Consider the following 114622-nt stretch of genomic DNA (forward strand, 5'->3'; position numbering starts at 1 on the left):
AGGCCAGCGCCTCAGGGCGGACCGAGGGCTGCGTGGGGCTCAGTTGGTGGTCGGCAGCGGCGGATCGGCGCGGCCGGGGGCGCCCCCCCCCCCCCCCCCGGGGGGGGGGCACGACGGACCCGCCGGTACGCCGGCCGGGTGTGGGTGTGGGGAAGCGTTCACATCCGGCCGGCCACCACCGGGTGCGCCTTCCTCCGCACCGACCGCTCCGGGCGACCGGGCGACGGCTTCCGTCGCGCGACCGCCCGCCCCGGCCACACGCGGAGGAGAGACCATGCCGACCAGCCCGCAGGCGCCCACGGTGCCCGCGCACGTGTTGCCGCACCGCACCCCCGCCCAGTTGCTCGTGGTGGCCCGTGCCGGGCTGGCCGAGGCCGCCCGCACCCGTCCCGACGGCCTCCGGTACGCCGCCGCGCACCTCGCGGCGCTGCGCGCGGCCGCCGCCGTGCTCGCCGCCCGGGCTCGCCCTGCTCCCACCCGACGGCACCGGATCACCAGTGTCTGGGTGCTGCTCGCCGCCGTCGCCCCCGAGCTGGACGAGTGGGCCGCCTACTTCGCGGCCGGTGCGAGCAAGCGGGCCGCCGCCGAGGCCGGCATCCCCCGGGTGGTCACCGCCCGGGAGGCCGACGACCTGCTCCGCGCCGCCGAGGAGTTCGTCACCGTGGTGGAGACCGCGCTCGGCCTGGCCTACCAACCGACGCTCGACGGCGTGCACCGGCCGTCGCGGCTCGGCCTGTCCGACGTCGCCCCGCCGCGTTCCGGAGCCGCCGCCGCCTGAGTCGTGGCGCCCGGCCGCCATCGGCGGGACCCGGGTGGCCGGGCGCCGCTCCCACCACGGCATACGCGTGCCGGGCACGTCACACGGTCCCGGGCACGATCCACAGCACCATCCACGGGCCGGGCCCGTGGCGAAGAACACGACGGGGGGTTGGTCCGATGGCGGGCCGTATGGTGGTCGGTTCCGCCGCCCTGGCCGAGTTGGTCCGGCCGGCGAGCGCGCCCGACCCGGCCGGCGGCCATCGGGTGCTGCCGGTCCAGGCCGAACTGACCGGGCTGCTGCCCAACCGTGGCCTGCGACGCGGCAGCACCATCGCGGTCGGCGTCGGCCAGCCCCGGCACAGCGGCGCCACCTCGCTGATCCTGGCCCTGCTCGCCGAGGCGTCCCGGGCCGGCTCGTGGTGCGCCGTGGTCGGCGTGCCCACCTTCGGGGCCGGCGCGGCCGCGGAGGCGGGCATCGCCCTGGACCGGCTGGCCCTGGTGCCCGACCCCGGCCCGGAGTGGCCCACCGTGGTGGCCGCGCTCATCGACGGGGTCGACGTGGTGGTCACCGCCGTGCCGGGCACGGTCTCCGCCTCCATCTCCGCCCGGTTGGCCGCCCGGGCCCGGCAACGCGGCAGCGTGCTGGTCCCCTACGGCCGGTGGGACGGCGCGGACGTGACGTTGCAGGTGGTCCGGGGCGTCTGGCAGGGGCTCGGCGCCGGGCGGGGGCGGCTGCGCCGCCGCGAGGTGACCGTCTCGGCCCGTGGCCGGGGCGCGGCCGCCCGCCCCAAGGAGATCAAGGTGTGGCTGCCCGGCGACGAGCTGACCCGGGTGATCCCCCGTTCGGCGGGGCTCGGCGCCCCGTCCGCCGCGTCGGCCCGCCGGCTGCGCGTGGTGGCGCCACCCGCCCGGACGCTCACCGCGGCCGGCCCGGCGTGAACGGCGCCCCGCAGCGGGCGCTGCTGCTCTGGTGTCCGGACTGGCCGGTCCTCGCCGCCGAGATCGTCGACGGGGTGCCCGCCACCGACCCGGTGGCGGTGCTGCACGCCAACCGGGTGGTGGCCTGCTCCGAGCGGGCTCGCGCCGAGGGGATCCGGCGCGGGTTGCGCCGGCGGGAGGCGCAGGGGCGCTGCCCGGGTCTCACCGTCGTCGACCACGATCCCGCTCGGGACGCGCGGGCGTTCGAACCGGTGGTGGCCGCGGTGGAGGAGGTGGTCGCCGGGGTCGAGGTGATCCGGCCCGGCGCCTGCGCGACGGCTGCCCGCGGGCCGAGCCGTTACCTCGGTGGCGAGGAGGCGGCGGCCGAACGGATCGTCGAGCACGTCGCCCAGAGCTGCGGGGTGGAGAGTCAGGTCGGTGTCGCCGACGGGGTGTTCGCGGCCGGGCTGGCCGCCCGGCAGGGCCGGATCGTGCCGCCCGGCGGCACGCGGGAGTTCCTGGCCGACCTGCCGGTCGAGGCGCTCGGCCGGCCCGCCCTGGCCGACCTGTTGCGTCGGCTCGGTGTGCGTACCCTCGGTGACTTCGCGGCGCTGCCCGCCGGGGACGTGCTGGCCCGGTTCGGGTTCGACGGGGCGCTGGCGCACCGGCTCGCCGCCGGCCGGGACGACCGGCCGCCGGCGGTCCGGCAACCGCCCGCCGACCTGACCGTCACCGCCGACCACGACGAGCCGATCGAGCGGGTGGACGCCGCCGCGTTCGCCGCCCGGACGCTGGCCGAGCGGCTGCACGAGCGGCTGGCCGCGTACGGCCTGGCGTGCACCCGGCTCGGCATCGAGGCGGTCACCGCGCACGGCCAGGAACTGCACCGGGTCTGGCGGCACGACGGCCTGCTCACCGCGGCGGCCGTCGCCGACCGGGTGCGCTGGCAGCTCGACGGCTGGCTGTCCGGCAGCAACGGCCGGGGTGGCGCACGTGCGACCCGCCCCACCGCGGGGATCGTCCGGTTGCGGCTGGTGCCGGACGGGGTGCTCGCGCAGGCCGGCCTGCAGGCGGGGCTGTGGGGGGAGACCGGCGCGGAGCGGGAGCGGGCGCACCGGGCGCTGAGCCGGGTGCAGGGCATCCTCGGCCCCGAGGCGGTGGTCACCGCCGTCCTCGGCGGCGGACGCTCCCCGGCCGACCAGGTGCGCCTGGTCCCCTGGGGCGACGAACGGACACCCGGCCGCCCCGGCTCGCCACCTCTCCCGGATCTCCCGCCGCCACCGGGCTCGGTCCCGGCCGTGCCGCTTGCCCCGGTCGCCGGGTCCGCCTCGGTCGTCGTACCCGCTGGGGGTGGTGCGCGGCGGCGGGCCGGGCGGGGCCGGGCGGCGCCCGAGCCGCCGTGGCCGGGCCGGATCCCGCCGCCCGCGCCAGCCGTCGTCCTGCCCGCTCCGCTGCCGGCCGACGTGCGCGACGCGGCCGGGGAGCCGGTCGTGGTGAGCGCCCGGTTGGCGGTCAGCGCGGCGCCGGCCCGGCTCACCGTCGGGGACGGCCGCGCGGCCGAGATCACCGGCTGGGCCGGCCCGTGGCCGGTGGACGAGCGCTGGTGGGCGCCGGCCGAGGCCCGCCGTCGGGCCCGGTTCCAGGTCTGCCTGGCCGACGGCGCCGCCCTGCTGCTCGCGGTCGAGGGCGGACAGTGGCTGGTGGAGGCGATCTATGACTGAGCGCCGGATCCCGCTGCCTCTGCGCGTGAGGGGATCTTGGTACGAAAGCGCCCCTCTGGGGGCCGTTTTGTACCAAGATCTCGGGCGGGGGAGTAGGCGGTGAGCTTCCACAACCCGAAGGTGCCCTGGTCCAGGTTGGAGCAGGTGCTCTCCGGGCGGGCCGCGGGACAGCGGCACCTGCACGTGGTCGACCCGCTCGCGGTCGACGCCGACGGCGGCGACTCGCCCGCCTGGAGCCGTCAGCGCCCGGGATACCAGCCGCCGGAGCTGGCCCGCCCGGACGGCGTGGTGCCGTACGCGGAACTGCACGCGCACTCCAACTTCAGCTTTCTCGACGGGGCCAGCCACCCCGAGGAACTGGCCGAGGAGGCGGCCCGGCTGGGGCTCACCGCGCTCGCCGTGACCGACCACGACGGCTTCTACGGCGTGGTGCGCTTCGCCGAGGCGGCCCGCGCGCTGCGACTACCGACGATCTTCGGCGCGGAGCTGTCCCTCGGGCTGCCCGGCCCGCAGAACGGCGAACCCGACCCGCTCGGCCGGCATCTGCTGGTGCTGGCCCACGGGCACGAGGGGTACGCGCGGCTGGCCGCCACCATCTCCCGGGCCCAGCTGCGCGGCGGGGAGAAGGGGCGTCCGGCCTACGGCGAGCTGGAGGAACTGGCCGCCGAACTGCGCGACCACGTGCTGGTGCTCACCGGCTGCCGCAAGGGGCACGTGCCGGCCGCGTTGCTCACCGAGGGGGTCGACGCGGCCGCCCGGGAACTGGACCGGCTGACCGCGCTGTTCGGCGCCGAGACGGTGGCGGTGGAGCTGACCGACCACGGCCACCCGGTCGACGCCGACCGCAACGACGCGCTCGCCGGGCTGGCCGCCGCGGCCGGGCTGCCCACGGTGGCCACCAACAACGTGCACTACGCCACCCCGGGCCGACGGCGGCTGGCCACCACCGTGGCCGCGGTCCGGGCCCGGCGCAGTCTCGACGAGATCGACGGCTGGCTGCCCGCCGCGGCCACCGCCCACCTGCGCAGCGGCGCGGAGATGGCGGCGCGGTTCGCGGCCTACCCGGGCGCGGTGGCGCGGGCCGCCGAGTTCGGCGCGGAACTCGCGTTCGACCTGCACCTGGTGGCGCCGCAGCTGCCGGCGTACCCGGTGCCGGCCGGGCACACCGAGATGAGCTGGCTGCGCCGGCTGACCATGGACGGCGCCCGGGAGCGCTACGGCCCGCCCGAGGCGCATCCGGCGGCGTACGCGCAGCTGGAGCACGAGCTGCGGATGATCGAGGACCTCGGCTTCCCCGGCTACTTCCTGGTGGTCTACGACATCGTCGCGTTCTGCCGGCGACAGGACATCTACTGCCAGGGTCGGGGGTCGGCGGCCAACTCGGCGGTCTGCTACGCGCTGCGGATCACCAACGTGGACGCGGTGCGGCACCGACTGCTGTTCGAGCGTTTCCTCGCCCCGGAGCGGGACGGTCCGCCCGACATCGACGTGGACATCGAGTCCGACCGCCGGGAGGAGGTGATCCAGCACGTCTACGCCCGCTACGGCCGGGAACACACCGCCCAGGTCGCCAACGTCATCTCCTACCGGCCGCGCTCGGCGGTGCGGGACGTGGCCAAGGCGTTCGGCTTCCCGCCCGGCCAGCAGGACGCCTGGAGCAAACAGATCGACAGGTGGGGTTCGGTGGCGGCGGTCGACGTGGCGGACATCCCCGAGCAGGTGGTGGCGTACGCCAACGAGTTGCAGACGTTCCCCCGGCACCTGGGCATCCACTCCGGCGGCATGGTGATCTGCGACCGGCCGGTGATCGAGGTCTGCCCGGTGGAGTGGGGCCGGATGCCCGGCCGCAGCGTGCTCCAGTGGGACAAGGACGACTGCGCCGCGGTGGGCCTGGTCAAGTTCGACCTGCTCGGCCTCGGCATGTTGTCGGCGCTGCACTACGGCTACGACATGATCGGGGCCAGCCTCGACCTGGGCGACATGGACCTGGACGACCCCGAGGTCTACGACATGCTCTGCCGGGCCGACTCGGTGGGCGTGTTCCAGGTGGAGAGCCGGGCCCAGATGGCCACCCTGCCCCGGCTGAAGCCCCGCGAGTTCTACGACCTGGTGGTGGAGGTGGCGCTGATCCGTCCCGGCCCGATCCAGGGCGGCTCGGTGCATCCGTACATCAGGCGCCGCAACGGTCAGGAGCCGGTGACGTACGCACACCCGCTGATGCGCAACGCGCTGGAGAAGACGCTCGGCGTGCCGCTGTTCCAGGAGCAGCTGATGCAGCTCGCCATCGACCTGGCCGGGTTCGACGCGGCCGGCGCCGACCAGCTTCGCCGGGCGATGGGTGCGAAACGTTCGGTGGAGCGGATGGCGCAGATCGCCGACCGGCTCTACGCCGGCATGGCGGAGCGGGGCATCACCGGCGAGCTGGCCGACGACGTCTACCGCAAGCTCACCGCGTTCGCCAGCTACGGCTTCCCGGAGAGCCACGCGATGAGCTTCGCCTACCTGGTCTACGCCAGCTCGTGGCTCAAGCGCTACCACCCCGGCCCGTTCCTGGCCGCCCTGCTGAACGCGCAGCCGATGGGCTTCTACTCGCCGCAGACGCTCGCCGACGACGCCCGCCGGCACGGGGTGGAGGTCCGCCGGCCGGACATCAACGCCAGCGGCGCCCGGGCGGTGCTGGAGTCCACCCCGCAGACCCGGTGGGGCAGCCTGCCGGGGGAGCCGCCGCACGCCTGGGGGCTGGGCGGCCCGGCGGTCCGGCTGGGGTTGGGCAGCGTCCGCACCCTCGGGGTGGACGTGGCCGAGCGGATCGAGGCGGAGCGGGTGGCGCACGGGCCGTACCGGGACATGCCGGACCTGGCCCGTCGGGTCGGCCTCACCGCGACGCAGCTGGAGGCGTTGGCCACCGCGGACGCGTTCGCCTGTTTCGGGCTGACCCGGCGGCAGGCCCTCTGGGCCGCCGGCGCGGCCGCCCAGGACCGGCCGGACCGGCTGCCGGGCACGGTGACCGGCGCGGACCCGCCCACCCTGCCCGGCATGGCGGCGGTGGACCGTCTCGTCGCCGACGTGTGGGCCACCGGCCTGTCCCCGGAGAGCCATCCGGCCCGGTTCATCCGGGACCGGCTCGACACGTGGGGCGCGGTGCCGATCGCCCGGCTCGGCCAGGTGCCGCCCGGGCAGCGGATCCGGGTCGGCGGGATCGTCACCCACCGGCAGCGTCCGGCGACCGCCGGCGGCGTCACGTTCCTCAACCTGGAGGACGAGACCGGCATGCTCAATGTCACTTGCTCCCCGGGGCTGTGGCAGCGCTACCGTCGAATCGCCCGCACCAGCGGAGCACTTGTGGTGCGGGGCCGGCTGCAGCGGCACGAGGGTGTCACCACCCTCACCGCGGACCGGCTGGATGCGATCGAGCCGCCCGTCGCACCGGCATCCAGGGATTTCCGTTGATGGAGTGATCCACATTACGGTTTCCCCGGGCCGCAGGCGGGAGACTCCCGAACGCGGGGTGGGCAGAGTGGCCCACCCGGGGTATGGGGGATGAACGAATGACCTTTCACCGCACGTACGCCGGTGGCGTAGCCAACAACCGTCGGACCCGTCTGGGCGCCGAGTGGGCGCCCACCCACGAGGCCGAGCAGCGGGAATACCAGGTGAACGACGGGCCGGTGGCCAACGCCCAGCGCTCCCGCGCCGAGGAAGACCCGGCCGGCGGCGGCGAGTCCTGACTCCGGACCGGGGGGTGGCTAGGCTCGGCGGCGTGGAGCAGATCCGAACTCTCACCCCCCGCACCGCCGTCATCTGGTCGGTGCTCCGGGCCGAGTTGGCGCGGCGGGCCGGCGAACGACTCTCCGTGCTCGACGTCGGCGGCGGGACCGGCGGCTTCGCCGTCCCGCTCGCCGAGGCCGGGCACCAGGTCACCGTGGTCGACGCCAGCCCCGACGCGCTCGCCGCGCTGACCCGCCGGGCCGCCGAGGCCGGGGTCGCCGACCGGGTACGCGCCACGCAGGGCGATGCCGACGCGCTCGCCGGGCTGGTCGGGGCGGCCACCGTGGATCTGGTCCTCTGCCACTCCGTCCTGGAGGTGGTCGACGATCCGCAACCGGTGATGTCGGCGCTGGTCGCCGCGCTGCGACCGGGCGGCGCGGCAAGCGTGCTGGTGGCCGGACGGGCCGCCGCCGTACTCAGCCGTGCGATGAACGGACAGTTGGACGGCGCCGCCACGGTCGCCACCGACCCGCACGGCACCGCCGGCCGCCGGGACACGCTGCGCCGCCGCTACGACGCCGCCGAGGCGGGCGTGCTGCTCGCCGCCGCCGGTCTCGTCGTCGAGGAGATCCACGGGGTGCGGGTGCTCGCCGACCTGCTCCCGGCCGCCGTGGCCGACGGCCAGTCGGCCGCACTTGTCGAGTTGGAACGCGCCCTGGCGGCCCGGTCGCCGTACCGCGACCTGGCCGCCCAACTGCACCTGTTCGCCCGCCGGCCGGCATGACCGGGCCGGCGCCCGGCCCTCTCGACCGGGTCGCGCCCCGCTACGGCGGTGGCAGCCTGATCGACGTGCTGCCCAGCGCGCTGTCGCTGCTCGGCGTGCCCGCCGCGGTCGACCTGCTCGGCCTGACGCCCACACTGTCCGGGGTGCGCCGGATCGCCGTGCTGCTCGTCGACGGCCTCGGCTGGTACCAGATCCCCACCGCGGCCCCGTACGCGCCGACCCTGGCCGGGCTGGCCGCCACCGTCGGCACGCCGCTCACCTCGGGTTTCCCCTCCACCACCCCGACCAGCCTGGTCGGGCTGGGCACCGGCGCCCCGTCCGGCGCGCACGGGGTGCTCGGCTTCACCGTCCGGGTCCCCGGCACCGACCGGGTGCTCAACCACATCGACTGGGCCGGCGCCCCGGATCCGGTCGCCTGGCAGCCGGTCGCCACCTGGTATCAACGCGCCCGCGCGGCAGGTGTCGCGGTCACCGTGGTCAGCCGCCCGGAGTACGCCGGCAGTGGCCTCACCGTGGCCGCGAACCGGGGTGGCGACTACCGGGGCGCCGCCGGGGTCGACGCGCTCGCCGGCCGGATGTTGACCGCGCTGGCCGCCGGTGACGGGCCCACCCTGGTCTCCGGCTACCACCCCGACCTGGACCGGCACGGGCACCTCAGCGGCGTCGACTCCGCGCCGTGGCGGCAGGCGGCCGCCGAGGTGGACACGTTGCTGGCCCGGCTGGTCGACGGCCTGCCACCGGACGCCGCGCTGCTGGTCACCGCCGACCACGGGCAGCTCGACGTGCCCGCCGCGCACCGGTTCGACCTGGACACCGACCCCCGGCTGCGCGCCGGGGTGCGGGTGGTCGCCGGTGAGCCCTGGGTGCGTTACCTGCATGTCGAGCCGGGTGCCGAGGCCGACGTGGTGGCCGCCTGGACCGCCGTGCTGGGTCCGGCCGCGCAGGTGTTGACCCGGGCGGCGGCGGTGGCCACCGGCTGGTTCGGCCCGGTGCCCGAGTCGCACCTGGCCCGCATCGGTGACGTGGTGGTGGTCTGCCGGGACACGTACGCGGTGACGGCCACCCGGTCCGAGCCGCCGATGGCGTCGCGGCTGGTCGCGTACCACGGTGCGGACACCGCTGCCGAGATGACCGTTCCGCTGCTGGTGGTGCGGGGCTGACCGGCGGGCCTGTCGGACCGGCGGGCTAACCTGCCTGCCATGGGCCGCAGCCAGTCGTTGCCCGGGGGCGGTGACCCGCGCTTCGGGCCGGACGCCGACGACACCGACTGCTCGATCCTGCACGTCGACATGGACGCGTTCTACGCCTCGGTGGAGGTACGGCGCCGTCCCGAGCTGCGCGGCCGGCCGGTCGTGGTGGGCGGGCTCGGGCCGCGCGGGGTGGTCAGCTCCGCCAGCTACGAGGCCCGCCGGTACGGCGTCCGCAGCGCGATGCCCACCGCCCGGGCCCGCGCGCTCTGCCCCGACGCGGTCTACCTGCCGCCGGACTTCACCGCCTACTCGACGGCGTCGCGGGCCGTCATGCGCATCTTCCGGGACGTCACCCCGCTGGTCGAGCCGCTGTCCCTGGACGAGGCGTTCCTCGACGTGGCCGGTGCCCGGCGGCTGTTCGGCCGGCCCGCCGACATCGCCGCGCTGATCCGTCGCCGGGTCGTCGAGGAACAGCGGCTGACCTGTTCGGTCGGGGTGGCGGCGAGCAAGTTCGTGGCCAAGCTCGGCTCCACCCGGGCCAAGCCCGACGGGCTGCTTGTGGTGCCGGCGGGCCAGGTGTTGGAGTTCCTGCACCCGCTGCCGGTGTCCGCGCTGTGGGGGGTGGGGGAGCGCTCCGCGGACGCGCTGCGCAAACTCGGCCTGCGCACCGTCCGCGATCTGGCCGAGGCGCCGTCGGGCCTGTTGCGCCGGGCGGTGGGTGAGGCGTCCGCCGCGCACCTGCACGAGCTGGCCTGGGGGCGGGACCCGCGCCGGGTGTCCCCGGAGCAGGTGGAGAAGTCGATCGGCGCGGAGGTCACCTTCGACACCGACGTGACCGACCCGGACGAGATCCGGCGTTCCCTGCTCGCCCTGGCCGACAAGGCCGGTGCCCGGCTGCGGGCGGCGGGTCAGGTGGGTCGTACGGTGTCGTTGAAGGTCCGGTTCGCCGACTTCCGCACCGTCAGCCGCTCCCGCACCCTGGGCGTGTCCACCGACACCGCGCGGGAGATGTTCGACACGGTTTGGGCGTTGTGGCGGGCGCTGGACCCCGGTGAGGCGATTCGGCTGGTCGGGATCCGGCTGGAAGGGCTCGCTCCGGCACAGGAGACACCTCAGCAGCTCACGCTCGGAGCGCCGGAGCGCGGGTGGCGGGAGGCGGAGGCGGCGGCCGACGCGGCGGCTGCCCGTTTCGGGCGGTCCGTCATAGGTCCGGCCAGTCTTCTCGGCCGGCGCGGGAGCGGGCGCGTCGAAAAACCGACCGGACCGTAGGTCGTCCCGCTTTCCGACGCGCGAGGGCCCTCGTAGACTTGCGGGTAAGCAGCCGGATGGCTGTCACGGTCTGTCGGCCCGCCCGGGCCGACCAACGTGTGACCGGGGAGGAGTGCCGTGCCGCTCTCGGAGCACGAGCAGCGGCTGTTCGAGCAGATCGAGCGGTCGCTTGCCGAGGACCCCAAATTTGCCTCGGCCGTGCGCGCCAGCGATCCGCGCTTCCACGCGCGGCGTCGCGTGCTCGTCGCTGCCGGCGTGGTCGTCGTTGGTCTGGCCCTGTTGATCTACGGTGCCGTGATCAAGATTCCTGCGGTGGCCGTGGCGGGCTTCGTCGTCATGCTGGCCTCGTTGGGCTACGCGGTGCAGTCGCACCGCCGATCCCAGTCACCCGACCTGCACGTGGTGGGTGGCACGACGAGCCGGCGCCGTCCGCGTGGCCGCAACAGCAGCGGCCGCCGGGGTACCTTCCTCGACCGGATGGAGGACCGCTGGCGGCAGCGCCCGGAGGGTCACCGCTGAGCCCGTCCCGCCCCTGAAGGGGTGGGACGGAGGCGACGACTCGCCGGGCCGGCGTCCGGCGAGCGAGGTCTCTTCGCCATGCCCGTAACCCACCGCCGAAGCCCGAGATCTCGGTAGCAAAGCACCCCGTCGGGGCCCTTTCCTACCGAGATCTCGCTGTTTCCCCGCCGCGGGAGTGCCTCAGCGGGCCGGGCGGCCGGCCGCCAACAGGCGGCGGGGACTCCACCGCAGCATCCGCTGCCGGGCCGCACCGCTGGTCGTGACGACCTGGGCCGAGCGTTCCGCCAGGGCCGTCCGCCAGCGCAGCACCACCGACGGTGGCAGCAGCGCCGCCCGCAGCCGGGTACGGCGATCCGCCCCGGCGGAGAGGGCGCCCCGCACGCTGCGCAGCGCCGGCTGCAATTCGGTGCCGGTCAGCGGGTCGCGGGCGTACCGGGCCCGCTCCTCGGCCCGGCCGAGCAACCGCACCCCGGTCGCCGCGGCGTCGTTCTCGACAAGCGACTCCCGGGCCAGCCGCTCGGCGGTCGCCCGTGGGGTCTCCGTGCGGTCCACCCGCACGTGGAAGTCGACGAGCGTGTCGAGCAGCTCGTCCCAGGCGGCGTGCGCGTCGGCGCGAGCGGACTCGGCGTCCACCCCGATGACGACCTCCCGGCTCCCGCCGCGTTGCCCCGGCACCGGCAGCGCGGTCGCCGCGGTCGGGACGGCGCGTACCCGACGCCGGCGCAGCGCGGAACGGCGCAGGGCCGGTACGGCGAGCAACGCCAGCAGCGCCAGCGCCCCGGCCAGCCACCACGGCCAGACCGGACTCTTCTCGGCCGGGCCGTCCGAACCCGGCGCCAGGCCCTGGTCGATGTCCTTGTCGAGGCGGTCCGCCTCGTCCGGACCGGTCGACGGGTCGACGGCGCCCGGGGCGGCGGTGGTGCCCGCCGACGGGGCGACCTCCTCGGGGGCGTCGACGTCCGGCGCCCACGCCGAGCGGACCGAACCGGGCACGGCCGCCGCCGGGGTGGCGTCGAACGGCACCCACCCGATCCCGTCGCCGAAGAAGACCTCGGTCCAGGCGTGCAGGTTGCGGTTGGTCAACACGTAGGCGTCACCGTCGGTCTTGCTGCCGTTGGTGAACCCGACCGCCACCCGGGCCGGGATACCGGCCGCCCGGACCAGCCAGGCCATCGCCGCGGCGTACTGCTGGCAGTAGCCGACCTTGGTGGCGAGGAAGTCGGTGATGTCCTCGCCGCTGGTGCCGTCGCGGGTCGACAGCGCGTAGCTGAAGCCGTTGTCCACCGAGAAGTAGTCGTAGATCGCGCGGACCTTGTCGTACTCGTTGGACTTGCCCTCGACCAGCTCGCCGACCAGCTCCTCGACGGCCGGCACGGTCGGTCGGTCGGTCTGCTGCCGCATCACCGGGCTGTCCGGCGGCAGGGACGGGGCCGCGCGCAACGCCGCCGGCCGGAACGTCGAGCGCACGTAGTCGAACGAGTACCGCTTGCCGCGGGCGCTCTCCCGGTTGGAGAAGACGATCTGCTGGTTCCGGTCGTAGAGCCAGTTGCCGCTGAGGTCCTCGGTCCGGACCGGCTGGGAGTAGACCGGCACCAACGGCATGTTCAGGTTCTTCGTCACCTCGACGGTGGCCCGGTAGCGCTGCTGCTCGACGCCGGCGGGCGCACGCTCGTCCGGGTCGGGCAGGTCACCGGCGACCGGTCGTCCGCTGGGCACCCGCGCCTGGAAGCCGGACGGCTGCAGATTGTCCACCACACCCAGGCGCAGGTAGAACGGGGTGCGCTCGTTGGTCTCGACCTTGACCAGGTCGAACTCCTCGCTCTGGTTGAGCTGACCGCTGAGCGCGGCGAACAGGTCGATCCGGCCCGGGTTGCCGCCCGCGCCGGGCCGTCCGGTGCCGTCCCCGGAACCGTTGCCGACGTTGTTCATCAACCCGCCGGTCATCCCGGGGATCGCGAGTGGCAGCGCCACCGCCACCGCGACACCCACCACGGCCAGTCGCCGGCCCGCCGCGGCCAGCGGGGACGCCTCCCAGACGTCCACGTCGCGTCCCTCGCCGGTGAACCGGCGGCCGAACCGGCGTACCCGGTCGACGTTGTCGGTGACCAGCAGCCACAGGTAGCCGGCGGCGCCCACCACGAACGGGGTGGCCGGCACGCTGTCCAGGTAGACCGCCACCGGCACCGAGTAGATGGCCAGCATCGGCAGCCCGGTCAACGCCGGCCGGCGCAACCCGACCGCGAGCACGTCCACCACCACGGCCACCGCACCGATGCCGAGCACGGCCAGGAAGAGCAGCGAGTCGACGTCGGGCACCTTCACGCCGTACGAGCGCATGTCCTGCAGGGACGACCCGACCAGTTCACCGAAGTGGTCGAACGTGCCCGGGGTCGGCAGGACCGCGAACAGCTCCGCGCCGCTCGGGAATACCCACGTCAGGCCCAGGGTCAGCCCGCCCAGCATGGCCAGCACCTGACCCCACAGCGGCGCCCGGGCCAGTCGGCTCAGCGCGGCCGCGCCGGCCACCAGGGCCACCACGATGGCCGCCTGGATCAACCACGTCCAGCGTTCGAAGATCGCCGACAGCGGCGCCGCCGCCAGCAGGGTCGCCGCCGCGGCGACGAACCCGATGTTGCGGTGCGGGGTCACAGGACCACCCTTCCGGTCATCGTCGGCCTCCGGCCACCGTCTCGGCCATGGCCGCCCGCAGCGCGAAGCCCTGCGAACCCCGCCCGGCCTGCGGCCACAGCATCGGCAGGCGGTTGCCGTGGGCCACCCCGATGACCCGCCAACCGCTCTGCAGGAGGGTGAGCGCGGCGGCGCCGTGCGCCTGTTCCGCCTCCGCCCGGGCCTTCGCCGGCAGGTTCAGCCAGGTGTTGCTGTCGAGCAGGAACGCCACACAGGTGGCGCCGTTGCCGCGTAGCCCGGCCAGCAGCTCCGCCTCGGCGGTGCCGAGCGTGCCGAGCAACGCGATGATCAGCCCTCCGTCGGCCCGCTGCCGGACCTGCTGCACCAGCGTGGTGATCTCGCCGCGCCGGTCCAGGTGCACGTCCGCGAGCTGGTCGAGGAGCAGCCCTTCGCCACCTGCCTCGGTGGCCGCGACGTCGGCGCCGCTGCCGGTGACCAGCCGCATCTTGTAACCGGCCTGCCGCAGGTGCACGGCGATGCTGGCGGCGGCCGAGACCGCCCACTCGAAGCTGGCCCCGGGCCCCTCGCCCCGGTGCCCGGCGGCGCGGGTGTCCAGCACCACCGTGGCCCGGCTCTCCCACGGCTGCTCCTCGCGCCGCACCATCAGCTCACCGGTGCGGGCGGTGGACTTCCAGTGCACCCGGCGCAGGTCGTCGCCGCGACGGTACTCCCGGGTCGCGGCGTCGTCCTCGCCGTGCACCGCCACCGAGCGGGCCCGACTGTCGCCGCTGCCGGCGTACTCACCGGGCAGTCGCACCGAGGGCAGCGGGGTGACCTGCGGGATCACCGTGAGGTGGTCGGTGTTCGGGAAGGAACGGGTCAGCTCGCACAGGCCGAACGGGTCGGTCAGCCGGATCACCAGCGGCCCCACCTCGTAGCGGCCGCGCACGTCCGCCCGGACCGTGTACGCCACCGAGCTGGCCTGCTGCGCGCCGAGCCGTTCCAGCACCACCCGGGGTCGACTGCCCAACGCGTACGGCAGGCGGTCCTCCAGCAGCAGCGTGCCGGTGGGCAGCCGCGACAGGTTCTGCAGCCGCAGCACCACCCGGGAACTGGCCCCGACCGGCGCCCGGTGCGGCTCCAGCGAGCGGCTGCAGGCCAGCTTGTAGCGGCTGCGCCCGACGTACGCGGCGGCGAGCAGCGGCAGGACGGCGAGCAGGACGGCCACCCGGAGCAGGTCCTTCTCCCCGAGGATGGCGGCGGAGACGGCTGCGGCGATCGCAGCCGCCAGGAAGGAGCGGCCGCGGGTGGTCAGCCCACGCAGGCCGTCGCGCACGTCACGGCCTCCGCGGCTCGTACGGGCCCCGGACGTTGCCACCGTTGCCGCCGCCACCGGGCCGGGTGTCGTACGGCGAGCGCTGCCTGTCGTGCGGCAGCGGCAGCCGGTGCACCAGGTCGGAGACGATCGCGTCGGTGGTGCGCCGGGCCAGTTGCGCGTCCGCGGTGGGAATGATCCGGTGGGCCAGCACCGGTACCGCGAGGACCTGCAGATCGTCCGGCAGGACGTAGTCGCGGCCCTCCAGGGCGGCCACCGCGCGCGCGGTGCGCAGCAGTTGGAGCGTGGCCCGCGGGGACGCGCCGAGCCGCAGGTCGGGGGCCTCCCGGGTGGCGGTGACCAGGTCGACCGCGTACTGCTTGACGACGTCGGCGACGTGCACCTGCCGGACGTGGCCGATCAGGCGGCGCACGGTGGCCGCGTCGGAGACCGGCCGCAGCCCGGGCAGCGGGTCGGTGGCGCCGTGCCCGTCCAGCATGGCCAGTTCGGCCCGCGGGTCGGGGTAGCCCATCGCGATCCGGGCGGTGAAGCGGTCCCGCTGCGCCTCGGGCAGGGGGTAGGTCCCCTCCATCTCGATCGGGTTCTGCGTCGCGATCACCATGAACGGGGTCTGCAGCTGGTAGGTCACCCCGTCGACCGTGACCTGCCGCTCCTCCATGCACTCCAGCAGCGCCGACTGCGTCTTCGGCGAAGCCCGGTTGATCTCGTCGCCGACGACCAGGTTGGCGAAGACCGCCCCGGGACGGAACTCGAAGTCGTGGGTCTCCTGGTTGTAGACACTGACGCCGGTGACGTCGCTGGGAAGCAGGTCGGGGGTGAACTGGATCCGCCGCACCGAGCAGTCGATGGAGCGGGCCATCGCCTTGGCGAGCTTGGTCTTGCCGACGCCGGGCACGTCCTCGATCAGCAGGTGCCCCTCGGCGAGCAGCACCGCCAGGGCCAGCCGGACGGTGGCTGTCTTGCCTTCGATGACCTGCTCGATGTTGGTCACGATGGCTTCGCTGGCGGCGCGGAACTCGTCGTGCGGCAGCAGACCGCCCACCTCGTCCCAGGTCTGTTGTGTCACGGGCCTCCTCCTCGTCGCCTGGACGGCAGCTCTCTATAGAGCACCTGGACCCGCCGTTGGGTTCGCGACGCCGAGCCTCGTCTGCCGCAGAAATCTCACTGGCCTCTCAGGCTAACCATGTTTACCGCCATCGCCGAACCCCGCAGGTAGTCGGTCGGTTACGCCCGGATTATTCGCCGGACGGGGGACGGTGGGCGGTGTCCGGAATGGGAGCGCAGGCGGCGCGCGTCGGGAGGTACACTCCCGTGCATGGCCGGTTTCTTCCTGCTTCTTACCGAGCCGTGCTGATGCGCTGAGCGCGACAGCACGGCCGCCCCTCCTGCGCGAGGGGCTTTTTTGTGCCCGCCGCCAGACCTCCCACATCCGACAAGATCCGCGCCGAGGAGACGCCATGAGTGAGGCAGCCGCACCGGCGACCGACATCCCCCCGTTCCGGTACACCGCCGCCCTGGCCGACGAGATCGAACACCGTTGGCAGGACGTCTGGGAACGGGAGGGGACCTTCCACGCGCCGAACCCGACCGGCCCGCTGGCCGACCCGACCCACCCGCGTGCGGGCGCGGAGAAGCTGTACGTGCTGGACATGTTCCCGTACCCGTCCGGCGCCGGCCTGCACGTCGGGCATCCGCTGGGCTACATCGGCACCGACTGCTACGCCCGCTACCAGCGGATGGCCGGGCACAACGTGCTGCACGCGATGGGCTTCGACGCGTTCGGCCTGCCCGCCGAGCAGTACGCGGTGCAGACCGGCACCCACCCCCGGACCACCACCGTGGCGAACATCGAGCGCTACCGGGCGCAGCTGCGCCGGCTGGGACTGGGCCACGACGAGCGGCGTTCGGTGGCGACCATCGACACCGACTTCTACCGCTGGACCCAGTGGATCTTCCTGCAGGTCTTCAACTCCTGGTACGACACCGACGCGCGCCGGGCCCGGCCGATCGCCGAACTGGTCGCCGAGTTCGAGGGCGGCACCCGGGCCACCCCGGACGGCCGGGCGTGGGCCGAACTGACCGTGGCTGAGCGGCGCGGGATCGTCGACGACCACCGGCTGGCGTACGTCTCGCAGGCGCCGGTGAACTGGTGCCCCGGTCTGGGCACCGTGCTGGCAAACGAGGAGGTCACCGCCGACGGCCGCTCGGAGCGGGGCAACTTCCCGGTCTTCAAGCGCAACCTGAAGCAGTGGATGATGCGGATCACCGCGTACGGCGACCGGCTGCTGGAGGATCTGGACACCCTGGACTGGCCGGAGCCGATCAAGCTGCAGCAGCGCAACTGGATCGGCAGGTCGACCGGGGCGCACATCGACTTCCCGACCGACGCCGGCCCGGTGCGCGTGTTCACCACCCGGCCGGACACCGTCTTCGGTGCCACCTACATGGTGCTGGCCCCCGAGCACGAACTGGTCGACGTGCTGACCCCGGCCGCCTGGCCGGAGGGCACCCGGGACGCCTGGACCGGCGGGCACACCGGCCCGCGCGAGGCCGTCGAGGCGTACCGGAAGGCCGCCGCGGCCAAGACCGACGTGGAACGGCAGGCGGACAGCAAGGAGAAGACCGGCGTCTTCGTCGGCGCGTACGCGACCAACCCGGCCACCGGCGGACGCGTTCCGATCTTCATCGCCGACTACGTGCTGGCCGGGTACGGCACCGGCGCGATCATGGCGGTGCCCGCCCAGGACGAGCGGGACTGGGCCTTCGCCGAGGTCTTCGACCTGCCGATCGTCCGCACGGTGCAGCCACCGGAGGGCTTCGAGGGCAAGGCCTGGACCGGGGACGGTCCGGCGGTCAACAGCGCCGCCCCGGAGCGCGGCATCGACCTGAACGGTCTGGGCGTGGCCGAGGCCAAGACGCGGATCGTCGAGTGGCTGGAGGCCAACGGGTACGGCACCGGCGCGGTCACCTGGCGGCTGCGCGACTGGCTGTTCTCCCGGCAGCGCTACTGGGGCGAGCCGTTCCCGATCGTCTACGACGAGACCGGGGCGCCGATCGCGCTGCCCGATTCGATGCTGCCGGTGGAGCTGCCGGAGGTGGAGGACTTCTCGCCGAAGACCTTCGACCCGGAGGACGCCGACAGCAACCCGGAGACCCCGCTGTCGCGCCGGCGCGACTGGGTGGAGGTGGAGCTGGACCTGGGTGACGGGCCGAAGCGCTACACCCGGGAGACCAACGTGATGCCGCAGTGGGCCGGCTCCTGCTGGTACGAGCTGCGCTACCTGGACCCGACCGAGTCGCAGCGTTTCGTGGCGCCGGAGAACGAGGCGTACTGGATGGGGCCGCGCGGTGCGGGCGACTGCGGCGGGACCGACCTGTACGTCGGCGGCGCCGAGCACGCCGTGCTGCACCTGCTGTACGCCCGCTTCTGGCACAAGGTGCTGTACGACCTGGGCCACGTGTCGTCGTTCGAGCCGTTCCGCCGCCTGTTCAACCAGGGCATGATCCAGGCGTACGCCTTCCGTGACGCCCGCCGGACCCCGGTGCCGGCGGAGGAGGTCGTCGAGGTCGACGGCCGCTGGTTCCACGGCGACACCGAGGTCACCCGCGAGTACGGCAAGATGGGCAAGTCGCTGCGCAACGTGGTCACCCCGGACGAGATGTGCGCGGCCTACGGCGCGGACACGTTCCGGGTGTACGAGATGTCGATGGGCCCGCTGGAGGTGTCCCGCCCGTGGGACACCCGGGCGGTGGTCGGCTCGTACCGGTTCCTGCAGCGGGTCTGGCGCACCGTCGTCGACGAGCGGACCGGGCAGCTGCGGGTCACCGACGAACCGGCCGACGAGGCGACCCGGCGGCTGCTGCACAAGGCGATCGACGGGGTCCGCGCCGACATGGACGGCATCCGGTTCAACACCGCCATCGCCAAGCTGATCGAGCTGACCAACGGCCTGACCCGGCTGGCGCAGACCCCGCGCGAGGTGGCGGAGCCGCTGGTGCTGATGGTCGCCCCGTTCGCCCCGCACATGGCCGAGGAGCTGTGGCGCAAGCTGGGCCACGACACCTCGCTGGCGTACGTGGACTTCCCGGTGGCCGACCCGGCCCTGCTGGTGGCCGAGTCGGTGACCTACCCGGTGCAGGTCAACGGCAAGGTCCGGGGCCGGGTCGAGGTGCCGGCCGACGCCACCGAGGAGACCGTCCGGGCGGCGGCGCTGGAGGCGGTGGCCGCAGCGCTGGCCGGCAAGGAGCCGCGCAAGGTCATCGTGGTGAAGGGCCGGATGGTCTCGGTCGTCGCCTGAGCGTCGCCGTGTGCCGCAGGCGCGTCCCGTACGCGGGGCGCGCCTGCACCGGCCGTCCGGACCGTGTCGCCGACGCGGCCACCTCGGTGGCGAACCCGCCCGGCAGCGGCTCCTCGTGCGGTGTCACCGGCACGCCGGCAGCGGCGGCAGTTGGTCCAGGCGCAGCAGCGAGTACGCGTGCCGTTCCGGGGGCACGGAATTGTCGTCCGGGTCCATCAGCAGCGCCGAGCCCGAGGCCGTCGCCTGGCCGTGGTCCGCGGTCAGTCGGGCGTACGAGCCGGTCCGCAGGTCGGCCACGTACCAGCCCTGGTTGTACGCGAAGGTCACCAGGTCGCCGGCGGCAGTGGGGCTGGCGATCCGGTTCAGGGGGCCGTCGGTCGGGGGCACGGCGTCCGGCGGAACCGAGGGCCCGCCGGACGCGGACGCCGGGGCGGAGGGCACCGCCCAGAGGACCCGGACGGGTCCGGTCCAGTCGGACCGCCAGACGTTCACCTCACCCCCGCCCGGGGACACCCAGGCCATGGTGCGGCCGTCGGTTGTCATGTCCGGCGAGGGGATCCGGCCCAGCACGGGCCCTCCCCGGGAACCCGTACGCCCGTCCGGGAGGTAAGCGCTCAGGCGGCGCTTCGACCAGTCGTACCAGAGCAGCTCGGCACCGCGGAACCCGACGGGGCTCAACCGGCCGGTGGCCACCCTGCGGACCGTTCCCCGGTTCGACGCCGTCGCGCACGGTCGTGACCGGTCGCCGCCGCAGGTCAACCGGCCGGGCCGGCAGCGCGTCGCCGTTCCGCCCGCCACCAGCGGTGGACGATCAGCACGCTGGCGACCAGGCCGAGGCTGGCCGGGGCGGCGGCGTACCAGTTGATCGAACCGCTGCTGGTCGCGGCCGCGCCGATCGCCGCGTAGCCGATCGCGGTCGGGGCGGAGGCGATCACGCTGCCGGTCAGGAACGGCAGCATCCGGGCGGCGGTGGTGCCGTAGCCGTAACTGACCAGGCCGAACCCGGCGATCGGCAGCAGCCGTACGGTGACCACGCCGAACACGGTCTGCCGGGCGAACCAACCGTCGAGGCGGGCCAACCGGCCGCGTACCCGCTCGGCGACGAAGTCGCGGCCCAGCAGGCGGCCCACGGTGAAGCCGATGGCGGCGGCGAGCAGCGCCGCGCCGAGCGCGTACGCGGCGCCCTGCGCCGCGCCGAAGACGGCGCCGGAGGCCAACGTGACGAAGGTGCGCGGCACCAGCGCCACCAGCAGCAGCGCGCCGCCGACCACGGCCGCCACCGGGGCGTACCCGCCGAGGGCGTCGGCCAGGCGGGGCAGGTCGGCCGGATCCGGCCGGGGCGTGAACAGCAACGTCACGCCGAACCCGGCGAGCAACAGCAGGAGCAGCCCGAACCGGCGCACCGAGGGTTGCCGCAGCAACCCGGCGAGCCGGCGGGTCACCGGTCGCCGCCCCGGCCGGGCGGCGTCGGTCACGGCCTCGCGGCGGCGGCCACCGCGGTGCGGCGCTCGGACCGGAGCCGGTCGGCCCAGGTGTCGTCGAGCGGGGGGAGCTGGTGGACGCCTGTCGCCCAGCGCAGCAGCAGGTCGGCCAGGTCGGGGTTGCGGGCCAGCGCCGGGCCGTGGGAGTAGGTGCCGAGCAGCTTGCCCCGCCACGCGCCCTCGGTGGCGCCGTCGTTGCCCACCCCGGCGGTGACCCGGGCCAGCGGGGACACCCCCGGGCCGAGGTGGGTACGGCCACCGTGGTTCTCGAAACCGGACAGGTGCGGGATGCCCAGCCGCGGGTCGACCTCGCCGGCCAGTTCGCCCACCGCCCGGGTGGGACCGCGGTCGGAGGAGAGGTCGAGCAGTTCCAGACCGGCGCAGCGGGTGCCCTTGGCGAAGAAGGAGGTGCCGAGCAGCTGGTAGCCGGCGCAGACACCGAACACCACCGAACCCTGGGCCACCGCCCGGTGCAGGCCGCCGTCGGCGAGCAGGCGCTGGGCACCCAGCGCCTGCGGACCGTCCTCGCCGCCGCCGATCAGATAGATGTCGGCGGTGGCGGGCAGCCGCTGGTCGGAGCGGACCTCCAGCACCTCGACCGGCATGCCGCGCAGCTGGGCCCGGCGAGCCAGGATCAGCACGTTGCCCCGGTCGCCGTAGGTGGACAGCAGGTCCGGATAGATCCAGACGATGCGCAGGCTCTCAGTTGACACGGTCCAGCTCCGCTCGGATGTCCTGGAAGGCGGTGTAGTTGGCGATGACCTCCAGCCGGCCCGGCGGCACCGCGCGGACGGCGTCGTCGAAGCGGCGGACATGCTGGAACGGCACGCCGTTGACCTCCAGCCGCACGGCCAGGTCGTACGCCCGGTCGCCGGTGATCAGCACCTGCCGGCCGGCCAGCGGGGAGAAGTCCACGTCGAACAGCCACGACGTGTCCAGCCCGTCGGGGTCGCGGGCGTTGATGGACAGCAGCGTCGGCGCGACGTCGGCCATGTCGAACGCCTCCAGCCAGCTCGCCGGGTTCTTGGCCAGCAGCAGTCGGATGTTGCGCCCGTCGCGCTGCACCTGGGCGTAGCGGCCGGCCACCGAGGTGACCGTGCCGAGCCGGGAGACCGCGTCCACCGGGCGTACGCCGAACTCGGCGGCGACGGCCAGCGCGGTGGCCGCGTTGCCGAGGTTGACCTTGCCGGGGAGCTGGAGCTGGATCTTGTGCCAGGCGCCGGTGGGGTCGAGCACCCCGTCGTCCTCGACCGTCCACTGCGGCTCGGGGCGGCGCAGCGGGCAACCGGTGCACCACCACCGGCCGTCGGAGCGCTGGATGGTGGAGCCGCACTCGGGGCACACCCAGGAGTCGTCGTGCCAGCGCTGGCCGGCGCTGAACCAGGTGACGTGCGGCGGCACGTGGCCCCGGGCCGGGTCGGCCGGTGGGCACGCGGCCCACACCACCATCGGGTCGTCGGCGTTGGCGACCACCCGGGCCTTCGGGTGCCGGACCAGTGCGGCGCGCCAGAGCTGCGCCATCATGGCGACCTCCTTGGCCCGGTCGAGCTGGTCGCGGGAGAGGTTGAGCAGCGCCACCACGTGCGGCTCGGTCGCCTCCAGCACCTGGGCGAGGTAGTGCTCGTCCACCTCCAGCACCGCGTACGGCGTGCTGCCGGCCTTGGCCAGCGCCGAGGTGTGGCCGGTGGGCATGTTCGCGCCGAAGGAGTTCGTGGCGACCCGGCCGAGCACGCCGACCGCGGCGGTGGTGAGCCGGGTGGTGGTGGTCTTGCCGTTGGTGCCGGACACCAGGGCGATGGCGCGCCCGGCCGAGAGGTGGGCGAGCAGGTCCGGGTCGATCTTGAGGCCGATCCAGCCGCCGATCACCGAACCGTCGCCACGGCCCGCGGCCCGGGACAGCGCCGCGGCGGTGCGCGACACGGAGCTGGCCACCTTCGCCCGCAAGGGCATCTTCGCGTCCGTCACCCGAGCGAGGTTACCGGACCCGGCCCTCCGCCAGATCGCCGCCGAGGGCGAACCGTTCGGCCGGGGACGGGCCGCGGACGGCCGGAGCGGGCCGGGCCGGGCGGTGTCGGTGGATGTCGGGTAGCGGACCGAGCCGGGGGTCGCCGCGCCCCTCCACTCCACCCCACCCGTGTTGACGTGCGGTTTTGCCCGCCGAAACGTCGCGCCACGCGGGCGATTCTGGTTGCAGGTGGAGGGAAGTGGAGTAGAGTGGGGCGCGATGGTGAGGCCGGGAGGGCCGCACCGGCCCGGGGGGTCAGCGGCGCCGCGAACGCCGCTCAGGGCGAGGGGGTTGGGCCGATGTTCCTCGGCACCCACACTCCGCGTCTGGACGACAAGGGCCGGTTGATCCTGCCGGCGAAGTTCCGGGACGAGCTGGCGGGGGGTGTCGTGATCACCAAAGGGCAGGAGCGCTGCCTCTACGTCTTCCCGATGCCCGAGTTCCAGCGGATCGCCGACCAGTTGCGCGCGCAGCCGATGACGAGCAAGGCGGCCCGGGCCTACAGCCGGGTCTTCTTCGCCAGCGCGCACGACGAGGTGCCGGACAAGCAGGGGCGGGTCACCATTCCCGGCCACCTGCGGTCGTACGCGGCACTCGACCGGGAGCTGGTCGTGATCGGGGCGAGCACCCGGGTGGAGATCTGGGACAGGGTGGCCTGGGAGGCCTACCTCGCGGAGAGCGAAGACGACTTCGCCGACATCGAGGAGGGGGTGCTGCCCGGCGGTCTGTAGGGCGCGACGACGCCCGACGTACTGCGAGATCTCCAGCCGCTTTCGAGTTCCTGGCACCCCTTCCCCGGTGCCAGGCGCACGATCCGACACGGAGGGCCGCGGCCTCCGGCGGGCGGGAGCGGATGGGGATCTGGCGGTATGGCGAGGCGTCGTGGCGACGACGGACACGTGACAGGAAACAGCGGTTCAGCAGGGGGTCGACATGGGGGAGCTTCGCGGCACGCACGTGCCGGTGCTGCTCGAGCGCTGTCTCGAGCTGCTGGCCCCCGCACTGGGCCGTCCCGGGCGCACCGTGCACGTCGACGCCACGCTCGGCCTGGCCGGGCACGCCGAGGCGGTGCTCACGGCACATCCGGACACGGTGCTTGTCGGCCTGGACCGGGACACCGAGGCGCTCGCCCACGCGCGGGTCCGCCTGGCCCGGTTCGCCGACCGGATCCACCTGGAGCACGCCGTCTACGACGAGCTGCCCGAGGTGCTCGACCGGCTCGGCTACCCGGCGATCGACGGGGTGCTGTTCGACCTCGGCGTCTCGTCGCTGCAACTGGACGCGCCCGACCGCGGGTTCGCCTACGCGCAGGACGCGCCGCTGGACATGCGGATGGACCAGACCCGGGGGATGACCGCCGAGGAGGTGGTCAACACCTACGCCCACCCGGACCTGGCCCGGTTGTTGCGGGTGTACGGCGAGGAGAAGTTCGCCGGAAAGGTCGCCTCGGCGATCATCCGGGAGCGGGAGCGGGCCCGGATCACGTCCTCGGCCCGGCTGGCCGAGCTGGTCCGGGACGCCATTCCGGCCCCGGCCCGACGAACGGGTGGGCACCCGGCAAAGAGAACGTTTCAGGCTTTACGGATCGAGGTAAACAGAGAACTGGCAGCGCTGGAGACAGCGCTGCCGGCCGCTCTGGACAAGCTCACCGTGGGCGGCCGCATGGTTGTCCTGTCCTACCACTCGCTGGAGGACCGGCTCACCAAGCAGGCGCTCGCCGACCGGGTCCGCAGTAAGGGCCCGGTCGACCTTCCGGTCGAACTGCCCGGGTCGGGCCCGACGTTCCGGCTGTTGAGCCGGGGCGCCGAGCTGCCCGGGGAGGCCGAGGTGGCCGCGAACCCGCGGTCCGCCTCGGTGCGGCTGCGGGCCGCGGAACGGCTCGATCCGGAGGCGACCCGGCAGGGCGGTACCGACCGCGAACGGTACCGCCGCCGGACGAAGGCGATGCACCAACCGGGGGCGGGGTCACCGGGGTCCGGAAAGGACCCGCGGTCGGCCCCGGGGGACGGCAACGGGACGGACGAGGAGGGGGAGGGGACATGAACGACGAGAAGCACGACGGCCGGCGAGCCGTCGCGCGGCGCGCACCGCGGTCGGGGGGCCGGACCACGGCGCAGCGCACCACGCCGGACCCGATGACCGACCGTCGGGCGGGGGCGCGCCCCCAGGGGACGCCCGAGTTCGCCACGCAGGGCAGCGCCGCCCTGCGGCCGGCCGAGCGGACCCGTACCCGGGTCGCCGGCACGCCGACGCCGCGCCTGCGGGTCGCCCCGCCGGCGCCGATCCGGGTGCCGCGGGCGCCGTTCGTCGCGCTGATCCTGGTGCTCGTGGTCGGCGGCGTGCTCGGCATCCTGGCGCTCAACACCAAGATCAACGAGAACTCGTTCCGACAGGAGCAGTTGGAGCAGCAGCAGGCCAAGCTGGACCTGGACGAGCAGCAGCTGAAGAAGGAGATCGCCGAGCAGGAGGCGCCCGGCAACCTCACCGCCAACGCCCGCCGGCTCGGCCTGGTCGAGTCGCAGGACCCCGCCTACATCCGGCTGCCGGACGGGCGGACGATCGGGGTGCCGCACCCCGCCGAGGGCGCGCCGGGCGCCACCAGCCCGCTGGGCAACGGAGGCTGAGTGGTGCCACCGAGATCGGATGATCCGCGCCGGGACGCCACGGGCTCCCGGCGCGGATCGTCGCGGGGGGCGGAGCCCCGGGAGCCGGGCCTCGGCGGGATCTCCGACGCCCGGGCGTACACCCCGCGGGGGCGGACCGTCCGCGAGGGCGGGGGCGCCGAGCAACGGCGTACCCCGCGCAGCACCCGCTCCGGCGACCCGTTCCGGCCCGCGTTGCAGGTGCTCGACGGCGGCCGGGCCGGGCGGACCGGCCGCCCCGCGCCGGCCACCACCGGCGACGCCACCCGCTCCGGCCGGCGGTCCACGACGACCGGCGGGCGCGCGGGCGTGGTGCGTACCGTCTCGGCCCGCCCGACGCGCGAACCCTTCGACGACGACGAGGAGCCCGCGCCGCCGCGCCGACGGCCCGGTCCGCGCCGCCCGGCCGCCCGCCGGCCGGTACGCAAGCCGCGCCGGCCGCCCCGACTGGGTGACCCGAGCCGGCGGCTGCGCCTCGGCACGGTGCTGGCGCTGGCGTTGTTCGCCAGCATCGGCGTGCGGCTGGTCTACCTGCAGGCGGTGGACACCCCGGCGTACGCCGACGGCGGCCTGCCCAACCGGGTCGCCGTGGTCGAACTGCCCGCGCCGCGCGGGTCGATCCTCGACCGCACCGGCGAGCCGCTGGCGCACAGCGTGGAAGCCCGGTACGTCTTCGCCGACCCGACCCGGGTCGAGGACCGGCTCACCACCGCCCGCCGGCTCTCCCCGCTGCTCGGCGTGCCCGTCTCCGAACTGGCCGACCGGATGCGCCCGCGCACCCTGCCCGGCACCGACACGCCGTTGCAGTTCGTCTACCTGGCCCGCGGTGTCGAGATCGCCAAGGCGAAGCAGATCATGGCGCTGGAGCTGCCCGGCATCAACGTGCACCGGGACGAGCGGCGGGAGGTGCCCGGCGGTGACCTGGCGGCCAACCTGCTCGGCTTCGTGAGCCAGGACATGAACGGTCTGGAAGGGCTGGAAGCCAAGTACGACGACGTGTTGCGCGGGCAGGCTGGCAAGCGGACCTACGAGGTGGGCCAGGGTGAGCTGGCCGCGCCCATCCCCGGCGGCTACAGCCGAACCACCCAGCCGCAGCCGGGCAGTTCCCTGCGACTCACCGTCGACCGGGACCTCCAGTTCATGACGCAGCGGATCCTGGCCAAGCAGACGGCCAAGGTCAAGGGCAGCGTCGCCGCCGCGGTGGTCATCGACGTGCCGACCGGGGAGGTGCTGGCCCAGGCCAGCCAACCGACGTACGACGCGGCCAACCCCACCAGGGTCAACTCGCCCTCGGACCGCGACGACGCGGCCACCACGTTCGTTGTCGACCCCGGCTCGATCCACAAGGCGATCACCTACGGCGCGGCCCTTCAGGAGGGCGTGATCACGCCGGACACCGCGTTCCCGGTGGCGAACACGATCACCAGGGGCGGGATCACGTTCCGCGACACCCACCCGGTCGACGGGCGCACCATGAGCATCCCCGGGATGCTCGCCTTCTCGTCAAACGTCGGCACCATCGAGGTCGCCGACAAGCTGGGCAAGGACCGACTGATCGACTACCAGAAGCGGTTCGGGCTCGGCCAGCCGACCGGCGAGGGCCTGCCGGGGGAGGCTCCCGGACGGTTGCTGCCGGCCGACAAGTGGAGCGGCTCGGCGTACGGGTCGGTGCCCATCGGACACAGCGTGGACGCCACACCGCTGCAGATGGCCGCCGCGTACGCGGCGATCGCCAACAACGGCACGTACGTGCAGCCGCACCTGGTCAAGGAGACGGTCGGCGCGGACGGCCGGCGCAGTCCGGCCGCCAAGCCGGTCACCCGCCCGGTGCTCAGCCCGGCCAACGCGGCGGCGCTGCGCCGGATGATGGAGGCGGTCACCACTGTCGACGGCCCGGAAGGTCAGGCCACCGGGCTGGCCGCCGCGGTGCCCGGCTACCGGGTCGCCGGCAAGACCGGCACCGGCCTGCGCTACGACAACGGCAAGCAGCAGCCCGGCGAGGTCGGCTCGTTCATCGGCATGGCCCCGGCGGACAACCCCCGGTACGTCGTGGCGGTCTTCGTCTGGAGCCCCAGCGGCGGTGGCGGCGAGGTGGCCGCGCCCGCGTTCCGGGAGATGATGGGCTTCACGCTCCGGCACTACCGGGTACCCCCGTCGCTCACCGACAAGTCCCCGAAGTTCGAGGTCTTTGCGCGCTGAGCGCACCCGACGCGACATCATCGGGGAGTGGCGACGAACCACCGGGGCGGCTGTGCGGCCGCCGCCGGACGACCGGGTAGGGTCTGACGCCGTGCCCGGCAATCCACGTCCCGCCACCGTGCGCCCCGTCCGCCTCGGCGACCTCGCCGCCGCAGTGGCGGCGGCACCGCCGGAGAGGGCCGCCGAGGTGGCCGTCACCGGGGCGACCCACGCCAGCCAGGAGGTCCGCCCCGGCGACCTGTACGCCGCCCTGCCCGGCGCCCGCCGGCACGGGGCGGAGTTCGCCGCCGCCGCGTCGCAGGCGGGCGCGGTGGCCCTGTTGACCGACCCGGCCGGCGCGGCGCTGGCCGCCGGTGCCGGCCTGCCCGTGCTTGTCGTCGACGACCCGCGCGACGCGCTCGGCGAGGTGGCGTCGGCCGTCTACGGCGACCCGACCGCCGGCCTGACCGTGATCGGGGTGACCGGGACCGCCGGCAAGACCTCCACCAGCTACCTGGTCGAGTCCGGGTTGCGCGCGGCGGGGCGCACCACAGGTCTGATCGGCACCGTGGAGACCCGCCTCGGCGACCTGGTGGTGGACAGCGTCCGGACCACCCCGGAGGCCACCGACCTGCACGCCATGCTGGCCGCGGCCCGCGAGCGGGGGGTGGACACCGTGGTCATGGAGGTGTCCAGCCACGCCCTGGCGATGGGCCGGGTCGGCGGGGTCCGGTTCGACGTCGGCGGCTACACCAACTTCGGCTCCGACCACCTGGACTTCCACGCCGACGAGGCGGACTACTTCGCGGCCAAGGCGCGGCTCTTCGACGGCCGCTGCCGGGTCGAGGTGCTCAACCACGACGACCCGGCGCTGCGCCCGCTGCACAAGCCGGGCACGGTGACCTACTCGGCGGCCGGCGACCCGACCGCGACCTGGTGGGCCGACCGGATCGACGGTGAGGGGTACGCCCAGCGGTTCACCCTGCACGGCCCGGACGGGTTCACCCTGCCCACCGGCGTGGCGTTGCCCGGTCGGCACAACGTGGCGAACGCGCTGCTGGCGGTCGCGCTGCTGGTGGCCGTCGGGGTGGACCCGACGACCGCGGCGCGTGGCGTGGCCGCCTGCGGCGGCGTGCCCGGCCGGCTGGAGCTGGTCAGCGGCGACGCCCCGGTCCGCGGGGTGGTCGACTACGCGCACAAGGCCAACGCGATCGAGGCGGTGCTGTCCGCGCTGCGCGGCCTGACCGACGGCCGGCTGGTGTGTGTACTGGGCGCCGGCGGCGACCGGGACCGGGGCAAGCGGCCGGTGATGGGCGAGGTGGCCGCGCGCGGCGCCGACGTGGTGCTGGTGACCGACGACAACCCGCGGACCGAGGACCCGGCCGCGATCCGGGCCGAGGTGCTGGCCGGCGCGTACGCCGCCGGCGGCTCGGCCCGTGTCATCGAGGTGCCCGGGCGGCGGGCGGCGATCGAGGAGGCGGTCCGGGTGGCCGAACCGGGTGACGTGGTGGCGGTGCTGGGCAAGGGTCAGGAACGCGGCCAGGAGATCGGCGGCGAGGTGCTGCCGTTCGACGACCGGGTGGAGCTGGCCGCGGCCCTGGCCGCGCGCTTCGGCGACCTGGTCGGTCCCCGGTGATCCCGCTGACGCTGGCCGAGGTGGCCGCCGCCGTCGACGGCCGGCTGGTCGGCGCCGACCCGGGTGCCCGGGTCACCGGGACGGTCGAGTTCGACTCCCGCAAGGTGGCCCCGGGTGGGCTCTTCGTGGCGTTCCCGGGCGAGCGGGTGGACGGCCACGACTACGCCGTCGGCGCGGTGGAGGCCGGCGCGGTGGCCGTGCTCGGCACCCGGGAGCTGCCGGGTGTGCCGATGGTGCTGGTCGGCGACGCGTTGGACGCGATGGGGCGGCTGGCCCGCGCGGTGGTGGACCGGTTGCCCGGGCTGACCGTGATCGGGCTGACCGGCTCGTCCGGCAAGACCACCACGAAGGACCTGATCGCCCAGCTGGCGGTCCGGCTCGGCCCGACCGTGGCCCCGCCCGGGTCGTTCAACAACGAGCTGGGGCACCCGTACACGGCGTTGCAGGCCACCGCGGAGACCCGCTACCTGGTGATGGAGAAGGGCGCCCGCGGTGTGGGGCACGTCCGCTACCTGTGCGAGGTGGTGCCGCCGCGTGTCTCGGTGGTCCTCAACGTGGGCGTGGCCCACCTGGGCGAGTTCGGCTCGGTGGAGACCATCGCGCTGGCCAAGGGGGAGCTGGTCGAGGCGCTGCCGGCGGACGGGCTGGCGGTGCTGAACGCCGACGACCCGCGGGTCGACGCGATGGCGGCGCGCACGTCGGCCCGGGTCGTCCGGTACGGCGAGTCGGCGCACGCCGACGTGCGCGCGGTGGACGTGACGCTGGACGGGCGGGGCCGGCCCTCGTACACGCTTGTGACTGCGCAGGGGAGCGCGCCGGTGCGGCTCGGGCTGACCGGCCGGCACCAGGTGTCCAACTCGCTGGCCGCCGCGGCGGTGGCCCAGGAGCTGGGCCTGCCGCTGCCCGACCTGGCGGTGGCGCTTGGCGAGCTGGGTCTGGTCTCGACACGGCGGATGGACGTCTTCGAGCGCCCCGACGGGGTGACCGTGATCGACGACTCGTACAACGCCAACCCGGCCTCCACCGGCGTGGCGCTGCGGGCATTGGTCAGCATGCGCGGGGCGGGGCGTACGGTCGCGGTGCTCGGCTACATGGCGGAGCTGGGTGACTTCGAACGGGAGGGGCATCAGCAGGTCGGCCGGCTCGCGGCCGAACTGGGAGTGGACCGGCTGCTCGTGGTGGGCGAGCCGGCGGTGCCGATCCATGAGGGCGCGACAGCGGTAGGCAACTGGGGAGGAGAGTCGGTGCTGCTCACCGATCAGGCGGCGGCCGTCGAGGTGCTGCGGAGCGAGCTGCGTCCGTCAGACGTGGTGTTGGTGAAGGGCTCCCGGTACCGGACCTGGGAGGTGGCCGACGCGCTGCGTGCGGACGCCCGGGAAGGGGCGACGGAGGGCGGCGCCGCATGAGGGCGGTCATCGTCGCCATCGGGGTCGCGTTCCTGATCTCGTTGTTCGGCACCCCGATCGCGATCAAGGTGTTCACCCGGCTCAAGGCCGGGCAGCCGATCCGGGCCGAGGGTCCGGCGATGCACCAGGGGAAGAAGGGCACGCCGACGATGGGCGGCGTGGTCTTCATCCTGGCCACGGTCATCGCGTACGTGGCCGGGCACCTGGCCCTGACCACGCTGCCGGACGCGCAGATCGCGCAGGTCGAGCCGACCATCACGGCGCTGGTGCTGCTGGGGCTGATGGTGTTCTCCGGCGCGGTCGGCTTCATCGACGACTTCCTGAAGGTGCGCAAGCGGCACAGCGGGGGTCTCAACAAGCGGGGCAAGCTGGCCGGGCAGATCCTGGTCGGCGCGGTCTTCGGCGCGGTGGCGGTCTACTTCCCGTCGAGCATGACCGACGTGCGTGGCAACGCCACCAACACCGAGACGGTGGGTAGCACGACGCTGAGTTTCATCCGGGACATCCCGGCACTGGAGATCGGCAAGGTCGGCGCGGTGATCGTGATCATCCTGGTGGTGATGGCGGCGACCAACGGCGTCAACCTCACCGACGGCCTGGACGGTCTGGCCACCGGCGCGTCGGTGATGGTGCTGGCGGCGTACGCGTTGATCGCGTTCTGGCAGTACCGGCACTGGTGCGCGGACCCGAACTACACCGAGGCGTACTGCTACACCGTGCGCGACCCGCTGGAGATCGCGTTGATCGCCGGGGCGGCGGCCGGTGCCTGTGTGGGCTTCCTGTGGTGGAACACCTCACCGGCCCGGATCTTCATGGGCGACACCGGCGCGCTCGGGCTGGGCGGCCTGATCGCCGGCATGGCGATGTCCACCCGCACCATCCTGCTGCTGCCGATCCTGGGCGGGCTGTTCGTGATCGTCACCATGTCCGTGGTGATCCAGATCATCTCGTTCCGCACCACAGGCAAGCGGGTGTTCCGGATGTCGCCGTTGCAGCACCACTTCGAGTTGGCCGGCTGGAGCGAGGTCAACATCGTGGTCAGGTTCTGGATCATCGCCGGGATCGGTGTGGCCGTCGCGTTGGGCCTGTTCTACAGCGAGTTCCTCGCCGCGGTGAGCTGACCGCGACGGCGGGGCGTCCGGGTGTCACCGGACGCCCCGCCGTTTCACGTTTCGACACGCCGACCGGCCGGTTGCGCCACGGACGGGCGGGTCGAGCCGCCATGATGGGCGGGTGGGGGAGGGACGAGACATCACGGGCACCGGCACCAGCGAGACACCGCCCCGCCGCGCGCCGGCGGTCACTCCGGTGCCCGACCCGCCGGCCGCCGCGTCCGGCTGGGACCTGGCGGGCGGTCTGGCGGCCCTGCGCGGCCTGCTGGCCCGACCCCTGGCCTCGTACTACCTGCTGCTGTCCAGCGCCGGCCTGCTGCTGCTGATCGGCCTCACCATGGTCTTCTCCGCGACGAGCGTGCGGGACTTCGCGGAGGCCGGTGACGCGTCCGCCTCGCTGACCAAGCAGGCCGTCTTCGCGGTGATCGGCATCGGGGCGTTCTGGGCCTGCCAGCGGCTGCCCGCGCGCACGTTCCGGGCGGTCAGCCGACCGGCGCTCGGCGTCGCGGTGGCGCTGCTGCTCCTGCTCAACCTGCTTGTCGCGCTGGACTCGCTGTTCGGCGTGACGTCGATCGGCCCGATCCGGGCCGAACTGCTCTGGCTGTTCATCGGCCCGATCTCCGTCCAGCCGGTCGAGGTGGCCAAGTTCGCGCTGGTGCTCTGGGCCGCGCACGTGCTGGCCCGCAAGGGCGCGGCGCTGGGCTGGTGGAAGGAACTGGCCACGCCGCTGTTCCCGGTGGTCGGCCTGCTGTTCGTGCTGGTCGGCTACAACGACCTGGGCAGCATGCTCTGCCTCCTCGCGCTGGTGGTCGGGATGCTCTGGGCGGCCGGCGTCCGGACCCGGATCTTCGCCGGGCTCACCGCGGTCGGCCTGGTCGGTGTCGGCCTGCTGGTGGCCGCCGCCTCGCTCGGCGCCGGCTCCGGCTCCCGGGACGCGGACAACTACCGGCTCGGCCGGCTCACCATGTGGCTCGACCCGCCGGACCCGAAGACCTGCTTCGAGCAGGAACTGGACTACTGCTACCAGCTCGTGCAGGCCCGCTACGCGATCGGCAACGGCGGCTGGTTCGGCGTCGGCCTGGGGCAGAGCTCGCTGAAGTGGAACTGGCTGCCCGAGGCGCACAACGACTTCATCTTCGCGATCCTCGCCGAGGAGCTGGGCGTGGTCGGCTGCACAGTGGTCCTGGTGCTGTTCGCGGTGCTCGCGTACACCGGGATGCGGATCGCCCGCCGGGTGGAGGACCCGTTCCGCCGGCTCGCCGCGGCCGGCGTGACCGCCTGGCTGGTCGGCCAGGCCGTGATCAACATCGGCGGGGTGACCGGGCTGCTGCCGTTGACCGGGGTGCCGCTGCCGTTCATCTCCGACGGCGGCAGTGCCCTGGTGGTGACGCTCGCCGCGATCGGGATGCTCGCCTCGTTCGCCCGCGCCGAGCCGGACGCGGCCCGGGCCCTGCACGCCCGTCCGCCCGCCCGGTGGGTCCGACTAGTGTGGGCCCCGTTGCCGCCGCTTCCGGGCCGGCGGCGCCGACCGGCGCCGCCTCCGGCCGACCGAGGGTCCGTGCCCCGGTCCCGTCAGCGGCGGCGGGACGAGCAGGCCGTGGCCCGCGGCGCCCGGTCCGACCGGGCCCGCGCCGGCACGGCGAGCGAGAGGAGACGCTGATGGGTCCGCTGCGTTCGGTGGTGCTCTGCGGAGGCGGTACGGGCGGGCACATCTACCCGCTGCTCGCCTTTGCCGACTGCCTGCGCCGACACGACCCGAGCGTCCGGATCACCTGCCTGGGCACACCGAAGGGCCTGGAGAACGAGCTGATCCCGCCGGCCGGCTACGACCTGCGGCAGATCCCGGCCTACCAGCTGCCCCGGTCGGTCAACATGAGCCTGGTCCGCACCCCGGACCGGATGTGGAAGGCGGCCCGCGCCGCCGGCAAGGTGATCGACGAGGTGCGGGCCGACGTGGTGGTCGGTTTCGGCGGGTACGTCTCGGTGCCCGGCTACCTGGCCGCGTGGCGGCGGGAACTGCCGATCGTCATCCACGAGGTGAACGTGCCGCCGGGGGTGGCCAACCGGCTCGGGATGAAGTTCACCAAGAACCTCGCGGTGGGTTTCCCGCACCAGCCGGCGCAGGCCGAGGCGCTGCGTGACGCCCGGGTGGTCGGGGTGCCGCTGCGCCGCGGCATTGCCGGGCTGGACCGGGCCGCCCGACGCGACGCCGCCCGCGCCCACTTCGGACTCCGTCCCGACCTGCCGGTGCTCTTCGTGGCCGGCGGCTCGCAGGGCGCCCGCTCGATCAACCTGGCGGTCTCCGGCGCGGCCAAGGAACTGGCCCGTAACGGGGTCCAGGTGCTGCACGTGATCGGTGCCCGCAACGAGCCGGTGTCCGTCCCCACCGACCTGCCGGTGCCGTACGTGACATTGCCCTACCTGTCCGAGATGGAGCTGGGTTACGCGGCCGCCGACCTGATGCTGGGCCGGGGCGGCGCGATGACCTGCGCCGAGGTGGCCGCGATCGGCCTGCCCACCGTCTACGTGCCCTACCCGCACAGCAACCAGGAGCAGAAGCGCAACGCCCTGCCCGTGGTGGAGGCCGGCGGCGGGCTGCTCGTCGACGACGCCGAGGTGACCCCCGCCTGGGTGGAGCGCACCGTGATTCCGCTGATCCGGGACCCGCAGCGTTTGCACGCGATGGGCGCCGCGGCGGCCGGGTACGGCCGCCGGGACGGCGATGTCGCGTTGCTGAACTTCGTCTACGAGGCGGTGGCCCGCTGATGCGGGCCGCCGCGACGGGAAGGTACCTGACATGAACACCGCGCAGTTCACGCCCGCCGGAGCCATGACCGCGGAGGACCTGGGCCGGATCCACCTGATCGGGGTGGGTGGGGTCGGGATGGCCGGGCTGGCCCGGCTGTTCCTCACCCGTGGCCTGCCGGTCTCCGGCAGCGAGCTGCGGGAGTGGCCGTCGCTCGCCGGCCTGCGCGCGCTGGGCGGCACGATCCACTCCACCCACGAGGCGTCGAACCTCGACGGTGTGGACACCGTCGTCTACTCCTCCGCCATCCCGCAGGACCACCTGGAGATGGTCGAGGCGCGTCGGCGGGGCCTGCGGGTGCTGCACCGCTCCGAGGCGCTCGCGGCCGCGATGACCGGGCGCCGCACGGTGGCGGTGGCTGGCACCCACGGCAAGACCTCCACCACCTCGATGGTCACCATGGTGCTCCAGCAGGCCGGCGCCGATCCGTCGTTCGTGATCGGCGGGGAGATCTCCGAGGTTGGCTCGGGCGCGCACCACGGCACCGGCGAGCACTTCGTGGTCGAGGCGGACGAGAGCGACCGCTCGTTCCTGATCTACCGCCCGTTTGTGTCGATCATCACGAACGTGGAGGCGGATCACCTCAACACCTACGGCGACCTGGCCAGCCTGGAGGCGGCCTTCGTCGAGTTCGCCCAGCTCACCGACCCGGAGGGCTTCGTCATCACCTGCGCCGACGACCCGGGGGGCCGGCGGCTCGCCGAGACGCTGCGGGCGCAGGGCCGTCGGGTGTGGACGTACGGCGGGTCCGCCGATGCCGACCTGCGGATGAGCGAGGTCGTCTCGTCCGCGCAGGGGGTGCGCTACCTCGCCGAGGTCCAGGGCCGGCCGCTCGGCGAGTTCCGGCTGCCGATGCCGGGCCGGCACATGGCGCTCAACAGTGCCGCCGCGGTGCTCGTCGCGTACCTGCTGGAGCTGCCGTCGACGGCGGCGGAGGTCGCGCTCGGCGCGTTCCCCGGCGTGCGGCGGCGCTTCGAGCGCAAGGGTGTGGCCGACGGCGTGCTGGTCTACGACGAGTACGCCTACCACCCGACCTCGATGACGCTGGCGCTGGAGACGTTGCGCCAGGTGGCCGGCGACGGCCGGCTGATCGTGGTGTTCCAGCCGTACCGGCTCTACCGCACCCGGGAAAACCTGGCGGAGATCGCCGCCGCGCTCGGCATCGCCGACGAGGTGGTGCTGCTGGAGGTCTTCGGCCCGGGTGAGCTGCGCCGCCCCGGCGAGGGCTCGGCCGCGCTGATCGAGGTGGTGCCGCTGTCGGCGGAGCGGAAGGTGTTCGTCGAGGCGTGGGACGACGTGCCGGGCGAGGTGGCCCGCCGGGCCGGCGCCGGCGACGTGGTCGTGACCATGGGCGCGCCGCCGATCTCGCTGATGGGCGACCAGTTGCTCGACGCCCTGCTGGCCCGTTCCGGCGACGGCACCGGGCTCGGCGCGGGCGTCGGCCCGGACGGCGCGGCGGCCACCGCCGGATGAGCCCCGGTCCGGCCCGTGGCCGCAGTCCCGGTCCGGACGGCGGGGCGGGTCGACGCGGCCCGGTGCGGCGCTGGCAGTTGGTGCGCGCGGGCGCGGACGCCGTACCGCCGTCGACCCGCCGGTTCATGGCGCGGGCCCGGCAGCGGCGGATGCGGGCGGCGCTGCCGTGGGCGGTGACCGCCGGGGTGCTGGTGGTGGCCGGCCTGGTCGCCTGGACGGTGCTCGGCACCGGCCTGTTCGGGGTCCGCGAGGTGCGGGTGGTCGGCGCGCGACTGGTCACCCCGGTGGAGGTCCGCGACGCCGCGGCGGTGGCGGACAACGCGCCGCTGGCCCGGGTGGACCTGGCCGGGACTGCCCGTCGGGTCGGCACGCTCGCGCCGGTCGCCCGGGCCACGGTGGAGCGGGAGTGGCCGTCGACGCTGGTCATCCGGGTGGTGGAGCGGGTGCCGGTGGCGGTGGTGCCGCAGGGTGCGGGTTTCGCGGTGGTCGACGGCGCGGGCGTGGTGTTCCAGCGGCTGGAGCAGGCCCCGGGCGGGCTGCCTGTGGTCCGGGTCGGCCGGCCGGGCCCGGACGACCCGGGGACCCGCGCCGGGTTGGCGGTGCTCACCGCGCTCAGCCCGAAGCTGCGCGCCGAACTTGTCGCCGTCGACGTGGCCGGGCTGGCGCGGATCACGGTGCTGCTCCGGGGGGAGCGTGAGATCTTCTGGGGCGACGCCTCCCGGGGCGCGGACAAGTCCACCGTGGCGACCGCGCTGCTGGCTCGCCGGGCCGACCGGATCGACGTGAGCGCGCCGGACGTGGTCACCTTTCGGTGACCGGTGACTCAGTGGGCGGCGTGTGTCACCTGTCGCTCGGTCGCGACACGCCGGAACAGGTCCTTGGCTCCTGGCGCGGCGGCGCATACGTTGCCCCGAAGAGATCAGTGGTTGACATAACTCTAAGCCTCTAGTAGAGGGTGAAGGTTCTCCCCGCCGGAGGAGGCGACGGAGACATGTGCGACCACTGATCCGGCCAAGCCGTGTGGGGTCGGCCCATGCCAATCTCGAAGGGAAAGGACCGGAGATGACACCTCCGCACAACTACCTGGCGGTCATCAAGGTCGTCGGCATCGGGGGCGGCGGCGTGAACGCCGTCAACCGGATGATCGAGGTTGGGCTCAAGGGCGTCGAGTTCATCGCGATCAACACCGACGCGCAGGCGTTGCTGATGAGCGACGCCGACGTCAAGCTCGACGTGGGGCGGGAGCTGACCCGCGGGCTGGGCGCCGGTGCCAATCCCGACGTCGGCAAGAACGCCGCCGAGGACCACCGCGACGAGATCGAGGAGGTGCTCAAGGGCGCCGACATGGTCTTCGTCACCTGCGGCGAGGGCGGCGGCACCGGCACCGGCGGCGCGCCGGTGGTGGCGAACATCGCCCGCAAGCTCGGCGCGCTGACCATCGGTGTGGTCACCCGACCGTTCTCGTTCGAGGGCAAGCGCCGTCAGGTGCAGGCCGAGGCGGGCATCGAGGAACTGCGCAACCAGTGCGACACGCTCATCGTGATCCCGAACGACCGGCTGCTCGCGCTCGGTGACCGCAACATCTCGATGATGGACGCGTTCCGCACCGCCGACCAGGTGCTCCTGTCCGGTGTCCAGGGCATCACCGACCTGATCACCACCCCGGGCCTGATCAACCTGGACTTCGCCGACGTGAAGAGCGTGATGAGCGGCGCGGGCAGCGCGCTCATGGGCATCGGCAGCGCGCGCGGGGAGAACCGCGCCGTCGAGGCGGCCGAGGCGGCCATCTCCAGCCCGCTGCTGGAGCAGAGCATGGACGGCGCGCGGGGCGTGCTGCTGTCCATCGCCGGTGGCTCCGACCTCGGCCTGTTCGAGATCAACGACGCGGCGCAGCTGGTCACCGACGCGGCCCACCCGGATGCCAACATCATCTTCGGTGCGGTCATCGACGACGCGCTCGGCGACGAGGTGCGGGTCACCGTGATCGCGGCCGGCTTCGACGGGGGCACGCCGGCGTACAAGGCGGTCGAGTCGCCCCGCAAGAGCAACCAGAACCCGCCGACCCCGCCGAGCGCGCCGGTGAGTCCGCCGGCCGCCTCGCCGGCTCCGCAGCAGCCGTCGCGTCGGGTGCTCTTCGACGACGTGGACGTGCCCGACTTCCTCAAGAACGGGTCCTGAGCGGCGCCGATGACCCAGTCACCCATCGCGGTGCGACCGGAGCGTCGCGCCGAACTCGCGGCCGCGCTGGCCCGGGTCCGGGCCCGCGTCGCCGACGCCTGTGCGGCGGCGGGCCGGGACCGCGACGAGGTCACCCTGGTCGCGGTGACGAAGACCTACCCGGCCGCCGACGTCGTCGCGTTGGCCGAACTCGGCGTGACCGACGTGGGGGAGAACCGGGACCAGGAGGCGGCGCCGAAGGCGGCGGCGGTGGCCGCGGCCGGCCTCGCGCCGCGCTGGCACTTCATCGGGCAGTTGCAGCGCAACAAGGCCCGGTCGGTGGTTCGGTACGCCGACGTGGTCCAGTCGGTGGACAGCGTCCGGCTGGCCGGGGCGTTGGATGCCGCGGCGGCCGGCGCCCGGGACCGGCCGCTGGACGTGCTGGTGCAGGTGAGCGTCGACGGCGATCCGGCCCGGGGCGGCGCGCTGCCGGGCTCGGCCGACCCGCAGCGCGGGCTTGACCCGGTGGCCGCGGCGGTGGCGGGTGCCCCCGGGCTGCGGCTGGCCGGGGTGATGGCGGTGGCGCCGTTGGGCTGGGAGCCGGACCGCGCGTTCGCCCGGCTGGCCGAGGTGGTGGCGCGGCTGCGCGCCGACCATCCGGACGCGTCGGCGCTGTCCGCGGGCATGAGCGGCGACCTGGAGAGCGCGGTCCGGCACGGCGCGACACATGTCCGTGTCGGCAGTGCGTTGCTCGGAATGCGCCCCACGCTGCGGTAGCCTGGCCACGACGGAAGCAAATTACATCAGTGTTGTTCAGGAACGGCGTTCCCGGATCCGGGGGCCGTGGCGGGCGGACCGCGAACCGCCCACCAGGGGTTGCCGATCCGGTCCGGTGGGCATGTTCGTCCACTCGTGATCAAGCGACACGGCACGGGGGCGCGTGCCGCACGGCGGACGGAAGGGCGCGGGGATGGGTGCACTGCGCAAGGCGGGGGTCTGGCTCGGTCTCGTCGAGGAGGACGACGAGCGGGCGTACGAGGACGGTGGCTACGACAAGGGTGGCTACCGGGACTCGTCGCGCTACCGGTCGAGCCGGTACGCCGAGGAGTTCGCCGACGAGGACGACGAGGAGGCCGAGGAGCCACCGGCTCCGCGCAGCCGGCTCGGCGACCGGGGTCGGGTGTCCGAGCGCGCGTCGAGCCGGGCGCTCGACGCGGACCGGTCGGACGCGGAGCGTTCCGAGCGTTCCGAGCGTCCGGAGCGCAGCGAGCGGTCAAGCGTCCGGTCGATCACCCGGTCCTCCGGCGGGGACGGGTCCGGCGCGTTGACGTACCACACCCGGGACAATCTCGCCCTGGCGCCGCAGGCCCAGACGCGCGAGCGGGCGGTGGTCCACGAGGAGGAGCAGCGCTACCAGATCACCACGCTGCACCCGACCACCTACCGCGAGGCGCGCACGATCGGCGAGCACTTCCGCGACGGCGTGCCGGTGATCATCAATCTCACCGAGATGGATGAGGCGGATGCCCGCCGACTGGTCGACTTCGCCGCCGGGCTGGCGTTCGGCCTGCGCGGTACGATCGAGCGCGTGACCAACCGGGTGTTCCTGCTCTCACCGGCCAATGTCCAGGTCACCGCGGAGGACAAGGCCAAGATCGCTGAGGGCGGCTTCTTCAGCCTGAGCTGAGCCGCACGACCAAGGGACGTCGCCTGCCGTGTTGTCGATCCTGTTCCAGGTGCTCTACCTGGTGCTGTACATCTTCCTTATTGTCCTATTGGCACGATTTGTGCTCGGCGCGGTACTGGCCTATGGTCGCCGGTGGCAACCGGGACGAGGAGCGTCGGCGGGACTGGAAGTCGTGTGGAGCGTCACTGATCCGCCCCTGCGAACGTTGAGGCGTGTGATCCCGCCACTGCGAATTGGTACCGTGAGCATCGACCTGGCCTCCCTTGTGCTCCTGGTTATCCTGTTCGTGCTGATGGAGTTCGTGTTGAGGCGCCTGATCTTCGCGTTTGCCTGACCAGAGCGCTTTCGCGGCCGCAACTGACCCGAGGAGTTTCGATGCCGCTGACCCCGGCCGACGTCCACAACGTCGCCTTCAAAAAGCCGCCGATCGGCAAGCGGGGGTACGACGAGGAGGAGGTTGACGCCTTCCTGGACGAGGTCGAGCGAGAGCTGGCCCGTCTGATCGAGGAGAACAACGAGCTGCGCGCCCAGGTGGAGCGCGGCGGTCGGGGTGGCGCTCCCGCCGGCCCCGGCGGCGACGCCCGGCTCGCGGCGGAGCTCAACGACGTCAAGGCCCAGCTCGACCGGGTGCAGCGCGACAAGGCGGCCGCCGAGCAGGCGGCCCGGGCGATGCAGGCCGAGCTGGAGCAGGTCCGCACCCAGGGCGGCCCGGCCGGGGTGACCGGGGACGGCGAGCAGCAGGCGCTGCGCGTGCTCATGATGGCCCAGCGCACCGCCGACGACCACGTCTCCGACGCCCGCCGCGAGGCCGACCAGCTGCTCTCCGAGGCCCGTTCCAAGGCCGAGGAGGTCACCCGGGAGGCGCGCGCCAAGGCCGACGCGCTGGAGCGGGACGCCCGCCAGCGGCACCAGGAGGCCATGGGCGGCCTGGACGCCAAGCGCACCTCGCTGCAGAAGCACATTGAGGAGCTCAAGCAGTTCGAGCGCGAGTACCGCACCCGCCTCAAGGCGTACCTGGAGAGCCAGCTGCGTGACCTCGACGGTCGCGGCCAGGGTCTCGAGGTCGAGATGAACCGCACCGAGGGCGCCCGCGCCACCGGCAGCAACGGTCTCGCCGCCGCCGGCCTCGCCGGCTCCTACGGCGGTGGCCGCGCGGGCTCGCTCGAGTCCGGCCGCTGATCCCGTCGGGGGGGGGGGCCGCGCCCGGCCCCCCCCCCCCCCCCCCCCCCCCCCCCGCCGGGGGGGGGGGGGGGTGGGGCCCCGCGGGGGGGGGGGGGGGGGGGCGCGGGCGGGGGGGGGGGGGGGGCCGGGGGGCCCCCCCCCCCCCCCCCCCCCCCGACAGCCCAGACCGACACGACGCGGCCGGGGGTGAGCCGTGGTAGCCGCCAGCGTCCTGCTCATCCTCGTCGCGGTCGTGTTGCTGGTGGCGGGTCTGGCCAGCGGGTCGAGCCTCCTGCTGATCATCTCGATCGCGGCCAGTCTCCTGTCCGCCGTCGTCTTCGTCGCGTTCGCCCGCCAGGCGGCTGCGACGCGTGCGACGGCCGGCCGGGGGACCGGGCCGCGCACCCGGACCGCGCGTGCCGTCCCGTTCACGGACGAGCCGGTCAGCCCGGTCCCGCACCACACGTCCACGGTCAGTTCCGGCGCACCCGGGTGGCGGCAACCGCCCGGGTCGCCGGTGACCGCGCCGGACGACCCGTCGGCGGTGGAGGACCCACCGCCGGCCGCCTACTCGCCGGCTCCGGACGAGCCGTTCGACGTGTCCCCGCCGGCCGCCGAGCCGTACCCGCCGGCCGAGCGCTACTCGCCGGCTGAGCCGTACCCGCCGCCGTTCGACGCCGAGCCGTATTCACCGCCCGGCCAGCGCCTCGCGGAGCCCACCTCGCCCGCGCCCGGCGGACCGTCCGACGACGGCCCGCCGGCCGAGTTCCTCTCCGCCGGTGAGGTCGCCCGGCTGGTGCGGGTCCCCGGCGAGGTCCGGGTGGTCGACGGCCACCCGCGTTTCCACCTGTTCGACTGCCCGCACCTGGTGGGCCGGGACGACGAGGCGCTGCCGGTCGCCGAGGCGGTCGGGTTGGGCTTCAGCCCGTGCGCCGACTGCGCCGCCGCCACCACGCTGCTGGCCGACATTCCGCCCCACCACCCATGACCGACACGTCCCCGGTCACCGTCGCCGTGCGGGTCAAACCCGGCGCCGCACGGGCCCGGGTCGGCGGCCGGTTCGACGGCCCGTACGGCCCCGCGCTTGTCGTCGCGGTGCACGCCCCGGCCGTGGACGGCCGCGCCACGGAGGCGGCCCGGCGGGCGCTCGCCGACGCGCTCGACGTCCGGCCGTCGGCCGTGTCGCTGCGCTCCGGCACGGCCAGCCGGGACAAGCTGTTCCTGGTGCAGGGCCCGCACGACGCGCTTGCCCAGGCGTTGCGCCGGCTGCGCGACGGCGGCGTCGCGTGAGAACCCGCCCCGCCGGACGGCGATGACCCCGGGGCTCGACGTCGCGCTGCTGGTGGGCGCGGCGGTGCTGCTGGTCGCGGTGGGTGCGGTGCGTTTCTCCACCCGCCTCGGCGTGCCGAGCCTGCTGGTCTACCTGGCGCTGGGGGTGCTGATCGGCGAGGCCGGCCTGGGCATCCGCTTCGACGACGTCGAACTGACCCGGATGCTCGGCTTCTGCGCGCTCATCGTGATCATCGCCGAGGGTGGCCTGAGCGCCAGGTGGAGCACGTTGCGGCCGGTGCTCGGCCTGGCCGCCGGGCTGTCCACGGTCGGCGTGGTGGTCAGCATCGTGGTCGTCGGCGTGGTGGTGCACCTGCTGCTGGGCCTGGACTGGCGGCTGGCTCTGCTCTACGGCGCGGTGCTCTCCTCGACCGACGCCGCGGCGGTGTTCGCCACGCTGCGCCGGCTGCGCCTGCCGCCCCGGCTGGTGGCGACGCTGGAGGCCGAGTCGGGGATGAACGACGCCCCGGTCGTGCTGCTGGTGCTGCTGCTGTCCCGGGCGGGGGCCGGGGCCGCGCACCCGTGGTGGTACGAGGGTCTGCTGCTCGGCTACGAGCTGAGCGTCGGTGCGGCGGTGGGCGTCGGCGCCGGGCTGGCCGGGCGGTACGCGCTGCGCCGGGCGGCGTTGCCCTCGGCCGGCCTCTACCCGATCGCGGTGGTCGGCTTCACCGTGCTGGCGTACGCGGCGGGCTCGGTGCTGCACGCCTCGGGTTTCCTCGCCGTCTACGTGGCCGGGGTGTTGCTGGGCAACTCCCGGCTGCCGCACCGGCAGGCCATCCTCGGGTTCGCCGACGGGTTGGCCTGGCTCGCCCAGATCGGCCTGTTCGTGATGCTCGGCCTGCTGGTCTCGCCGGGCCGGCTGGACGCCGCGGTGCTGCCGGCGCTGATCACCGGGGCGGCGCTGGTGCTGCTGGCCCGCCCGCTGTCGGTGGCGATCTCCGCGCTGGCGTTCCGGGTGAACCTTCGGGAGCAGCTCTTCCTGTCCTGGGCGGGGCTGCGCGGCGCGGTGCCGATCGTGCTGGCCACCATCCCGCTCTCGCTGCACGTGCCCGGAGCGGATCGGCTCTTCGACGCGGTCTTCGTGCTGGTGGTGGTCTTCACCGTGCTCCAGGCCGGCACGCTGGCCCCGGCGGCCCGCCGGCTGGGGGTGACGGCGCCGTCGGAGGCCAGCGAGATCCTGTTGGAGACCGCCCCGCTGGAGCGGATGCGCGCCGACCTGCTCCAGGTGGAGGTGCCCGCGGGCTCCCGGTTGTCCGGGGTGCACGTGGACGAGTTGCGGCTGCCGGTGGGTGCGGCGGTCACTTTGGTGCTGCGCGACGGGGTGGGCTTCGTGCCCGGCCCGGACACCCGGCTGAGGGTGGGGGACAGCCTGCTCGTCGTGGCGACAGCCGGGGCGCGGGACGAGACCGAACGGCGGCTGCGGGCGGTGAGCCGCCGGGGCCGGTTGGCCCGGTGGTTCGGGGAGTACGGCGAGGACCGCACGGGTTGACCTGCTAACGTTCCTTTTGCCCGGATTAGTGGCAGTCCGCGGCGGAAACGTGGGACGACGGTGCGGCACGTTGTCGGAGGCCTGTACGTTCCGTATTCTTGCCACCCTCCGGAGTACACGGCGCGGTCGCCGTGTGCCCGTTCCGTACGCGGAGGACGCCGACGACGGCGTCCCCTGCCCACGTACCGCTGACCGCCGCGTCCTGCGGCTGAGGGAGCTGACGATGGCGAAGCCAGCCGACACCAGGACCGCCGGTCGTAAGCCGGTGGCCAAGGCCACCCGCAGCGCGGCCGAGACCGAGAAGATCCGGGCTGCCCTGGCGGCGCGGCGGGACGAGCTCACCGCCGAGTACGATCAGACGCTGAGCGGGATCACCGAGCTGCAGCGCGACCGGCTGACCGACTCGGCCGGGGACGACGAGGCCGACACCGGGACCAAGACGTTCGAGCGCGAGCAGGAGATCTCACTCGCCAACAGCATCAAAGAGCGGATCACGCAGGTCGAGCGCGCCCTGGAGCGCCTCGACGAGGGTGGCTACGGCTGGTGCGAGCGGTGCGGCAAACCGATTCCGGTGGAGCGGCTCGCCGCGTTCCCGTCGGCCACTCTCTGCGTGACCTGCAAGCAGCTGGAGGAGCGGCGCTGACGCCCGCTCCCCAGCGGCCGTACGGCAGACGGTGATCGCCACCGTCGCGAGCGTCGATGGGGAGCAGATGACCGCAGCACCACCCGCCGGGACCGGCGCCACCGAGTCGGGCACCGGTGTGCCCCGCCGCACCGCGGTCGGCCTGCTGGTCGGGGTGTCCCTGGTCTCGTTCCTGGCCGACCTCGGCACGAAGCAGCTCGCGCTCGCCGAGCTGACCGGCCGGGAGCCGGTGTCGCTGCTCGGCGGCGCCGTCTACCTCACCCTCACCCGCAACAGCGGTGCGGCCTGGAGCATCGGCTCCGACCACACCTGGGTCTTCTCGATCATCACGTTCGCGGTGATCGGCTGGATCGCCTGGATGGCGCTGCGGCTGCGGTCGCTGCCCTGGGCGGTGTCGCTGGGCCTGGTGCTGGGCGGGGCGTTCGGCAACCTCACCGACCGGATCTTCCGCGCGCCCGGGCACTTCGTCGGCCACGTGGTCGACATGATCAGCCTCTTCGACCCGTACGGCAAGGTCTGGCCGGTGTTCAACCTGGCCGACAGCTCGCTGGTCTGCGGTGTGGTGCTGGCGGTGTTCCTGGAGTTGACCGGCCGCCAGCGCGACGGCTCCCGGGCCGGCGCCGAGTCCTCCGCCGAGGACGCCCCGGCCGAGCAGCGGGAGCGCGCGTGAGCGCCGTGTCCGCCGCCGGCGGCGACCACCGTTCCCTGCCCGTCCCGGACGGCCTCGACAGCATGCGCCTGGACCAGGCCCTGGCCCGGCTGTTCGGCCTGTCCCGCACCGCCGCGGCCGGTCTGGTCGATGCCGGGGACGCGCTCGTCGACGGCGTGGCCCGGCCGAATTCGTACAAGGTCAAGGCGGGTTCCTGGCTGGAGGTCACGCTGCCCGCGCCGGCCGCCCCGCCGACGGTGATCCCGCAGACCGTGCCGGGTCTGACCGTCGTGTACGCCGACGACGACATCGTGGTGGTCGACAAGCCGGTCGGCGTGGCCGCGCACCCGAGCCCCGGCTGGACCGGCCCCACCGTGATCGCCGGACTGGCCGGCGTCGGCCACCGGATCTCCACCAGCGGCGCGGCCGAGCGGCAGGGCGTCGTGCACCGGCTCGACGTGGGCACCACGGGCGTGATGGTGGTGGCCAAGAGCGAGCGGGCGTACACCGCGCTGAAGTGGGCGTTCAAGCAGCGCGAGGTGGAGAAGCGCTACCACGCCGTGGTGCAGGGCCACCCGGACCCGCTGCGCGGCACCATCGACGCCCCGATCGACAGGCATCCGCACCACGACTACCGCTGGGCGGTGGTCTCCGGCGGCAAGCCGAGCATCACCCACTACGACACGCTGGAGGCGTTCCCCTCCGCCAGCCTGCTCGACGTGCGCCTGGAGACCGGGCGTACGCACCAGATCCGGGTGCACTTCTCCACGCTGCGGCACCCCTGCGTGGGTGACCTGACCTACGGCGCGGACCCGACGCTGTCGGCCCGCCTCGGCCTGTCCCGGCAGTGGCTGCACGCGCGTTCGTTGAGCTTCACCCACCCGGGCACCGGCGAGGAGGTCACGTTCGTCAGCGAGTACCCGGACGACCTGACCCGGGCGCTGGAGATCCTGCGCGACTGACCATGAGCGACGAGCCCGCGCCGCCGCGCCGGTCCCGTGCGGCGACGCTGACCTGGCTGGCCGTGGCCTGCGCGGCGGTGCTGCTGGTGGTCGCCGTCGGGCAGCGCCGGGACCGGCCGGTGGGCGACCGCACGGTCGGCGAGGTGACCCGGGTCGGGGTGGCCGCCGGCGCCAGCATCCCGGCGTACCTGCGTGCCGCCGGGCACGAGTTGGCCCGCCTCGACGCCCCGGACGCGTACGCGCTGGTCTCGTTCGCCGCCTACCTGGCACCGGCCGACGCGGCTGCCGCCCTGGGTGGCGCGCCGGTGTCGGCGGTGGTGGCCCGGGTGCCGCTGCCGGACCGGCAGACCGAGATCGTGCGGATCGCCGCGTTGCGCCTGCCCGACGACGTGCTGGCCGGCATGGTCGAGGTGGCCGGTCGCAAGGACCGGGAGGCCGCCGACCAGCGCGCCCGCGCCGCCGCCCCGGCGGCCACCGCCGACCCCGAGCTGCGCCGGGTGTACGACACCGGCGCGGACGTGGCCGCCCGCGAGGCGGCCGCCTACCGGGCGGGGTGCGCCTGCGTGTACGCCGCCGTGGTCCGGGCCGACCCGCTGGCCCTGCGGGCGCTCGCCATCCGGCCCGGTGTCCGGGCGGTCGACCCGGCGCCGGAGGTGGTCCGCCTGGACCGGACCGTGTTCCTGCCGCCCCTGCCCGAGCAGCGGGACACCTCTCGTCCGCCGGCCGACACCGGAGTCGCCCCGGCGGGCGGAATGAGCGATTCGTCGGAAGCCGCACGGCCGGTGAGCGGACCCTCACCGACCGCCCGACCGCAGGTGGCCCGATCGGGGTCACCCAATCCCGCCTCGACCTCCTGAGACATCCGGCCGCCCGGTGATCCGAGGCGACGCCACGGCGAGGAGGTCACCGGGCGGTGTGCGGAGCGGGGAGTGGTCCGAATAGGGTTTCGTTCGTAGCCTGTCAGGCGGAGATCGATGGGCTGGGGAGGGGCGAGTCCTTGGACGGCAGCGAGACCGGTTGGGGTCGGCAGGGTGAGCCGGCACCGCGGTGGCGCGCGCTGCTCGACCGGGCCCGACTCGGCGGCCGCGGGGCGGAGCACGCCGACGCGGACCGGCATGCCGAGGAACCGCCGCCGCCGCCTCCTGATTCGCTGCCCCGCCGCGCCTCCGGCACCGGCTGGACCGGCCGCGCCGCCCCCGTCGGCCGTGCCCCCGACGGGTCGTACGGCGCCGAACCCGCCTACCGCGCCGAGGCCACGTTCCGGGTGGACCCGGCCTTCCGCCTCGACCCCCGGCACGACACCGGCCCCCGATACGACGGCGAACCGCCCTACCGGGCCGAACCGGCCTACCGGCCGGCCGAACCGGAGCAGCCCTGGCGCGCCGGTCAGCCGTACCCGCCGGAGTCGTCCTGGCGGGCCGAGCCGTCCCACGCCCCCGCGCCGCTGCCGGAGCAGTCCTGGCCCGCCGTCCCGGAGCCGTCCCACGCCCCGCCGCTGGAGCCGTCCTGGCCGGCTGTCCAGGAACCGTCCTGGACGGCGGCCGACCCCGAGCCGTGGACTGCGGCAGACCCCGAGCCTTCTTGGACGGCGGCCGACCCGGAGCCGTCCTGGAGACTCGGTCCGGAGGTACGCGGGCGGGCCGAGGCGCCGGTCGAACCGCGACGCCCCGGTCACGGCGACGGCCACCAGCCGCCGACGTCGGCCGAGTCCCGCTACGCGCTGCTCGACCGGGGTCGCTACCGGCCGGACCCGCCGGCCGTTCCGGAACCGGTGGTGCCGGCGCCCCGGCGGCCCGTGGAGAACCGACCCGGCCGGATCGAGTCCGCCCGGGCGCAGTGGCGCGTCCCCGGGCCGGACGCCGAGGTGGAACGGGCCACCGGTGTGCTCCGTCGCGAGTTGGGCACCCCGCGGGTGCTGGCCTTCGCCAACCCCAAGGGCGGGGTGCACAAGACCACCGCCACGGTTCTCGCCGCGGCCACCGTGGGCAGCGTGCGCGGACGCGGCGTGCTGGCCTGGGACGACAACGAGCTGCGGGGCACGCTGGGCCTGCGCGCCGGCAGCGCACGGCACGCCCGGACCATCCGCCACCTGATCCACGACCTGGCGCAGATCGAGATCCTTGAGGGCAACACGCTGCTGTCGCACCTCGACGACTACCTGCGCCACGCCGCCGACGGCTCGTACGACGTGCTGGCCGGCGAGGAGAGCCCGCGTTTCGCCCAGCGCCTCGACCAGTTCACCGTGAAGCGGGTGTTGGAACTGCTGCGCCGCACCCACGAGGTGGTCTGCGTGGACACCGGCAACAACGTGGAGAGCCCGAACTGGCGCACCGTCATGCAGGCCGCGGACCAGCTCGTGGTGACCACCGTGCCGCGGGAGGACGCCGCGTTCAGCGCGGACTGGATGCTCGACCTGCTGCACGAGGAGGGCATGGGTGAGCTGGCGGACGGCGCGGTCACGCTGATCTCCTGCCCCACGCCGGGACGTACCTCCCTGCAGGACGACCTGGAGCGGCACTTCGCCACCCGCACCCGGGCGGTCGCCGTGGTGCCCTACGACCCGGCGCTGGAGACCGGCTCCTCGATCGAATACCACCAGCTCCAGGCCGAGACCCGCACCGCCTGGCTCAAGGCGGCCGCGGTGATGCTCGAACCGTTCGCGCGTTGACCGGCCGGGCCTGAGAGGATCGACGGGTGAGTCCGGAAACCCCTGATCCCGAGCGGGCCGCCGACGCCGACGCCCGGCCCCCGTACGCCCCGCCGCCCGCCGGGCCGGCCGGCTTTCCGGCACCCACCGGCGACCCGACCGCCGGCCCCGGCATCGGGCCGTACCCGCCACACCCGGGGCCGTACCCCGCACCTCCGGGGCCCTACCCCGCACACCCGGGGCCGTACCCGCCACACCCGGGCGGGGTGGCCTGGGCACCCGCCGTGCCACGGGCGCCCCGCCGTCCCGGACAGGCGTTCGGGCGCTTTCTCGGCGTGGCGGCCCTGCTCACCCTGCTCGGCGTGCCGCTGGGCCTGCTGTGGGCGTGGCTGGCGCCGGAGACGCCGGTGCGGCAGACCGCGAACGGCGCGGTCTACACGACGCCGCAGCCGGAGCAGCCGATCGCCGCGGACGGCTGGTTCAGCCTGCTGACGTTCGCCTTCGGGGTGCTCGCCGCGGTCGCCCTGTGGGTGCTGCTGCGTCGCTGGCGCGGCCCGACGGTGCTGCTCGGCGGCGCGCTGGGCGCCCTCGGCGCGGCGGTGGTGGCCTGGCAGGTCGGCCGCCGCATCGGGCTGTCCACGTTCCAACGCCTGCTGGAGACCGCACCGCCTGGGGCCGCCTTCACCAAGCCGGTCGACCTGCGCGCCGGCGGCGTCGACTGGTACGGCCTGCTGCCCGTGCCGCACGGCAGCCTGCTGCTCGCCGCGTTCGGCACCGCCGTCACGTACACGCTGCTCGCCGGCTGGTCGCGGTGGCCGTCGCTGCGACCCGAGCCGGTGTCCGACGGCGGCTGGCCGCCACCCCCGCCGGACATCAGTTCGGCGCCGGCGGACCAGCCAGTTCGCTGAGCGGCACCGGCACCGCCCGCACCTGGCGCAGCAGCGTCGTCTCCCGGTGGAGCAGGCGCAGCTCGGCGCGGAGCCGACCGGCCGTGTCGTCGACGGCGAGCAGCCGCTGCCGGTCGGCGACGGTGAGCGCGGCGGTCGCCGCGACCAGGTGCGACAGCACGGTCGGATCCTCCGGGAGCTGCTCGGAGATCTCCTGCTGGTCCGGCCGGATCAGGCTGAGATATTGCCGGAACACCGAGATCACCCGCGCCGCCAGCACGCCCGCCACCTCGTCCGGGCCGTCCGGCTCGGGCAGCCACTGCACCTCGGCGGTCAGGTAGGGCTCCGTGGCGTCGTCGACCGCGCCGACCCGGAACCGCCGCCGCCCCACCGTGACGATGTCGAACCCGCCGTCGGTCAGCTCGGTGACCTGCCGCAGCTCGGCGGTGCAGCCCACCTCGTGCAGCGTGACGTCGCCGCCGCCCGGCCCGGTGCGCCCCGGCCCGGCCGCGGCGACCTCCCAGCCGGCTCGGATGGCCACCACCCCGAACTCCCGGGGCGCGCCCTCGGGCAGCGCGACCAGATGACGCACGAGCGCCTTGTAGCGCTCCTCGAAGATGTGCAGCGGAAGGACCAGCCCGGGGAAGAGGACGGTCCCGAGCGGAAACACCGGCAGCCGTGCGCTCACGTGATCGAGCGTATCCCCATCCCGCCCGCCCGGCGTGTCCCGGCTCACCGTCCCGGCGTACGGGCGGCCCCGGCCGGCCGCGCCGGGGGCGGCCTAGACTCGCACGTGTGCTGAATCGGATCGACCTGCGCGGCGGGGCACGCGACCCGCGCCGCCTGCTGCCCCGTGCCCAGCTCGACGTCTCCGTGGCGGTCGAGCGGATCCGCCCGCTCGTGGAGGCGGTCCGGGAGCATGGGTACCCGGCGATCCGGGAGGCCAGCGAGCGGTTCGACGGCGTCTCGCCGGAGCGGCTGCGGGTGCCGGTGGAGGCGATCCGGGCCGCCGAGGGTGACCTGGACCCGCAGGTCCGCGCCGCGTTGCTGGAATCGATCAGCCGGGCCCGCAGGGTCCATGACGACCAGCGGCGCACCGACCACACCACGCAGGTGGTGCCCGGCGGCACGGTGACCGAGCGGTGGCTGCCGGTCGACCGGGTCGGTCTGTACGTCCCCGGCGGCCTGGCGATGTACCCGTCGACGGTGGTGATGAACGTCGTACCGGCCCAGGCGGCCGGGGTGCGGTCGCTTGTGGTGGCCAGCCCGCCGCAGAAGGACAACGGCGGCCTGCCCGACGGGCGGGTCCTCGCCGCCTGCGCGCTGCTCGGCGTCGACGAGGTGTACGCCGTGGGCGGCGCCCAGGCGGTGGCCATGCTCGCCCACGGCGCGACTGTCGACCCGGCCGGCGACGAGCGCTGCGAGCCGGTCGACATGATCACCGGCCCGGGCAACATCTGGGTCACCGCCGCCAAGCGGCTGCTGCGCGGCGTGGTCGGCATCGACGCCGAGGCCGGGCCGACCGAGATCGCGATCCTGGCCGACGACACCGCCGACCCGGCGCACGTCGCCGCCGACCTGATCAGCCAGGCCGAGCACGACCCGCTGGCCGCCAGCGTGCTGGTCACCCCGTCCACCCGGCTGGCCGACGCGGTCGACGCGGAACTGACCCGGCAGGTGCCCGCCGCCAAGCACGCCGAGCGGATCGGCGCCGCGCTGGGCGGCGAGCAGAGCGGCGTGGTCCTGGTCGACGACCTGGAGGCCGGGCTGCGGGTGGTCGACGCATACGCGGCCGAGCACCTGGAGATCCAGACCGAGAACGCCCGCGAGTGGGCGCTGCGGGTGCGCAACGCCGGCGCGGTGTTCGTCGGCGCCTGGTCGCCGGTGTCGCTCGGCGACTACTGCGCCGGCTCCAACCACGTGCTGCCCACCGGCGGCTGCGCCCGGCACTCCTCCGGCCTGTCCGTGCAGTCCTTCCTGCGCGGCGTCCACCTGGTCGAGTACACCCGGGACGCGCTGCGCGAGGTGGCTCCGCACGTGGTCACGCTGGCGACCGTGGAGGACCTGCCGGCGCACGGCCAGGCGGTGAGCGTCCGGTTCGCCGAGGGCGGCGCGCCGTGACCACGCTCGACGACCTGCCGATCCGCGACGACCTGCGCGGGCGCTCCCCGTACGGCGCGCCGCAGCTCGACGTGCCGGTCCGGCTGAACACCAACGAGAACTCCTACCCGGTGCCCGAACCGGTGGTCGAGGCGATCGGCAAGGCGTTGGCGGCCGAGCTGCGTGACCTCAACCGCTACCCGGACCGGGACGCGGTGGCGCTGCGCGCCGACCTGGCCGCCTACCTCGGCCACGGCCTCACCGTCGACCACGTGTGGGCGGCCAACGGCTCCAACGAGATCCAGCAGCAGGTGCTCCAGGCGTTCGGTGGTCCCGGGCGCACCGCGCTGGGCTTCACCCCGGCGTACTCGATGCATCCGCTGCTGGCGCTCGGCACCGGCACCCGGTGGGTTCCGGCGGCCCGGGGCGTCGACTTCGGGCTGACCGCCGCCGACGCGGTGGCCCAGGTCCGCGAGCACCGGCCGGACGTGGTGTTCCTCTGCTCGCCGAACAACCCGACCGGCACCGCGCTGGACCCGGCGGCGGTCGCCGCGGTGCTTGACGAGGCGCCCGGCATGGTGGTCGTGGACGAGGCGTACGCCGAGTTCGCCCGCCCCGGCACGGTCAGCGCGTTGGCCGTGCTGCCCGGTCACCCGCGGCTGGTGGTGACCCGGACCATGAGCAAGGCGTTCGGGTTCGCCGGGGGCCGGTTGGGTTACCTGGCGGCCGACCCGGCGGTGGTGGCCGCGGTGCAGCTGGTCCGGCTGCCCTACCACCTGTCCGCGCTCACCCAGGCCGCGGCCCGGGCGGCGCTGGCGCACCGGGACGCGCTGCTGGGCACCGTGACGGCCATCATGGCCCAGCGGGACCGGATCGTGGCCGAGCTGCGTGCCCGGGGTCACCGGGTGGCCGACAGCGACGCCAACTTCGTCCTGTTCGCCGTCGACGGGGACCAGGCGGTGGCCTGGCGTACCCTGCTCGATGCCGGCGTGCTGGTCCGCGACGTGGGCCTGCCCGGCTGGTTGCGGGTCACCGCCGGCACCCCGACCGAGACCGACGCCTTCCTGGCCGCGATGGAGAAGTTGTCATGAACCGCACCGCCCGGATCGAGCGGGTCACCAACGAGACCAAGGTGCTCGTCGAGATCGACCTCGACGGCACCGGCAAGGCCGACATCGAGACCGGCGTCGGCTTCTACGACCACATGCTGAACCAGATCGCCCGGCACGGCGGTTTCGACCTGACCGTGCACACCGTCGGTGACCTGGAGATCGACGCGCACCACACGATGGAGGACACCGCGCTCGCGCTGGGCGCGGCGTTCGACCGGGCGCTCGGCGACAAGGCGGGCATCCGGCGGTACGGCTCGGCCACCGTCCCGATGGACGAGGTGCTGGTCCGGGCCGCGGTCGACCTGTCCGGCCGGCCGTACGTGGTGCACGACGAGCCGGCGCTGGCCCCGTACATCGGCCCGGTCTACCCGACCAGCATGACCCGGCACATCTGGGAGTCGTTCGGCCAGTCGGCCCGGGTCACGCTGCACGTGGACGTGCTGCGGGCAGCCCGTCCGGGCGGGCACCCGGACGCCCACCACGTGGTCGAGGCCCAGTTCAAGGCCGTCTCCCGGGCGCTGCGCGAGGCCACCGCACTGGACCCGCGCAACGCGGGTGTGGTGCCGTCCACGAAGGGCGCACTCTGATGAGCGCGAGGAACGCAGCGCAGCGGAGTCCCGCAGTCGCGAATGACAAGGTGGCTGTGATGAGCGCGAGGAACGCAGCGCAGCGGAGTCCCGCAGCCGCGAATGAGGGGCGGCTCTGATGAAGGTGCTGCCGACGCTGTTGCTGATCCTGGCCGGGCTGCTGGTCGGTGGGACGTGGTCGCTGCTCAAGCAGGGCGCCCCGCGGGTCGCCGTGGTGGTCACCGGCCTGCTGGCGGTGCTGGCCACCGCCGCGGGTGTGCTCTGGCTGCTGCCGGGGGAGGGGTGATGGCTCCCCGGGTGGTGGTGCTCGACTACGGCTCGGGCAACCTGCGGTCGGCCGAGCGCGCCGTGGAACGGGCCGGTGCCGATGTGACGGTCACCGACGACCTGTCCGCCGCGGCGGCGGCCGACGGGCTGGTGGTGCCGGGCGTCGGCGCGTTCGCCGCGTGCATGGCCGGGATCGAGGCGTTGGGCGCCGGGCCGGTCATCGCCGACCGGGTCGCCGCCGGGCGTCCGGTGCTCGGCATCTGCGTCGGCATGCAGATCCTCTTCGGGTACGGCGAGGAGCACGGCGTGGTGACCAAAGGGCTGGGGCTGCTGCCGGGCGGGGTGACGCGGCTGCCCGCGCGACGGCTGCCGCACATGGGGTGGAACACCGTGCGGCCCCCGACCGGTTCGGCGTTGTTCGCCGGGCTGCCGGCGGATGTCCGGTTCTACTTCGTCCACTCCTACGGGGTGACCGACCCGGCCGCGCTGGCCGAGGGCGGGGCGGCGGTGACGACCGCGCACCACGGCGTCGACTTCGTCGCGGCGGTGGAGCGGGGCGCGCTGTCGGCCGCCCAGTTCCACCCGGAGAAGTCGGCAGACGCGGGTGCGGTGCTGCTGCGCAACTGGCTCGGCACGCTGTGACCGGACCGGTCCCGCTCACGCGGGCTGCCGCGTGAGCAAGGAGCGGGCGCGCCGCCGGGCGGCGCGCGAGGTCGAGCAGGAGCGGGCCCGCGCCGACCGCGCCCGCCGGGTGGCGCGCCGGGATCGGCGCCGGGCCTGGGTACGCCGGCTGACGCCGTCGCCGCGGCGCGGGCGTACCGGGCGGCTGCGCCGGCACACCCGGCGTGAGCAGGCGACGATCGTGGTGCTCACCGCCGTCGCGGTGGTGGCGATCTGGAATCTGGTCGACGACGTCGCGTTGCGGTTGGCGTTGGTGGCGTTGTTGTTGCTGGTGTTGCCCGCGATCGTGGTGATCGCGTTGGACCGTCGTTGAGGATCCGAGGAGAGATGCGTTGAGCCTCACCCTGTTGCCCGCCGTGGACGTCGCCGACGGCCAGGCCGTCCGGCTCGTGCAGGGCGCCGCCGGCAGCGAGACCGCGTACGGCGATCCGTTGGAGGCGGCCCTGGCCTGGCAGTCCGACGGCGCGGAGTGGATCCATCTGGTGGACCTGGACGCCGCGTTCGGCCGGGGTTCCAACGCGGCCCTGCTCGCCCAGGTGGTCGGCAAGCTCGACGTGCAGGTGGAGTTGTCCGGCGGTATCCGCGACGACGAGTCGCTGCGGGCGGCGCTGGGCACCGGGGCGGCCCGGGTGAACATCGGCACCGCCGCCCTGGAGGACCCGCAGTGGTGTGACCGGGTCTGCGGCGAGTACGGCGACCGGGTGGCGATCGGGTTGGACGTGCGCGGTCGTACCCTGTCGGCGCGCGGCTGGACCCGCGACGGCGGTGACCTGTACGAGGTGCTGGCGCGGCTGGACCGGGCCGGCGCGGCGCGGTACGTGGTCACCGACATCACCAAGGACGGCACCATGCGCGGGCCGAACCTGGACCTGCTGCGTGAGGTGTGCGACCGCACCGACGCCCCGGTGATCGCGTCCGGCGGGGTGTCCACCTTGGACGACCTGCGCGCCTTGTCCACCCTGGAGCCGGTGGGGGTGGAGGGTGTGATCGCGGGCAAGGCGCTCTACGCGGGGGCGTTCACCGTGGCCGAGGCGCTCGCCACGTTGCGGGCCGGCGCGTGACGGCCGATCCGGCCGCGGCGCCGGTGGGCGCGGAGGTGGTCACCCGGCTGGGCTCCGGTGGCCCGTGGGAGGCGCTCTACGGCTACTCGCGGGTGGTCCGGGCCGGTTCGCTGGCGATCACCGCCGGCTGCACCTCCACCGTGGACGGGGTGGTGGTGCACGTGGGGGACGCGGCGGCGCAGACCGCGCAGGCGATCCGGATCGGCCTGGCCGCGCTGGCCGAGGTGGGTGCCGGGCCGGGTGACGTGGTGCGGACCCGGATGTACGTGACGGACCGGCTCTACGCCGACGAGGTGGGCCGGGCGCACAACGCGGTGTTCGGGCCGGTACGCCCGGTGGCGACGATGGTGGTGGTGGCCGGTCTGCTCGACCCGGAGCACCTGGTGGAGGTCGAGTTGGAGGCCTATCTCCCGGCCGGCTGACCGGCCCTCCCGGGAGGGCCGGCCCGCGCGCCGTGCCTGGTGGGTCACCAGGTTCCGGACTGACCGGCCCACCCGCCGGAACGTGCCGGGCCGTCCCGGACGACCGACGCCGCGGCGGTCCGCGCGCCGATAAGTTGTGCACAACTTGATTGTGCATTACGGTAAAGGAGTGACCGATGATCTGGTGCTGCGCCGGCAGGTGTGCTTCGCCCTCTACGCGGCGTCGCGCGCCCTCACCGACGTCTACCGGCCCATCCTCGACGAGCACGGACTGACCTACCCGCAGTACCTGGTGCTGCTGGTGCTCTGGGAGCGTGACGACGACGCCCCCACGGTCTCCGAGCTCGGCGCACAGCTCCGGCTCGACTCCGGCACGCTCTCCCCGCTGCTCAAGCGGCTGGAGGCGGCCGGTCTGGTGGTGCGTACCCGCTCGGCGGCAGATGAGCGCCGGGTCGAGGTGGGCCTCACCGACCGGGGCCGGTCGCTGCGGGAGCGGATGGGGCAGGTGCCACGACAGGTGGCCACGGCCACCGGCCTCACCGAGGCCGAGCTGGTCTTCCTGCACGGCATTCTCACCCGGGTCACCGAGACGATCCACCGACAGAAGGAGCAGTGACATGCAGGTGCTCTACACCGCAGCCGCCCGCGCCACAGGCGAAGGCCGCGACGGCCACGTCCGCACCTCCGACGGCACCGTCGAGCTGGACCTCGCCGTACCCAAGGAGATGGGCGGCGCCGGCGGCGCGGCCAACCCGGAGCAGCTCTTCGCGGCCGGCTACGCGGCCTGCTTCCACTCCGCGCTGCGCGTGGTCGCGCGGCAGGCCAAGGCGGACGTCTCCGGCTCGGTCGTCGAGGCTGAGGTCGGCATCGGCCCGAACGGCAGCGGCGGGTACGGCCTGGCCGTGACCCTGGTGGTGGATCTGCCCGCGGTCGAGCGCGCCGCCGCCGAGCAGCTCGTCGACGCGGCCCACCAGGTCTGCCCCTACTCCAACGCCACCCGGGGCAACGTCGAGGTGACCCGCACCGTCCGCGAGGCCCGGTGAACCGGGAGATCCACCTGGCGTCGCGCCCCACGGGGTGGCCGACCGCGGAGAACTTCCGGCTGGTCACCACCGAGGTGCCGACGCCGGGCCCGGGACAACTCGTGGTCCGCAACCGGCTCATGTCCGTCGACCCGTACATGCGTGGGCGGATGAACGACGCCAAGTCGTACGTGCCGCCGTTCGCCCTCGACGCACCGCTGGACGGCGGCGCGATCGGTGAGGTGGTGGCCGGCGAGGCACCTGGTGTCGCACCCGGCGACCTCGTCCTGCACGGCCTCGGCTGGCGCGAGTACGCGCTGGTCGAGGCCCGGGCGGCACGTCGGGTCGACCCGGATCTCGCCCCGCTCGGCGCCTGGCTGGGCGTGCTGGGGATGACCGGGCTGACCGCGTACGCCGGGCTGCTCGACGTGGCTGCCATGAAGCCGGGCGAGACCGTCTTCGTCTCCGGCGCGGCAGGCGCGGTGGGCAGCGTGGTGGGCCAGATCGCGAAGCTGCGCGGCGCCGGGCGGGTGATCGGCAGCGCCGGCTCCCGGGCCAAGGTCGAGCGGCTCGCGGCGCTCGGCTTCGACGCCGCCTTCGACTACCACGACGGGCCGGTCTACAAGCAGCTCAAGGCCGCTGCCCCGGACGGCGTCGACGTGTACTTCGACAACGTCGGCGGCGATCACCTGGAGGCGGCGATCGGCGCGATGAACCTGCACGGGCGGGCGGCAGTCTGCGGCATGATCGCGCAGTACAACGCGACCGAGCCGCCGGCTGCGCCGCGCAACCTGGCGCTGGTCATCGGCAAGCGTCTGACCCTGCGTGGCTTCCTGGTCGGTGACCACGGTCACCTGCGCGAGCAGTTCGTCCAGGAGATGGCCGGTTGGCTGCGCGAGGGGCAACTGTCCTACGACGAGACGGTGGTCGACGGCATCGAGCAGGCCCCCGAGGCGTTCCTCGGCCTGCTGCGCGGGGAGAACCTGGGCAAGATGCTGGTCCGGCTCTGATCCTCGTCCGGCTCTGATCCTGGTGCGCCGACGGCGGCGGGGGGGGGGGGGGGGGGGGGGGGGGCGCCCGCCCCCCGGCCCCCCCCCCCCCCCCCCGCGCCCCCCCCCCCCCCCCCCCCCCCCCGCCGCCGTCGCGTTGGCTACGCTCGGGGCATGACGGTGGCGGTGCGGGTCATCCCGTGTCTGGACGTGGACGCCGGGCGGGTGGTCAAGGGCGTCAACTTCGTCGACCTGCGGGACGCGGGCGACCCGGTGGAACTGGCGGCGGCGTACGACCGGGCCGGCGCCGACGAGTTGACCTTCCTGGACGTCACCGCCTCGTCCAGCGACCGCGGCACCATGCTCGACGTGGTGCGGCGCACCGCCGAGTCGGTCTTCATCCCGCTCACCGTGGGCGGCGGTGTGCGCCGGGTCGCCGACGTCGACACGCTGCTGCGCGCCGGGGCGGACAAGGTCGGGGTGAACACCGCGGCCATCGCTCGGCCCGAACTGATCGCCGAGATCGCCGACCGGTTCGGCCGGCAGGTGCTGGTGCTCTCCCTGGACGTGCGTCGCGCCCCGGACGGGGGCACCCCGAGCGGCTTCGAGGTCACCACGCACGGCGGCCGGCGGGGCACCGGCCTGGATGCGGTGCGGTGGGCGGCGCGCGGTGCGGAACTGGGGGCGGGGGAGATCCTGCTCAACTCGATGGACGCCGACGGCACCAAGGCCGGGTTCGACCTGCCGCTGATCCAGGCGGTCCGGGACGTGGTGGACGTGCCGGTGATCGCCAGCGGTGGCGCCGGTGCGGTGGCGCACTTCCCGCCGGCCGTCGACGCGGGCGCCGACGCGGTGCTCGCGGCCAGCGTCTTCCACTTCGGGGAGCTGACCGTGGGTGAGGTCAAGGACGCGCTGCGCGTCGCCGGGCACCCGGTGCGCTGAGCGGTCAGGGCCGGCCGGAGCGCCCCTCCGGGGAGCGGCGCGGCATCGGGATCGACCGGACCACGTACTCCTGCACCGCGGCCGCGTGGTCGTCCTCGGGGAGGTGCCACTCGGACTCGGCCGGTCGTTGACGGCGGGTCAGCACACCCTGCACGGTGTCGACGGTGGTGCCGAGCCCGGCGTTGGGTCGGGTTCGCCAGAGCCGCTCGCCGTCCGGGGTGACCCGGAACCAGCCGTCGGAGACGCTGACCAGCCCCGCGCTCACCAGGCGGCGGACCGCCCCCTCCACCTCGTGCCGCTCGGGGATGGCCTGGTTGAGGTGGTCGGCGGTGGAGAGCACGTCGGCGAGGCGTACCCCTTCGGGGCGGCGTGTGGCGGCGGCCCGCCGGTGCCGCCCGGCGCCGCTCGCCATGACAAGTGCGACGAAAATCCAGGCGTCGCTCCAACGCCAACCGTTCTCCCCCATGCGGAAATGATGCCCGCCGACGAGGGTGGAGGGAACACCCGGTGTCGTGCTTGTTGGCCGCCGCAGGTCAGGGCGGTGCGGGTGGGGCCGACCGTGGCGCTGGGCCCCGGTGGTGATCACGTGGCGTAGGCGGGGTCCGGTCGGGCCGGCAGCGCGAAGAGCGCGATGAAGAACTGGGCCAGGGGTCCGATGGCCAGCGCGTACGCCACGGTGCCGAGGCCGACGGTGCCGCCGAGCAGCCACCCGAGGGCGAGCACGACGACCTCGATGGTGGTCCGGACCAGCCGCACCGACCAGCGGGGCCGGCGGGCGACGAAGCCGGTCATCAGGCCGTCGCGCGGGCCGGGGCCGAGTCCGGCGCCCAGGTAGAGGCCGGTGGCGGCGCCGTTGGCGACGATCCCGGCGAGCAGCATCGCGGCCCGGACCGGCAGGCTGTCGCCCGGTGGGAGCACGGCCAGGGTGGCGTCCACGACCAGGCCGACCACCACGACGTTGCTGATCGTGCCGAGGCCGGGGCGCTGCCGCAGCGGGACCCAGAGCAGCAGCACCAGGGCGCCGACGGCGATGGTGACGGTGCCGAAGGAGAGACCGGTCTGCCGGGCCAGTCCCTGGTGGAACACGTCCCAGGGGTCCAGCCCGAGTTCCGACCGGATCATCAGCGCCATGCTGAGCCCGTAGAGCACGAGCCCGACGTAGAGCTGGGTGAGCCGTCGCGCCGGCCGGTGCCGGAGATTGCCAAGCGGAGCCATGGATGCCACCCTAGAAGCCAATTCCGCCTGGTGAGCGGGCCAATTCCGGAGGTGTGGCCATGACGAGTCAGGTTCGTGGCGTCCAATTGGCGCGACTCCTCGGCCAGTGGCACGCGCTGCCGGGCCGCCGCCGCAGCCCGGACTACGCCGCGCTCGCCGCCGCCGTCCGCGGCCTGCTCGCCGACGGCCGCCTCCCCCTCGGCGTACGCCTGCCGGCCGAACGCGAGCTGGCCGAGGCGCTGCGGATCAGCCGGACCACGGTCACCGCGGCGTACCGGGAACTGCGGGAGAGCGGCCACCTGACCAGCCGGCGCGGGGCCGGGAGCTGGACCATGCTTCCCGGCGGGCACCGGGTGGCCAGCACCGGACTGTGGACGCCGCTGGACGACCGCGACATGATCGACCTCGGTGTCGCCGCGCTCTCCGCGCCGCCGCAACTGCTCCCGGCCGCCAGGGCGGCGGCGGAGGACCTGCCCCGCTACCTGGGCGGCGCCGGCTACCACCCGACGGGCATCATCGAGCTGCGCGAGGCCGTGGCCCGCTCCTACACCGAGCGCGGGCTGCCCACCAGTCCGGAACAGATCATGGTCACCAGCGGCACCCAGCACGCGCTGGACCTGGTGCTGCGCCTGGCCCTGTCGCCGGGCGGCGGGGTGCTTGTGGAGTCGCCCACCTACCCCAACGCGCTGGCCGCGCTCTCCGCCCGGCGGGCCCGCATCGCCACCCACGGACTCTCCGACGAGGGCTGGGACGCCGACCTGCTGCTCGGCAGCATCCGGCAGACCCGGCCGAAGCTCGCGTACGTGATCCCCGAGTTCCACAACCCGACCGGCCACCTGATGGCGGCCGACCTGCGTGAGCGGCTGGTCGCCTCGGCGCACGCCGCCGGGACCGACCTGGTGGTCGACGAATCCTTCGTCGACCTGCCGCTGGACGGCACACCGCTGCCGCCGCCGGTGGCCGTTTTCGACAGGCATTCCCGGGTGATCAGCATCGGCGGGATGAGCAAACCGTACTGGGGCGGGCTGCGGATCGGCTGGGCGCGTGCCTCGGCGCCCCAGGTGCAGCGGCTCGCCGCGGCGCGGGTCGGCGTGGACATGGCCAGCCCGGTGCTCGACCAACTCGTCGCGGTGCACCTGCTCGCGGACGCGCCGGCCATCGTGACGGCCCGCCGGGCACAGCTCACCACCCAGCGGGACACCCTGGTCGCGGCGCTCGCCGAGCGGCTGCCCGACTGGCGGGTCCGGGTGCCGGGTGGCGGCGTGACGCTCTGGGCCGAGCTGGACGGGCCGATCTCCAGCGCGCTGGCCCGGGCGGCGGAGGAGGTCGGCGTACGGCTGGCGCCCGGCCCCCGGTTCGGTCTGGACGGGACGCTGGAACGCTTCCTGCGGCTGCCGTTCACGCTGCCGGCCGAGGAGTTGCTGGAGGCGGTGGGACGGCTCGCCGCGGTCCGCTACGACCTGGACCGGACCGGCCGCCCGCAGTGGCGGGAACCGAGCGTCATCGCCTGAGGTCCCGGCCCGCCCGTTCCGGCGGTGATCGGTCGAACCGCCACCGCCGGGCCGCGGCGCCCCGCAGACTGCCCGGGTGGGCAACGGGGGCGCGGGCCGGTGGTCGTCGGCGGTCCGACCCGCCGCGCCCGGCTCCCGGACCACCTGGCTGGAACTCTTCTACGACCTGGTCTTCGTCTTCGCGTTCCTGAGCGTCACCACGCTCACCGCCTCGGAGACCAACCCGGCCAACCTCTACCGCTTCCTGCTGGTCCTGACGTTGCTCTGGTGGTCGTGGACCGGCTTCGCCCGCCTGGGCAACGCGTTCCGCGCCGACCAGGGCGTGCTGCCGCTTGTCGGCTTCGTCACCGTGGCCGCGACGTTCCTGCTGGTCCTCGGTGTGCCCGACGCCTTCGGCGACCTGCCCGGCTCGCTGACCTTCGCCGGGTGCTACTACGTGATCCGGATGGCCCAGCTCACCGTCTTCGGGTGGGTGGACTTCGCCGACCCGGCCCGGCGGCGGGGCTTCCTGCTGCGCGCCCTGATGCCGACCGTGGCCACCGCGTTGCTCGTCGTCGCCGGCGTCGTGGCGTCCCGGCTGCCGCAGGAACGGGTCGCGGTGGGGCTGCAACTGGCGCTGTGGACCCTGGCGGTACTTGTCGAGTACGTCGGCGGGGTGCGGCTGGCCCGGCGGTGGTGGGGGGTGCTCTCGGCCGGGCACTGGGCGGAACGGCACGCGCTGATGGTGCTGATCGCGCTCGGCGAGTCGATCATCGCGTTGGGGATCGGCCCCAAGCAGGGACTGCCGATCACTGCCCCGGTGCTGGTGGCCGCGCTGCTCGGCGTGGTGGTCGTGGCGGCGCTCTGGTGGGCGTACTTCGACACGCTCGCCTTCGCGCTGGAACAGGCGCTGCACCAGGCCCGGGACGAGGCCACCCGGGTACGGCTGGCCCGCGACGTCTACACGTTCCTGCACCTGCCGATGATCCTCGGGATCATCCTGTACGCGCTCAGCCTCAAGGACCTGCTCGCGGAGGCCGCACGACCGGAGACACCCGCCTGGGGACCGCCGCTGGGCACCTTGTGGGCGTTGATCCTCTTCGGCGGAGTCGCGCTGCACCTGCTCGGTGTCGCCGCGTGCTGGTGGCTGGCCGTGCGGGAGGTGCACCGGGCGCTGCTGGTGACCGTGGCGGCGCTGGCCGTGGTCGGGCCGCTCGTGTCCTGGCTCCCCGACCTGGTCGCGCTCGGCGCGTTGGCGGTGGTCACCACCTGCGGCGTGGTGTGGGAGACCCGCGGCGAGGGCGGTCGGCGGCGCCAGGTGCGTCAGCTCGCCCTGGCCGAGCAACTCGCCGCCGAGGCCGAGCAGAGCCGGTGGCGGCGGCGGCACCTGTGACCGTCGCCGCGCCGGATGCGCGGCCGTGCCCCGGGACGGTGGGCACGACCGACGCGGTCCCGGCTGTCAGAGCTCGGCGAGCGTGCCCTCGTACATCTTGTCGATCTCGGAGGAGAAGTTCGTCTCCACGCTGCGGCGCCGGATCTTCAGCGACGGCGTGACCTCGCCGTCCTCGATGGTGAGGTCCCGGGGCAGGATCGTCACCTTCTTGATCGTCTCCCAGCGGTTGAGCTTGGCGTTCAGCTCGGCGACGTAGCCGTCGACCATCGCCTGCGCCTCCGGCGAGGTGACGATCGTGGTGTAGTCCTTGCCCTCCAGCGGGGTGCCCACGGCCCAGGCCTTGATCGCGTCCGGGTCCAGGGTCACCAGCATCGTGCAGTAGTTGCGGGCCTGCCCGATCACCACGGCCTGCGAGGTGTACGGGCACACCGCCTTGAACATGCCCTCGACGTGCGACGGCGCGACGTACTTGCCGCCGGACGTCTTGACCAGGTCCTTCTTCCGGTCGGTGATGCGCAGGTAGCCGTCGGCGTCCAGGGTGCCGATGTCGCCGGTGCGGAAGAAGCCGTCCTCGGTGAACGCCTCCGCGGTCTCCGCGGGCAGGTTGTGGTAGCCGCGCATCACCGGACGGCCCCGGAGCAGGACCTCGCCGTCGGTGTCGATGCGGCACTCCAGGTCGCCCATGGCCCGGCCGACGCTGCCGATCCGCAGCCCGTCGGGCGGGTTGACGAACGCGCCGGCGCTGGTCTCGGTGAGGCCGTAGCCCTCCGAGATCGGCAGGTTGGCGGCGGCGAAGAACGTGCCGATCTCCTTGCTCAGCGGCGCCGCGCCGGAGACCAGCACGCGCATCTGGCCGCCGAGCCGCGCCTGGAGCTTGCTGAAGACCAGCTTCTCGGCGAGCGCGTACTTGAGTCGCAGCCCGGCCGGGACCGGCTGGCCGGCCTGCTCCAGCGCGACCTTCTCCTTGCCGACCGCGACGCCCCAGGCGAAGATCTTCGCCTTGGCGCCGCCCGCGCCCTGCGCGGTGGTGACGGTCTTGTTGTAGACCTTCTCGAAGACCCGGGGCGCGCCGCACATGAGCGTCGGCCGGATCACGCCGAGCATGTCGACCAGCCGGTCCACCCGGCCGTCGACGTACGTGGGCAGGCCGACGTGGGTGGCGCCGCAGAGCAGCGTCTTGCCGAACGAGTGGGACAGCGGCAGCCACAGGTACTGCAGGTCGTCGACGCGCAGCAGACCGAGGTCGGCCTGGGCGACGCCCTCCCAGCACCAGCCGCCGTGCAGCAGTTCCACGCCCTTGGGCCGGCCGGTGGTGCCCGAGGTGTAGATCAGGGTGGCCAGGTGGTCCGGCCCGATGCCGGCGACCAGCCGCTCGATCAGGTCCGGGTCGGCGCTGAGCGCGGACGTCCCGCGCTCCTCCAACTCGGCCAGGGTGAGCTGCGGGACGGTGGCGGCCGGGTCCGGCGTGCCGTCGAAGAGCACCACGTGGGTCAGCGCCGGCAGGTCCGCTCCGGCGATCTTCGCCGCCTGGCCGGGGTCCTCGGCGAACAGCACCCGCGACCCGGAGTCGGCGATGATGAAGACCGCGTCCTCCGGCTCGGTGGTCGGGTAGACGGTGGTGGTGGCGCCGCCGGCGCACATGATGCCGAAGTCGGCGAGCACCCATTCCAGCCGGGTGTTCGCCAGGATCGCCACGGGGTTCTCCAGGCCGACGCCGAGCCCGTGCAGACCGGCGGCGATCGCCTTGGCGCGGTGGCCGACCTGCTCCCACGTCAACCAGACCGGGCCCGAGTCGTCGGGGGCGGGGTGGGCGAACGCCTGCCGGTCGGGGGAGTCCGCCACGCGCTTGAGGAACATGTCGGGTACGGACTGGTACGGTACATCGAGAGCCATCGCTGTAGCCGCCTTCAGGGGTGGAGGACGTGACGGGGGTCACGTCGGTCTGCGGTTACCGAAGGGTATTGCCTGCACCCGTCCAGCGGCTAGCCCTGATCGGCCGACCGGCGTCGCTCCCGCCTGCGGCAACCGTGCCCAGCCCTCGCCTCAGAGACCCAATTCGGCGGTACGCAGCCGCTCGGCGAGCGGGGCCGGGCCGTCCACCTGCACCCGGGTCACCCGCTGGCGACCGGTCAGGAACAGCACCAGCTCACCCGGTGCGCCGACCACCCGCAGCCGCTCGCCACCCCCACCGGCCCGCACCTCGCCGTGCCCGGGGGCCTGCACCAGCACCTCGGCCGGGAAGCGCCGCAGCGCCATCCGGGCCAGCAGGGAGACCCGCTTCCAGAGCACCGCCTGCTGCCCGGCCGGCAGGTCGCGCGGGCTCCAACCCGGCCGGGCCCGCCGGACGTCCTCGTGGTGGATGAAGAACTCCATGCCGTTGGCCAGCTCGTCGGTGAGCGGGTTGCTCACCGGGCTCCACACCGGGGGACGGCGTACCCGGGCGATCAGCTCGGCGTACGGCCCGGCGGCGATCCGCCGGCGGACCGACTCGCCGTAGCCGCGCAGCGGCGGCAGCAGGATGCCCCCGGCCGCGTCCGGCCGGCGCTCCCGCACCAGCAGGTGCGCGGCGAGGTCTCGGGTGGTCCATCCCTCGTTGACCGTCGGTGCGTCCGGTCCCACGTCCAGCATCAGGTCGGCGAGCGCCTCGCGCTCCGTTCGGGCGTACCGCGGCATGGTCCGATCGTAGGCCGGGGCCCGCCGATCGGCGCGCCACGCCGGACGGCGCCGCGCCAGCCGGCGCCGAGTGGCGCCATCCGCCCAGGTCGGACCGGACGTGACGGCGGACACCTGCCGGCCTGGTCGGCGGAGACGGCCACGAGCGGTAAGGATGGGGGAGAAAAATGCGGCTTACGGCGGGGGCGAGTGTGGCGAGCGGGACAAGTCGGGACGTGCTCGGCAGCGGGCTGCGGGTGCTCGGCCGGGCCATCCGGGAACAACCGCGGATCTTCGCGGTCGCGGTCAGCGGCAGCGTGCTCTTCGGTCTCCTGGTGATCGCCAGCGCGTACGTGGTCGGCGCGGTCGTCGGCGACCTCGTGGTGCCGGCGGTCGAACGGGGCTCGGTGGCCGGCGGCACCCTGGCGTTGGCGGCGGCGGCACTGTTCGGCATCAGCGTGCTGCGGGTGGTCGCCATCTTCGGCCGGCGGCTCGGCGCCGGCTACATGCAGTACCGGCTCCAGGCCGCCTACCGGCGCCGGGTCACCCGCCGCTACCTGGAACTGCCGCTGGCCTGGCACCAGCGCAACTCCACCGGCACGTTGCTGTCCAACGCCAACTCCGACGTGGAGGCCGCCTGGTATCCGATCGCGCCGCTGCCGTTCGCGGTCGGCACGCTGGTGATGCTGCTCGGCGCGGTGGCCTCGCTGTTCCTCACCGACTGGGCGCTGGCCCTGGTCGGCCTGGCCGTGTTCCCCGCGCTGTTCGCGCTCAACGTGGTCTACTCCCGCCGGATGGCGCCCCGGCAGGCCCGGGCGCAGCGGCTGCGCGCCGAGGTCAGCGGCATCGCCCACGAGAGCTTCGACGGCGCGCTCGTGGTCAAGACGATGGGCCGCGAGGCCCAGGAGACCGCCCGCTTCTCCGCCCGCGCCGGTGACCTGCGGGACGCGTTGATCTCGGTGGGCCGGCTCCGCGGCGTGTTCGACCCGATGCTGGAGACGCTGCCCAGCCTCGGCACCCTGGCCGTGCTCGTGGTCGGCGCGGTCCGGTTCCGGCAGGGCGCGATCACGGTGACCGAGCTGGTCAGCGTGGCGTTCCTGTTCACCGTGCTGGCCTTCCCGGTCCGCGCGATCGGCTGGGTGCTGGCCGAACTGCCGCGCAGCGTCGCCGGCTGGGAGCGGGTCCGCCGGGTGCTCGACGCCACCGGTGAGATGCCGTACGGCACGACGACGCTCGACCCGGCCACCCGTACGCCGGCCACGCTTGGCTTCTCCGACGTCCACTTCGCCTACGAGCCGGCCGAGGCGCACCTGCCCGGCGTCGAGGTGCTCGGCGAGGTGACGTTCACCGTGCCGGCCGGGAAGACGGTCGCCCTGGTCGGGCCGACCGGTTCGGGCAAGTCCACCATCGCCTCGCTCGCCGTGCGCCTGGTCGACCCGCACGCCGGCCGGGTCACCCTGGACGGGGTGGACGTGCGGGAGTTGACCGCCGGGTCGCTCGCCTCGACGGTGGCGCTCGTGGCCCAGGTGCCGTTCGTCTTCGACGACACGGTCCGGGCCAACATCACGCTCGACCGGGCCGGCATCGGCGACGACGAGGTGTGGGCGGCGCTGCGGCTGGCCGAGGCGGACGGTTTCGTCGCCGCGCTGCCCGACGGGCTGGACACCATGGTCGGCGAGCGGGGCACCTCGCTCTCCGGCGGGCAGCGGCAGCGGTTGACCCTCGCGCGGGCGCTGGCCGGCCGTCCCCGGCTGCTGGTGCTCGACGACGCCACGAGCGCGGTCGACCCGCGGGTGGAGGCGGCCATCCTGGCCGGGCTGCGCGGCTCCGCCGACGGTGGCGCGTCGGCGTCGATCCTGGTGGTGGCGTACCGGCGGGCCACGATCGCGCTCGCCGACGAGGTGATCTACGTGGAGCAGGGCCGGGTGGTCGCCCGCGGCACCCATCAGGAGCTGTTGGTCACCGTGCCCGGCTACACCGCCCTGGTGACCGCGTACGAGCAGGCCGAGCAGGAACGCGACCAGAACCGCACGTACGACGAGGTCACGCCGATGACCTCCGGACTGGAGATCGAGGTTGACCGGTGAGCGCGAGGAGTGCAGCGCAGCGGAGCCCCGCAGTCGCGAACGAGGGGCGGATCCGGTGAGCGCGAGGAGTGCAGCGCAGCGGAGCCCCGCAGTCGCGAACGAAGGGTGGGTCCGGTGAGCGCGAGGAGTGCAGCGCAGCGGAGCCCCGCAGTCGCGAACGAAGGGCACATCCAGTGAGCGCCGTGACTGCCGAACAGCGGGACGAGTCGACCTGGCGGACGCTGCGCCGTGGGTTGGCGCTATCCCCGGAGCTGCGCGTCGGTCTGGCCGGCACGGTGGCGTTGGCGCTCGTCTACATGGTCGGCCGGGTGGCCGTGCCGGTGGCGGTGCAACGCGGCATCGACCACGGCATCGTCGGTGGGCTGAACCTGGACGTCATCTGGCTGACCGTGTCGATCACCGCCGCCGTGCTGGTGGTCACCACGACCTGCGGCTACCTGATGATGCGCCGGCTGTTCACGGTCAGCGAGACCGCCCTGGCGGGGGTGCGTACCCGCGCGTTCCGGCACGTCCACGACCTGTCGATGCTGCACCAGCAGTCCGAGCGGCGTGGCTCGTTGGTGTCCCGGGTGACCAGCGACGTCGACCAGATCACCCAGTTCCTCCAGTGGGGCGGCGTGATCCTCATCGTCAACGTGGGCCAGCTGGTGGTGACCACCGCCGTGATGCTCGCGTACTCCTGGCAGTTGACGCTCGTGGTGCTCCTGGCGTTCGCTCCGGCGCTGCTGGTGATCCGACGGTTGCAGCGGCGCCTGGCCGGCGCGTACGGCGTGGTCCGGCAGCGCACCGGCACGCTGCTCGGCGCGATCGGCGAGAGTGTGGTGGGTGCGCCGGTGATCCGGGCGTACGGGATCGCCGGGCGCACCGCCCGGCGGCTGGACGTGGCGATCGACGGGCAGCGGCTGGCCCAGCAGAAGGCGATCCGTACCAGCATCATGGGCAGCTCGGTAGGGGAGTTGGCGGCCGGCGTGGCGTTGGCCGGGGTGGTGGTGGTCGGGGTCAACCTCGGCGTCGACCGGACGCTGTCGGTCGGCCAGCTCACCGCGTTCCTGTTCCTGGTCACGCTCTTCATCCAGCCGGTGCAGATCGCCACCGAGGTGCTCAACGAGGCGCAGAACGCGATCGCCGGCTGGCGGCGGGTGCTTGACGTGCTGGACATCGAGCCGGACGTGGCCGACCCGGGCCGGCAGGGGCGGGACCTGCCGGCCGGCCCGTTGGAGGTGCGGTTCGCCGGTGTGACGTTCGCCTATCCGGGTGGTCCGCCGGTGCTGCACGACGTGACGCTCGACATCGCGGCGAAGAGCCGGGTGGCAGTGGTGGGGGAGACCGGCAGCGGTAAGACCACCTTCGCCAAGCTGCTCACCCGGCTGATGGATCCGAGTGGGGGCGAGGTGCTGCTCTCCGGCGTCGACCTGCGTCAGGTGCGGTTCGACTCGCTGCGCGCCCGGGTGGTGATGGTGCCGCAGGACGGTTTCCTGTTCGACGCCACGGTCGGGGAGAACGTCCGGTTCGCCCGCCCGGATCTGACCGATGCCCGGCTCACCGCCGCCTTCGACGAGTTGGGGCTGGCCGACTGGCTGGACGGCCTCCCGTCCGGTCTGGACACCCCGGTCGGGGAGCGCGGCGAGGCGTTGAGCGTGGGCGAGCGGCAGCTCGTGGCGCTGGCCCGGGCGTACGTGGCCGACCCGGATCTGCTGGTCCTGGACGAGGCGACGAGCGCGGTGGACCCGGCCACCGAGGTTCGCCTGCAACGGGCGCTGGACGCGGTGACCCGGGGGCGGACCACGCTTGCCATCGCCCACCGGCTCTCCACCGCGCAGGCGGCCGACGAGGTGATCGTGGTGGACCGGGGCCGGGTGGTGCAGCGCGGCCCGCACGAGAAGCTGCTGCGCGACACCGACTCGGTGTACGCGCTGCTGTACGCCTCCTGGTTGGAGCAGACCCGCTGATCGTGGGGCCGTGGCCGTGGACGTGGCCGTGGCCTGGACCGGGCCGCGCGGGTCAGTCCAGGTCGCCGGTGAGGTAGCGCTGGACGGTCGGGCCGACGGCGGCCACCAGCGTGGCCGGGTCGGCGGCGGCGACCCCGTCGAGGCGGATCACGTACCGCATCATGCCCAGCCCGGCGAGTTGGGTGGCGACCAGCCCACCGCGCAGCGGCCGCTGCGCCGGGTCCACGCCGAGGTGGTCGAGCACGCGGCGCAGCACCTGCGTGACCAGGAACTCCCGGAACAGGCGGGCGGTCCAGTCGTTGCTCACCGCGGAGCGCAGCAGCGCCACCCCGGCGGCCCCGGCCGGGGAGTCCCACACCGTCAGGAACACCCGGACCAGGCGCTCGCCGACCCGGTCCGGCTCGCCCGCGAGCACCTCCGGCAGCAGTCGCCCCGGGTCGGCCGGGAACGCCATGGCGGCCCGGAACAGATCCTCCTTGGTGCCGAAGTAGTGGTGCACGAGCGCCGGGTCCACCGCGGCGGCGGCGGCGATCGCCCGGACCGACGCGGCGTCGAAGCCACGGTCGGCGAACGCGGCACGGGCCGCGGCGAGGATCGCCTCCCGGGTGTCCGGGTTGCCGGGCCGCCGGCCGCTGCGCGGCGGGCTCATCCGCTGCGCCGGCGCAGCGTCGCGGCGGCCAGCACCAGCGCCACCACCGCCGCGCCGGCCACGATCGCCACGTCGCGCCACATCGTGCCGGTCGGCTCCGCGTGCGCGCCGACCTCCTGCAACGCCTCGACCGCGTACGACAGCGGCAGCGCGTCGCTGACCGCCTGGAGCCAGCCGGCCATCTGGTCGCGGGGCACGAACAGCCCGCAGAGCAGCAGTTGCGGGGCGACCACGACCGGCATGAACTGCACGGCCTGGAACTCGGTGCGGGCGAACGCCGAGCAGAAGAGCCCGAGCGCCACCGCGAGTACCGCGTTCACCCCGGCGATCAGCACGACCAGCCACGCGCTGCCGGCGGTGGTCAGCCCGAACACCTGGTAGGCGACCACCGAGGCCACGGTGGACTGGAGCACCCCGGCCAGGCCGAAGGCGATGCCGTAGCCGAAGAGCAGGTCGAGTTTGCCCAGCGGGGTGGTGAGCAGCCGTTCCAGCGTGCCGGTGGTGCGTTCGCGCAGCATGGCGATGCTGGTCACCAGGAACATGATGATGAACGGGAAGAAGCCCAGCATGATCAGGGCCACCCGGTCGAAGGGGCCCGGTGCGCCGGGTGGGGCGGGCTGGTCGACGTACATGAAGTAGACCAGCGTGAGCAGCACCGACGGCACCACCACGAGCAGCGCCACGGTGCGCTTGTCGTGCCGCAGCTGGCGCAGGATGCGCCCGGTCGTGGCGGCCAGGATGCGCGCGTTCACCGGTTCTCCCCGTCCTGGTCGCGGATGAGGCGCAGGAACGCCTCCTCCAGGTCGTCCACGCCTGTGGTGGCGCGGACCCCGGCCGGGGTGTCGTCGGCGATCAGCCGGCCCTCCCGGATCAGCAGCAGCCGGTCGCACCGGGCCGCCTCGTCCATCACGTGGCTGCTGACCAGCAGTGTGGTGCCGGCGGCGGCCAGGGCGTGGAACCGGGCCCACAGGTCGGCCCGCAGCACCGGGTCCTGGCCGACCGTGGGTTCGTCGAGGACGACCAGCTCCGGCTCGCCGACCAGGGCGCAGGCCAGCGAGGCGCGGCTGCGTTGCCCGCCGGAGAGCGTGCCGACGAGCTGGTCGGCGGCGGCGGCCAGGCCGACGTCGGCCACCGCGCGGTCGGCCTCGGCGTGCGCGCGGCCCTGGAGGACCGCGAAGTAACGGGCGTTCTCCCGGACGGTCAGGTCGGCGTAGACGCTCGGCGCCTGGGTGAGGTAACCGACCTTGCGGCGCAGCTCGGCCGAGCCGGCGGGCCGGCCGAGCACGTCGACCGTTCCGGTGCCGACGGTCTGCACCCCGACCACGGCGCGCATCAACGTGGTCTTGCCGCTGCCGCTGGGCCCCAGCAACCCGGTGACCGTGCCCCGGCCGACGGCGCAGGTGATTCCGTGCAGCACCCGCCGTCCGCCCCGCTCGACCACGAGGTCACGGACCGACACCGCGTCGTCCATGTCCCACCCCCGATCAATTCATCATCCGTTGAAATCAACGGTAGATGAATTCCGCCGGCCGAGCAATGGGGCTTGACTTCGAGCGTGCTCGAACTGGAAGCCTGGACCGGTGGACATCAGCACGCGGGAGATGAGCCTCACCGTCGGTGAGGCGGCGGAACGGGTCGGCCTGACCACCTACACACTGCGCTGGTACGAGCAGGAGGGGCTGGTGGCCCCGGTCGGCCGGGACTCCTCCGGTCGCCGCCGCTACACCCAGTCCGACGTCAACTGGCTGTTCCTGCTCACCCGGCTGCGCCGGACCGGGATGCCGGTGCGCGACATGCGTCGCTACGCCGAGCTGGCCCGGCACGGCGACAGCACGCTCGGCGCCCGACGGGCACTGTTCGAGGCGCACCGGGCCCGGGTGCTGACCCGGATGGCCGAGCTGGCGGAGGACCTGAAGGTGCTCGAACACAAGATCGACGCATACCGTCGGGCCGAGGAGGAACTGCCCTGACCGACCTGGCCCGGGTCCCGGCGCGGTCGCCACGGCCCACTCTCGGGGACACGTCGGCGGCGTCGGTGCCGCGTACGGGAGAATGGTCAACCGTGCCCGCCTCTGAACCGCCGCCGACCGGCGCTCCCGCTCACCCCGGCGCCGCCGTCCCCGGCCCGGCCCGGCCCTCCCGGCTCGACCCGGCCATCGCGGCCAAGCTGCGCCGCACCCCCGACGGCCTGGTCGCCGCCGTGGTCCGGGCCCACGACTCCGGCGAGGTGCTGATGGTCGCCTGGATGGACGACGAGGCGCTGCACCGCACCCTCACCACCGGCCGGGCCACCTACTGGTCGCGCAGCCGCGGCGAGTACTGGGTCAAGGGCGCCACCTCCGGCCACCACCAGTACGTCCGCTCCGTCGCCCTGGACTGCGACGGGGACGCGCTGCTGGTCAGCGTGGAGCAGGTCGGCGCGGCCTGCCACACCGGGCACCGCACCTGCTTCTTCACCGACCTGCCCGTGCACACCCCGGAGGTGACCCGGTGACCGACGGCGTGGTCCACCCGGACCGGTCCACCTTCACCGACCTGGCCGCCCGCTGGCGCGTCGTGCCGGTCACCCGGCGGCTGCTGGCCGACGCCGAGACCCCGGTCGGGGTCTACCGCAAGCTGGCCGGTGGCCCCGGCACGTTCCTGCTGGAGTCCGCCGAGCAGGGCGTCGGTTCCGCCGGCACGGCCTGGTCGCGCTACTCGTTCATCGGCGTACGCAGCAGCGCCACGCTCACCGAACGCGACGGCGTCGCCGGCTGGACCGGCACGCCGCCGGCCGGCGTGCCGAGCAGCGGCGACCCGGTCACCGTGCTGCGGGAAACCGTCGCCGCGCTCGCCGGCCCGGCCTGGGACCCGGCCGGCGACATGCCGCCGCTCACCGGCGGGCTGGTCGGCTACCTCGGCTACGACCTGGTCCGCCGGTTCGAGCGGCTGCCCGAGCTGACCGTCGACGAGCTGGACGTGCCCGAGCTGGGCATGATGCTCGCCACCGACCTGGTGGTGCTCGACCACTACGAGGGCTCGGCGATCCTGGTCGCCAACGCGGTGCTGCCCCCGTTCGACGAGCCCGACCGGGCGCAGCGGGTCGCCGCCGCCTACCACCACGCGGTGGGCCGACTCGACGCCATGACCACGGCGCTGTCCCGACCGATTCCGCCCATGGTCTCCACCGTCCACCGGCCCGACGTCGGCGCGGTGACCAGCCGGACGCCCGACGGCGACTATCCGGCGGCGGTGGCGAAGGCCAAGGAGGCGATCCGGGCCGGCGAGTGCTTCCAGATCGTGCTCAGCCAGCGCTTCGAGCGGCCCACCGACGCCGACCCGCTCGACGTCTACCGGGTGCTGCGCACCACCAACCCCAGCCCGTACATGTACCTGCTGCGCTTCGACGGCTTCGACATCGTCGGCTCGTCCCCCGAGGCGCACCTCAAGGTCAGTGCCGGCCGGGACGGACGCCGCCGGGCGTTGCTGCACCCGATCGCCGGCACCCGGCCGCGTGGCGGCTCCCCGGCGGGCGACGCCAAGCTCGCCACCGAACTGCTCGGCGACCCCAAGGAGCGCGCCGAGCACGTCATGCTCGTCGACCTGGGCCGCAACGACCTGGGTCGGGTCTGCCGGCCGGGCACGGTCGAGGTGCCGGAGTTCGCCACCATCGAGCGCTACAGCCACGTCATGCACATCGTCTCCACCGTGGTGGGGGAGCTGCGCCCCGACCGCACCGCCTTCGACGCGCTGGCCGCGACGTTCCCCGCCGGCACCCTCAGCGGCGCGCCCAAGGTACGCGCCATGGAGATCATCGAGGAGTTGGAGCCGGTCCGCCGCGGCGTCTACGGCGGCACCGTCGGCTACTTCGCGTTCGGCGGTGACCTGGACATGGCCATCGCGATCCGGACCGCCCTGATCCGCGACGGGCGAGCCTACGTGCAGGCCGGTGCCGGAGTGGTGGCCGATTCCGATCCGGTCGCCGAGGAGCAGGAGACGCGCAGCAAGGCCGCCGCCGTGCTCGCCGCGATCGCCGCCGCCGAGACCCTGCGGCCGGCCCGGTGAACGGCCCCGACCGCGAACCGGACCAGGCCGACGGGGCCGGCCCGGCGGGCGGACCCCCGACCGGCGCGCCGGCGCCGCGGGGCCGGCGCGAGCTGGCGTACACGCTCCTGCTGTGCCTGGCCGGCGCGGGTCTGGCCGCCTGGGCGGTGACCCGGACCTGGTCGGTCGAGCCGACCGCGCGCGGCTCGCTGCCGCCCGGACAGCAGGACCGCACCGGCGCGGAGCTGCTGCCCTGGGTGTCGGCGCTGGCCTACGTGGGGTTGGCCGGGGTCGGCGTGCTGCTGGCCACCCGGGGCCGGCTGCGCCGCCTGCTCGGCGTGTTGCTGGCGGCGGTCGGCCTGGCGGTCGCGGCCGGCGGCGGCGTCGGCCTGGCCGAGACCGGGGTGAGCCGTCAGTGGCCGGCGCTGGTGCTCCTCGGTGGCCTCGCCCTGGCCGCCGGTGGGGTCTACACCGTGTTGCGCGGCGACGGCTGGCCGGCGATGGGCGCCCGCTACGAGCGGCGGCCGGGAGACGCCGGGACCGCCGACGCCGATCGCCGGCCGGCGGTCGAACGGGGCAACCGGGACGCGTGGGACGCGCTGGACCGGGGCGAGGACCCGACGGTCAGCTGACCGGCTGGGACTCGCGCACGTCCCGGCGGGCACGGGCCGCGGCCCGTGCGGCGGCCAGCTCGGCCACCAGCCGCTCCAGCTCGCGGCGCTGGGCAGCCCGGGCACGGTCGGCGCAGACCGCCTCCCAGGCGTTGCCCTGGGCGGTGCGCATCCGTCCGTCGCCGGCCACCGTCCGTTCCAGCGTGTGCACCACGCCGACGGCGAGGGAGGCGACGGTCCGGGAGATGGTGGTCAGTCCGATGGCCTGGTTCGGGCTGCTGGTGCTCATGGTCCACTCCGCACGAGATCGTATGGCGACGGTCGCAGCCGCCGGGGTCGAGTCTGCCTGAGCAACAGGCTGCCGGACCCGGGTTTCGGCGCCGTGAAGCGCAGGTCAACTGTCCGACAGGCGGGCGGACCTGGGCAGGGTCGGAAGTCCTTGACCTTGGTCACAGTCGCCGGCACACGCCGCCCGGTGCGGAGCCGGGCCGGTCGTGGTGAGATAGGGCATGGGCGGCAGTCGATGCATGTCGTGGCGCTACGTGACCGCGCGTTCACCCGAAGTCGGCCATCATGCCACAGCCCATTTCGTGAGGTGCGCCATACCCCCCGGCACGTGTCGCCAGGTGGCGCCCCCTAGCATCGGCCCATGACACCCGGAGAGGGGAGTCCGTTGGTGACTGCTGAGCATGCCCCCGAGGGGGACGACACCACGACGGCGCCGTCCGCAGGCGTACTGGACGAGATCCTGGCCGGCGTGCGCGAGGACGTGGCCCGCCGGCAGGAGCAGGTTCCGCTGGAGCGGATCCGTGAACTGGCCGCCGCCGCGCCACCGCCGCTGGACGCGTACGCGGCCCTGCGCCGCCCCGGCGTGGCCGTGATCGCCGAGGTGAAGCGCTCGTCGCCGTCCAAGGGGCGGCTGGCCGAGATCGCCGACCCGGCGGACCTGGCCGGCGACTACGCCGCCGGTGGCGCGCGCGCGATCAGCGTGCTCACCGAGGGCCGCTGGTTCGGCGGCTCGCTTGACGACCTGGCGGCGGTCCGCGCGGCGGTGAACGTGCCGGTGCTGCGCAAGGACTTCGTCGTCTCCAGCTACCAGGTGCACGAGGCCCGCGCGCACGGCGCCGACCTGGTGCTGCTGATCGTCGCCGCGCTGGAGCAGAACGCGCTCGTCGGCCTGCTGGAGCGGATCGAGTCGCTGGGCATGACCGCGCTCGTCGAGGTGCACACCGAGGAGGAGGCCGACCGCGCCCTGGAGGCCGGCGCGCAGGTCATCGGGGTCAACGCCCGCGACCTGCGTACGCTGGAGGTCGACCGCTCGGTGTTCGAGCGCATCGCGCCCGGCCTGCCGAGCCGCGTGGTCAAGATCGCCGAGTCCGGGGTGCGCGGCCCGCACGACCTGATCCGGTACGCCTCGGCCGGCGCCGACGCGGTTCTCGTGGGCGAGGGCCTGGTCACCCAGAAGAGTCCGCGCGAGGCGGTCGCGGAACTGGTCAACGCCGGCAACCACCCGGCCACGCCCCGACCCGTGCGCTGAACGCACCGGGTCACCCGATCCGAGAGGACGCCCCGCGATGAGCGCCGCACCCGCAGCCGGCCAGGTCCCCGACGCCGCCGGTCACTTCGGCCGGTTCGGGGGTCGGTTCGTTCCCGAGGCGCTGGTCGCGGCGCTCGACGAGCTGGACGCGGCCTACCGCAAGGCGATGGGCGACGAGGAGTTCCTCGCCGAGTTCCACGCACTGCTGCGCGACTACGCGCACACCCCGTCGCCGCTGTACGAGGCCCGGCGACTCTCCGCCCAGGTCGGGGCGCGGGTCCTGCTCAAGCGGGAGGACCTGAACCACACCGGCGCCCACAAGGTGCGCAACGTGCTCGGCCAGGCGCTGCTCACCCGGCGGATGGGCAAGCGGCGGGTGATCGCGGAGACCGGCGCCGGGCAGCACGGCGTGGCCACCGCCACCGCCGCCGCCCTGTTCGACCTCGAGTGCGTGGTCTACATGGGTCAGGTGGACACCGAGCGGCAGGCGCTCAACGTCGCCCGGATGCGGATGCTCGGCGCCACGGTCGTCCCGGTGACCGCCGGCTCGCGCACGCTCAAGGACGCGATGAACGAGGCGCTGCGGGACTGGGTCGCCAACGTCGACGACACCCACTACCTGATCGGCACCGCCGCCGGGCCGCACCCGTTCCCGGAGATGGTCCGTGACTTCGTCCGCGGCATCGGGGTGGAGGCCCGCCAGCAGTGCCTGGACCTGACCGGCGCGCTGCCGGACGCGGTCGCCGCCTGCGTCGGCGGCGGCTCCAACGCGCTGGGCATCTTCCACGCCTTCGTGCCGGACGCCGGGGTGCGGTTGTACGGCTTCGAGGCCGGCGGCGAGGGCGTGGCCACCGGCCGGCACGCGGCCAGCATCACCGGCGGTTCGTCCGGGGTGCTGCACGGCACCCGCACCTACGTGCTCCAGGACGCCGACGGTCAGACCATCGAGTCGCATTCCATCTCCGCCGGCCTGGACTACCCGGGCGTCGGGCCGGAACACGCCTGGCTGCACGACACCGGGCGGGCCGTCTACCAGCCGGTCGACGACGCCGAGGCGATGGCCGCGTTCGAGCTGCTCTGCCGCACCGAGGGCGTGATCCCGGCGATCGAGAGCGCGCACGCGCTGGCCGGGACCCGCCGCATCGCCCCGGAACTCGCCGCCGAGCTGGGCCGGGAGCCGGTGATCGTGGTCAACCTGTCCGGCCGGGGCGACAAGGACGTGCACACCGCCGGCGCCTACTTCGGCATCCTCGACAAGGAGTGACAGCGTGAGCCGCATCGGGGTCGCCTTCGACAAGGCCCGGGCCGACGGGCGGGCCGTGCTCGTCGGCTGCATGCCGGCCGGCTTCCCGACCGTCGAGGGCAGCATCGCCGCCATGACCGCGATGGTCGAGGCGGGCGTGGACGTCATCGAGGTGGAGATCCCCTACTCCGACCCGGTGATGGACGGCCCGGTCATCCAGCGGGCCAGCGACATCGCGCTGGCCGGCGGCGTCCGTACCGCGGACGCGCTGCGCGTCGTCGAGGCGGTCGCCGCGTCCGGGGCCAGCGTGGTCACGATGACCTACTGGAACCCGATCGAGCAGTACGGCGTCGACGCGTTCGCCCGGGACATGGCCGCCGCCGGCGGCACCGGCCTGATCACCCCGGACCTGATCCCGGACGAGGCCGCCGAGTGGCTGGCCGCGTCCGACGCGCACGGCCTGGACCGCACGTTCCTGGTGTCGCCGTCGTCCACGGACGCGCGGCTGCGGATGACCGCCGAGCACTGCCGCGGCTTCGTCTACGCCACCGCGATCATGGGGGTCACCGGCGCCCGCGCGCAGACCTCCGACGCCGCGCCGATCCTGGTCTCCCGGCTGCGCGAGGTCACCGACCTGCCGGTCGGGGTGGGGCTGGGCGTGGGCACCGGCGCGCAGGCCGCCACCGTCGCCGGTTACGCCGACGCGGTGATCGTGGGCAGCGCGTTGGTCCGGTGCGTGCTCGACGCCCCGGACCAGGCCGCCGGCCTGAGCGCCCTGCGTCGGCTCAGCGCCGAACTCGCCGAGGGCGTCCGCAACCCGGTCCGCTGACCTGGTCCCGACCGGCCGTCCGGCGTCGGCCCCGCGCCCGCGTCGCGGGCGTGCCGGCGGACCGGGGTGCCGCCGACCCCTCCCGCACCGGTACCGTGTGCACCCGTGACCTACGCCCCGATGAGCCCACTGGCGGCCATGCCCAGCCCCAGCACCGCTGTCTGGCAGCTCGGTCCGGTTCCGATCCGGGCGTACGCGCTCTGCATCATCGCCGGCATCGTGGTGGCCTGCGTGGTCACCGAGTACCGGCTGCGTCGTCGCGGCGTGGCGCCGGGTGCGGTGCTCGACATCGCCGTCTGGGCCGTGCCGGCCGGCATCATCGGCGCCCGGATCTACCACGTCATCACCTCGCCGGAGAAATACTTCGGCTCCGGCGGTGAGCCGCTCAAGGCGCTGTACATCTGGGAGGGCGGCCTGGGCATCTGGGGCGCGGTGGCCGGTGGCGCGGTCGGCGCGTGGCTCGCCGCACGTCAGCTCGGCATCCCGTTCGCGGTGGTCGCCGACGCGCTGGCGCCCGGGCTCCCGCTGGCGCAGGCGGTCGGCCGGTTGGGTAACTGGTTCAACAACGAGCTGTACGGCGGCCGGACCACGCTGCCCTGGGGCCTCGAGGTGCACGTGATGGACCCGGACAACCCGGGTCACGCGTTGCGCGACGACGCCGGGAACCCGGTGCTCCAGCCCGGGCTCTACCACCCGGCGTTCCTCTACGAGGCGCTCTGGAACATCGGCGTCGCCGCGCTGGTGCTGCTCGTCGACCGCAAGCTGCGGCTGGGTCGGGGCCGGGCGTTCGCGCTCTACGTGATGGGCTACACGGTGGGCCGGTTCTGGATCGAGCTGATGCGCACCGACGAGGCCCACCTGATCCTCGGCGTACGGCTCAACGTCTGGACCGCCGCGCTGGTCTTCCTCGCTGCGCTCGCCTATTTCGTCCGGGTCCGTGGCCCCCGGGAGTACGTGGTGCCGGTGGGGGAGACGGCCGCCGCGCCGGTGCCCGGCGGTGACGTGTCCCAGGTCGACCTGTCCGCCGGGGAGACCGGCTCGCGGCCGGTCGCGCCGGAGGGATACCGGGTGGTGTCCGAGGAGCAGTTCCGCGCCTACCGGGAGACCGGCGTGCTGCCCCCACCGGACGCCGAACCGGACGTCGACGACTCCGCCCGGACCGACGACACCACCACGACCGACGACACCACCACCGCGGACGACGACACCGCCACCGCGGACGACGACGGCACGGACGACGGCACGGACGACGCCGGTACGGATGACCGCACCGGCGCCGGCACGGCGCGCGACGCCCGGGCGGACGCCGGCGGACGATCCGCCGACCGGGACAGCTGAGCGGGGGTCGCATGCGCAGCGCGGTGGTGGTCGGTGCCGGTCTCGGCGGGCTGGCGGTGGCCGGTGTGCTGGCCCGCTCGGGATGGCAGGTCACACTGCTGGAGCGGGCCGACCGGGTCCGGCCGGAGGCGACCGCCGTGGTGCTCTGGCCGAACGGGGTCCGCGCGCTGCGCGCCCTCGGCCTCGGCGACGGGCTGGACGCGATCGCCACCCCGCTGCCCGACGGTGGGGTCCGCCGCCCGGACGGGCAGTGGCTGGTGCAGCCCCGGGCCACCCCGGCGGAGCGGATGCCGGTGGTGGTGCACCGGGAGGACCTGCACGACGCGCTCATCGCCGGGCTGGGCGACCGAGTGGAACTGCGGACCGGGGTGACCGTGCGCAGCGTACGCGCGGCCTCCGGGCAGCGTCCCACGGTGGGTGACGGCCGGCACACGTACGAGGCCGACCTGGTGGTGGCGGCCGACGGCACGGACAGCGGTCTGCGCCGCCACCTGGCCCCGGAGGCGAAGGTGGTCAGCTCCGGCTGCGCCGCCTGGCGGGCCGTCATCCCCTGGTACCGGGCCCCGCAACTGCCGGACGACCAGCCGGTGCACGGGGAGACGCTCGGCGCCGGCTACCGCTTCCTGGCCGCCTCGCTCGGCGAGCGGGGCACCGCCGGGGCTTCCCGCCGGGGCGGCATCTACTGGGTGGCGACCGCAGCCGGCGCACCCCGGCCGGAGCCGCCGGAGATCCAGCTCGCCCTGCTCAAGCGCTGGTTCGCGGGTTGGCCCGGGCCGATCGCCACGCTGCTGGAGGCGACCGACCCGGCCGACGTGGTGCAGCAGGAGATCCGCGAGCTGCGTCCGCTGCCCCGCTCGTACGGCTTCCCGGCCGGCCCCGGTGGTGTGGTGCTGCTCGGCGACGCCGCGCACGCCATGCCGCCGCACCTGGGGCAGGGCGCCTGCCTGGCGTTCGAGGACGCAGCCACGCTCGCCGGGCTGCTGCGGGAGTCGCGGCTGCCGGACGCGGTGACCGCGTACGACAGGTTGCGGCGCCCCCGCGCGGCCACCATGGTCCGGCAGACCCGGCGGATGTCTGCGGTGCTGCAGGCCCGAGGCCGGTTGGCGCTGCGCGCCCGGGACGCCGCACTCGGCACGATCAGCCCTCGGCTGCGCAACACGGCCGCCGCAGCGGCCGCCGACTGGCAGCCGCCGTCCTGACCGGCCGGTGGACGCTCAGATGACGGCGGCGGGCTCGGCGATGCACGCGGTGCCCACGCGGCGGAAGCCGACCCGCAGGTAGACCCGGGCGATGTCCTCGCTGCCGGCGCTCAGGAAGATCAGGTCGGTGCCGTCGGCGCGCAGCTCGTGGGCCAGCGTGGCGGTCACCGCCGCGCCCAGGCCGCGGCGGCGGGCCGACGGCAGCGTCGCCACCCCGGCGATCTCCGCCACGTCGTCCACCCGCATGGCCATGCCGCTGGCCAGCGCGCCCTCGTCGGGCGTCCCGGCGAGCACCGAGATGCGCCGGCCGTCAACGATCCGGGTGGCCTCCTCCTGCAGCGCGGCGACGTCCAGCTGGGCGAGGGCGGCGTCCCGGTCGGCGGGGCCGGCCTCGCCCCGGGCGGTGCCGCCGTGGGCGAAGCCGACCGCCGCGACCGCCCGCCGTAGGGCGATGTCCGTGGCGAAGCCGGGGTCGCCGGGGTCGAGCACCCGCACCGGTACGTCGCTGAGGGTGCCCGGTTCGGGCAGCCGCTCCGGTTCCAGCAGCATCAGCGGCGCCTCCAGCACGGCCAGCCCGGCCGAGCGGGCGACCGCCAGCAGGTCCGGTTGGTGTTCGTGCACCCATTCGAACGTCTCCGGCAGGCCCAGTGCCCGCTGGCGGGCGCGGACCTCGGTCACGTCGGCCAGGGAGGCGGTGCGGGTGGCGTCGGGGCGGGGCCGGGCGTAGAACGGCCAACCGGCACCGTCCCGGACGAACAGCACCAGAGCGCCGAAGTCCTCGGTCCGGGCCCCGTCGCGGGGCACCGCGTCGTAGAACCGTTCCAACCGGTCGAGTGCGGCCGCTCGCGCTACATCCACCGCGCGAGACTACAGCTCCCAGCATCTGGAAGTGTGATCAATCTGAACTGGCCTTGCGCCGGAAGCCCTAACGTAGACTCAATAAACCGCAGAGGGCCGACGTCGTCCCCATCATGATCCATCCTGAGTGACGACAGGAGGCCCGGTGGCCTTTCCGTACCCTCTTCGCCCGCAGCCGGCCGCGCCGACGGCGGGCCTGTACGACCCCGCGTACGAGCATGACGCCTGCGGGGTGGCCTTCGTGGCGGACCTGCGCGGCCGGCGCTCGCACCAGGTCGTCGCGAACGGCCTCGGGGCGCTGTGCCGGCTGGACCACCGGGGCGCCAGGGGCGCGGAGCACAACACCGGGGACGGCGCCGGCATCATGATCCAGGTGCCGGACGCGTTCCTGCGTGCCACGGTCGACTTCCCGCTGCCCCCGGCCGGCCAGTACGCCACCGGCCTGGTGTTCCTGCCCGACGACGACGCGGCCGAGGCCCGGGCCCGGCACGTGGTGGACAAGTACGCGCTCGTCGAGGGCGCCGACGTGCTCGGCTGGCGGGACGTGCCGACCGACGCGTCCGGCCTGGGGGAGACCGCGCTCGCGGCGATGCCCCGGGTCCGGCAGCTCTTCCTGGCCGCGCACCGGTTGACCGACTCGCCGGCCGGCCCGGCCGGCTCCCCGTTGTCCGGGCTCGACCTGGACCGGGTGGCGTTCTGCCTGCGCAAGCAGGTCGAGCGGGAGACCGCCGAGCGTGGCGTGCCGGCATACTTCCCGTCGCTGTCCGGCCGGACGATGGTGTGGAAGGGCATGCTCACCCCGGACCAGCTCCCGGCGTTCTACCCGGAGCTGACCGACGAGCGGGTGGAAAGCGCCATCGCCCTGGTCCACTCCCGGTTCTCCACCAACACGTTCCCGTCCTGGCCGCTGGCGCACCCGTACCGGTTCATCGCGCACAACGGCGAGATCAACACGATCCGGGGCAACCGCAACTGGATGCAGGCGCGGGAGGCGCTGCTGCGCAGTCCGAACGTGCCGGGCAACATCCGCCGGGTCTTCCCGGTCTGCACGCCGGCCGCGTCCGACTCCGCCAACTTCGACGAGGTCCTCGAACTGCTGCACCTGGCCGGGCGGAGCCTGCCGCACGCGGTGCTGATGATGATCCCGGAGGCGTGGGAGAACGATCCGGACATGCGCGCCGACAAGCGCGCGTTCTACCGCTTCCACGCCAGCCTGATGGAGCCGTGGGACGGCCCGGCGTCGGTGGCGTTCACCGACGGCGAGGTCGTCGGCGCGGTGCTCGACCGCAACGGCCTGCGTCCGGGCCGCTGGTGGCACACGGCCGACGGCCTGGTGGTGCTGGGCAGCGAGGCGGGCGTGCTGGACCTCGACCCGGCCACCGTGGTCGCCAAGGGCCGGCTCCAGCCCGGGAAGATGTTCCTGGTCGACACCGTCAACGGCCGGATCGTCTCCGACGACGAGATCAAGACCGAGCTGGCGGCCGCGCAGCCGTACCAGGACTGGCTGCACGCCGGCCTGATCGAGCTGGACGACCTGCCGCCGCGCGAGCACACCGTCTACACCCACGACTCGGTACGCCGCCGGCAGCAGACCTTCGGCTACACCGAGGAGGAGCTGAAGATCCTGCTCGGCCCGATGGCCCGCAGCGGCGCGGAGCCGATCGGCTCGATGGGCACCGACACCCCGATCGCGCCGCTGTCCACCCGGCCGCGGCTGCTCTACGACTACTTCCACCAGCTCTTCGCCCAGGTCACCAACCCGCCGCTGGACGCCATCCGGGAGGAGCTGGTGACCAGCCTGGCGTCCACCATCGGGCCGGAGGGCAACCTGCTGGACCCGGGCGCGGCGAGCTGTCGCCAGATCGTGCTGCCCCACCCGGTGATCGACAACGACGAGCTGGCCAAGATCCTCTCCATCGACGAGGACGGTGACCTGCCCGGTTTCAAGGCGGTCCGGGTGTCCGGCCTCTACCGCATCCGCGACGGCGGCGCCGGCATCAAGGCCCGGTTGACCGAGATCTGTCGGCACGTCTCGGAGGCGATCGAGGACGGCGTCCGCATCCTGGTGCTCTCCGACCGGGACTCCAACGCCGACCTGGCCCCGATCCCGTCGCTGCTGCTCACCGCCGCGGTGCACCAGCATCTGGTCCGCGAGCAGACCCGGACGCAGGTGGCGCTGATCGTCGAGTCCGGCGACTGCCGCGAGGTGCACCACGCGGCCGTGCTCATCGGCTACGGCGCGGCGGCGGTCAACCCGTACCTGGCCTTCGAGTCGGTGGAGGACATGATCTCCACCGGCGTATTGACACGTGTCGACCAGGCTGAGCCGGATGAGCCGCCATCGAAGCTGGCGGCCAAGGCGGTCCGCAACTACGTCAAGGCGCTCGGCAAGGGCGTCCTGAAGATCATGTCCAAGATGGGCATCTCGACCGTGTCGTCGTACTGCGGGGCGCAGGTGTTCGAGGCCGTCGGCCTGGACAGCCGCCTGGTCGACCGCTACTTCCGCGGCACTCCGAGCACCATCGGCGGCATCGGCCTGGCCGAGATCCACGCCGAGGTGGCCGCCCGGCACGCGCTGGCCTGGCCGGCGCCGGGTGCCCAGGCCAGCGACCGGCTGGAGGTCGGTGGCGAGTACCAGTGGCGCCGCGAGGGCGAGCTGCACCTGTTCAACCCGGAGACGGTCTTCCTGCTCCAGCACGCCACCCGCAGCCGCCAGTACGACGTCTTCCGGCAGTACACCGCCAAGGTCGACGAGCTGGCCGCGAAGTCCGGCTCGCTGCGCGGGCTGTTCACGGTGCGCACCGGCGTACGCCCGGCGGTGCCGCTGGACGAGGTCGAGCCGGCCACCGAGATCGTCAAGCGGTTCGCCACCGGCGCCATGTCGTACGGGTCGATCTCGGCCGAGGCGCACGAGACTCTCGCCATCGCGATGAACCGGCTCGGCGGCAAGTCCAACACCGGCGAGGGCGGCGAGGACGTCGAGCGGCTGCACGACCCGGCCCGCCGTTCGGCGGTCAAGCAGATCGCCAGCGGCCGGTTCGGCGTGACGAGCGAATACCTGGTCAACGCCGACGACCTCCAGATCAAGATGGCCCAGGGCGCGAAGCCCGGCGAGGGTGGGCAACTCCCCGGCAACAAGGTCTGGCCGTGGATCGCCCGGACCCGGCACGCCACCCCGGGCGTCGGCCTGATCTCCCCGCCGCCGCACCACGACATCTACTCCATCGAGGACCTGGCGCAGCTCGTCCACGACCTGAAGTGCGTCAACCCGCGCGCGCGGGTGCACGTCAAACTGGTCAGCGAGGTGGGCGTGGGCACGGTCGCGGCCGGCGTGGCCAAGCTCAAGGCCGACGTCATCCTGATCTCCGGGCACGACGGCGGCACCGGCGCGTCCCCGCTGAACTCCCTCAAGCACGCCGGCACCCCGTGGGAGCTGGGCCTGGCCGAGGCGCAGCAGACCCTGCTGCTCAACAAGCTGCGCGACCGGGTCACCGTGCAGGTCGACGGCCAGCTCAAGACCGGCCGGGACGTGCTGGTCGCGGCGCTGCTCGGCGCCGAGGAGTTCGGCTTCGCCACCGCGCCGCTGATCGTCGAGGGCTGCGTGATGATGCGCGTCTGCCACCTCGACACCTGCCCGGTCGGCATCGCCACCCAGAACCCGGTGCTGCGCGAACGGTTCACCGGCCGGCCGGAGTTCGTGGAGAACTTCTTCCTCTTCCTCGCCGAGGAGGTCCGGGGCTACCTGGCCGAGCTGGGCTTCCGCAGCATCGAGGAGGCGATCGGCCAGGTCGAGCTGCTCGACGTGACCGGCGCGATCGACCACTGGAAGGGCCACGGGCTGGACCTGAGCCGCGTGCTGCACCTGCCCGAGCTGCCCGAGGGCGCGTCCCGTCGGGGCGTACGGGCCCAGGACCACGGACTCGACGCGGCGCTCGACAACCGGCTCGTCGAGCTGGCCGGCCCGGCGCTGCGCGACCGTACCCCGGTCCGGGTCGAGGTGGCGGTGCGCAACGAGCACCGCAGCGTGGGCGCGATGCTCGGTGGCGAGGTGACCCGCCGCTTCGGCGGCGCCGGGCTGCCCGAGGACACCATCGAGTTCGTGCTGCGCGGCACCGCCGGCCAGTCGTTCGGCGCGTTCCTGCCGCGCGGGGTGACGTTGCGCCTGCACGGCGACGCCAACGACTACGTGGGCAAGGGCCTGTCCGGCGGCCGGATCGTGGTCCGGCCGGACGCCGCCGCGCCGTTCGCCGGCGTGCACGCCGAGCCGGGCCGGCGGGCCGAGGACCAGATCATCGCCGGCAACACCATCCTGTACGGCGCCACCGGCGGTGAGATCTACCTGCGTGGCCGGGTGGGGGAGCGGTTCGCGGTGCGCAACTCCGGCGCGGTGGCCGTGGTGGAGGGCCTCGGTGACCACGGCTGTGAGTACATGACCGGCGGCACGGTGGTGGTGCTCGGGCCGACCGGGCGCAACTTCGCCGCCGGCATGTCCGGCGGCACCGCCTTCGTGCACCGGCTCGACAGGCGGTTGGTCAACGCCGAGCTGGTCGACCTGTCGCCGCTGCGCGACGAGGAACGGGACCGGCTGCACGAGCTGGTCCAGCGGCACTTCGCCGAGACCGACTCGGCCGTCGCCGAGGAGCTGCTCAAGCGCTGGCCGCAGGCGGTGGAGGAGTTCACCGCCGTGGTGCCCCGGGACTACCGCCGGGTCATGGAGATCATGCGGGCCGCCGAAGCCGCCGGCCACGACGTCGACGACGCGGTGATGAGCGCGCTGGCACCGACGGCTGTCCCGCCGTCGACGCCCGCCTCCGCGTCCCTGCCGCCCGCGCCCCGGGCGGTCGCCCAGGAGGTGGCCCGTGCCTGACCCGAACGGTTTCCTGCGCTACGACCGGCGGTTGCCCGCCCGCCGGCCGGTGCCGGTGCGGATCTCCGACTGGCGGGAGGTCTACCCGCCGGCCGGCGAGGAGCTGGTCCGCGAGCAGGCCACCCGGTGCATGGACTGCGGCATCCCGTTCTGCCACGACGGATGCCCGCTGGGCAACCGCATCCCGGACTGGAACGACCTGGTCCGCACCGGCAACTGGGACGCCGCGGTGGAGTCGCTGCACGCCACGAACAACTTCCCCGAGTTCACCGGCCGGCTCTGCCCGGCGCCGTGCGAGGCGGCCTGCGTGCTCGGCCTGGGCGGTCAGCAGCCGGTCACCATCAAGCAGGTCGAGGTGGAGATCGCCGACGCGGCGGTGGCCCGCGACGGGTTGCGACCCCGGCCGGCGTCCGTGCCGACCGGCCGTTCGGTGGCGGTGGTCGGCTCCGGTCCGGCCGGGCTGGCCGCCGCGCAGCAGCTCGCCCGCGCCGGCCACACGGTCACCGTGTACGAACGCGACGACGCGATCGGTGGTCTGCTCCGCTACGGCATCCCCGACTTCAAGTTGGAGAAGCAGCACATCGACCGCCGGCTGGCCCAGCTCACCGCCGAGGGCGTGCGGTTCCGCACCGGCGTCGCGGTGGGCGTCGACGTGACCGCCGAGCAGGTACGTGCCGAGCACGACGCGGTGCTGCTGGCCTGCGGCGCGTTGCAGGGCCGGGACACCCCGCAGACGCCCGGGCGGGCGTTGCGCGGCGTGCACCAGGCGATGGCGCACCTGGTCGCCGCGAACCGGGTGGTGGCCGCCGCCGGGGACGGGCGGCCCGCCCTGGCCGTGCTGCCGGACGGCACGCCGATCGACGCGGCCGGCAAGCATGTGGTGATCATCGGTGGTGGCGACACCGCCGCCGACTGCCTGGGCGTGGCGCACCGGCAGGGCGCGGCGGGCGTACACCAGCTCGACCTGTACCCGGAGCCGCCGCAGTCGCGGGACGCGGAGCGCGACCCGTGGCCGACCTGGCCGTGGGTGCTGCGCAACTACCCGGCGCACGAGGAGGGCGGCGACCGGGTGTTCGCGGTGGCGGTGCAGGAGTTCGTGGACGACGGGACCGGCCAGGTGCGGTCGGTGCGCATCGCCGAGGTGACCGTGGAGAAGGTCGACGGCCGGCGGGTCGTGACCCCGCTGCCCGGCTCGGAGCGGGAGATCCCGGCCGACCTGGTGCTGCTGGCAATCGGCTTCGAGGGCACCGAGCAACAGCCGCTGCTGGCACAGTTCGGGGTGGCCCGCAACGCCCGGGGCGCGGTCGACGCCCGCGGAGACTGGCAGGCCGCCGACGGGGTCTTCGTCGCCGGGGACATGCACCGCGGGGCCTCGCTGATCGTCTGGGCGATCGCCGAGGGCCGGGCCGCCGCGGCGGCGGTCCACGCGTACCTGGGTGGGGTGGGCGAGCTGCCCGCCCCGGTCGACCCGGCCCGGCAGCCGCTCGCCGCGAGGTGAAAGGAAGGGCCCCCGGTTAACGCCGCCGGTAGAGCAGGGGGCCCTTCTTGACATCCGTCGGCCGGTCGCACGGCCGGCGGGCCCGTCAGTGCGGGCTCGCGCCGCCGCGCCGGCCACGGCGCACCGCCCGGGCCAGCCACCGCAGGAGGCGTACCCGGGCCGGCCAACGCCGCGGCGCGGCCGGGCCGACGCCGAGGCTGGCCTCGGCGGTGTCGAGGCTGTCCTCCACCAGCGCGTCGTGCAGCGGGCGGAAGAACAGCGGCCAGCTCAGCCGCGCCGACCCGTGCACGGTCATCACCAGTTGGTGGCGCAGCAGGCACCCGTCGCCGGTCCCCGGCAGCACCTCGAACTCGTGGTAGCCCCGGAAACCGGTCGGGGCGCGGAACCGGAAGCGGACGTGCTCGCCGGGCCGGTGGTCCTGCACCGTGTAGCGGACCGGCCCGTGCCCACCGGTGGCTCCGACCCCCAGGGGTCGGTCCAGGCGCATCGCCGGCCACCGCCGTCGGGGCCAGAGCCGGTCGTCCGGCCCGGCCAACGAGTCGATCAACGCGCCGCCCGCCGCGACGGGCACGGGCAGGTGTCGTTCGTGGACGTTGCGGATCATCGTCCTCCTTCCGGGGCCGGCCGGGCCGTCCCGTACTGGGAGCGGCCCGGCCGGTGCCGGTCAGTGGCCGAGCAGCTCGTGTGCCGCCCGGATCTTCGCCCAGGATGCCGGCCGGGTCGGCGCGGCCGACGCCCGGGACGAGGCGGCGAGGTCGGGCCGGCCGGCGGTGAACAGCCAGGTGGTGAACACGGCGTCCAGGTCCCGGCCGGAGACGCGCTCGGCGAGCGCCTGGAACTGCGCGACGGTGCCGTTGCCGTACTGCCGCTGGGCGGTCCAGGTGCGCAGGATCCGCAGGAACGCCTCGTCGCCGACGGCCAGCCGGATCTGGTGCAGCGCCATCGCGCCCCGGTCGTAGACCGCGTCGTCGAAGACCCGGGCCGGCCCCGGGTCGCCGGGGAGCACCTGCCAGAACTCGGAGTCGGCCGGGTAGCTGTCGTAGGTGAAGTCGAAGAGCTCCTGGGCGGTGCCCTCGTCCTGCTCCTCCGACCACAGCCACTCGGCGTACGAGGCGAAGCCCTCGTTGAGCCAGATGTCACGCCAGTCGGCCACCGAGACCGAGTCGCCGAACCACTGGTGGGCGTTCTCGTGCACCACCACGTACGGATTCGCGCCGCGCCGCCAGAAGCCGGGGCCGTAGACCGGTCGGGTCTGCGTCTCCAGGGCGAAGCTGATGCCGTCGACCGGGCCGGCCACGCCGCCCTGCGCCTCGAACGGGTACGGGCCGAACAGCCCGCTCTCCCAGTCGACGATCTCGGCGGTGCGTTCGATGCTGGCCCGCGCCGCCGGCCCACGCTCGCCGAGCGTGGTGCTGTACGCGTTGACCACCGGCTGCCCGTTGGGCGCGGTGTCGGTGACGATGTCGTACTGCCCGATGGCCAGGAACGACTGGTACGTGGCACCGGGCTTGACGCTGCGCCAGATCCACCGGGTGCGGTTGCCGGCCTCGGGCAGCGGGTCGCGCGGCTGCACGCCGTTGCTGATGACCTCGACGCCGGTCGGCACGGACACCGAGATGTCCCAGGTGGCCTTGTCCTTGGGGTGGTCGTTGCTCGGGTACCACCACCAGGCGGACTCGGGCTCGTTGACGGCGAGTGCGCCGTCGGCGGTGCGGGTCCAGCCGGTGTAGCCGTACACCTTCGTCTGGGACGGCACGCCCGCGTACCTGACCACGACGGTGAGCTGCTGGCCGGTGGTCACGGACCGGGCCGGGGTGACCACCAGCTCGTGGTCGCCGGCCCGGGCGAAGCCGGCGGTCCAGCCGTTGACCCGGACCGACTCGACGTCGAGGGCGAAGTCGAGGTTGAAGCGGGACAGGTCCTGCGTCGCGGTGGCCAGGATCGTGGTGGTGCCGCTGAGCCGGTCGGTGGCCGGTTCGTAGCGCAGCCGGATGTCGTAGTGGTCGACGTCGTAGCCGCCGTTGCCGTAGTCGGGAAAGTAGCTGTCACCGAGCCCGGGGCTGCCCGGTGTCGGGGCGGCAGCGGCCGGCAGCGGCCGACCCCATCCGGTCGGGGCGGCCTGGGCGGGGGCGCCGGTCACGATGGTGCCGGCCGCGGCGAGGGTCAGGGCGGTGATCGCCGCCGTGAGTGGGTGTCGCACGGGTGGAGCTCCCTCCATCGGGTGTCACACCCAACCTAATCGACACATGTAAACGAATCTCTTTCATCCGGTCGCCGCGACCTATTCAATTCGGGGAAATGTTTCGATAGCATTACCGCCCAGTAACAGCACGAACCCCTCGACCACGCGCGCGGTCAACGGGCTCCACCACCCCTGCCTCGTGGAGGTCCCTTCATGTCCCGTCGCGTCCGTACCGCGCTTGCCGCGGTGCTGGCAGCCGTCCTCGGCGCCGTGCTTCTGCCCGGTGCCGCCCGCGCCGCCACCGTCAACTACGTCGCCCTCGGCGACTCCTACTCCTCCGGTGTCGGCGCCAGTCCGTACGACCTGTCCACCTGCCTGCGCAGCCAGAAGTCGTACGCCCCGCTCTGGGCGGCCGCGCACTCGGTGACCAGCTTCCGCTTCCCGGCCTGCGGCGGCGCGGTCACCTCCGACGTGCTGAACAATCAGGTCGGCCAGCTCAGCACCAGCACCACGCTCGTCACCCTCACCATCGGCGGCAACGACGCCGGCTTCGCCGACGTGATGACCAGTTGCCGCTTCGGCAGCACGTCCAGCTGCGAGACCGCGGTCAACGAGTCCAGGGCGTTCACCACCGCGACGCTGCCCGGCCGCCTCGACGCCACGTATGCCGCGATCCGCAACCGGGCCCCCAACGCCCGGCTCGTGGTGCTCGGCTACCCGCGGCTGTTCGAGACCGGCTCCTGTGGACTGCTCGCCATGAGCAGCTACAAGCGCACCATCCTCAACCAGGCCGCTGACACCCTCAACGGCGTCATCGCCGGCCGGGTCGCCGCGGCCGGCGGCACCTTCGTCGACGCGCGGCCGTTCTTCGCCGGGCACGGCGTGTGCGGCGCCGAGCCGTGGATCCGCGACGTCAGCGGCGTGATCGAGGCGTACCACCCGAACGCGAACGGCTACCGCTACGGCTACCTGGCCGCGCTGACCGCCGCCATCGGCTGATCCGCATGTGAGGGTGGGGCCCCGCTCGGCACCCGTCGAGCGGGGCCCCACCCTGCCGGGTGCGTCGAGCGTCGACAATGGTGCGACACCCCCGTGTGACCCGGAGGTGGCCATGCGTGAACCGGTGCCCCGGTCGCGGCCGCGATTCGTGGTCGTGGTTGGAGTCCGAGGTCGATGCGGCGGATGCGGTGCTAGGCAGCCAGGGAGGCGAGGATTACTTCTCGCGCTGCCCGGACCGTAGCCGCGAAGGCGGCCGGATCCCGGCCGATACGTTCCGCGCCGGCGCGCATGACACCGGACAGCAACTCCACTGCGAGGTGCGGGTCGCCGACGTCGCGGAATTCGCCACGCGCCATCCCGTCCCGGACAACGTGTTCCACCTCGACCACGATGGCGTGGAACGGGTTGTCCGGCCCCCTGGGCACCTCGGCGGCCGGCATGCGGGTGCCCGGCCGGAACATCAAATGCATGGCCGGGTCCGTGAACGCCTCCAGGACCTCCTGGATGATCTCCATCATGCGCTGCGCCGCCGGCTCCGCGGAACGCGCGGCGATTGCGGTTACCCGCTCGACCGTGGGCCGGCCGCTACGCTCGGACAACGCCATGACCAGGGCGCGTTTGTCGGCCGCATAGTTGTACAGGGTGTTGCGCGCGAGCCCGGCGCGGGCGGCGATGTGGCCCATGTTGATCGATTCGTAGTCGCGTTCGAGCAGCAACTGCCGTATCGCCTCGGCGAGGCTCGCCCACACCAGTTCGTGGTGCTCCTCGAGGTTGACTCCCCGGATGCGCGGCATCCGATCACCCTCCTTCGTGGGGTCCCGTGCCCGCCCCGAGCGTGCCCTGCCCCGCTGTGCAAGGAGGGTCGGTGACTACGCGGTGGCTTGCTTCGGGTAGTGGCGGCGCAGGTTGGCGGCGAGAATGCGGTCGAGCGTGCGATCGGACAGTATCCGGGTCAGGGGGATGATCATGGCGGCATCCCGGCCGGCGGTGTAGCGGGCACGCGGTTTGCGGGTCGTCACGGCCTTGACGATGATTCGGGCGGCGGCATCGGCGGTCAGGCCCGATGCGGTGCCCGAGGTCATCAGGGCGTTGTTCGCCTGGACCAGACTGCCGTAGCGCTCGACCTGATCCGGTGTCATCCGCGCGGCCAAGTCGTTCGCCGTGGCGACTCCGCGGGTGGCCATCTCCGTGCGGACGCCGCCGGGCTCGACCACGACCACGTGTACGCCCAACGGCGCGACCTCCCGACGCAATGCGTCGCTGACCGCCTCCAGGGCGAACTTCGTGCCGGCGTACGCGCCGTAGGTGGCCATGGCGGCCCGGCCGCCGATCGAGCTGATATTGATCACTCTGCCCTTGCTGCGCAACAGGGCGGGCAGGAGCGCCTGGGTGACGGCGATGTGGCCGAACAGGTTGACCTCGAACACCCGCCGCCACTGCTCCATGGGCAGAGCTTCGACCGGCCCGTTCACCTGGATGCCGGCGTTGTTGACAAGCGCGTGCAACTCGCCAGGGCCTGCGGCGACCCGGGCGGCGAGTGCGTTCACGTGCTCGGGCTCGGTGATGTCAAGGATGACCGGTTCGACGCCGGCGGCCCGGATGGCGTCGCCGTCACGATCGCGTCGCACGCCGGCCAGGACGTGGAATCCCTGGCGAGCCAGCTCGTGGGCGGCTGCCGCGCCCATGCCCGTGGAGGCTCCGGTCACGACGACCAGCTTCTGGGTTTCGCCGCCCGTACCCGTGTTCACTGCCTGCTTCGTCACGACGCCACGCTCCTTATGCGACAACCTGTCGCAAACATTACGACAGGTTGTCGCAAAATCCCAGTTACGGGCGCCAACGAGGTTTGCCACCTGATCAAGGGCCGCGCGCAGGGCAGATCTTGGTACGCGCACGCCCCGTGAGGGGCGCCCCCGTACCAAGATCTACGGGGAAGAAAGGGCTCAGCGGATTCTGTCGGATACCTGATTCCGGCGTTCGGTCGTGCTGCGTCAACCATCGATCGTTCCTATCCTGACGTGTTCATTCCCCGGCGACGCGCGTGGAGGACCGTGGATCAGCGACAGGTACGACGGCTGGCAGAGCAGTCTGCCAACTTCGGCTTCCTCAAGGACCATCCACTCCTGGTCTGGTACGGCGCCGGGGCCGAGTTGCTCGTCTACGTCGACGCCCAGGCGGCGATGTTCAAGATCCGCGCCTTCGGCGACGAGTTGGCGAAGGATCTGGTGCGCCGCACCGACGCGCGACCGCAGTCGGAGAAGTTCTTCCACCGGGTGCAGGCGCTCCAGGCCAACGGAACTCTCGTCCCGGAGATCTACCGTGCCTTCGATCGGCTGCGTGACCAGGGCAACCGCGCCGTGCACGATCACCTGGGCGAGGTGCGCGCGGCGCTGGAGCTGCTGCGCACCTGTTTCGAGCTGGGCGTCTGGTTCCACCGCGCGCTGACCGGCGACCGCTCGCCGATCGGTTTCGTCCCGCCCACGCCACCCCCTCAGCAGGTGCCGCAGAGCGTCGCGGACGCGCTCCAGGCCGAGCTTGAGGGCTACAAGAACGAGTTGGCGCAGACCAAGCTGCTGCTCGATGGCAAGCCCTCCCTGGTGCAGGCCCATGCCGACGCGCACGCGGCGGCGGAGCAGGCGGTCCGCGCGGCGAGCGCCCGTCAGGGCGAGGCCGCCGCCCTGGTGGCGAGCCTGGAGCCGGCGGCGCACGAGGCGCAGCGGGCCGCCGAGCAGCGAAAGCCGGCACGGGTGTCCGCCGCCCGGCGGGAGGACTTCATCGCCCGTGCCCGCCGTGCGTCCCACGAGCCGCTCAACGAGGTGCAGACCCGGCGGGAGATCGACAGGCAGTTGGCCGCCGCCGGGTGGGTGGTCCAGGACGAGAACCAGATCAACCTGTTCGCGGCCACCGGCGTCGCCGTCCGGGAGGTAACGCTCGCGACCGGCCGCGCCGACTACCTGCTCTACGTGGACCAGCGACTCGTTGGTGTGATCGAGGCGAAGCGGGAGGGCACCGCACCGCGCGGAGCCGAGGCGCAGCTCGACCGCTATCTGAGCGGGCTCACCGCGGCGCAGAAGCTGAGCGCCTGGCGGCGGGACGAGCCGCTGCCGTTCGGATACGTCGCCACCGGCACGGAGACCGCCTTCGTCAACCGGCTGGACCCGTTTCCCCGTACCCGGGAGGTCTTCGCCTTCCACCAGCCGGCGACCCTCGCGCGGTGGATGCGGGAGGCCGACGACGACCCGGCCGTGCCGACGCTGCGGGCCCGGCTGCGGCGGATGCCGGCGCTGGACCGGCTCGGCCTGCGACCCGCCCAGGTCGACGCCGTCGCAGGGCTAGAACGGTCGCTCGCCGAGGACCGGCCGCGGTCGCTGATCCAGATGGCGACCGGTGCGGGCAAGACCTTCACCGCGGTGACGGCCAGCTACCGGCTGCTCAAGCACGCGCGCGCCGCCCGGATCCTGTTCCTGGTCGACCGCAACAACCTCGGCAAGCAGACGCTGCGGGAGTACGCCGGCTATCAAGCCCCCGACGACGGGCGGAAGTTCACCGACCTTTACAACGTCGACCGGCTCTCCGGTACCGGCATGCTCGACTCGTCCGCCGTGGTCATCTCCACCATCCAGCGCCTCTACGGCGCGTTGCGCGGCGTCGAGCTGCCCGACGTCGACCTGGACGACCGCGCCTACGACAGCTATGACCTGGACGAGCCGGCGGAGGTGGCCTACAACCCGCAGCTTGCGCCGGAGACGTTCGACCTGATCGTGGTGGACGAGTGCCACCGCTCGATCTACGGGAAGTGGCGGGCGGTCATCGAGTACTTCGACGCGTTCGTGGTCGGGCTGACCGCCACGCCCGTCAAGCAGACCCTCGGCTTCTTCCAGCAGAATCTGGTCTCCGAGTACACGTACGAGCAGGCCGTCGCCGACGGGGTCAACGTCGACTTCGACGTCTACCGGATCAAGACCGAGATCACCGAGAGCGGCGCGGACATCGAGGCCGGCACCGTCGTGCCGTTGCGGGACCGGCGAACCCGTGCCGAGCGCTACCAGGAGCTGGACGACGACTTCACGTACGGCGGCAGCCAGGTGGGCCGGTCGGTGATCTCGAAGGGGCAGCTCAAACTGGTGCTGGAGACGTTCCGCGAGAAGCTCTTCGAGGAGATCTTCCCGGGACGGTCGACAGTGCCCAAGACGCTGATCTTCGCGCGGGATGACAACCACGCCGAGGAGATCGTGCAGATGGTCCGGTATGTCTTCAACCGGGGCAACGACTTCGTCAAGAAGATCACGTACGCCTCGCGGCGCGAGGGCGACAACCCGGACACGCTGATCCAGGCGTTCCGCAACAGCCCCGAGCTGCGGATCGCGGTGACCGTGGACATGATCGCCACCGGCACTGACGTCCGGCCCTTGGAGTGCGTCTTCTTCCTGCGCCCGGTGCGCAGCTCCACCTACTTCGAGCAGATGAAGGGGCGCGGTGCCCGGACCATCGACGCCGCCGACTTCCAGGCCGTCACGCCCGACGCCGAGGTCAAGGACCGCTTCGTCATCGTCGACGCGGTCGGTGTCACCGAGGCCGACCTGGACGAGGCGGTCCCGCTGCAACGCCACACCGAACGCCAGATCTCGCTGCGCGACCTGCTTCGCAAGGCCGGCACCCTGACCGCCGACGCCGACGAGGTGTCCACGCTGGCCTCCCGGCTGGCCCGGCTCAACCAGCAGCTCACCGACGACGAACGCGCCGAGCTGGCCGACCTCGCCGGCCAGCCGCTGAGGGACATCGTGCGCGGCCTCACCGACGCGGTCGCCCCGGAACAGCTCAACCCGGCCACACAGGCCGGCCCGGCTGCGGTGCGGGACCTGCTGGCCGGCGCGCTGCGCCCGCTCGCCGCGAACCCGCCGCTGCGGGAACGCATCCTGGAGATCCGCCGCGCCCACGACATCACCATCGACGAGGTGAACACCGACCGGCTGATCTCGGCGCAGGGCGTCCCGGCCGAGGAGCGCGCCCAGGTCACCGTGAAGAGCTGGCACGACTACCTGGAGGAGCACCGCGACGAGATCACCGCGTTGCAGGTCTTCTACGAGGGCCAGGGCCGGGTGGGCTACGAGCAGCTCAAGGAACTGGCCGCACGGATCGCCCGGCCGCCGCAGGCATGGACGCCCGAGTCGCTGTGGAAGTCGTACGTGCTGCTCGGGCGCACCGCCGAGACCCCCGGCAACCGGGGCGTCACCGATCTTGTCAGTCTCGTCCGGTATGAGTTGGGACTCGACCAGGAACTGCGCCCGTACCGCAGCCTGGTCGAGGAGCGCTTCCGTGGGTGGCTGCTGCGACAGGAGCAGGCGGGCGCTACGTTCACTGCCGATCAGGCGTGGTGGCTGGAGAGGATCAAGGACGTGATAGCGGTCAGCGTGGAGATCAGCCCGGACGACCTGGAAGGAGCGCCGTTCACCGAGCGGGGTGGCATCGACGGATACGCGGGCGCGTTCGGCGAGCGCGCTGAGTCGTTGCTAACTGAGTTGAACGAAGAGGTTTCCGCATGACCGAGCCATTCCGCGTTCCGGCCTCGTGGAGGTGGACAACCTTCGGTGAAGTCGCCTACGTTGCCTCTAACCTAGTAGATCCAGCCGATTTCCCTGCGGTGCCGCATATCGCACCTAACCATATCGAATCTGGGAGCGGCCGGCTCCTCCCGTACCGTACAGTCGCCGAAGATGGTGTTACAAGTCCCAAGCATCGCTTTTTCGCGGGACAGTTGCTTTACTCGAAGATTCGACCATACCTATCCAAGGTTGTAGACGTCAATTTTGACGGCCTATGCAGCGCCGACATGTATCCAATTGATTGCTCAATTGATCGACGCTTTCTATTTCATTGGATGCTGACCGCCGAATTCACTCAAGCGGCCGCTGCTCGTCAGGCGCGTACTGTGCTCCCGAAAATTAACGAGCGGGCACTTTCCCAACTGCCGGTTCCGGTTCCGCCGCTCGCTGAGCAGTGCCGCATCGTGGCTGCCCTCGAAAGGCGACTATCGCATGTCACGGCAGGCCGGATAAATCTCGAGCGGGGTTCTATCAGATTACATAACCTGACTCGCTCCCTTCGGCAGAGTGCCGTTCTTGGTGGTGTCGGCGTTGATCGCGGTCTTCCTGCTGGCTGGCGATGGGGGATGCTCGGGGATGTAGTCGCCTCGGTAGAAGCTGGCCAGTCATTCAGCTGCCATCCGCGCCCCGCCCGTCCTGATGAATGGGGCGTGATCAAGGTAAGCGCTATGACGTGGGGCGAGTTCCGCCCAGATGAGAACAAGGCCGTGCCTGAAGGTCGTGTTATTGATTTCGCAAACCAAATCCATTCGGGCGATATCCTGGTTAGTCGGGCCAACACGTCAGCCTATGTCGGTGCACCCGTGATGGTGGGAATGTTGCGACAGAGGTTGCTGCTTAGTGATAAGAGTCTTCGGTTGCGCGTAAATTCGGAAGTTGATAAGGATTGGCTACTCCATCTACTTGCTTCGCCGTTTGTGCGACGCCAGATATCGGCCAAAGCTACAGGTACCAAAGACTCAATGCGAAACATTTCGCAGCGGGCCCTTCTGGAGATTCGGATCCCTATCCCCAGGGCTGTCGATCAAACGCGAATCGCGGCCGAAACTTCCTTCCAGCTCAAGATGGTGGATCGGCTGAGGGGCGACGTTGCGAGCGCCGCTCGGCGGGGTGAGAAGTTGAGGAAGGCGCTTCTGTCAGCCGCCTTTACTGGCCAGCTTGTGCCTCAGGATCGGAACGATGAGCCGGCGTCGGCTTTGCTCGCTCGCGTCCGGGCCGAACGGGGAGCCACGCCTCCGAAGCGGAGGGCGCGCAGTTTGCGTGCCACGAAGGGGCTACCGGCTCCGCCGACCAGGGTGACCGGTGACAACTATCAGCAGGAGGCACTGCCGCTGTGAGCAATGTGGATTCGCGTCGGCTGGTGCAGAAGCTGTGGAACTACTGCGACGTGCTGCGTGACGACGGCGTCTCAACCATCGACTACGTAGAGCAGTTGACCTACCTGTTGTTCCTCAAGATGGCCGACGAACGCGCGCGCCGGCCACTGAAGCCCGAACAGATTGTGCCGGACGAGCTGAGCTGGCAGACCCTGCTCGATACCGAGGGCGATGCGCTGGAGGTGCAGTACCGGCACATCCTGACCGGGCTGGGCAAGGAGGGCGGCACCCTCGGCACCATCTTCCGCAAGGCGCAGAACAAGATCCAGGATCCGGCGAAGCTCAAGCGACTGATCGTGGACCTGATCGACAAGGAGGCATGGTCGGGCACCGGCGTCGACGTCAAGGGCGACGCTTACGAGGAACTGCTCGCCAAGGGAGCCGAGGACGCCAAATCGGGCGCTGGGCAATACTTCACGCCCCGCGCGCTGACCGCCGCGATGGTCGACTGCATGCTGCCCACGCCGGACGACACGATCACCGACCCAGCATGCGGCACCGGCGGGTTCCTGCTTGCCGCCTTTGAGTACATCCAGCGGCACCACGGCAGCGCCCTCACCCCCGATCAGCGGCGGCGGCTCGCTCACGGCGCGATCACCGGCACCGAACTGGTCGACGGCACGGCTCGCCTCGCGGCGATGAACATGCTGCTGCACGGCATCGGCACGCCGAACGGACCGTCCCTCATCACTGTCGGGGATGCGCTCGGCAAGGAGCCCGCCCGCCGCGTGAGCCTGGTACTGGCCAACCCGCCGTTTGGCCGTAGCTCCTCGATTCGGGTCGTTGGTGAGGGCGGCCGGTCCAACCGGGAGGAACGGGAGATCGAGCGGGCTGACTTCTGGGCCACCACCGCCAACAAGCAGCTCAACTTCGTCCAGCACATCGCCTCGCTTCTGGAGATCGACGGTCGCGCCGCCGTCGTCCTGCCGGACAACGTGCTGTTCGAGGGCGGCGCGGGGGAGACGATCCGCCGCCGGCTGCTCAAGCAGTACGACCTGCACACCATGTTGCGGCTGCCCACCGGCATCTTCTACGCGGGCGGTGTGAAGGCCAACGTGCTCTTCTTCGAGCGCAAGCGCGCCCGGGAGGAGCCGTGGACCCAGAAGCTCTGGGTGTACGACTTCCGCACCAACCAGCACTTCACGCTGAAGCAGAATGCGCTGCGACGTGAGCACCTTCAGGATTTTGTGGACTGCTATCTGCCGGGCAAGGACCGCGCCGAGCGGGTGGAAACCGAGCGTTTCCGCGCGTTCTCGTACGACGAGTTGATCGCCCGGGACAAGGTCAATCTGGACATCACCTGGCTCAAGGACGCCTCGCTGGAGGATGCCGACTCGCTGCTGCCTCCCGAGGTGATCGCCCAGGAGATCGTCGACGACCTTCAAGCAGCCCTGGCCGACTTCGCGGCCATCGCGGAGGCGTTGATTACCAGGCCATCCGCCGCCGATCCAGGCCAGTAGACGACGGACGAGTTTCATCCCTCCTTTCACCCTCAGCGGCTAGGACGATTGCAGATGAACCCGCTTCAGGTGCGGCATGTGCGCGAAGCGCTCGTGCGCCAGTTCGAGGAACACATCGACCTCAGCGACGTGGATGCGAAGGCTCCTGCAAGGCACCGAGAGCAGGCGTTCCTATCGCGGGCTCTGGCGGCGATGGCGGTGCAGCACCTCGCCGGCATCGGACCGGCTGAGGCGGCGACGGCAGTCATCGACGGATTCGATGACTGGGGGATCGACGCGGTCGCGGTCAGTGAAGATCTGCCACACGTATGGCTGGTCCAAGCAAAGTGGAGCGACACGGGCAACGCCTCCCTCGATCAGGCCAGCGCGCTCAAGTTCAAGCAGGGCTTCGATCTTCTGTTGAGGGAGGAGTACGCCCGCTTCAACAAGCGATTCCAGGCGCTTGCGGACACGGTGGACCGCGCCTTCGGTGAGGGTGACATCAAGATCACACTTGTTGTGGCGTTGCTCGGTCGTCCGGTGCTCGCAGATGCGGTGGGTTTCGTCCTTGACCAAGCGCGTCAGGAAACGGAGCCGATGACCGACGTGAAGATCCTCGGTCTGAAGGACTTCCACGACCTGGTGCGGGCTGGCGTCGGTGAGGCGAAGATCGATCTCACTGCCCGATTGGATGGCTGCGCCTCGATTCCCGAACCGTTCAAGGCGTACTACGGCACGATGTACGCCGGCGAGGTGGCCGGCTGGTACGACGAGCACGGGGACCGTCTGTTCGCCAAGAACATCCGCACCTCGCTGGGCCTGACGACAGTCAACCGTGGCATCACCGAGACCCTGACCAGGCGCCCCGATCACTTCTGGTACTTCAACAACGGGATCACAGTGCTCTGCGACAGTGTGCGACGTACGGCGAAATTCGCCAACGCGGCCGGTGGGCCGGGTGACTTTGTGCTGACAGGCGCAACCGTGGTCAACGGTGCCCAGACCGTGGCGGCCGTGCATGCCGGGGTGAGGCAGGCTCCCGATGTCGCAGGCGTCGGTCGGGTATGGGTGCGGTTGATCTCGCTGGAGGACTGTCCCGAAGGCTTCGCGACAGAGGTGACGCAGGCGACGAACACGCAGAATCAGGTTCAGGCCCGGGACTACGCGGCGCTCGATGAGCGGCAGGCGAGGCTTCGTGACGACTTTGCGCTCTCGCTGCACAAGACCTACGTATACAAGCGGGGCGATGTGGACCCGTCGTCGGACGCGGGTTGTTCGATAGTGGAAGCGGCCACGGCGCTGTCCTGCGCGCATCGGAACCCTGAGCTGGCAATGCGCGCCAAGCAGAACCAGGAACTCCTGTGGGAGTTCGGCGCGCACGGCAGTTACCACCAGTTGTTCGGTGCGCAGCCGAGCGCCTATCGCGTCTGGCGGTCCGTGCTCGTTCTCCGGGCTGCGCTGGCTCACCTGAAAGTGGGCGAGAACCTGAGGGAGGGAAGAGCCGCGCAGGTGGCAGAGCATGGCGATCTGCTCATCGTGCACCTCGTCATGCAGATGATCGGCAGCGAGCCGATGGATGAGCAGCATCAGGACTGGGACCGGGTGATCCGCCAGGTGCCGGCGCTCACGGACGCTGCGCTCGACTGGCTCATCCACCACTTTGACGCGGAGTATCCGACCAACTCAGCCCTTGTGACGTTCAAGCACCCGCAGAAGTGCCGTCAGCTCGTCAGCCTGACTCTGGAATCGATCCGTAGCGGTCGATCACGCCCGGACCTCCCTGCCGAATATCGGCCCGCTCCCAAGGAGACCGAGCGCAAGGCAGCGGCTGTAGTCGTGATCGTGAATTCGGGCCGGGTTCCCGACGGCTCGCCAGTCGAGTTCCGACCGGTCACGGGGGCAGAACGCAAAGCGCTTCTGCCGTGGATCGCCGAGGACCCGCGGCGAGGGCAGGCCACGTGGGTCAACGACCGGCGGCACCCGTTGCTCTGGGCGGCGGACCGCAAGCAGTACTCGCCCACAGGACTGACCATGCAGATGTTGAAAGCGGCACCCGGTGAGCCTCCACGAGCTGTGCAGGGCACGACACGCTGGTTCATCCCAAGCCTCGGCTCACTTGCGGGCATTGCTGACGAGATCCGTTCCACGGAATCCGAGTAGCGCAAACTCGATCCCAGAGGCGTAGCGCATGTGTCGTCAAGGAGGCGGGGGTAAGCGCGACGGCGCCCAACCGACGAAGCGGGCATACAGCGCTTGCGGGCTCGGCGCCTCGTGCGGGTTAAGGCGATGCAGTTCCTTGGCGGCGTCGTAGAGCTGCCCGCACAGGTAGACCGACAGGGAGATGTGGTCATGCGCGTAGGTGGCGAGCAGTGCGAGCCGGGCCTGTGCGCATGGCCATGGATTGGCACAGCGCTTGCAGATCCAGAGCGGACGCATCGGCAGATGCGGACGGGTGCCGGTGTTCACGCCGGCACCCGTGGCCGGGTGGCGCCATGGGCACGGCGGGCGACGGCCGCGCCTCGTCCGGCACTCGCATCCAGCCAGTTCAGCCCGGCGATCTGCACGAACAGCTCTCGCTTGGCGACTGCGTCGCCCTTGGCGTTCAGCTCGTACGCCTCGATCCACGCCCAGCCGTCGTAGGGGTGACGATCCTCGATCTCTCGAATCACGCGAATGGTGATCGGACGACAGAACTGCACGCTTGCCGCGTGGTCTAGACGGAGGAGTGTGCCTGCCTTGATCGGGCGGGCACCCGGCAGCACGGCCAGTGGCGTGCTGTTACGAGCCGCACTGAGCCTCTTGTCGTGCACGGACTTCACCCCGTTCGATAAAGGACCACGTCGGAATTCATGAGGCGGCCGGCGCCACGGCACGGTTGAGCATCCGGGGAGTGGCTGCACCACCCTGCATCACCTTGCCGACGGCAACGGGATCAATACACAGCGTTGTCGTATGGTGTCGAGTTGTCCGAGACGTCCATGAGGGAGGAAGGATGAACCACGCACTCCACGTGGCGATGGCTGAAGCCGGTGAAACGGCCGAGAGCCTCGCAGCTCAGACCGGCGTGGACCCGAAGACGGCGGCCCGTTGGATCTCCCCGGGACGTATCCCACAGCCTCGGCGGCGTGCGCAGGTGGCGGCGCTCCTCGGCCGGGACATCGGGGACCTTTGGCCCGATGTCCTCAAGCGCCGTGAGCCGCCGTGGCTGCGTGAGTGGGTCGACTGGGAACGGGACGCCGTCTCGATCCGCTGGTTCGAGCACACATGGGTGCCCGGACTACTGCAGACCGAGGCATACGCACGGGCGACGCTTGCCGGCGAGGCGCTGACCGCAGCGGAGATCGACGAGCTGGTTGCTTCCCGGCTCGAACGACAGGCGATCCTCCGTCGGGACCGGCCGCCCCTGGTCGTCGCGGTCATCTTCGAGGGGGTGCTCCACCAGTCGGCCTACGGCGACCGTGGGCTGATGCGAGAGCAGGTCGAGCACCTGGCCGACTGCGCAACTCTGCCCGGCGTCCAGATACATATCGTGCCGAGGGGCATCGGCATGTATCCAGGCCTGGGTGGCGGCTTCATCCTCGCCGAGTTGCCCACCGGCGAGCATGTCGCGCACGTCGACAGCCAGGCGTCCGCGCAGCTCCTTAATGAGGCTGCGGCCGTTGCTACCCTCAGCCGTAGGTGGGAGCGCATCAGGGGCGACTCACTCTCCCGAACCCAGTCACTAGACCTGATCAGGGAAGCGGCAGGATCATGGACATGACCGGTGCGCGCTGGCGTAAGAGCACGAAGAGCGGCAACAACGGCGGCTCTTGTGTGGAGGTCGCCGACAACCTCGCGGGCGTCGTTCTGGTCCGGGACACCAAGGACCGGGCGGGCGGCATTCTCGCCTTCGAGCCGAGCGCCTGGCAGGGCTTCGTCGACCTGGCCAAGAAGATCGGCGTACGCGAAGAGCACTGACGGCGAATACGACGGCCGGCGGCTCCCGTCCGGGAACCGCCGGCCGGCGCCGTCTCAGCGGTGCCCGTTGCCCGGCCGCCCCCACGGCCCCGTGATCGCGAACACGTACCCCGGCGACTGGATGTTGGCGAACAGCGTCCTCCCGTCCGCGCTGAACGTCGGCCCGGTGAACTCGCTGTCGTTCAGCTCGTTGCGCGCCAACGGGTACGCCCGGCCCTGCTCGGTGACGCCGACCAGGTGCGACACGCCCGCGCCGTCCTCGGCCAGGATCACCCCGCCGTACGGCGAGACGGTGATGTTGTCCGGCCCGTCGTAGTTGCCGTGGTCGGCCTCCGGGTCGGTGTTCACCCCGAAGATGGTCTTCAGCGTCACGGTCTGCCGGCGCGGGTCGTAGCACCACACCTGGCCGTCGTGCTCGTGGGCGCTGCCGTCGTCGTGCCTGGCGAAACTGGCCACGAAGTACGCGCCGCCGTCGCCCCACCAGGCGCCCTCCAGCTTGCGGCTGCGGGTCACCTCGGCGTCGGTGAACTGCTTGCGCACCGACACGGTCCGGGCGTCCCGGTCGGGCACCTCCACCCACTCGACCCGGTAGCGGGTGCCCGGGGTGGCGGCCTCGGACAGGTCGGCCACGTGGCCGTCGTCGCGCACGCAGCGCATCGCGGCGAGACTGCCGGCGGTGCCGCCGTCGGGCCGCTGGGCGAGCGCCCGCAGCGCGCCCTTGCCGGCCCGGAAGCCGGACGGCGGCGTCCACCTGAAGAACAGGCCGTTCGGGCCGCCGGCGTCCTCGGTCAGGTAGATCGAGTGGGTGTACGGGTCGACGGCCACCGCCTCGTGGGAGTAGCGGCCGAGGAACGTCAGCGGCACCGGGTCGAGGTTGGCCGCCCGGTCGTGCGGGTCGACCTCGAAGACGTACCCGTGGTCCTTCAGGTAGCGCCCGCCGGCCCGCTGCTCGGTCTCCTCGCAGGTCAGCCAGGTGCCCCACGGGGTGATGCCGCCGGCGCAGTTGTTGTGCGTGCCGGCCACGCTGACGTACTCGCGCAGCCGCCGGCCGTGCCGGTCCACCTCGATGGTGGTGGTGCCGCCGCGGGCGCCCGGGTCGTAGACGAGCCCGGCCAACGCCGGCACCGGGTACGGCTCGTCGCCGCCGATCTCGTGGTTGTTCACCAGCACCGAGCCGCGCGGAGAGCGGAAGCAGCCGGTGCCGTCCGCGTCGCTCGGGGTGGGCTGGCCGGATTCCAGCAGCGTCACGCCGGCCTGGGCGAGCACCGTGTACGAGAACCCCGGTGGCAGGGCCAGCAGCCCGGCCGGGTCCGGCACCAGTTCGCCGTAGCCGGCGGCCGGGCGGCACGCGGGCCGGGCCGCGGCCGGTCCGGCGATGGCGTCCAGGCTGCCGGCCACCACGATGCCGAGCCCGCCGGCCGCGCCGCCCCGCAACAGGGACCGCCGGGAAAGAGGTGAGGAGGTCACGTCGTCGCCTTCCTGTTCGCTCGATCTGCTCCCGGCCAGCCAAGGCCGGCCGGTGGAACGGCGGCGGCGGTGCCGGCCGCCGGCGGGTGAACAGTGGACGAATCCCGGGGGCCGAGCGTTCCGTGCCGGCGTGCCCGGCGTCCGTTAGGGTTCCCTCGATCGAGGACGGTGTCGTCGGAGGGCGGACGGTGGGCAGACTCGCGGCGGCGTACCAGCAGGCGGTCGATCGGCATCGGCGGGCGACGCGCCACTGGGAGGCGGCCCGGCGGCTGCTCGGCGCGGCCGGCCCGGCACCGGTGGGCAGCCCCGAACTGGTCGCCCGGCTGGCCCGCCTCGGCGGTGAGCTGGCTGCCGCGGTGCCCGGCACGGCCCGCGTCGCCACCCACCCCGTCCCGGTACGCCTCGGTGCGGCCACCACGGTCGACGGCGCGTTCCCGGTGCTGGTGCCGGTGGGGGCCGGCGCCCACCTGGCGATCGACTCGGATGCCCGCGACCCGCGGGTCGGCGAGCTGCTGCGGGCCGTGGTGGTGCGGCTGCTGACCGCCGCCCCGGCCGGCGCGGTCCGGGTGGCCGGCATCGACCAGGCCGCCTTCGGTGCGGCCTTCCTGCCGCTGCGCCCGCTGTACGACGCCGGGGTGCTCGCCGCCACGGCCACCAGCGAGGCGGAGACGGCCGCCCTGCTGGAGGCCGCGGAGCGGCATGCGCGGACCGCCCAGCGGGCCGCCCCGGAGGACCGGGAGCTGCTGGTGGTGGTGGCCGCGTCGGCGCCGCCGCCGCGGGAGCTGGCCCGGCTGGCGGCGCTCACCCACGCCGGGCCGGACGCGGCGGTGTGTGTGCTGCTGGCGGGCCACCCGCCGGCCGGTCCGACCGCCGCCCCGCCGCTGGGCGCGACCACCCAGCTTCGGGTGACCGAGCGGTACACCCTCGTCGGTGACCCGCCGGGCCGGCCGTTCAGCACCGACGGCAGCGGACTCGCCGCGCCCGTGGTGCTCGACGGCGATCCGTCGCACGTCACGGTGACGGCGCTGGCCCACCGGTTCGCCGAGGCCGCCGACCAGGACCGGCTCACCTTCACCGACGTGCTCCCGGCGCAGCGGTGGACCGAGTCCGCCGGCGCCGGCCTGCGTACGGTGCTGGGCCGGGCGGTACGGCGACTCCAGCTCGAGGCCACGCCCGGGTCCGGGGCGGCCGGGCGGATGCTGACCGTCGGCTTCGACGACGCCACCCCGCACTGGCTGGTCGGTGGCCGCACCGGCGCCGGCAAGACGGTGCTGCTGCTCGACGTGCTCTACGGGCTGGCCGCCCGTTACTCCCCGGCCGAGTTGCGGCTGATGCTGCTCGACTTCAAGGAGGGGGTCAGCTTCACCGAGTTCGTGCCCACCGACCGGGACCCGTCCTGGCTGCCGCACGCCCGCGCGGTCGGCATCGAGTCCGACCGGGAGTACGGGGTGGCGGTGCTGCGGGAGTTGCGCGCCGAGCTGGGGCGCCGCGCCGACCTGCTCAAACGGCAGGGGGTCAGCCGGCTTGTCGACGTGCCGCCCAATGCCCGGCCACCCCGGATCGTCACCGTGATCGACGAGTTCCACGTGCTGTTCGCCGGCAACGACGCGTTGGCCCGGCAGGCGGTGGACCTGATCGAGGAGCTGGCCCGCAAGGGCCGCTCGTACGGGCTGCACCTGGTGCTGGCCAGCCAGAGCATCACCGGCATCGAGGCGCTGTACGGCCGGGCCGAGGCGATCTTCGGCCAGTTCCCGCTGCGCATCGCCCTGCCCGGCGGCGACGGCGTGCTGGACCCGCGCAACGAGGCGGCCCGCGGCCTGACCGTCGGTTCGGCCGTGGTGAACACCGCTGCCGGTGCGCCCGGCGCCGACGTCGAGGTGCGGTTCCCCGACGCGCACGCCGCGGCGGCGCAGGTCGCGGCGCTGCGCCACGAGCTGCACGCGGCCCGCCCGGACGGGTCCGGCCCGCCGGCGGTCTTCCGTGGGCACGAGACGCCCCGGCTCGTCGACGATCCCGCCTGGGCCGCGTTGGCGCCCGGCGCGGACCCGCCGCACGCCCTGGTGGGCCGTGTGGTCGACGTCGCCGGCAGCCCGGCCGGGTTCGCCCTCGACACCAGTCCGGGCCGGCACCTGGCCGTGGTGGGCACCGACGCCCTCGGCGCCCAGGTGCTCCGCTCGGCCACCCTCGCCCTGGCCCGGCAGCACACGCCCGGGTCGGCCCGGTTCCTGTTCGCCCCGCTGGCGCCGGGGACCAGCGCCACCGCCGACGACCTGGCCATGACGCTCGCCGCCGCCGGGCATCCGGTGCGCCGGCTCGACGCGGACACGCTGCGCGCGCAGCTCGCCGACACCGACGGTGCCGGCCCGCAGCGCACCTACCTGGTGGTGTTCGGGATGGACGCCGCCGCGAGCACACTCGCCGTCGCCGACCCGACCACGTTCCGCTCCGGGTACGACGACCTGCGGGCGGTGCTGCGGCACGGGCCGACGCGCGGCGTGCACGTGCTCGGCTGGTGGCGTGGGCTGCGGCGGCTCGCCGACGACCTGGGTGGCAGTGGGCACCGCGACGACGTGACCGGCCTGGTGGCGTTGAACGTGCCCGCCGCCGACCTGGGCCTGCACCTCGGGGTGCACGATCTCGCGTACACCCCCCGTGCGGGGCGCGCGTTGCTCGTCGACAGGCACGAGCACCGCACCGCGCTGATCGTGCCGTTCGTCGCCGGGGGCGACGAGCGGTGAGCGGGTTCGACGAGTACGCGGAGCTGCTCCGGGAGTTGTCCACCCGGCAGCGCGGCGGGGAGCGGGCGATCGCGGCCGAGGCGGAACGCCGTCGCGGGTTGCAGGCGTCGGTGGACGCGGTCGGGCAGCGGCTCGCCGCGCAGGGGCAGCGGCTGGACCGGTTCGGGCAGGCGATCGGCGCGCCGATGGGGGCGGTGCCGGCCGACGGCTCGTCCGGCCCGGTCAACGGCTCGGCCGGCCCTGCCGACGGCCCGTCCGGGGCGGGGGACCCGGCGGGGGAGTTGGCGGCGGCGGGGCGGCTCGCCGAGGAGGCTGACGGGTACGCGCGGCAGGCGGAGGCGTTGGCGCGTACGCCGGTGCTGTTGCCGACGTGGTCGGCGCCGGCCCGGGCGGTGGCGGTGTACGGCGGGTGCGCGCTCGTCGGTTCGCTGCTGATGCTCGTCGCGCTGGTCGGCTCGCCGCTGCCGGTGGCCGGGATGGACCTGGTGGCGGCGTTGTCCTGCGCGGGCGTGCCGCTGCTGTCCTTCGTGGCCGGTCAGCTCGTGCTGGCCCGGTGGGGCCGGCCGGCGCTGGAGGGCGAGGGTGCGCCGGCCGGGCGGTACGTGCCGCTCGGCTTCGTGCTCTGCGCGTTGGTGTCCCCGTCGCTGTTCTGCCTCTACCTGGTGCTGTTCCGCCTGCTGCGGTGACGTGTCGGTGCCCGGGCACGGCGGTAGGCTGGCCGGTGTCCGGCGCGGGCCGGGCGACCCGGGGGAGGGCGTGTGAGCGCGGCGGAGATCATCGCCAGGCTGGCGGCGGCGGCACAGAAGCTGGACGAGGCGAAGGCGCGCACGGCGGCCGCCGCGCAGGACGCCGCCGAGGCGCGGGCGCTGGTGGCCGGGGCGCTGGAGGGGGCGACGGCGGGCCCGCTGATCGGCGTCATCGACTCCTACCGGCAGGCGTTGGCGCAGGCGGCGCAGGGCGGGGAGCCGGCGCGCCAGCACGTGCAGGAGACCATCGCGAAGGTGCAGGCACTGGGCAACTGAGCCGCCCGGACGGGGCCGGTGGCCCGGCCCCCGTCGGGGGCCGTCCGGCCTTGCCTCACCCGTCGTCGCCGGGTCCGTCCGCGCGGCCGCGGATGACGTCGGCGGCCCGCCAGGCCAGTGCGGTCACCGGGGCGCTGGTCCAGCCCGCCACCATCACCGGCAGCACCGACGCGTCGACCACGCGCAGGCCGTCGACGCCGCGTACCCGCAGTTCGGGGTCGACCACGTGGTCGTCGTCCACGCCCATGGCGCAGGTGCCGATCGCGTGGTAGCCGCAGTAGCCGCGGGCCACCGCCGCCTCGACGATCTCCGCCTCGGTCCGGGTGGCCGGCCCGGGCACCGTCTCCGCCTCGACCCGCTCGGCGATCGGTCCGGTGGCGAAGAACTCCCGCATCCGGCGGAACAGGTCCACCGCGACCCGCCGGTCGTGCGCGGTGGTGAGGTAGTTCGCCACGATGGCCGGCGGTGTGCGCGGGTCGGCGTCGGTGATGGCGAGGCTGCCCTCGCTGTCCGGCCGGGTGACCGTGCCCAGGCACATGACGCCCGGCTCCCGTTCCAGTTCCAGGGCCCTGCCGGGGCGGGGTGGGGCGGCGGAGAACGGCGCCATCAGCAGGTGCGCGTCGGGGCGGTCCAGGTCCGGCCGGGACTTGATGTGCGCCGCCAGGTCGAGCACCGGCAGGGCCAGCGGGCCGCCGCGGGTGAGCAGCCAGCGCAGCGTCGCCCGGGCCTGTCCGAGCCCACCGCCGAGGCGGGCGTTGTGGCCGCCCGGCCCGGCGAGGCGGTGCTGCAACACGATCGACCGGTGCTCGCGCAGGCCGGCGCCGACGCGGGGCCGGTCGAGGAGCACCGGCACGCCGGCGGCGCGCAGCGTGTCGGCGGGGCCGATGCCGGAGACCTGGAGCAGGTGCGGGGTGGCCAGCGCGCCTGCGGCGAGGAGCACCTCGCCGGCGGCCAGGCGGTCGACCTCCTGGCCGCGGTGCGCGACACGTACCCCGACGGCCCGGCCGCCCTCGACGAGCACCCGCAGCACCACGGCGTCGACCTCGACGGTCAGGTTGGGGCGCCGCCGCACCGGGTGCAGGAACGCGTCGGCGGCGCTGACCCGCCGTCCGCCGTGGATGGTCGCGGTGGGGTAGCCGATCCGCTCGTCGTCGTCGGCGTCCAGGTCGTCGACCCGACGCCAGCCCATTTCGACGCCGGTGTGCACCATCTCCTCGGCGAGCGGGTCGGTGTCGGTGGTGACGGACAGTCGCAGCGGGCCGCCGACGCCCCGGTGCGGCGCGGGGCCGAGCGGGTGGTCCTCCAGTTGCTGGAACGCCTGCCGGATCGCCGGCCAGCCCCAGCCCAGCGGCGCCAGCGGCGCCCAGTCGCGGGCGGCGCCGCGGCTCCAGATCATGCCGTTGACCGACGTGGAGCCGCCGATCATCCGGCCGCGTTGCCAGGTCTCCCGGGTGTGCGGGCCGGTCGCGGCGGGGTAGTGCCAGGCGGTACGGGTGTCGTCCATCAGCTGGGAGAACGCCTTGGGTACCCGGACGAACGGGCTGCGGTCCCACCCGCCGGCCTCCAGCAGCAGCACCCGGGTGCCCGGGTCCTCGGTGAGCCGGTTGGCCAGCACGCAGCCGGCCGCGCCGGCGCCCACGATCACATAGTCGTATTCGTCCATTCCGGACCCCTACTCTGCCCGTTCGTGAGAATCCTTCCGACAGTAGTTGTCGGATCACCCCGGGCAAAGGGCGGCCGCCGCCCGGCCGGGCGGACGGCGGCCGGCGCGCGGTCAGGCCGCCTTGGCCAGCGCCTCGAACTCGTCGTCGGACAACTCCACCTCGGCCGCCGCGACGTTCTCCTCCAGGTGCGCCACCGACGAGGTACCCGGGATCGGGAGCATCACCGGCGACCGGCGCAACAGCCAGGCCAGGGCGAGCTGCGCGGGGCTGGCCCCGTGCCCGGCGGCGATCTCGTCCAGCGGCCCACCGGGGCGGGCCAGGTTGCCGGTGGCGATCGGGAACCAGGGGATGAACGCCAGGTCGGTGCGCTCGCAGTGCGTCAACACGTCTTCGGCGCTGCGGTCGGCCAGGTTGTAGAGGTTCTGCACGGACACGATCGGGACGATCTCCCGGGCCTGCTCGATCTCCGCCACGCTGACCTGGGAGAGACCGATGTGGCCGATCTTGCCCTCCTGCCGCAGCAACGCCAGCTCACCGAGCTGGTCGGCCAGCGGCACCTGGGGATCGATCCGGTGCAGCTGGAACAGCGGGATGCGCTCCAGGCCCAGGTGACGCAGGCTCAGCTCGCACTGCTGGCGCAGGTACTCCGGACGGCCCACCGGCCGCCAGTCGTCCGGCCCCGAGCGGGTCAGGCCGGCCTTGGTCGCGATGACCAGGTCCTCCGGGTACGGGTGCAGGGCCTCGCGGATCAGCAGCTCGCTGACGAACGGCCCGTACGAGTCGGCGGTGTCGACGAACGTGACGCCCAGCTCGTACGCGCGCCGCAGCACCCGCACCGCCTCGGCCGGGTCCTTCGGGTCGCCCCACACGCCGGGGCCGGTGAGCTGCATCGCGCCGTAGCCGAGGCGGTCGACCCGCAGGTCACCGCCGATGCGGTAACTGCCCGACGCCTTGGCGGGCTGGGTGTTCGTGGTCATCGTGGTCCTCCTGTACGGCCGGGTCGGCGGGCGGTCCCGCCCCGACCTGTGGACATTCCCCGAACCGCCGCGCCGAAGCGCGCCGGCCCGGTGGGTCGCGGCACACCGCGCCGCCCCGGTCTCCGCCCGGTACTCCGGGCGTGGTTCCGGCCGGCTGCCCGCCGCGGCCGGACCGGGACGAACCGGGCGGCGCGTCGGCATCCGGGCCGCCGCGGCGGGCAGTTGCCGCGAGCCGGCCCGGCGGGCCGGACGGCCGTGCGAGGCTGGGCCTGACGGTGGTCAGGAGGTGCGCATGGGTGCGACGCCACGGCTCGACTTCGCGCTGGACACGTACGAGTGCATAGTGCTCTACCCGGGGCCGTCCGGCCGGGCCCTGCCGGACGAGACGGTGCAACGGTTGCAGTCCGAGCACCTCGCGCACATGCGGGCGCTGCAACGGCGGGGCATCGTGCTGGTCGACGGCTCGGTGGACGGCCCGGCCCGGGAACCCGACCCGCCGATCGGCTTCGGCCTGGCCCGGACCGGCTCGGTGGACGACGTACGCAGCGTCATGGAGGCCGACCCGGCGGTGCAGGCCGGCCTGTACCGGGTGGAGGTCCTCACCTTCCTGTGCCCGGCCGGCTCTCTGGAATTCCCGCTGGTCAAGACCGAGAGCTGAGCGTCGCCCCGCGCGCCGACCCCGGTGGTTTGCCCCGGCGTCGCCCGCCCGGGCCGCCGGCCCGCGCCTCGGCGCAGGGTGGACGGCTTCCGCGGGCGCACCGCTGCGGGCGACGGCCGCGGGCGGTACGATTCCTCACCGCGCGGTCGCTGACGCCCGCCACATACGACGTTCCGGTGCGGTACGCCTACCGCCCGCCCCGCGTGGTTCCCCCCGCGCGCCGTGGGTCGACCGTTCCGCAATCCGCAAGGGGCCGGCCGGGAGGCCGACCCGGAGGAGAGACTAGCCTGATGGGCGTGACACGCCGCGTGAAGATCGTCTGCACTCTCGGCCCCGCCACCTCGTCCCCGGAGCGTATCCGGGGGCTCGTCGAGGCGGGCATGAACGTGGCGAGGCTCAACTTCAGCCACGGCAGTCACGCCGACCACGAGTCGGTCTGCCGGCTCGTCCGGGAGGCCGCCGAGGCGGCCGGGCAACCGGTGGCCGTGCTCGCCGACCTCCAGGGTCCCAAGATCCGCCTCGGCCGGTTCGCCGACGGCCCGCACGAGTGGCGCACCGGAGACTCGGTGGTGATCACCGGGGACGAGGTCGTCGGCTCCAGGGAGCGGGTCTCCTGCACCTACCGCAAGCTGCCGCAGGAGGTGAAGCCGGGCGACCGGCTGCTGATCGACGACGGCCGGGTCGCGGTCGAGGTCAGCGACGTCACCGGCAACGACATCCGCTGCCTGGTCACCGAGGGCGGCCCGGTCTCCAACAACAAGGGCGTCTCGCTGCCCAACGTGGCGGTCAGCGTCCCCGCGCTGTCCGACAAGGACGCCGACGACCTGCGCTTCGCCCTGGGCCTGGGCGTCGACCTGGTCGCGCTCTCCTTCGTCCGGTCGCCGGAGGACATCAAGCTCGTCCACTCGATCATGGACGAGGAGGGTGTGCGCCGCCCGGTGCTGGCCAAGGTCGAGAAGCCGGAGGCGGTCGATCACCTGGAGGCGATCGTGCTCGCCTTCGACGGTGTCATGGTGGCCCGCGGCGACCTCGGCGTGGAACTGCCGCTGGACCAGGTGCCGCTGGTGCAGAAGCGCGCCGTGCAGCTCTGCCGGGAGAACGCCAAGCCGGTCATCGTGGCCACCCAGATGCTCGACTCGATGATCGAGAACTCCCGCCCGACCCGCGCGGAGGCCTCCGACGTGGCCAACGCGGTGCTCGACGGCGCGGACGCGGTGATGCTCTCCGGCGAGACAAGCGTCGGCAAGTACCCGGTGCTCACCGTCAGCACCATGGCCAAGATCGTCACCACCACCGAGGCCGGCTCCATCGCCGTCCCGCGGTTGCAGCACGACCCGCGTACGCACGGCGGCGCGCTCACCGTCGCCGCGTCCTCCATCGCCCGGGCGATCGGCGCGAAGGCCATGGTGGCGTTCTCGCAGACCGGTGACACCGTCAAGCGGCTCGCCCGACTGCACTGCGACCTGCCGCTGCTGGCCTTCACCCCGGTGCCGGAGGTGCGCAACCAGCTCGCGCTGTCCTGGGGCGTGGAGACGTTCCTGATGCCGTTCGTGCAGCACACCGACGACATGTTCCGGCAGGTCGACCAGGCGCTGCTCGGTCTCAACCGGGCCAACCCGGGCGACTACGTGGTGATCGTGGCGGGCAGCCCGCCCGGCACCCCCGGGTCGACCAACACCCTGCGCGTGCACCAACTCGGTTCGCTCGTCGACGCCGCCGCGGCCCGGGCCCTGCAGTGACCGGTAGTGCCGTGGCCAGCGGGCAGGCGGCGGTCGACCAGCTTCTCGAGGTGCTGGACCTCGAGCGCACCGGGGAGATGGCCTTCCGGGGGATGAGCCCGCAGGTCGGCCCGCAGCGGGTCTACGGCGGTCAGGTCGCCGGTCAGGCGCTGGTCGCGGCCGGCCGCACCGTCGACCCGGAGCGGGCGGTGCACTCCCTGCACGGCTACTTCGTCCGCCCCGGCGACCCGAGCGAGCCCATCGCGTACGAGGTGGAGAGCGTCCGGGACGGCCGCTCCTTCTCGGTACGCCGCTCGGTGGCCCTGCAGCACGGCAAGCCGATCTTCTTCATGTCGGCGTCGTTCCAGCGGCAGGAGGAGGGGCTGGACCACCACGCCCCGGTCCCGCCCGACGTGCCCGGCCCGGACGACGTGCCGACCATGACCGACCGGCTCGCCCGCTACCCGGAGCGGCTCGGCATCTGGGGGCAGATCCCGCGCCCGATCGACGTGCGCTACGTCGGCGAGCCCGGCTGGGTGCGCCCCGGCGACCGACCCGCCGAACCGCACCAGCGGGTGTGGATGCGCATCGACGGCGAGCTGCCCGACGATCCGCTGCTGCACGCGTGCGCGCTCACGTACGCCTCCGACCTGACGCTGCTGGACTCGGTGCTGTCGGTGCACGGTGAGGTGTGGGGGCCCGGCGGTGTGGTCGGCGCGAG

At 73.4% G+C, this 114622-nt stretch carries 101 protein-coding genes (1 of these 101 cut by a window edge); 75 read left to right on the forward strand and 26 right to left on the reverse strand.

Going from position 1 to position 114622, the window contains the following annotated elements; all coding sequences use genetic code 11:
- Positions 1–274 precede the first annotated feature (274 nt).
- The 9 genes from ACLQ2X_RS18950 to ACLQ2X_RS18990 all read left to right on the forward strand — a co-directional run bounded on the left by ACLQ2X_RS18950 (position 275) and on the right by ACLQ2X_RS18990 (position 10868).
- The gene (locus ACLQ2X_RS18950; protein WP_425682376.1) at positions 275–778 is read left to right on the forward strand and encodes an SAV_6107 family HEPN domain-containing protein; all 504 of its coding nucleotides are present in this window, start codon (positions 275–277) and stop codon (positions 776–778) included.
- 158 nt (positions 779–936) lie between these two features.
- Positions 937–1698, forward strand: coding sequence for a hypothetical protein (locus tag ACLQ2X_RS18955; protein WP_425682377.1), 762 nt, complete (start codon positions 937–939; stop codon positions 1696–1698).
- The gene (locus tag ACLQ2X_RS18960; protein WP_425682378.1) at positions 1695–3398 is read left to right on the forward strand and encodes a DNA polymerase Y family protein; all 1704 of its coding nucleotides are present in this window, start codon (positions 1695–1697) and stop codon (positions 3396–3398) included. The genes ACLQ2X_RS18955 and ACLQ2X_RS18960 overlap by 4 nt, the downstream gene beginning before the upstream one ends.
- A gap of 99 nt (positions 3399–3497) precedes the next feature.
- A complete protein-coding gene (locus tag ACLQ2X_RS18965; protein ID WP_425682379.1) occupies positions 3498–6848 on the forward strand; it encodes an error-prone DNA polymerase in 3351 nt (1116 codons plus the stop codon).
- 98 nt (positions 6849–6946) lie between these two features.
- Complete coding sequence (locus ACLQ2X_RS18970) at positions 6947–7126, forward strand: hypothetical protein (protein WP_425682380.1); 180 nt, start codon at positions 6947–6949, stop codon at positions 7124–7126.
- Between the two features lie 14 nt (positions 7127–7140).
- A complete protein-coding gene (locus tag ACLQ2X_RS18975; RefSeq protein WP_425682381.1) occupies positions 7141–7890 on the forward strand; it encodes a methyltransferase in 750 nt (249 codons plus the stop codon).
- The gene (locus ACLQ2X_RS18980) at positions 7887–9050 is read left to right on the forward strand and encodes an alkaline phosphatase family protein (protein WP_425682382.1); all 1164 of its coding nucleotides are present in this window, start codon (positions 7887–7889) and stop codon (positions 9048–9050) included. Before ACLQ2X_RS18975 ends, ACLQ2X_RS18980 begins: the two co-directional genes overlap by 4 nt.
- Before the next feature lie 39 nt (positions 9051–9089).
- Positions 9090–10349, forward strand: a complete 1260-nt coding sequence (locus ACLQ2X_RS18985) for a DNA polymerase IV (RefSeq protein ID WP_425682383.1) — start codon at positions 9090–9092, stop codon at positions 10347–10349.
- Between the two features lie 117 nt (positions 10350–10466).
- Positions 10467–10868 (forward strand): DUF3040 domain-containing protein, encoded by a 402-nt coding sequence (locus ACLQ2X_RS18990; protein ID WP_425682384.1) that lies wholly within the window; start codon positions 10467–10469, stop codon positions 10866–10868.
- A gap of 180 nt (positions 10869–11048) precedes the next feature.
- Here the strand turns inward: ACLQ2X_RS18990 and ACLQ2X_RS18995 are convergent, their stop codons facing one another.
- From ACLQ2X_RS18995 to ACLQ2X_RS19005, 3 genes are read right to left on the reverse strand one after another with little or no spacing between them, the layout of a single operon-like run.
- Positions 11049–13517: a transglutaminase TgpA family protein gene (locus ACLQ2X_RS18995; RefSeq protein ID WP_425682385.1), complete on the reverse strand. Its 2469-nt coding sequence runs from the start codon at positions 13515–13517 to the stop codon at positions 11049–11051.
- Between the two features lie 16 nt (positions 13518–13533).
- Positions 13534–14832 carry a DUF58 domain-containing protein gene (locus ACLQ2X_RS19000; protein WP_425682386.1) on the reverse strand — a complete coding sequence of 433 codons (1299 nt, stop codon included), beginning with the start codon at positions 14830–14832 and terminating at the stop codon, positions 13534–13536.
- A 1-nt stretch (position 14833) separates the two neighbouring features.
- On the reverse strand, positions 14834–15898 hold the full coding sequence (locus ACLQ2X_RS19005) for an AAA family ATPase (RefSeq protein WP_425682387.1): 1065 nt from the start codon (positions 15896–15898) through the stop codon (positions 14834–14836).
- Positions 15899–16289: 391 nt separating this feature from the next.
- Between ACLQ2X_RS19005 and leuS the strand changes: the two genes are divergently transcribed.
- On the forward strand, positions 16290–19130 hold the full coding sequence (gene leuS, locus ACLQ2X_RS19010; protein ID WP_425682388.1) for a leucine--tRNA ligase: 2841 nt from the start codon (positions 16290–16292) through the stop codon (positions 19128–19130).
- Positions 19131–19253: 123 nt separating this feature from the next.
- Here the strand turns inward: leuS and ACLQ2X_RS19015 are convergent, their stop codons facing one another.
- The 4 genes from ACLQ2X_RS19015 to ACLQ2X_RS19030 all read right to left on the reverse strand — a co-directional run bounded on the left by ACLQ2X_RS19015 (position 19254) and on the right by ACLQ2X_RS19030 (position 22561).
- Positions 19254–19673: a hypothetical protein gene (locus ACLQ2X_RS19015; protein ID WP_425682389.1), complete on the reverse strand. Its 420-nt coding sequence runs from the start codon at positions 19671–19673 to the stop codon at positions 19254–19256.
- A gap of 212 nt (positions 19674–19885) precedes the next feature.
- The gene (locus ACLQ2X_RS19020; protein WP_425682523.1) at positions 19886–20572 is read right to left on the reverse strand and encodes a TVP38/TMEM64 family protein; all 687 of its coding nucleotides are present in this window, start codon (positions 20570–20572) and stop codon (positions 19886–19888) included.
- Positions 20573–20601: 29 nt separating this feature from the next.
- Positions 20602–21324: a type 1 glutamine amidotransferase gene (locus ACLQ2X_RS19025; RefSeq protein ID WP_425682390.1), complete on the reverse strand. Its 723-nt coding sequence runs from the start codon at positions 21322–21324 to the stop codon at positions 20602–20604.
- Positions 21314–22561 (reverse strand): MurT ligase domain-containing protein, encoded by a 1248-nt coding sequence (locus ACLQ2X_RS19030; protein ID WP_425682524.1) that lies wholly within the window; start codon positions 22559–22561, stop codon positions 21314–21316. The genes ACLQ2X_RS19025 and ACLQ2X_RS19030 overlap by 11 nt, the downstream gene beginning before the upstream one ends.
- Positions 22562–22915: 354 nt before the next feature.
- On the opposite strand from ACLQ2X_RS19030, the gene mraZ reads away from it, so the two are divergent.
- The 25 genes from mraZ to ACLQ2X_RS19155 all read left to right on the forward strand — a co-directional run bounded on the left by mraZ (position 22916) and on the right by ACLQ2X_RS19155 (position 49501).
- On the forward strand, positions 22916–23347 hold the full coding sequence (gene mraZ, locus ACLQ2X_RS19035) for a division/cell wall cluster transcriptional repressor MraZ (protein WP_278104495.1): 432 nt from the start codon (positions 22916–22918) through the stop codon (positions 23345–23347).
- Positions 23348–23549: 202 nt separating this feature from the next.
- The gene (gene rsmH / locus ACLQ2X_RS19040; protein ID WP_425682391.1) at positions 23550–24659 is read left to right on the forward strand and encodes a 16S rRNA (cytosine(1402)-N(4))-methyltransferase RsmH; all 1110 of its coding nucleotides are present in this window, start codon (positions 23550–23552) and stop codon (positions 24657–24659) included.
- The gene (locus ACLQ2X_RS19045) at positions 24656–25240 is read left to right on the forward strand and encodes a hypothetical protein (RefSeq protein ID WP_425682392.1); all 585 of its coding nucleotides are present in this window, start codon (positions 24656–24658) and stop codon (positions 25238–25240) included. The genes rsmH and ACLQ2X_RS19045 overlap by 4 nt, the downstream gene beginning before the upstream one ends.
- A gap of 3 nt (positions 25241–25243) precedes the next feature.
- A complete protein-coding gene (locus ACLQ2X_RS19050; RefSeq protein ID WP_425682525.1) occupies positions 25244–27457 on the forward strand; it encodes a peptidoglycan D,D-transpeptidase FtsI family protein in 2214 nt (737 codons plus the stop codon).
- A 52-nt stretch (positions 27458–27509) separates the two neighbouring features.
- Entirely contained in the window at positions 27510–29072 is a 1563-nt protein-coding gene (locus ACLQ2X_RS19055; RefSeq protein WP_425682393.1) for a UDP-N-acetylmuramoyl-L-alanyl-D-glutamate--2,6-diaminopimelate ligase, read from the forward strand.
- Entirely contained in the window at positions 29069–30478 is a 1410-nt protein-coding gene (locus ACLQ2X_RS19060) for a UDP-N-acetylmuramoyl-tripeptide--D-alanyl-D-alanine ligase (protein ID WP_425682394.1), read from the forward strand. Before ACLQ2X_RS19055 ends, ACLQ2X_RS19060 begins: the two co-directional genes overlap by 4 nt.
- The gene (gene mraY, locus ACLQ2X_RS19065; RefSeq protein WP_425682395.1) at positions 30475–31599 is read left to right on the forward strand and encodes a phospho-N-acetylmuramoyl-pentapeptide-transferase; all 1125 of its coding nucleotides are present in this window, start codon (positions 30475–30477) and stop codon (positions 31597–31599) included. Before ACLQ2X_RS19060 ends, mraY begins: the two co-directional genes overlap by 4 nt.
- A 187-nt stretch (positions 31600–31786) precedes the next feature.
- On the forward strand, positions 31787–33250 hold the full coding sequence (locus ACLQ2X_RS19070; RefSeq protein ID WP_425682526.1) for an FtsW/RodA/SpoVE family cell cycle protein: 1464 nt from the start codon (positions 31787–31789) through the stop codon (positions 33248–33250).
- The gene (gene murG / locus ACLQ2X_RS19075) at positions 33250–34356 is read left to right on the forward strand and encodes an undecaprenyldiphospho-muramoylpentapeptide beta-N-acetylglucosaminyltransferase (protein ID WP_425682396.1); all 1107 of its coding nucleotides are present in this window, start codon (positions 33250–33252) and stop codon (positions 34354–34356) included. The genes ACLQ2X_RS19070 and murG overlap by 1 nt, the downstream gene beginning before the upstream one ends.
- Before the next feature lie 31 nt (positions 34357–34387).
- Positions 34388–35869, forward strand: coding sequence for a UDP-N-acetylmuramate--L-alanine ligase (gene murC, locus ACLQ2X_RS19080; RefSeq protein WP_425682397.1), 1482 nt, complete (start codon positions 34388–34390; stop codon positions 35867–35869).
- Positions 35866–36684: a cell division protein FtsQ/DivIB gene (locus ACLQ2X_RS19085; protein WP_425682398.1), complete on the forward strand. Its 819-nt coding sequence runs from the start codon at positions 35866–35868 to the stop codon at positions 36682–36684. Before murC ends, ACLQ2X_RS19085 begins: the two co-directional genes overlap by 4 nt.
- 247 nt (positions 36685–36931) lie before the next feature.
- The gene (gene ftsZ / locus ACLQ2X_RS19090) at positions 36932–38047 is read left to right on the forward strand and encodes a cell division protein FtsZ (protein WP_425682399.1); all 1116 of its coding nucleotides are present in this window, start codon (positions 36932–36934) and stop codon (positions 38045–38047) included.
- A 9-nt stretch (positions 38048–38056) separates the two neighbouring features.
- Complete coding sequence (locus ACLQ2X_RS19095; protein ID WP_425682400.1) at positions 38057–38803, forward strand: YggS family pyridoxal phosphate-dependent enzyme; 747 nt, start codon at positions 38057–38059, stop codon at positions 38801–38803.
- A gap of 193 nt (positions 38804–38996) precedes the next feature.
- On the forward strand, positions 38997–39713 hold the full coding sequence (locus ACLQ2X_RS19100; RefSeq protein WP_425682401.1) for a cell division protein SepF: 717 nt from the start codon (positions 38997–38999) through the stop codon (positions 39711–39713).
- Between the two features lie 28 nt (positions 39714–39741).
- A complete protein-coding gene (locus ACLQ2X_RS19105; protein WP_425682402.1) occupies positions 39742–40047 on the forward strand; it encodes a YggT family protein in 306 nt (101 codons plus the stop codon).
- 41 nt (positions 40048–40088) lie between these two features.
- Positions 40089–40892, forward strand: a complete 804-nt coding sequence (locus ACLQ2X_RS19110) for a DivIVA domain-containing protein (RefSeq protein ID WP_425682403.1) — start codon at positions 40089–40091, stop codon at positions 40890–40892.
- A 196-nt stretch (positions 40893–41088) separates the two neighbouring features.
- Positions 41089–41862 (forward strand): hypothetical protein, encoded by a 774-nt coding sequence (locus tag ACLQ2X_RS19115; protein ID WP_425682404.1) that lies wholly within the window; start codon positions 41089–41091, stop codon positions 41860–41862.
- Positions 41859–42164, forward strand: a complete 306-nt coding sequence (locus tag ACLQ2X_RS19120; RefSeq protein ID WP_425682405.1) for a DUF167 domain-containing protein — start codon at positions 41859–41861, stop codon at positions 42162–42164. Before ACLQ2X_RS19115 ends, ACLQ2X_RS19120 begins: the two co-directional genes overlap by 4 nt.
- A gap of 22 nt (positions 42165–42186) precedes the next feature.
- Positions 42187–43692: a potassium/proton antiporter gene (locus ACLQ2X_RS19125; protein ID WP_425682406.1), complete on the forward strand. Its 1506-nt coding sequence runs from the start codon at positions 42187–42189 to the stop codon at positions 43690–43692.
- Positions 43693–43915: 223 nt separating this feature from the next.
- A complete protein-coding gene (locus ACLQ2X_RS19130; RefSeq protein WP_425682407.1) occupies positions 43916–44335 on the forward strand; it encodes a TraR/DksA family transcriptional regulator in 420 nt (139 codons plus the stop codon).
- Between the two features lie 67 nt (positions 44336–44402).
- Positions 44403–45005 carry a signal peptidase II gene (gene lspA, locus ACLQ2X_RS19135; RefSeq protein WP_425682408.1) on the forward strand — a complete coding sequence of 201 codons (603 nt, stop codon included), beginning with the start codon at positions 44403–44405 and terminating at the stop codon, positions 45003–45005.
- Positions 45002–45946, forward strand: a complete 945-nt coding sequence (locus tag ACLQ2X_RS19140; protein ID WP_425682409.1) for an RluA family pseudouridine synthase — start codon at positions 45002–45004, stop codon at positions 45944–45946. The genes lspA and ACLQ2X_RS19140 overlap by 4 nt, the downstream gene beginning before the upstream one ends.
- A 2-nt stretch (positions 45947–45948) precedes the next feature.
- The gene (locus ACLQ2X_RS19145) at positions 45949–46803 is read left to right on the forward strand and encodes a hypothetical protein (RefSeq protein ID WP_425682410.1); all 855 of its coding nucleotides are present in this window, start codon (positions 45949–45951) and stop codon (positions 46801–46803) included.
- A gap of 140 nt (positions 46804–46943) precedes the next feature.
- Positions 46944–48614 carry an ATPase gene (locus ACLQ2X_RS19150; protein WP_425682411.1) on the forward strand — a complete coding sequence of 557 codons (1671 nt, stop codon included), beginning with the start codon at positions 46944–46946 and terminating at the stop codon, positions 48612–48614.
- 26 nt (positions 48615–48640) lie between these two features.
- Positions 48641–49501 carry a DUF2567 domain-containing protein gene (locus tag ACLQ2X_RS19155; protein ID WP_425682412.1) on the forward strand — a complete coding sequence of 287 codons (861 nt, stop codon included), beginning with the start codon at positions 48641–48643 and terminating at the stop codon, positions 49499–49501.
- Here ACLQ2X_RS19155 and ACLQ2X_RS19160 read toward each other — a convergent pair.
- Positions 49467–50168, reverse strand: a complete 702-nt coding sequence (locus tag ACLQ2X_RS19160) for an LON peptidase substrate-binding domain-containing protein (protein ID WP_425682413.1) — start codon at positions 50166–50168, stop codon at positions 49467–49469. The two genes, ACLQ2X_RS19155 and ACLQ2X_RS19160, sit on opposite strands and share 35 nt — an antisense overlap.
- Positions 50169–50275: 107 nt before the next feature.
- On the opposite strand from ACLQ2X_RS19160, the gene hisD reads away from it, so the two are divergent.
- From hisD to hisF, 12 genes are all read left to right on the forward strand, one after another.
- On the forward strand, positions 50276–51601 hold the full coding sequence (hisD, locus tag ACLQ2X_RS19165) for a histidinol dehydrogenase (RefSeq protein WP_425682414.1): 1326 nt from the start codon (positions 50276–50278) through the stop codon (positions 51599–51601).
- The gene (locus tag ACLQ2X_RS19170; protein ID WP_425682415.1) at positions 51598–52671 is read left to right on the forward strand and encodes a histidinol-phosphate transaminase; all 1074 of its coding nucleotides are present in this window, start codon (positions 51598–51600) and stop codon (positions 52669–52671) included. The genes hisD and ACLQ2X_RS19170 overlap by 4 nt, the downstream gene beginning before the upstream one ends.
- The gene (gene hisB / locus ACLQ2X_RS19175) at positions 52668–53279 is read left to right on the forward strand and encodes an imidazoleglycerol-phosphate dehydratase HisB (protein ID WP_425682416.1); all 612 of its coding nucleotides are present in this window, start codon (positions 52668–52670) and stop codon (positions 53277–53279) included. Before ACLQ2X_RS19170 ends, hisB begins: the two co-directional genes overlap by 4 nt.
- A gap of 118 nt (positions 53280–53397) precedes the next feature.
- Positions 53398–53565 (forward strand): hypothetical protein, encoded by a 168-nt coding sequence (locus tag ACLQ2X_RS19180; protein ID WP_425682417.1) that lies wholly within the window; start codon positions 53398–53400, stop codon positions 53563–53565.
- Positions 53565–54188, forward strand: a complete 624-nt coding sequence (gene hisH, locus ACLQ2X_RS19185) for an imidazole glycerol phosphate synthase subunit HisH (RefSeq protein WP_425682418.1) — start codon at positions 53565–53567, stop codon at positions 54186–54188. Before ACLQ2X_RS19180 ends, hisH begins: the two co-directional genes overlap by 1 nt.
- 31 nt (positions 54189–54219) lie before the next feature.
- Positions 54220–54540, forward strand: a complete 321-nt coding sequence (locus ACLQ2X_RS19190; protein WP_425682419.1) for a hypothetical protein — start codon at positions 54220–54222, stop codon at positions 54538–54540.
- 19 nt (positions 54541–54559) lie between these two features.
- On the forward strand, positions 54560–55288 hold the full coding sequence (priA, locus tag ACLQ2X_RS19195; protein WP_425682420.1) for a bifunctional 1-(5-phosphoribosyl)-5-((5-phosphoribosylamino)methylideneamino)imidazole-4-carboxamide isomerase/phosphoribosylanthranilate isomerase PriA: 729 nt from the start codon (positions 54560–54562) through the stop codon (positions 55286–55288).
- A complete protein-coding gene (locus tag ACLQ2X_RS19200) occupies positions 55285–55710 on the forward strand; it encodes a Rid family hydrolase (RefSeq protein ID WP_425682421.1) in 426 nt (141 codons plus the stop codon). The genes priA and ACLQ2X_RS19200 overlap by 4 nt, the downstream gene beginning before the upstream one ends.
- A 169-nt stretch (positions 55711–55879) precedes the next feature.
- Entirely contained in the window at positions 55880–56326 is a 447-nt protein-coding gene (locus ACLQ2X_RS19205) for a MarR family winged helix-turn-helix transcriptional regulator (RefSeq protein ID WP_425682422.1), read from the forward strand.
- Position 56327: 1 nt separating this feature from the next.
- Complete coding sequence (locus tag ACLQ2X_RS19210; protein WP_425682423.1) at positions 56328–56753, forward strand: organic hydroperoxide resistance protein; 426 nt, start codon at positions 56328–56330, stop codon at positions 56751–56753.
- Complete coding sequence (locus ACLQ2X_RS19215; RefSeq protein ID WP_425682424.1) at positions 56750–57742, forward strand: NADP-dependent oxidoreductase; 993 nt, start codon at positions 56750–56752, stop codon at positions 57740–57742. The genes ACLQ2X_RS19210 and ACLQ2X_RS19215 overlap by 4 nt, the downstream gene beginning before the upstream one ends.
- Positions 57743–57895: 153 nt before the next feature.
- Positions 57896–58663: an imidazole glycerol phosphate synthase subunit HisF gene (gene hisF, locus ACLQ2X_RS19220; RefSeq protein WP_425682425.1), complete on the forward strand. Its 768-nt coding sequence runs from the start codon at positions 57896–57898 to the stop codon at positions 58661–58663.
- A gap of 4 nt (positions 58664–58667) precedes the next feature.
- Here hisF and ACLQ2X_RS19225 read toward each other — a convergent pair whose 3' ends face one another.
- Together ACLQ2X_RS19225 and ACLQ2X_RS19230 are read right to left on the reverse strand one after the other, a co-directional pair.
- Positions 58668–59129: a hypothetical protein gene (locus ACLQ2X_RS19225; RefSeq protein ID WP_425682426.1), complete on the reverse strand. Its 462-nt coding sequence runs from the start codon at positions 59127–59129 to the stop codon at positions 58668–58670.
- A gap of 116 nt (positions 59130–59245) precedes the next feature.
- Positions 59246–59878 carry a YczE/YyaS/YitT family protein gene (locus ACLQ2X_RS19230; RefSeq protein ID WP_425682427.1) on the reverse strand — a complete coding sequence of 211 codons (633 nt, stop codon included), beginning with the start codon at positions 59876–59878 and terminating at the stop codon, positions 59246–59248.
- A gap of 59 nt (positions 59879–59937) precedes the next feature.
- Here ACLQ2X_RS19230 and ACLQ2X_RS19235 point away from each other — a divergent pair, with 59 nt between their 5' ends.
- Both ACLQ2X_RS19235 and ACLQ2X_RS19240 read left to right on the forward strand, forming a co-directional pair.
- Entirely contained in the window at positions 59938–61389 is a 1452-nt protein-coding gene (locus ACLQ2X_RS19235) for a PLP-dependent aminotransferase family protein (RefSeq protein ID WP_425682428.1), read from the forward strand.
- Between the two features lie 76 nt (positions 61390–61465).
- A complete protein-coding gene (locus ACLQ2X_RS19240; protein WP_425682429.1) occupies positions 61466–62761 on the forward strand; it encodes a low temperature requirement protein A in 1296 nt (431 codons plus the stop codon).
- Between the two features lie 66 nt (positions 62762–62827).
- Here ACLQ2X_RS19240 and ACLQ2X_RS19245 read toward each other — a convergent pair whose 3' ends face one another.
- Both ACLQ2X_RS19245 and ACLQ2X_RS19250 read right to left on the reverse strand, forming a co-directional pair.
- On the reverse strand, positions 62828–64654 hold the full coding sequence (locus ACLQ2X_RS19245; protein ID WP_425682430.1) for an AMP-dependent synthetase/ligase: 1827 nt from the start codon (positions 64652–64654) through the stop codon (positions 62828–62830).
- A gap of 150 nt (positions 64655–64804) precedes the next feature.
- The gene (locus tag ACLQ2X_RS19250) at positions 64805–65434 is read right to left on the reverse strand and encodes a TIGR03085 family metal-binding protein (protein ID WP_425682431.1); all 630 of its coding nucleotides are present in this window, start codon (positions 65432–65434) and stop codon (positions 64805–64807) included.
- A gap of 167 nt (positions 65435–65601) precedes the next feature.
- Here ACLQ2X_RS19250 and ACLQ2X_RS19255 point away from each other — a divergent pair, with 167 nt between their 5' ends.
- Positions 65602–67500: an ABC transporter ATP-binding protein gene (locus ACLQ2X_RS19255; RefSeq protein WP_425682432.1), complete on the forward strand. Its 1899-nt coding sequence runs from the start codon at positions 65602–65604 to the stop codon at positions 67498–67500.
- 173 nt (positions 67501–67673) lie between these two features.
- On the forward strand, positions 67674–69449 hold the full coding sequence (locus tag ACLQ2X_RS19260; RefSeq protein WP_425682433.1) for an ABC transporter ATP-binding protein: 1776 nt from the start codon (positions 67674–67676) through the stop codon (positions 69447–69449).
- Between the two features lie 52 nt (positions 69450–69501).
- Here the strand turns inward: ACLQ2X_RS19260 and ACLQ2X_RS19265 are convergent, their stop codons facing one another.
- The 3 genes from ACLQ2X_RS19265 to ACLQ2X_RS19275 are packed head-to-tail and all read right to left on the reverse strand — an operon-like array spanning position 69502 to position 71569.
- Entirely contained in the window at positions 69502–70098 is a 597-nt protein-coding gene (locus ACLQ2X_RS19265) for a TetR family transcriptional regulator (protein WP_425682434.1), read from the reverse strand.
- Positions 70095–70850: an ABC transporter permease gene (locus tag ACLQ2X_RS19270; protein ID WP_425682435.1), complete on the reverse strand. Its 756-nt coding sequence runs from the start codon at positions 70848–70850 to the stop codon at positions 70095–70097. Before ACLQ2X_RS19270 ends, ACLQ2X_RS19265 begins: the two co-directional genes overlap by 4 nt.
- Positions 70847–71569 carry an ABC transporter ATP-binding protein gene (locus tag ACLQ2X_RS19275; protein WP_425682436.1) on the reverse strand — a complete coding sequence of 241 codons (723 nt, stop codon included), beginning with the start codon at positions 71567–71569 and terminating at the stop codon, positions 70847–70849. The genes ACLQ2X_RS19270 and ACLQ2X_RS19275 overlap by 4 nt, the downstream gene beginning before the upstream one ends.
- 109 nt (positions 71570–71678) lie before the next feature.
- On the opposite strand from ACLQ2X_RS19275, the gene ACLQ2X_RS19280 reads away from it, so the two are divergent.
- From ACLQ2X_RS19280 to ACLQ2X_RS19295, 4 genes are all read left to right on the forward strand, one after another.
- Positions 71679–72068: a MerR family transcriptional regulator gene (locus tag ACLQ2X_RS19280; protein ID WP_425682437.1), complete on the forward strand. Its 390-nt coding sequence runs from the start codon at positions 71679–71681 to the stop codon at positions 72066–72068.
- 92 nt (positions 72069–72160) lie between these two features.
- On the forward strand, positions 72161–72592 hold the full coding sequence (gene hisI / locus ACLQ2X_RS19285) for a phosphoribosyl-AMP cyclohydrolase (RefSeq protein WP_425682438.1): 432 nt from the start codon (positions 72161–72163) through the stop codon (positions 72590–72592).
- Positions 72589–74142, forward strand: a complete 1554-nt coding sequence (locus tag ACLQ2X_RS19290; protein WP_425682439.1) for an anthranilate synthase component I — start codon at positions 72589–72591, stop codon at positions 74140–74142. The genes hisI and ACLQ2X_RS19290 overlap by 4 nt, the downstream gene beginning before the upstream one ends.
- Positions 74139–74753 (forward strand): Trp biosynthesis-associated membrane protein, encoded by a 615-nt coding sequence (locus ACLQ2X_RS19295; protein WP_425682440.1) that lies wholly within the window; start codon positions 74139–74141, stop codon positions 74751–74753. The genes ACLQ2X_RS19290 and ACLQ2X_RS19295 overlap by 4 nt, the downstream gene beginning before the upstream one ends.
- On the opposite strand, the gene ACLQ2X_RS19300 is transcribed toward ACLQ2X_RS19295, so the two are convergent.
- A complete protein-coding gene (locus tag ACLQ2X_RS19300) occupies positions 74746–75021 on the reverse strand; it encodes a hypothetical protein (RefSeq protein ID WP_425682441.1) in 276 nt (91 codons plus the stop codon). The genes ACLQ2X_RS19295 and ACLQ2X_RS19300 overlap by 8 nt on opposite strands.
- Before the next feature lie 387 nt (positions 75022–75408).
- Here ACLQ2X_RS19300 and trpC point away from each other — a divergent pair, with 387 nt between their 5' ends.
- The 5 genes from trpC (at position 75409) to ACLQ2X_RS19325 (ending at position 80878) form a co-directional block, all read left to right on the forward strand.
- Entirely contained in the window at positions 75409–76269 is an 861-nt protein-coding gene (trpC, locus tag ACLQ2X_RS19305; protein WP_425682442.1) for an indole-3-glycerol phosphate synthase TrpC, read from the forward strand.
- A gap of 37 nt (positions 76270–76306) precedes the next feature.
- Positions 76307–77533, forward strand: coding sequence for a tryptophan synthase subunit beta (gene trpB / locus ACLQ2X_RS19310; RefSeq protein WP_425682443.1), 1227 nt, complete (start codon positions 76307–76309; stop codon positions 77531–77533).
- Between the two features lie 4 nt (positions 77534–77537).
- Positions 77538–78341, forward strand: coding sequence for a tryptophan synthase subunit alpha (gene trpA, locus ACLQ2X_RS19315; RefSeq protein WP_425682444.1), 804 nt, complete (start codon positions 77538–77540; stop codon positions 78339–78341).
- A 120-nt stretch (positions 78342–78461) separates the two neighbouring features.
- Positions 78462–79679: a prolipoprotein diacylglyceryl transferase gene (lgt, locus tag ACLQ2X_RS19320; protein ID WP_425682527.1), complete on the forward strand. Its 1218-nt coding sequence runs from the start codon at positions 78462–78464 to the stop codon at positions 79677–79679.
- 11 nt (positions 79680–79690) lie between these two features.
- Complete coding sequence (locus ACLQ2X_RS19325; protein WP_425682445.1) at positions 79691–80878, forward strand: FAD-dependent oxidoreductase; 1188 nt, start codon at positions 79691–79693, stop codon at positions 80876–80878.
- A 15-nt stretch (positions 80879–80893) separates the two neighbouring features.
- On the opposite strand, the gene ACLQ2X_RS19330 is transcribed toward ACLQ2X_RS19325, so the two are convergent.
- Complete coding sequence (locus ACLQ2X_RS19330) at positions 80894–81736, reverse strand: GNAT family N-acetyltransferase (RefSeq protein ID WP_425682446.1); 843 nt, start codon at positions 81734–81736, stop codon at positions 80894–80896.
- A gap of 145 nt (positions 81737–81881) precedes the next feature.
- Between ACLQ2X_RS19330 and gltB the strand changes: the two genes are divergently transcribed.
- Entirely contained in the window at positions 81882–86603 is a 4722-nt protein-coding gene (gene gltB, locus ACLQ2X_RS19335; protein WP_425682447.1) for a glutamate synthase large subunit, read from the forward strand.
- Positions 86596–88101, forward strand: coding sequence for a glutamate synthase subunit beta (locus ACLQ2X_RS19340; protein WP_425682448.1), 1506 nt, complete (start codon positions 86596–86598; stop codon positions 88099–88101). Before gltB ends, ACLQ2X_RS19340 begins: the two co-directional genes overlap by 8 nt.
- Before the next feature lie 85 nt (positions 88102–88186).
- Here ACLQ2X_RS19340 and ACLQ2X_RS19345 read toward each other — a convergent pair whose 3' ends face one another.
- Both ACLQ2X_RS19345 and ACLQ2X_RS19350 read right to left on the reverse strand, forming a co-directional pair.
- Positions 88187–88705, reverse strand: a complete 519-nt coding sequence (locus ACLQ2X_RS19345) for a hypothetical protein (protein ID WP_425682449.1) — start codon at positions 88703–88705, stop codon at positions 88187–88189.
- A gap of 60 nt (positions 88706–88765) precedes the next feature.
- Complete coding sequence (locus tag ACLQ2X_RS19350; RefSeq protein ID WP_425682450.1) at positions 88766–90319, reverse strand: M1 family metallopeptidase; 1554 nt, start codon at positions 90317–90319, stop codon at positions 88766–88768.
- Positions 90320–90496: 177 nt separating this feature from the next.
- Between ACLQ2X_RS19350 and ACLQ2X_RS19355 the strand changes: the two genes are divergently transcribed.
- Positions 90497–91282 (forward strand): SGNH/GDSL hydrolase family protein, encoded by a 786-nt coding sequence (locus ACLQ2X_RS19355; RefSeq protein ID WP_425682451.1) that lies wholly within the window; start codon positions 90497–90499, stop codon positions 91280–91282.
- Between the two features lie 191 nt (positions 91283–91473).
- Here ACLQ2X_RS19355 and ACLQ2X_RS19360 read toward each other — a convergent pair whose 3' ends face one another.
- Positions 91474–92076 (reverse strand): TetR/AcrR family transcriptional regulator, encoded by a 603-nt coding sequence (locus tag ACLQ2X_RS19360; RefSeq protein ID WP_425682452.1) that lies wholly within the window; start codon positions 92074–92076, stop codon positions 91474–91476.
- A gap of 75 nt (positions 92077–92151) precedes the next feature.
- Positions 92152–93069 carry an SDR family oxidoreductase gene (locus tag ACLQ2X_RS19365; protein ID WP_425682453.1) on the reverse strand — a complete coding sequence of 306 codons (918 nt, stop codon included), beginning with the start codon at positions 93067–93069 and terminating at the stop codon, positions 92152–92154.
- Between the two features lie 264 nt (positions 93070–93333).
- Here ACLQ2X_RS19365 and ACLQ2X_RS19370 point away from each other — a divergent pair, with 264 nt between their 5' ends.
- Genes ACLQ2X_RS19370 through ACLQ2X_RS19385 form a run of 4 tightly spaced genes read left to right on the forward strand, consistent with a single transcriptional unit; the run spans position 93334 to position 101860 of the window.
- Positions 93334–96825: a DEAD/DEAH box helicase family protein gene (locus ACLQ2X_RS19370; protein WP_425682454.1), complete on the forward strand. Its 3492-nt coding sequence runs from the start codon at positions 93334–93336 to the stop codon at positions 96823–96825.
- A complete protein-coding gene (locus tag ACLQ2X_RS19375; RefSeq protein ID WP_425682455.1) occupies positions 96822–98222 on the forward strand; it encodes a restriction endonuclease subunit S in 1401 nt (466 codons plus the stop codon). Before ACLQ2X_RS19370 ends, ACLQ2X_RS19375 begins: the two co-directional genes overlap by 4 nt.
- Positions 98219–99721 carry a type I restriction-modification system subunit M gene (locus tag ACLQ2X_RS19380; RefSeq protein WP_425682456.1) on the forward strand — a complete coding sequence of 501 codons (1503 nt, stop codon included), beginning with the start codon at positions 98219–98221 and terminating at the stop codon, positions 99719–99721. The genes ACLQ2X_RS19375 and ACLQ2X_RS19380 overlap by 4 nt, the downstream gene beginning before the upstream one ends.
- Before the next feature lie 54 nt (positions 99722–99775).
- Positions 99776–101860, forward strand: coding sequence for an AIPR family protein (locus tag ACLQ2X_RS19385; protein ID WP_425682457.1), 2085 nt, complete (start codon positions 99776–99778; stop codon positions 101858–101860).
- 36 nt (positions 101861–101896) lie between these two features.
- Here the strand turns inward: ACLQ2X_RS19385 and ACLQ2X_RS19390 are convergent, their stop codons facing one another.
- Complete coding sequence (locus tag ACLQ2X_RS19390; RefSeq protein WP_425682528.1) at positions 101897–102136, reverse strand: hypothetical protein; 240 nt, start codon at positions 102134–102136, stop codon at positions 101897–101899.
- 26 nt (positions 102137–102162) lie between these two features.
- Entirely contained in the window at positions 102163–102510 is a 348-nt protein-coding gene (locus tag ACLQ2X_RS19395) for a hypothetical protein (RefSeq protein ID WP_425682458.1), read from the reverse strand.
- Between the two features lie 182 nt (positions 102511–102692).
- On the opposite strand from ACLQ2X_RS19395, the gene ACLQ2X_RS19400 reads away from it, so the two are divergent.
- Both ACLQ2X_RS19400 and ACLQ2X_RS19405 read left to right on the forward strand, forming a co-directional pair.
- On the forward strand, positions 102693–103460 hold the full coding sequence (locus tag ACLQ2X_RS19400; protein WP_425682459.1) for a DUF5753 domain-containing protein: 768 nt from the start codon (positions 102693–102695) through the stop codon (positions 103458–103460).
- Positions 103457–103657 (forward strand): DUF397 domain-containing protein, encoded by a 201-nt coding sequence (locus ACLQ2X_RS19405; protein ID WP_425682460.1) that lies wholly within the window; start codon positions 103457–103459, stop codon positions 103655–103657. Before ACLQ2X_RS19400 ends, ACLQ2X_RS19405 begins: the two co-directional genes overlap by 4 nt.
- A 54-nt stretch (positions 103658–103711) precedes the next feature.
- On the opposite strand, the gene ACLQ2X_RS19410 is transcribed toward ACLQ2X_RS19405, so the two are convergent.
- Entirely contained in the window at positions 103712–105124 is a 1413-nt protein-coding gene (locus ACLQ2X_RS19410) for an alkaline phosphatase PhoX (RefSeq protein WP_425682461.1), read from the reverse strand.
- A 188-nt stretch (positions 105125–105312) separates the two neighbouring features.
- Between ACLQ2X_RS19410 and ACLQ2X_RS19415 the strand changes: the two genes are divergently transcribed.
- The 3 genes from ACLQ2X_RS19415 to ACLQ2X_RS19425 all read left to right on the forward strand — a co-directional run bounded on the left by ACLQ2X_RS19415 (position 105313) and on the right by ACLQ2X_RS19425 (position 108884).
- Positions 105313–107862 carry an FtsK/SpoIIIE domain-containing protein gene (locus ACLQ2X_RS19415; protein ID WP_425682462.1) on the forward strand — a complete coding sequence of 850 codons (2550 nt, stop codon included), beginning with the start codon at positions 105313–105315 and terminating at the stop codon, positions 107860–107862.
- Positions 107859–108548 carry a hypothetical protein gene (locus ACLQ2X_RS19420; RefSeq protein ID WP_425682463.1) on the forward strand — a complete coding sequence of 230 codons (690 nt, stop codon included), beginning with the start codon at positions 107859–107861 and terminating at the stop codon, positions 108546–108548. The genes ACLQ2X_RS19415 and ACLQ2X_RS19420 overlap by 4 nt, the downstream gene beginning before the upstream one ends.
- A 72-nt stretch (positions 108549–108620) precedes the next feature.
- Positions 108621–108884 carry a DUF6244 family protein gene (locus ACLQ2X_RS19425; RefSeq protein ID WP_013287536.1) on the forward strand — a complete coding sequence of 88 codons (264 nt, stop codon included), beginning with the start codon at positions 108621–108623 and terminating at the stop codon, positions 108882–108884.
- 55 nt (positions 108885–108939) lie between these two features.
- Here ACLQ2X_RS19425 and ACLQ2X_RS19430 read toward each other — a convergent pair whose 3' ends face one another.
- Together ACLQ2X_RS19430 and ACLQ2X_RS19435 are read right to left on the reverse strand one after the other, a co-directional pair.
- Positions 108940–110547, reverse strand: a complete 1608-nt coding sequence (locus ACLQ2X_RS19430) for a GMC family oxidoreductase (protein ID WP_425682464.1) — start codon at positions 110545–110547, stop codon at positions 108940–108942.
- A 111-nt stretch (positions 110548–110658) separates the two neighbouring features.
- Entirely contained in the window at positions 110659–111525 is an 867-nt protein-coding gene (locus ACLQ2X_RS19435) for an aldo/keto reductase (RefSeq protein WP_425682465.1), read from the reverse strand.
- A gap of 292 nt (positions 111526–111817) precedes the next feature.
- Here ACLQ2X_RS19435 and ACLQ2X_RS19440 point away from each other — a divergent pair, with 292 nt between their 5' ends.
- The 3 genes from ACLQ2X_RS19440 to ACLQ2X_RS19450 form a co-directional block, all read left to right on the forward strand.
- Positions 111818–112183: a YciI family protein gene (locus tag ACLQ2X_RS19440; protein ID WP_425682466.1), complete on the forward strand. Its 366-nt coding sequence runs from the start codon at positions 111818–111820 to the stop codon at positions 112181–112183.
- Positions 112184–112473: 290 nt separating this feature from the next.
- Positions 112474–113922, forward strand: coding sequence for a pyruvate kinase (gene pyk / locus ACLQ2X_RS19445; RefSeq protein WP_425682467.1), 1449 nt, complete (start codon positions 112474–112476; stop codon positions 113920–113922).
- An 11-nt stretch (positions 113923–113933) separates the two neighbouring features.
- Positions 113934–114622, forward strand: the 5' portion of a protein-coding gene (locus ACLQ2X_RS19450) for an acyl-CoA thioesterase (RefSeq protein ID WP_425682468.1). Its footprint extends 181 nt past the window's final position; only the first 689 of its 870 coding nucleotides appear in the window; its start codon is at positions 113934–113936; its stop codon lies beyond the right edge, outside the window.

This window comes from Micromonospora sp. DT31, assembly GCF_049841795.1.
GTDB lineage: Bacteria > Actinomycetota > Actinomycetes > Mycobacteriales > Micromonosporaceae > Micromonospora.

Coding starts and splice junctions, on each gene's coding strand:
- ACLQ2X_RS19385 (WP_425682457.1), top strand. CDS start 99,776: ATGAACCCGCTTCAGGTGCGGCATGTGCGCGAAGCGCTCGTGCGCCAG.
- leuS (WP_425682388.1), top strand. CDS start 16,290: ATGAGTGAGGCAGCCGCACCGGCGACCGACATCCCCCCGTTCCGGTAC.
- ACLQ2X_RS19390 (WP_425682528.1), bottom strand. CDS start 102,136: ATGCGTCCGCTCTGGATCTGCAAGCGCTGTGCCAATCCATGGCCATGC.
- ACLQ2X_RS19045 (WP_425682392.1), top strand. CDS start 24,656: ATGAACGACGAGAAGCACGACGGCCGGCGAGCCGTCGCGCGGCGCGCA.
- ACLQ2X_RS19085 (WP_425682398.1), top strand. CDS start 35,866: ATGAGCCCCGGTCCGGCCCGTGGCCGCAGTCCCGGTCCGGACGGCGGG.
- ACLQ2X_RS19430 (WP_425682464.1), bottom strand. CDS start 110,547: ATGGACGAATACGACTATGTGATCGTGGGCGCCGGCGCGGCCGGCTGC.
- hisH (WP_425682418.1), top strand. CDS start 53,565: ATGGCTCCCCGGGTGGTGGTGCTCGACTACGGCTCGGGCAACCTGCGG.
- ACLQ2X_RS19245 (WP_425682430.1), bottom strand. CDS start 64,654: ATGGCTCTCGATGTACCGTACCAGTCCGTACCCGACATGTTCCTCAAG.
- ACLQ2X_RS18970 (WP_425682380.1), top strand. CDS start 6,947: ATGACCTTTCACCGCACGTACGCCGGTGGCGTAGCCAACAACCGTCGG.
- ACLQ2X_RS19360 (WP_425682452.1), bottom strand. CDS start 92,076: ATGCCGCGCATCCGGGGAGTCAACCTCGAGGAGCACCACGAACTGGTG.
- ACLQ2X_RS19255 (WP_425682432.1), top strand. CDS start 65,602: ATGCGGCTTACGGCGGGGGCGAGTGTGGCGAGCGGGACAAGTCGGGAC.
- ACLQ2X_RS19210 (WP_425682423.1), top strand. CDS start 56,328: ATGCAGGTGCTCTACACCGCAGCCGCCCGCGCCACAGGCGAAGGCCGC.
- ACLQ2X_RS19110 (WP_425682403.1), top strand. CDS start 40,089: ATGCCGCTGACCCCGGCCGACGTCCACAACGTCGCCTTCAAAAAGCCG.
- ACLQ2X_RS19125 (WP_425682406.1), top strand. CDS start 42,187: ATGACCCCGGGGCTCGACGTCGCGCTGCTGGTGGGCGCGGCGGTGCTG.
- ACLQ2X_RS19345 (WP_425682449.1), bottom strand. CDS start 88,705: ATGATCCGCAACGTCCACGAACGACACCTGCCCGTGCCCGTCGCGGCG.
- ACLQ2X_RS19015 (WP_425682389.1), bottom strand. CDS start 19,673: ATGACAACCGACGGCCGCACCATGGCCTGGGTGTCCCCGGGCGGGGGT.
- ACLQ2X_RS19440 (WP_425682466.1), top strand. CDS start 111,818: ATGGGTGCGACGCCACGGCTCGACTTCGCGCTGGACACGTACGAGTGC.
- hisB (WP_425682416.1), top strand. CDS start 52,668: ATGAACCGCACCGCCCGGATCGAGCGGGTCACCAACGAGACCAAGGTG.
- ACLQ2X_RS19300 (WP_425682441.1), bottom strand. CDS start 75,021: ATGAGCACCAGCAGCCCGAACCAGGCCATCGGACTGACCACCATCTCC.
- mraY (WP_425682395.1), top strand. CDS start 30,475: ATGAGGGCGGTCATCGTCGCCATCGGGGTCGCGTTCCTGATCTCGTTG.
- murC (WP_425682397.1), top strand. CDS start 34,388: ATGAACACCGCGCAGTTCACGCCCGCCGGAGCCATGACCGCGGAGGAC.
- trpB (WP_425682443.1), top strand. CDS start 76,307: ATGAGCGCCGCACCCGCAGCCGGCCAGGTCCCCGACGCCGCCGGTCAC.
- ACLQ2X_RS19180 (WP_425682417.1), top strand. CDS start 53,398: ATGAAGGTGCTGCCGACGCTGTTGCTGATCCTGGCCGGGCTGCTGGTC.
- mraZ (WP_278104495.1), top strand. CDS start 22,916: ATGTTCCTCGGCACCCACACTCCGCGTCTGGACGACAAGGGCCGGTTG.
- ACLQ2X_RS19095 (WP_425682400.1), top strand. CDS start 38,057: ATGACCCAGTCACCCATCGCGGTGCGACCGGAGCGTCGCGCCGAACTC.
- murG (WP_425682396.1), top strand. CDS start 33,250: ATGGGTCCGCTGCGTTCGGTGGTGCTCTGCGGAGGCGGTACGGGCGGG.
- rsmH (WP_425682391.1), top strand. CDS start 23,550: ATGGGGGAGCTTCGCGGCACGCACGTGCCGGTGCTGCTCGAGCGCTGT.
- ACLQ2X_RS19435 (WP_425682465.1), bottom strand. CDS start 111,525: ATGACCACGAACACCCAGCCCGCCAAGGCGTCGGGCAGTTACCGCATC.
- hisF (WP_425682425.1), top strand. CDS start 57,896: ATGACGGTGGCGGTGCGGGTCATCCCGTGTCTGGACGTGGACGCCGGG.
- ACLQ2X_RS19265 (WP_425682434.1), bottom strand. CDS start 70,098: ATGAGCCCGCCGCGCAGCGGCCGGCGGCCCGGCAACCCGGACACCCGG.
- ACLQ2X_RS18980 (WP_425682382.1), top strand. CDS start 7,887: ATGACCGGGCCGGCGCCCGGCCCTCTCGACCGGGTCGCGCCCCGCTAC.
- pyk (WP_425682467.1), top strand. CDS start 112,474: ATGGGCGTGACACGCCGCGTGAAGATCGTCTGCACTCTCGGCCCCGCC.
- ACLQ2X_RS19130 (WP_425682407.1), top strand. CDS start 43,916: ATGGCGAAGCCAGCCGACACCAGGACCGCCGGTCGTAAGCCGGTGGCC.
- ACLQ2X_RS18950 (WP_425682376.1), top strand. CDS start 275: ATGCCGACCAGCCCGCAGGCGCCCACGGTGCCCGCGCACGTGTTGCCG.
- ACLQ2X_RS18955 (WP_425682377.1), top strand. CDS start 937: ATGGCGGGCCGTATGGTGGTCGGTTCCGCCGCCCTGGCCGAGTTGGTC.
- lgt (WP_425682527.1), top strand. CDS start 78,462: ATGAGCCCACTGGCGGCCATGCCCAGCCCCAGCACCGCTGTCTGGCAG.
- ACLQ2X_RS19250 (WP_425682431.1), bottom strand. CDS start 65,434: ATGCCGCGGTACGCCCGAACGGAGCGCGAGGCGCTCGCCGACCTGATG.
- ACLQ2X_RS19400 (WP_425682459.1), top strand. CDS start 102,693: ATGAACCACGCACTCCACGTGGCGATGGCTGAAGCCGGTGAAACGGCC.
- ftsZ (WP_425682399.1), top strand. CDS start 36,932: ATGACACCTCCGCACAACTACCTGGCGGTCATCAAGGTCGTCGGCATC.
- ACLQ2X_RS19355 (WP_425682451.1), top strand. CDS start 90,497: ATGTCCCGTCGCGTCCGTACCGCGCTTGCCGCGGTGCTGGCAGCCGTC.
- ACLQ2X_RS19235 (WP_425682428.1), top strand. CDS start 59,938: ATGACGAGTCAGGTTCGTGGCGTCCAATTGGCGCGACTCCTCGGCCAG.
- ACLQ2X_RS19275 (WP_425682436.1), bottom strand. CDS start 71,569: ATGGACGACGCGGTGTCGGTCCGTGACCTCGTGGTCGAGCGGGGCGGA.
- lspA (WP_425682408.1), top strand. CDS start 44,403: ATGACCGCAGCACCACCCGCCGGGACCGGCGCCACCGAGTCGGGCACC.
- ACLQ2X_RS19100 (WP_425682401.1), top strand. CDS start 38,997: ATGGGTGCACTGCGCAAGGCGGGGGTCTGGCTCGGTCTCGTCGAGGAG.
- ACLQ2X_RS19120 (WP_425682405.1), top strand. CDS start 41,859: ATGACCGACACGTCCCCGGTCACCGTCGCCGTGCGGGTCAAACCCGGC.
- ACLQ2X_RS19225 (WP_425682426.1), bottom strand. CDS start 59,129: ATGGGGGAGAACGGTTGGCGTTGGAGCGACGCCTGGATTTTCGTCGCA.
- ACLQ2X_RS19030 (WP_425682524.1), bottom strand. CDS start 22,561: ATGCCCTTGCGGGCGAAGGTGGCCAGCTCCGTGTCGCGCACCGCCGCG.
- ACLQ2X_RS19405 (WP_425682460.1), top strand. CDS start 103,457: ATGACCGGTGCGCGCTGGCGTAAGAGCACGAAGAGCGGCAACAACGGC.
- ACLQ2X_RS18985 (WP_425682383.1), top strand. CDS start 9,090: ATGGGCCGCAGCCAGTCGTTGCCCGGGGGCGGTGACCCGCGCTTCGGG.
- ACLQ2X_RS19230 (WP_425682427.1), bottom strand. CDS start 59,878: ATGGCTCCGCTTGGCAATCTCCGGCACCGGCCGGCGCGACGGCTCACC.
- ACLQ2X_RS19325 (WP_425682445.1), top strand. CDS start 79,691: ATGCGCAGCGCGGTGGTGGTCGGTGCCGGTCTCGGCGGGCTGGCGGTG.
- ACLQ2X_RS19145 (WP_425682410.1), top strand. CDS start 45,949: ATGAGCGACGAGCCCGCGCCGCCGCGCCGGTCCCGTGCGGCGACGCTG.
- ACLQ2X_RS19350 (WP_425682450.1), bottom strand. CDS start 90,319: ATGGAGGGAGCTCCACCCGTGCGACACCCACTCACGGCGGCGATCACC.
- ACLQ2X_RS19375 (WP_425682455.1), top strand. CDS start 96,822: ATGACCGAGCCATTCCGCGTTCCGGCCTCGTGGAGGTGGACAACCTTC.